Below are 112,428 nucleotides of genomic sequence, written 5' to 3'. Positions count from 1 at the left end.
TGCTCAAGTCGGTGGATAAGTTTGACTTGTCGTATGATGTGAAGTTTTCAACGTATGCGGTCCCGATGATCATCGGGGAAATCCAGCGTTTTCTGCGCGACGACGGAACGCTGAAGGTGAGCCGCTCGCTCAAGGAGCTGGCCAACAAAATCCGCAAGACGAAGGACGAGCTTTCGAAACGGAACGGCCGGCTGCCGACGATCAAGGAAGTGGCGGAGGAGCTTCAAATCACGCCGGAGGAGGTCGTCTTCGCTCAAGAAGCAAACAAGCCTTTGTCCTCGATCCATGAAACCGTTTTTGAAAACGATGGCGACCCGATCACCTTGATGGATCAGATCGCGGACGAGGGCGGAGACAAGTGGTTCGACAAGCTGGCGCTGAACGAAGCGATCGGCACGCTGAATGAACGGGAACGTTTGATCGTATATCTCCGTTATTTCCGGGATCAGACGCAGTCCGAGGTGGCCAGCAGACTTGGTATTTCCCAGGTGCAGGTCTCGCGGCTCGAGAAAAAAATATTACAGTCGATCAAGGATCAAATTGCCCAATAACTACAACGGCCTAAATAAGCTCTCCGAGGTTCCTCTTGCGGGAATCGACGGGGAGCTGTTTTTGTATTGCAGCTTAAAAAGAGAACGAGCGAACGCCCTCGTCCTCTTGGTGCGTCTCAAGGACAGCCTTGCCGTTACCGGGCCCGGGCTCTGTCGTCGTCGCGGAACAACAAGGCGATGCAGTACAGGCCCGCCAAACCGACCAATGTATAAACAATTCGGCTTATGCCCGAAGATACCCGATGAGCGTCGCCTCCGAACAAGGCGGCAACCAAGTCCCATTGAAACAGTCCGACCAACAGCCAGTTTAAAGCCCCGATGATAACGAGCGTTAAAGCCGTTCTTCTCATATGCCGACACCTTCCTCTAACGAAAAGTTTGGGTGACCTTTGTTCTTGCCTTTACTGTTTGTTATGTCGCTTCCCTTTATGCCTCGGCTCCCGGTGAAATTTTTGCCAAAGTCCGGGATGTTTATCGCCATGCGTAATTATTCATACTACCGTTAAATGCATGGTAAGGGAGGATTCGGGGATGAACCGTGGTTCCGCTCCGTCCCTGTACATCCGATTGCGCAAACGGATGCGGGTCAGCCGCGGCGTTCCGATTCGGCTCGGGCACATTGCCGTGTTTCTGACGGAGCCCGAGTATGAAGCGGAGCTGCTTGAGCTGGAATTGTACCGCCCCGAGAAGCATGACGGCAGCTTGCTGCTTATCGATATGATGCTGGTCGTTCGCAAAATCAAAGAGCGGTTTCCGGCCATGACCATCGAGCATTTCGGCGAACCGCATACACTGGTTGAAATTTCGGACAAAACGCGCCCTCCCAGCATATTTCTCATCATTCCGGTGTGGCTGCTGCTTTTTATCGGATCGGGACTGGCCATTATGAATTTTCACGCCGACGTCAGCATGGCCGAAGTCCACCGGAGCCTCTATAAGCTGCTCACCGGCAAACCGACCGAGCGCCCGCTGCTGCTGCAAATTCCATATTCGTTTGGCATCGGCATCGGGATGATCGTCTTTTTCAATCACCTGTTCAAGAAAAAGTTCAACGAGGAGCCGAGCCCGTTGGAGGTGGAAATGTTCATGTATCAGGAAAACGTCAACCAGTATGTCATCGCCGAGGAATACACCAAAATCAATCGCTCCCTGGATCGGGAGCCGCCGTCTTGACCGGACTGTTGAGCGGGTTCCTGGTAGCTTTTGTTGGCTTGGCTGGCGGCCTTGCGGTGGGCAGCGGCATGGTGGCTTTTTTGGTGGTGCTGGACATCATACCGAGGCTGGCGCAAATCAGCAGATCGTACCGGTCGATCCGCTTATACGAAGGTGCAGTCGTGCTCGGTGCGGTTTTTTTTACGGTGACGGATTTCTTTCAATGGAGGTTCCGGCTGTTTCCTTTGTCCGCCTCGGTGCTCGGCCTGTTCGCCGGCTGCTTTGTCGGCATGCTTGCGGCAGCGCTGACTGAGGTCATCAACGTACTGCCGATTTTGGCCAAAAGAATCCGGATGGAAGAATATATGATCTGGCTGTTGATGGCGATGATTTTCGGGAAAGTGCTCGGCTCGTTGATCGATTGGCTCGGGCTGGTGCAGTAGTGCCCGAAGCTGCGCCGCAGCAAAATTCGCTGGGAGGTGAAGGGTGTGAACAAGCAAATCAAACGTGCGAAATTGATAGGAAAGCCAAAAAAGCTTCGCAGCATCAAGCCGCCGGAGGAAGATAAGCTGATCATTGACCGGGAAGGCAACATTATCGGCAGCCTGTCGGCGGACGAACCGGAGGAGCGATCCGTAAAGGACGGAGAGGAACACGATACCGAATCCGGAGATTCCGAATCGGGTATGTCGCGCAAGATGCGTCAGGAGACGCAATTGACGGCGGAAGAGCGGGAGCTTAAGGAGAGCACGGAAATTTCCGAGGATTTCGACCGTCTGAAGCGGCAGTTGGAAGAGCAAGTAGGCTTGAACAAAAGCTTCGACGTCATCTTTCGCGAAATGGTGTTCGGCGGGCAAAAAACAGGGATTTTCTACTATAACGGGTTCATTAAAGATTATGTACTGACCGAAATTCTGGAGCGGCTCTCTTATGCCGATCAGGTGCAGAGAGAAACAGAGCACCGAAAACCGGTGGAGGAGCACCGAAGACCGTACCGGAACTGGAGAACGGACCGCGCGGAAGAGCCGTCAGAGCGTCAGGAGGAGGACGGGCGCCGCAAAATCATCGGCTTGTTCGAAGAGGCGCTGATTCCTCACGTGCAGGTGAAGCGGGCCTGCAAGCTGAAGGAAGCGATCGACAATGTCGCGATGGGCGGCACGGCCTTTTTCTTCGAGGGCGAACGCGAAGCCATTCTGGTTGACGCCAAGAGCTTTCCGGCCCGTACGACCGAAGAGCCTGAGCTCGAACGGGTCGTGCGGGGCTCTCGTGACGGTTTTGTCGAGACGCTGCTTACCAATGTTACGTTGGTGCGTCGCAGAGTACGGGACCCGCGGCTGAAGCTGGAAATTACGCAGGTCGGCAAACGAACGCAGACCGACGTTTGCATAGGCTACATTCAAGATATTTGTGACATGAAGCTGGTGGAATCGATCCGCGATAAAATCAAAGAAGTGAAGGTGGACGGGGTACCGCTTGCCGAGAAACAGCTGGAAGAAGCGGTGGTTGGGAATAGCTGGAACCCGTATCCGTCAGTCCGGTATTCGGAGCGTCCCGATGTGGTGGCGGCTCACCTGCTGGAAGGCCATGTCATCGTGTTTGTCGATACGTCCCCTTCGGTTATGATTTTGCCGACGACGTTTTTCCACCATGTGCAGCATGCGGAAGAATACCGTCAGACGCCGATTGTGGGCACCTATCTCCGATGGGTGCGGTTTATCGGCATCGCCGCGTCGATCTTTCTGCTTCCGCTTTGGCTGCTTATCGTGACTACGCCGGAGCTTAAGCCGGCGGGGCTCGAGTTTCTGGGGCCGCAGAAGCCGGGAAAAATCCCGATCATCGGCCAGTTTCTTATCGCGGAGCTTGGCATCGATTTGATGCGGATGGCAGCCGTGCATACGCCTTCGCCGCTTGCGATCGCCATGGGCTTGGTGGCGGCAATTTTGGTAGGAGAAGTAGCCGTCAAGGCGGGTTTGTTCTCAAATGAGATCATCCTGTACATATCGGTTGCCGCGGTCGGTACGTTTGCTACCCCCAGCTACGAGCTCAGCTTGGCGAACCGTATTTGCCGGCTCGTCCTGCTCGTGATTTCTGCGGTTTTCAAAGTGCCGGGGTTTATCATCGGCTCTACCTTTTTGCTGCTCATGCTGGCGCTGCAGCGCTCGTACAATACCCCGTATTTGTGGCCGTTTATCCCGTTTAATATGAACGCAATGCGGCATATTCTGATAAGAGTGCCGTTTCTGTCCATGAAAACGCGCCTAAGTCTGACAAGGCCGAAAGACAGGACCCGGCAGGCGCAGCGGCCAAAATAGTTTCACTCCTTACGCCCCTTTGAAGCCCGGCTTCGGAGGGGTGTTTTGCATATTGTGTTTTTGCGCTTGTCTGTGGTACTTTAAAAGTAATGTCTTTTCATGGGGAGAAGGAGTCGAACAAGATGTATCTACACGGCACCAGCAAGATTAACGACAGGGGACATCTGGAAATCGGCGGCTGCGACACAGTCGATTTAGCCGAGCGCTACGGAACACCGCTGTATGTCATGGACGAACAATTGATCCGCCAGCGCTGCCGCGAATTTGTGCAAGCATTTCGCGCTACGGGCCTCCGGTTTCAGGTAGCATATGCCAGCAAAGCGTTCTGCGTTATGGCTATGTGCCGTATTGTCGAGGAAGAGGGCATGTCGCTGGACATCGTATCGGACGGCGAATTGTATACCGCACTGGAAGCCGGTTTTCCGGCCGAGCGGATTCATTTTCACGGCAATAACAAAACGCCGCAGGAGCTTGAGATGGCGGTTAACGCCAAGATCGGCTGCTTCGTCGTCGATAACTTTGTCGAGCTGCACATGTTGAACGCGATTGCGGGAGAGAAACGGCAAAAAGTTAATGTTTTGCTGCGCATCACCCCAGGGGTGGATGCTCACACGCATGAATATATATCAACGGGCCAGACCGATTCGAAGTTCGGCTTCGATCTGGCTAACGGCGCGGCCGAGCAGGCGGTCAAGGAAGCGTCGGAGCTGCCGCATATCGAGCTGCTTGGCGTTCATTCGCACATCGGCTCGCAAATTTTCGAGGTCGGCGGCTTCCGGCTTGCGGTCGATAAAGTAGCCGATTTCGCAGTCCATATCCGGGAGCAGCTGGGTCTGACGTTCCCGGTCATCAATCTGGGCGGGGGCTTCGGCATCCGTTATATCGATGGCGATTCGCCGCTGCCTGTCGCCGAGTATGTACATTCGATCGCCGAAGCGATCCAGACGAAATTCGGCCAAAATGGCTATCCGCTGCCTGAGATCTGGACCGAGCCGGGCCGCAGCATCGTCGGAGACGCAGGGACGACACTATACACGATCGGCACGTACAAGGATATTCCCGGCGTGCGCAAATACGTAGCCGTCGACGGCGGGATGACCGACAATCCGCGTCCGGCGCTGTACGAAGCGCAGTATGAGGCCATGCTCGCGAACCGTGCGTCCGAAGCGGACGAAGAGGTCGTATCCATCGCGGGCAAGTGCTGCGAGAGCGGCGACATGCTCATCTGGGACGTCAGCCTGCCGCAGGCGCGCACGGGCGATTTACTCGCTGTAGCCTGCACCGGTGCATACAATTACGCGATGTCGAGCAACTACAACCGGATTCGCCGGCCGGCGGTCGTGTTCGTGAAGGACGGCGAGGCCGATATCGTGGTAAAACGCGAATCGTTCGAGCATTTGCTCGGCAACGATGTCGTCCCTGAGCGGATGCGGCAAGTGACGGCCAAAACGTTATAAGAAAGATGAGAGAGAACGTCCGGTCCCTGGGGCCGGCGTTTTTTTATCCTCGTGCGAGCGATAAGAATGAATGCCAATTTGTGCGGAACCGTTTTTCATAGTAAAATAGGAAGGGTTGTCCGGGGGCATCGCAGAAGGATGCGTCCGGCAGAACAAGCAATTAAAGGAGTGTTCGTCCTATGGCAAAACAGGCGATTATTAAAATGACCGACGGCAACGAAATCGTGCTCGATTTGTTCGAGAAAGATGCGCCGAATACGGTAGCAAACTTCGAAAAGCTTGCAAACGAAGGCTTCTACAACGGAGTCGTGTTTCACCGCGTCATTCCGGGCTTCGTAGCGCAAGGCGGCTGCCCGCACGGGTCAGGCACCGGAGGCCCGGGCTATACGATCAACTGCGAGATCAACCCGAACAAGCATGAACGCGGAACGCTTGCCATGGCGCATGCCGGCCGCAACACCGGAGGCAGCCAATTCTACATCTGCTACCAGCCGCAGCCTCACCTGGACGGTCAGCACACCGTGTTCGGGAAAGTCGTCAAAGGCATGGAGCACGTCGATGCGTTCAAAGGCCGCGACAAAATGGAATCCGTTCAAATCGTGGAAGCTTAAGTGGAAAAACGTCGAATCCCCGGATGAAACAAGGGGTTTCGGCGTTTTTTTAATGCACTAATGTCATTTTTTCTTTTTGCTGTTGTTGTTGGTCACTTTTGTTTTGACGACACCTACGTCGGACGCGTTGATGGCGAAGGCGTTGCCGCCTTGGCCCGTTCTTGCTTTGCTCGATTGCCAGACGTTGACCTTATTGTTTTCGTTGCCTTTTTGGTGATGCCTCCATTGCTTATGCTGCGACATCGAGATCACCTCCTTTCCGGGAGGAGCGGGAAGATTAGGTTTTGCGTCCCTTGACGTTTTTGAAGATCTTCACATTCACCGCGTTGCTGGCAAGCGCATTTCCGTGACCTACCGACGAGACCGCCTTTTGAAATATTTGAATGACGATGTATTGATTTTTGCCTGCCTTGTACTTATAGGTTTTTACAAGCATCCGGTTCATCGCACGGCCCTCCCTTGTGTTTATTTCCTTATTACTGTATGTCCCATCCAATCGTCTAGTCCCGGCGAATGCTATAAAGCGAGCGAAAAACGGGCCTGGTTTCTTAATTCTGCTGAAAGATGTAAGCTCCGTTTGTCGGCCCCTTAGTTCTAATTGCGACTTTTGTAGGAAAACCGCCGCTTAAAGAACCAATTCTAGCAATACCATAAGGCTTTACAGCAATGGTCACCGTATTATTCAATAGCAAAACAAAGGGTTTATTGCTGTTGTTGGAAATCGCCAGAGTCCCATTAATTCCCTTAGGTACAGTAAACAATGTTTTTACGCCTGCGCTCGTAAAATTAAACGATCCGGTATTGGCATATTTAGCCATCCATTTTCACCTCCAACTTTAAGGTATTCAGAATGGCGAAGGATGTATGGGTATTTGGATGGTACACAGGCGAGGATGCAAGGGTAGCAGCAAAAGCAGTTGCTTTTTTCATTTTGTAGTGGTAGTATTTCATTCAAGTTACATGATTTTCTTAGGAGATTTTTCGGTTAACCGCAAAATCGGGACAAGCCTTGTGGATACTGGTATGATCGGTGCTACAAAGAACCTTAGAAATATCATTGGTAACAAACTTAATAATTCGTTTCCTTCGGGGCAGGGTGAAATTCCCTACCGGCGGTGATGTTTCGGCTAGATTGTTATAGGCCGAGCTCAGTCCGTGACCCGTGCAGCCAGCTTCTGGTTGCCGGTGGACTCGGTGTAACTCCGAGACCGACAGTATAGTCTGGATGGGAGAAGGGAAAGCGGGACCGGCGATAGACTGTCTGCGTGCGTATGTGCGTTATTTCACATACTCAACATGCCACAGGTATGTCTGTTTGAGCATGTCTTCTTGCCGTGTGTCATCGGACACAGAGCAAGGTTTATTTAGACATGCATCGACGTGGCTTGAGTAGCATGTATTTGCATTGCATTGCGAACTGTCGCTGCAAGGATTCCGCCTGCGTTTGTTTGTCTAAACGCGCACTTCTCACAAGCCCCTTTTTGCTAAGCAAAAAGAGGGCTTTTTCGCATTTTCCGGCAACATAATCTGGAAAAGGAGGTTGCGTCAATTGACTGTGAGGTTGCTGAACGACGAGTATTACATGAATCTGGCTTTGCAGCTGGCCGCTTCGGCGGCCGGACAGACGGGCATTAATCCGGTCGTCGGCTGCGTCATCGTCAAGGAAGGACGCATTGTCGGCATGGGTGCTCACCTGAAACGGGGCGAAGCGCATGCCGAAATTCATGCGCTGAACATGGCGGGGAGCGAAGCGGCGGGCGCCACCGCCTATGTGACGCTGGAGCCGTGCAGCCACTTCGGCAGGACGCCGCCATGCAGCGACCGACTGATCCGCGAAGGCGTCAAGCGGGTCGTCGTTGCGGCGATCGACCCGAATCCGCTTGTGGCCGGCAGCGGGATCGCCCGGCTTCGGGCGAGCGGCATCGAAGTGACGGAAGGGGTGCTGGAGCGGGAGGCCAACGCATTGAACGAAGCGTTCAATACGTTCATCGCCACCCGGCGGCCGTTCGTCACCGTCAAATCGGCCAGTACGCTGGACGGCAAAATCGCCGCCAGAACGGGCGACAGCAAGTGGATCACAGGCGAGGCCTCGCGCGCCTACGTTCATACGCTGCGGCATCGCCACCAGGCGATTATGGTCGGCATCGGCACCGTGCTGGCCGACGACCCGTCCCTGACGACCCGGCTGCCCGTGCCGGGTCTGCACCCCATCCGCGTCGTCGTCGACTCGACGCTGCGGCTGCCGCACGAGGCGAAGCTCGTGCGGGACGGGGCTGCGCCGACGGTCGTGCTCACGACCGAACAGGCGCCGGCGGCTCGCCGCCGCGAGCTCGAAGCGCGCGGCGTAGAGGTCGTCGACTGCGGGCCGGGCCCCGCTGTCGATTTGGACGCCGCCATGGCGCGGCTCGGCGAGCGCGAGATCGGCTCGCTGCTCGTGGAAGGCGGCGGCAAGCTGAGCGGCGCGCTGCTGGAGCACCGGCTCGCCCACAAGCTCGTGCTCTTCCTCGCGCCGAAGATCATCGGCGGAGGCGCGCTGGCGCCGGCGAACTTCGACTTCGCCGGCTTCGGGCAAATGCGCGAGGCGATTCGGCTGGAACGCATGCAGGTCGAGACATTCGGCGACGATCTATGCTTGATCGGGTACCCGAACTATGCGGAGCCCAGCGAATAGACGGGTTGCTCCTGAATAGACGGAAAAGGAGGGATATTCCATGTTCACCGGAATTATCGAGGAAATCGGCACGTTGCGCCGCATAGCGAAGCAAGGTCAGGCGATGGTACTGACGATCGGGGCGAAGCGTATTCTGGACGATGTGAAGCTTGGCGACAGCATTGCGGTGAATGGCGTCTGCTTGACCGTTATCGCTTATGACGAAGCATCTTTCACTGTCGACGTGATGCCGGAAACGTTCCGGCGGACGAACTTGTCCCGCCTGTCTAGCGCATCTCCGGTCAACCTGGAGCGCGCGATGACGGCAGGCGGCCGGTTCGGTGGTCATATTGTACAGGGACACGTCGATTCGACCGGCGTCATCCGGGGGCGGACTCTGGAAGAAAACGCCGTCGTCTTCCGCGTAGAGCCGCATGACCCGGGCATCTTAAAATATATCATCCCGCATGGCTCGATCACGATTGACGGAATCAGCCTGACGGTCGTCGAGCTGGGAGAAACATCGTTTACCGTATCCATCATCCCGCATACGCTCGCGGAAACGGTGCTGCAGCACAAAAAGCAAGGGGATGAAGTCAATCTTGAAGCCGACGTTCTCGGCAAATACATCGAGCGGCTGCTGACCTTCCGAACCGGAGAAGGGGCTGCCGTAACCCAAAGGACAACCCCCGGCGGTCTAAGCGCCGCATTTTTAACGGAGCACGGGTTCCTGTAATCCGGTTCCAGACTCACATAGACCTAAGGAGGAGAGAGGAATGGACGAACCGATCCGGTTTCATCCGATTGAAGAAGCGATATACGATCTGATGCTGGGCAAAGTCATTATCGTCGTGGACGACGAAGACCGCGAGAACGAAGGCGACTTCATCGCCTTGGCCGAGAAAGCGACGCCGGAGGTCATCAACTTCATGATCAAGGAGGGACGCGGTCTCGTCTGCGCCCCGATTACTGAAGAGCGGGCCCAGGAGCTGGACTTGCCGCAGATGGTATCGCGCAATACGGATTACCACGGCACCGCCTTCACGGTTTCGATCGATCACGTCGAAACGTCGACCGGCATTTCCGCATCGGAGCGTTCACGGACCGTGCAGGCGCTGATCGACCCGCAGACGAAGCCGCAGAGCTTCCGCCGTCCGGGACATATTTTTCCGCTCACAGCCAAGAAAGGCGGCGTCCTGCGCCGCGCCGGACATACGGAAGCGGCAGTCGATCTGGCGCGCATGTGCGGCGCATATCCCGCTGCCGTCATCTGCGAAGTGATCAAGGAAGACGGCGAAATGGCCCGCGTCCCGGATCTGATGGAGATCAGCCGCAAGCATGATCTGAAGATCGTCACGATCCAGGACCTGATCCGCTACCGCAATCAGAAGGAAAAGCTGGTACAGCGCGAGGTCGAGGTGCGGATGCCGACGGACTTCGGCGTTTTTACCGCCATCGCTTACTCGAATGACGTTGACCGCAAGGAGCATGTCGCGCTGGTCAAAGGCAAGATCGACAGCGACCGTCCGACGCTCGTCCGCGTTCACTCCGAATGCTTGACCGGCGACGTTTTCCACTCGCACCGCTGCGATTGCGGACCGCAGCTCGCGGCGGCGCTGAAACAGATCGAAGAGGCGGGCTCCGGTGTGCTGCTATACATGCGGCAGGAGGGACGCGGCATCGGCTTGATCAACAAGCTGAAGGCGTACAAGCTGCAGGAGCAGGGGCTCGATACCGTCGATGCGAACCTGAAGCTGGGCTTCCCCCCAGACCTGCGGGACTATGGGATCGGCGCGCAAATCTTGAAGGACCTCGGCATCGGCCGCATCCGGCTCATGACGAACAATCCGCGCAAAATTCGCGGTCTGGAAGGCTACGGACTGGAAGTGGTCGAGCGCGTGCCGCTGCAAATGGAAGAAAACGAGGACAATACGAACTACCTGCATACGAAGCAGGCGAAGCTGGGGCATCTGCTTGATTTTACCATCTAAAAAAATATTTCATTAAATGAAGGGAAGTTGAAGGGACATGGCGAAAGTATACGAAGGACATCTGGTCTCGCAAGGATTAAAATACGGGATCGTGGTCGGACGGTTCAACGAATTTATTACGAACAAGCTGCTGGGCGGCGCACTGGATGCGCTGAAGCGGCACGGCGTACACGAAGACGAAGTCGAGATTGCCTGGGTTCCGGGCGCTTTCGAAATTCCGTTGATCGCGCAGAAAATGGCCGAGAGCGGCAAGTACGACGCCGTCATCACGCTTGGTGCGGTCATCCGCGGGTCCACTCCGCATTTCGACTACGTTTGCAATGAAACGGCTAAAGGCGTTGCCGCCATTTCGCTCAAGACCGGCATTCCCGTTATTTTCGGCGTGCTGACGACCGACTCGATCGAGCAGGCGGTGGAGCGCGCGGGAACCAAGGCTGGAAACAAAGGCTGGGAAGCGGCTGCGAGCGCCATCGAGATGGCCAATTTGACGAAACAGCTGACAACCTGACGAAAGCTGCTTGAGGATTAAGGGGGAACGAGAGGAAAGTGAAAGTCACAGTAAAGCTGGAAACCTTTGAAGGCCCCCTTGATTTGCTGCTGCACTTGATCGATAAAGCGGAAGTCGATATTTACGACATTCCGATCAAAGAAATTACGGATCAATATATGGAATACTTGGACGCCATGCAGGAACTGGAGCTCGAAGTGACGAGCGAGTTCCTCGTCATGGCCGCGACGCTGCTTTCCATTAAGAGCAAGATGCTTCTGCCGAAGCCGCCTGTCGTGGATTTTGAATTCGACGATTACATGATGGATGAGGAGTACGACCCCCGCGCCGAGCTCGTAGCGAAGCTGATCGAATACCGCAAGTATAAGGCGATTGCGGATCATCTGCGGGACAAAGAGATGGAGCGCAGCCTCATTTATACGAGAGAGCCGGAGGATTTGACCCCCTATGTGCCGGCGGTGCAGGAAAACCCGGTCAAAGGGCTGCATGTGGCCGATCTCGTTAACGCGTTTCGCAAGGCGATGCGGAGGATGCAGAGCCGTCAGGCGATTGCCAAAATCCGTAAGGACGAAATCTCGGTGAAGGATCGCATGTACGAGGTAGTCGATACGCTCGAGAAGTGCGGGGGCAAAGTGATGTTTTCGAAATTGCTGGACGATGACGCGACGAAAGACGCGATTGTCGTTACGTTTTTGGCGCTGCTGGAGCTGATGAAAGTGAAGCGAATCGTCTGCTTTCAGCATAAGCTTTTTGACGATATTGTGATTCAGGCAAGAGAGGAAGGAACGGCAGATGGATTTTGGGCAGATGAAGTCAGTTATTGAAGGCTTGTTGTTTGTGGCGGGAGACGAGGGATTGGACGCCAAACAGCTCGCCGACGTGCTGGAGCTCAGCGTCGAGTTCGTCACCGACCTTGTCCTGGATTTGCAGGAGGACATGAAACGTCAGGGCCGCGGGATTCAAATTGTCGAGCTGGCGGGTACCTATCAGCTTACGACCGTGCCGGAACACGCGCCGTATCTTGAGCGGCTGGCCTATTCTCCCTCGCGGACGTCGCTCTCTCAAGCGGCGTTGGAGACACTCGCAATCGTAGCGTACAAGCAGCCGATTACGCGGGTGGAGATCGAAGAGATTCGCGGGGTGAAGTCGGATCGCGCGCTGCAGACGCTGGTGGCCAAAGATCTGATTCAAGAGGTAGACCGCGCGGACGCGCCGGGAAGGCCGATTCTGTACGGGACGACCAAATCGTTTCTCGATTATTTTGCGCTTAGCACGATTGAAGATCTTCCGGAGACGTCGATGTTTGAAAATGACGATAATTTGGAAGAAGAGGCCAGGCTGCTTTTCGAGAAGCTGGACGGCAAACAAATCACGTTCGAGGACGTGGCGGAGCCGGGCGGCATGTAACGTACGCATGTTTTTCCAATGCTGGGCTATACTAACTCCTGAGGAAACGAAGCGGAAGCTTCCGGCTCAGGAGTTTTTGTGCTGTCCGCAAGCACCCGGGCCGAAGAGGAGGAGCATCGCATGATATGGGCTTGGATCGCCGGAGCGGTCGCGGTCTTGATTTTGGCCGTGGCGCAAAGCAAGATCAAAATTTGCCTGTCTTTCGTACATATGGAACAAAATGACGAAATTCGAATCGATGTCCGCTCCTTATTCGGACTGATCCGATACAGGTACATCGTGCCGATGCTCCGCTTCCATGGATGGCTGGAAGGGTTGGAACTGAAATCGGAGAAAACGAATCCGAACAATGGTGGTTTTCAGGGCGAGTCTAAACGCAAAATCGACTTCGATAAAATTAAAGAGGCGATCGATAACTTTCGTATATTGCTTAACAACTGTTTTAAGTTTAACCAATGGTTTCGCCGGCTGCTCAGCCATTTTCATTGTACCGAGCTGAACTGGAAAACATCGGCCGGCATCGGAGACGCGGCGGAGACGGCTGTTGTCGTAGGCACCCTATGGGGACTCAAAACTTCACTTTTGGGGTATATTTTCCGGACAATTCGGCTCGAGACGAGGCCGGAGCTTCAAGTCATGCCGGTGTTTAATCAGAACGTGTTTATGACCGAAGGCATATGCCGCCTGCATATCCGCTTGTGGCATCTTGTCGTGGCGGGACTTCAACTGCTTTTCCGGATATTAAAAATAAAAGGCGGGCTGCGTGCCTGGAAGAAAGTGCTGCTGCGAACCTGATGAAGCTGTCGTCAACTGCGTTGTGCAGAAGCGGCGGCTTTTCGGCATTTACGGACCGCATCCCGCATACCGTTTTCGGCTTTGGGCAATGCTAAAAACGCAATCGAAAATTGTAGCGTTCAAGCCTTTTCGAAAAGGAGGATCTTCATTCATGTCTGAGCATCCGATTCAAGGACTCATGAAAACGGCCATGGAAAATATCAAAGAAATGGTCGACGTCAATACGATCGTGGGCGATCCGGTAGAGACCCCGGATGGCAGCGTCATTATGCCGATCAGTAAAGTGGGCTTCGGGTTTGCGGCCGGGGGTAGCGAGTTTGTGACCGACGAATCCTCGGCTGCCGGCATCAGCCGTACCGATGCGCATAACGCCAATGTGGCCTTGCCGTTCGGCGGCGGCAGCGGCGGCGGCGTATCCATCACACCGATCGCTTTTCTGGTCGTAGGCAAGCATGGCGTCAAGGTTGTGCCGCTAGATAACCAGACCCACCTGCTGGAGCGCCTGATCGATTCGGCGCCGCATGTTGTCGACCGGATTCAAACGATGATCAAAAACGGGATTAAACCCGGCGCGGGTGCGATGACGGAAGGAACCGGGGCCGGGGCCACTACCGTCACGAACAACATCGAGAATCAGAACTTTATTGTCTGATTTGTCGGTGGTTGGAAAGAGTTGCTTAACCTTCCAGCAACACTTCCTTTTCACCCGACCCTTTTTTGGTCATAATAAACCTGTAGACAAAGACATAATTGATATGAAAAAGGTTAGATCGTATCATTCCGCGAGCTGCTCCCAGGAGCAGCTTTACATATTTTTTACTGTTTTTTGATTAATTAACATGGCACATATTGCTCTTTCCCGGCAGTTGCACTATAGTTATTTTGTAACCGTAGGACCGAAGACATGGGGAAAGAGGTATACGTTCATGCGGCTGTTGCCCACCAGATCGTGCGAACCGGGTATGCGCCTCGGGAAGTGCATTTATAACGAAGAAGGCGTCATTTTACTGAATGAAGGGGTGGAACTGACGGGAGGATTACTCGGGCGTTTGGAGAGGCTCGGCATCGATTATTTATATATCGCCGATAAGGCGACGGAAGACCTTAAGATTGAGGAACCGCTTGCAGATGAAACGAGAATCAGAGCGCTAACCGAAATCCGCACTCATTTCCGCAGCTTCATGGAAAATGAAAGCCGATCCAAATTTTCTAAAAACCACGTACTCGGACGTTCGTTCGGCAATGTCATGAAGATGATTATCGACGACCTGAACGAAAAGCAGGGTACTGCCATTATGCTGCTGAATATGAACGTTTTGAACAACTATTTGTATCAGCACTCTCTGAATGTTTGTATTTATACGACCATGCTCGGCATGGTAAGCGGCTATAACCAGGACGAGCTGATGGCGCTAGGAATGGGCGCGCTGCTGCACGACATCGGCAAGACCAAGATCAATCTGGACATTATTAAGAAACCGGGACCGCTCACGGCGGAGGAATTCGAAGAGGTGAAGAAGCATACGGAGATCGGCTTCCGTCTGCTTAAGGACGAGCCGAATATGCCCCTGCTTTCCGCCCACTGCGCCTTTCAGCATCACGAACGGGAAAATGGCAGCGGATACCCGAGAGGGATTACGGGAAAAGACATTCACGAATATGCCAAGTGGATTGCCGTCGCCGACAGCTACGACGCGATGACGACGCACCGTCCGCATCGGCTCGCGATGCTTCCGCATCAAGCGATGGAAGTGCTGTTTGCGGGCGTCGGAACGCTGTACGATCAGCGCAAAGTAGCGATGTTTCGGGATAACGTCGCCATCTATCCGCTCGGCTTGACCGTCAAGCTAAGCTCGGGGGAGCAGGGAGTTGTCGTCAATATTAACCCTGCGGTGCCGCAGCGTCCCGTCGTGCGGGTGCTGATCGATGCCGATGGCCAAGTGCTGGGGCAGCCATACGAAATCGATTTGGCCGAAAAGCTGACGGTATTTATTAATCATGCGGATAATCTAACTCAAGCCAGCCGCGCTTGAAAGGGGGACGCTCCGGCATGTGCGGACGCTATACCGTTACCGTTAGTTTCGAAGAGCTGGTACTGAATTTTATGCTGGACCGGCGTCCGGCGCCGTATCAGCCGCGCTACAATGCGGCGCCGGGCCAATGGATTCCCGCGATCATAGGGGGGACAGGCGGCGAGGCGAACCGGCTTGGTGAGCTTCGCTGGGGCCTGGTCCCCTCCTGGGCGCAGGATGATAAATCCGGGGCGCGCATGATGAACGCACGGGCCGAAACCGCCGCCGAGAAGCCGGCCTTCCGCAGCCTGCTGAAGCGGAAGCGCTGCCTTATTCCGGCGGACGGCTTTTATGAATGGAAACGGATCGGCTCGCAGAAGCAGCCGGTCCGTTTCGTGCTGGCGGACGGAGGATTGTTCGGCATGGCTGCATTATATGATACATGGCTGGCGGAGGACGGAGCGAAGCTGCACACCTGTACAATCCTTACGACAGCCGCGAACGAATTGGTGGCCGAGGTTCACGAGCGGATGCCTGTCATTTTGCCGCGAGAGCAGGAAAGCTTGTGGCTGAACCGGACTGTGCAGGACGAAAGAGAACTGCTGCCTGTTTTGCAGCCGTATCTTGCCGAGCGGATGAAGTATTACGAGGTCGACCCGAAGGTTGGCCGTGTTTCATATAATGAGCCCGATTGTATCGATCCTTTAGCCTTGTAGTCTGTAGGGGACGCCCGCAGACGCAAGGCTTTTTTTGTTTAATTTTCTTTCCCATACGCTTCCAGAGTGCCGCTTGTCATGGGCCGTTCATAACCTGGAGTGACAAGCATATACTTGTACAAAGACATGGAGCTGTCCGACCGGTAGGAGTCGGCTTTTCCTGTAGGATGGCGCGTGGGAGGATAAAGATGAGAAAAGGATGTTTGCTTTTGCTCGCTTTGCTGCTGGTTTATATGGGCGCGCTTCCGCCGACGGGAGTCAGCGCCGCTCCGGGTGTAAAGACCGGCGCGACGGCTGCGGCGCTGATCGACGTCGCTTCCGGGCGGCTGCTTTACAGCTCCAGGGGGGACACACCGATGCGCATTGCCAGCTTGACCAAAATCATGACGGCGATTGTCGCGATTGAGCATGGGCATTTGACCGATCGGGCGAAAGTGAGCAAGAACGCTTTCGGCAAAGAAGGTTCGTCCATTTACCTGAAGCTGAACGAGGAAATGAATCTCAAGGATTTGCTGTACGGCTTGATGCTCCGTTCCGGAAATGATGCGGCGGTTACGATCGCCGAGCATGTAGGCGGCAGCATGGAAGGCTTCGTCTTCTTGATGAACGAGAAGGCGAAAGTCGTTGGCATGACGAATTCCAGCTTCAAAAATCCTTCCGGCTTGGACGAGCAAGGGCATTATTCGACTGCGAACGATATGGCCAAGCTGACCGCTTATGCGCTCGGAAACCCCGTGTTTCGGGAGATTGTGAAAACGAAAGTGAAGAAGGTGCCGAATCCGAACGAATCCTGGGATTACAGCTGGGTCAATAAAAATAAAATGCTTTCGCTTTACGAAGGGGCGGACGGGGTGAAAACCGGCTATACGAAGCTGGCCAAGCGGTGCCTTGTCTCTTCGGCGACCCGAGGCGGGCAGCAGCTCGCTGTCGTGACCTTGAACGATCCTGACGATTGGATCGATCACTCCCGGCTGCTCGATTTCGGCTTCAAGCATTATCCTCTGCTTTCATTGGCCCAGAAGGGGGAGGCGATTGAGGGGACCGGGCTTGTCGCCGGGGCATCGTTCCAATATCCGGCGGAGCAGGCGGAACGCGGGAGACTGGCGCGTCAGCCGATTTTATATGATGCGGCTTCCGTCGAAAGTCGGCTCGGGGAAGCGGGGCGGCTGCAATTTCTGCTGGACGGTAAGCCGGTCGGCTCGGTTCCGCTGGTTGCCAAGGATAGCCACCGGCTGAAGCAGAAGGAACGATCCGCCTATTCGTTCGCGGAGGCGGAAGAGCTTGGCAGCGGCAATTCGCGCAAATGGCTCTACATCTTGACCGAGCTGACCCGGGTGATGTTTACCGGGCAAGCGGATTAAGCGGAAGGAGCGGCGGGCATGGTCAACTGGATATGGTTGTTTTTCATTGTTGCGGGGTTTGTCGTCGCTGCTTTTCAGGGCAGAATCGAATTGGTCACGGAGGCGGTATTTGACGGCGCCAAGAGCGGAGTGACGGTCTGCTTCGGGCTCATCAGCATTATGGTGTTCTGGCTCGGCATCATGCGGATCGCTGAGGATGCGGGCTTGCTGCAAAAGCTGGCGAAATTGCTTTCGCCGGTCGTACGCGCGCTGTTCCCCAGCGTGCCCAAAAATCATCCGGCGCTCGGGTACATTATGTCGAACATGAGCGCCAACATTCTGGGATTGGGCAACGCCGCCACACCGATGGGTATTAAAGCGATGCAGGAGCTGCAGCTCCTCAACAAGCATAAAGACATCGCGAGCCCCGCCATGTGTACGCTCCTTGCGCTCAATACGGCCAGCATCACGCTGATTCCGACAACACTGATCGCCATACGAATGAATTACAACTCGGCGAATCCGGCGGAAATCGTCGGTACGACGCTGATAGCTACCTTTATCTCGACCTTGGCCGCCATCATGGTTGACCGATGGTATCGAAAGCGATCAACGCCGCCCGGACAGGGGAAAGGATGAACCAGCGTGTATAACCTAGTCAATTGGATATCGGCATGGGCCATCCCTGTCGTAATCGTCTTCATTCCTCTTTATGCGGCTTACCGCAAGGTTCCCGTCTACGAATCGTTTGTGGAAGGGGCTAAAGAAGGCTTCGATACGACGATCCGGATTATTCCGCATTTGGTTGGCATGATGGTGGCGATCAGCGTGTTCCGCGCATCCGGGGCGATGGATCTGATGATCGGCTGGCTGAAGCCGATTTGCGAGCGGCTTGGCATTCCGGGCGATATTATTCCGCTTGCTTTTTTGCGCCCGATTACGGGCGCCGGCTCACTTGCCTTTACGACAGATCTGATCTCCGAGTTCGGTCCCGATTCGATGATCGGCCGGATTGCTTCCACGATCCAGGGAAGCACGGATACGACGCTTTATGTCATTACGGTTTATTTCGGCGCCATCGGCATCCGCAAGGCCGGCTACGCCCTCAAGGTCGGCCTTATTTCCGACGCCGTCGGATTCATCGCTTCGATTGCGATCTGCTCGCTGGTATTTGCCTGAACGCAGCCGGCGAATTGCAGGCCGCATGCGTGCGGACCCGTCTTCCGCCGCTCGGCTTATCGCCGGACCCCGCATCACCCCCTATCCTCTCCGCACATATACTGTGAGCAGTCCAGCCTTAACGAGGTGAACCGCATGCAGTATTACGGCATTGTCATCCACCATTCCGCCTGCTCCTCCATTAACGGAAAAGGGTATGATTATTTCATCGCCAAAAACGGCGACATCATCCCTTCTTCCGAGCAAACCGATCCGCTCTACATCCACCTGTGTCTCGAAGGGGACTTCTCCGGACCGCGCACCGTCCGCACTTCTGCAGAGAAAGAGCAGCTGTTTTTGATGAACAAGCTGATCCTCCGGCTGGCGGAAACGTACGGTTTTCAGCCTGACGACATTTTTCCGCATTCGATTACATGCCCTGGAGGCGATTTTCCGTGGGCGCAACTTGTGATTTCACCCGAGGATAGGTATCATTAGCTTGAGGTGAATCCACAGATGGATAGATTGCAAAAAGTGTTGGCCGAAGCGGGTGTGGCCTCCCGCCGCAAGTGTGAAGAATTGATAACCGCAGGACGTGTGGAAGTCAATGACAAAGTAGTAACAACCCTGGGGGTGAAGGTTGACCCTTCCCAGGATTTTATTAAAGTCGATGGCAAGCCGATCCGACGGCAATCCAAAGTGTATGTGATCTTTAATAAGCCTAAAGGCGTCATCACAAGCGCACAAGATCCCGAAGGACGCAAAACGGTAACGGAGTTTTTCAAAAACATCAAGCAGCGCATTTACCCGATCGGCAGGCTCGATTACGATACGGAAGGCTTGCTGCTGCTCACCAATGACGGCGAATTCGCCCATTTGCTGACGCACCCGAAGCACCACGTGCCGCGCACCTATTTGGCCACGGTCAAAGGTGTGCCTCACGGCAGCTTGCTGGACAAGCTGAAGAACGGGATTGAGCTGGAGGACGGCATGACCGCGCCCGCCGAAGTGGAATACCAGGACGTGCGTCCGGAAAACAACGAAGCCGTCGTGAAAATTACGATTTACGAAGGGCGCAACCGGCAGGTGCGGCGGATGTTCGACGCGATCCATCATCCGGTGATCAAATTGAAACGGATTCAATTCGGGCCGCTTCAGCTATCCGGCATCCCCCGGGGCAAGTTTCGCCACCTGACCCCGCAGGAGGTCAACGAGCTTCGTCAGGAAGCGCTTAAAGCGGGAGAAGGCAAGTCACATAAAATTCAAAAAGGCGAATAATTACAAGGACCATTTTCGATATAATGGAAATGTGATATTTGTCAGTCTGTCAACTCTCGTTTTAAAGGTGTGAGAATATGGGGAAACATAGACGATGGGTCCAAATTTCCATTTTTGCCGTCATTATCGTCATCGGCGCGCTCACGCTCGCGAGCAATCTGTTCGGGAGCGACAAAAAACCGACGCAAGGCTCGGAGGCGCCGGATTTTAAGCTGCTCGGCCTGGACGGCACCACCCGCAAACTATCGGATTACCGCGGCAAAGTCGTCGTCGTCAACTTTTGGGGAACGTTCTGCGAGCCTTGCCGCAACGAAATGCCGGCGCTCGAAAGACAGCGCGCCAAGTGGGCGGATAAAAATGTCGAGATTCTCGGCCTCAATCTGGACGAGCCCAGAGTCGCGGTCGAAAACTTCGTCAACCAATATAACGTTACGTTCCCGATTTTGCTCGACAAGAACGAGGAAACCCGCAAGCGCTACGGCGTTTCCCAATATCCGACCACGTTTTTCGTCGGACCGGAGGGGAAGGTCGATGTCATGCGGATCGGCGAAATGGATGAAGCATACATTGAGAAGACCATCACATCGCTATTACCGCAGAAGCAAGGGTGGAAGTAGGCATGATTCAAAACACGAAATGCGAATGCGGACACCAGAATCATGTCGGCACCCTGCTGTGCGAGTCCTGTGGCAAGCCGCTTTCGGACGAAGGTGGCAGCGAGCCGCTTGAGATGCGGTATGACGGGGTTGCCCGGCGATCCCAGCGCGCCAATCCCGGCGTGCTGGACCGGGTGTGGAATTTTTTCTCGTCCGTCAAAATCGCCGTTTATCTCATCGCAATCACGCTGCTGGGCTCGATTCTGGGAACCGTATACCCGCAGGAAAATACGTTTCTGAACATCGACCCTGCGGTGTATTATAAAGAAACGTACGGAACGATCGGGTACATTTATTATTTGCTGGGGCTTTCGCATACGTTCGAGTCCTGGTGGTTCATTACGCTGCTGTTCATGATCGGCACGTCGCTCGTCGTCTGCAGTCTGGACCGCGTGCTGCCGTTGTACCGGGCGCTTAATAAGCAGCAGATCCGCAAGCATTTAAGCTTCATCACGCGTCAAAAAGTGACCTTTACCGGACCGCTTCCGGCCGCCGACCAAGGCTCGGTACAGACGCCGGAAGCTTGGACGGAACAGGCGGCGGAGGTGCTCCGCAAGCAGCGCTACCGCGTACATACGGACGGCACGGCGCTGCTGGCGGAAAAAAATCGCTTCAGCCGCTGGGGACCTTATATCAATCATATCGGTTTGATTATTTTTCTGGGCGCCGTATTGATGCGCAGCATTCCGGGGTGGCATATGGATCAGCATATCGCTTTTCCGGAAGGCAAGCTTGTCAAAATTCCCGAGACTCCTTATTATTTGAAGAACGAGAAATTTACGTTGGAGTTTTACAAACCGGAAGAGATGTCGGAAAGCTTCCGGTCGAAAGGGCAGGACGTCCCGAAGGTATTCGAAACGAAAGCGGTGCTCTACAAGTGCAAGGCGGACTGCGACGATCCGGCGAAGGAGCCGGTGCTGGAAGAAGTGCACCGCCAGGATATTGTCGTGAACAAGCCACTGGAGTACAATGGACTTCTCGCGTATCAATTCGACTTCAAGCCGTCTCCGACGCTCATATCCGTCAAACCGACGCTTAAAAACAAACAAACCGGCGAGACATACGGAAGCTTCGAGCTGCCGATGAACAAGCCTGCGGAGTCATACAGCGCAGGTCCTTACCAATTGAAGATGAAGGCGTATTTCCCCGAATTCGCTTTGGACGACAAGGGCGTGCCGATGACCAAGTCCAACGAACCGAAAGCACCGGCGTTCGTATTCGCCATTTCGGGACCGGGCTTGAAGGCGGAAGGGGAGCCTTACATGTACTTCCCGCGTCAAGTGGATAAAGTCAATTTCCGTCAAGACGAAATCAACGGAGTGCTTGGCACCAAGCTGGAGTTGTCCGTTGGTTCGATGGCCGACGTAGCCATTTCGGAGTATGTCAGTTACTTGAATATCCGGGTCGACCGGGCAATGCCGTATATTTGGGTCGGCGCAGCCATTTCGATGATCGGCTTGATCATGGGCTTTTATTGGCACCATCGCCGGATCTGGCTGCGCATCGATAACGGGCAGCTTGCGCTCGGCGCTCATACGAACAAGAACTGGTACGGTATCCGGAAGGAAGTGGCCCAGGTTTTGATCAAAACGGGAATCGACATCGATCCGAAGACGCTGGAAAGAAAGGTGATTGAAACGTGAGCAGCACGTTTTTGCTGATTGCTTTTATCGTGTACGCCCTGGCTTTGCTCGGCTTCGTTATAGCCGTTACCGGGAAAAAATCGGTTCAGGAGGCGGACCCCGAAGGGTTCGCCAAGCGGTGGGGCTTCATCGGCTTCATCCTGACCGTGATCGGATTTTTGTGTCACGTGATGTTTTTCTTTACCCGCTGGGCGGAAGGCGGACATATCCCGACGAGCAACATGTACGAATTCATGACGTTCCTCGGGATGATGATCGTGCTCGCGTTTATCGTCGTCTACTTGATTTATCGCACGCCTGCGCTCGGCGTATTCGCGATGCCCGTATCGATTATTATCATTGCGTACGCGTCGGTGTTCCCGCGCGAAGTGCAACCGCTTATTCCGGCGCTGCAGAGCTACTGGCTCAAAATCCACGTGACGACCGCGGCTCTAGGCGAAGCGTTCTTCGCCGTCGGGTTTGCCGCAGGCTTGATGTATTTGCTCCAGAATGTCAACTTCGGTGGAACGTCCAAAGCGGACCGCAGGGAGCAGCGCGGCGTCGAATTTACCATTTTTACCCTGCTCATGATTATCTCGTTCGTCGTTGCCATTTTCGGCTTTAATGCAGCAGGGTATAAAGCGACATTCGTCAGCGACGTCAAGATGACCGATACCAATAATGTCGAGCAAGTCGTGAAGCAAAATGTCGAGTACGTACTGCCGCCGATCGTAAAGCCACATCAGAGCGAGCAGTTGGGAATGAAGCCTTTTCTCGGGATGACCGAGCCGCTCTTCGAAGCTCCGTCCTGGATGGAAGGGGCGAATGCCGGACGGAAGTTCAATACGGTGATCTGGTCGGTCCTTCTGGGCGCCTTGCTGTACGCGCTAATCCGTCTTGTGATCCGCAAGCCGTTGGGCCGGGCGTTTCAACCGGCGATGCGAGGGATTGACTCGGAGGATGTGGATGAGATCGGTTACCGGGCGATTGCTATCGGTTACCCGATCTTCACGCTCGGGGCGCTCATCTTTGCGATGATATGGGCGCATGAAGCGTGGGGACGCTTCTGGGGCTGGGACCCGAAGGAAGTGTGGGCGCTGATTGTCTGGTTGTTTTATGCGGTGTACCTGCATCTTCGTCTTTCCCGCGGCTGGCAGGGCAAAAAATCCGCCTGGCTGTCCGTGATCGGATTTCTTGTCGTCATGTTTACGCTCGTCGGCGTAAATCTGGTGATTGCCGGCTTGCATTCGTACGCCGGCACATAGACCGACATAACGGCAGCATGCCGAGTTTCAAATAACGGTCGTTAATCTCAATTGAAAAGAGGTTCAGCCATGAGCGAGACGAAGTTGAACATATTGGTTGTCGATGATGAGGAACGGATTCGCCGCTTGCTGCGGATGTATTTGGAGAAAGAAAATTACAGCATTGACGAAGCCGAGGACGGCGAATCGGCGTTGCGTAAAGCGCTGGATCAGGATTACGACCTGATTCTGCTCGACGTCATGCTACCGGGTATCGACGGCAACGAGGTATGCGCCCGGTTGCGCCAGGTGAAATCGACGCCGGTCATTATGCTGACGGCCAAAGGTGAAGAAACGAACCGGGTCCAAGGCTTCGAATCGGGAGCGGACGACTATGTGGTGAAGCCGTTCAGTCCCCGCGAGGTGATTTACCGCGTCAAGGCGATTTTGCGGAGGTCTTCGGTTACCGCGTATTTGTCCAAAGAAGTGAATTCGAGCAATAATATCGTATTCCCGAATCTGGTGATCGAGCACGACGCTCACCGCGTCACGGCCGGAGGACATGAAGTGGCATTGACTCCGAAAGAATATGAGCTGCTTCATTATTTGGCGGTGTCGCCGGATAAGGTTTTTTCCCGGGAAGAGCTGCTCAAGGACGTATGGAACTACGAGTTTTTCGGTGATTTGCGGACAGTCGACACCCATGTGAAACGGCTGCGCGAGAAGCTGAATAAAGTGTCGCCGGACGCCGCCTCCATGATTACGACCGTTTGGGGCGTAGGCTACAAGCTCGAGGTCCCGAAATAACGTGTTTATTTTAAAAAGCGTTGTCGGTAAACTATGGATTACGATTATCGGGCTGGTTGTTGTCGTTTTATTGACGCTCAGCCTTTTTTTGTTCCGATATATCGAAACGTCGTTCCCCAAGTCGAAGGATCAGGCGGAAACGCTCACGAGGCTGGCGGTTAAGGTGGCCAATGAAATCTCCTTGCACAAGGAAGAACGGCGGTATTTACAGGTAGTCAACGAACTGCTTAGCGCCCAAGGGGCGAGCATCCTGATGGTAACTGCCAATTTCGAGCAGATTGATCCGCCGTTTGCGCAAACACAGGACAAGACGTTCCGTTATACCGATTTCTTCACGAAAGCGGATTTGCAGAAGGCGTTCGCCGGGCAGTCGGTCGATAACCGCAATACAAGCTCAGGTCCGCGCGCGCCTTTAAGCAATCAATACACGGCCGTAGCCGTGCCTTATATGAACGAAAGCCAGACGCAAACCGCCGGAGCGCTCATCCTGTATCAGCTTACGCAATCAGCGGAGGAGACGCAAGCGTATGTCAAAAAGCTGTTCGTCGTTGTCGGCGTCGCCGGCTTTCTGATGACGACGTTCTTCGCTTTCTTTCTGCTGACCAGAATTACGCAGCCGCTGCTCCAGCTCAAGAAGGCGGCCGATCTGATCTCAAAGGGTGAATATGATACTCGGGTACCGATCACATCTTCCGACGAGCTGGGCGAGCTGGGCAAAACGTTCAACCATATGGGCCAGAAGCTATCGGATACGATCAAGGCGCTAAGTCACGAAAAGGAGCACTTGGCCAGCGTGTTGCGAAGCATGGGGGATGCGGTGATTACGTTTGACGCCGACGGAAAAGTCATTCTGACGAATCCTCCAGGAGACAAGGTCGTGCGAGATTGGAACGAGATTCATTGGACGGACGACTGGTCCGGTCAGGACGAAAGACAACTGCCGCGGAAGCCGGAAACGGTCCCCGAGCCGCTTCAGCCGTTATTCCAAGGGGTCATCTCCGAGGCGAAGGAAATGACGGCGAAGCTGCATGTACAGAGTGAAGTATGGTCCGTCGTGATGGCGCCGTTGTATTCGCACGAAATTGTACGCGGGGTCGTCGCCGTTATGCGGGACGTTACGGAGGAATTCCGGCTCGACAAGCTGCGCAAAGATTTTGTCGCCAACGTATCGCACGAGCTGCGCACGCCGCTGTCGATGCTGCAGGGCTACAGCGAGGCGTTGATCGACGATATCGCAGCCACACCGGAAGAGCGCAAGGATCTGGCGCAGGTCATTCATGACGAATCGCTTCGCATGGGTCGTCTGGTCAAGGATTTGCTTGACCTCGCGAAGATGGAGACGGGCAATATGGAATTGAACTTGCGCGAGCTGGAAGTGAACACGTTCTTAAAGCGGATACATCGTAAATTCGCCGGTTTGTCCAAGGAACACGGCATTACGATGACCTGCATCCTGCCCGAGGAAGAGCTGGTGCTGTTTCAGGCCGACGAAGACCGGGTGGAGCAGGTGCTGACCAATCTGCTGGACAATGCGATCCGGCATACACCGTCGCAATCGCTTATTCAACTGAGCGCGGCACGGACGCGCTACAAAGGGGAAGACGCGGTATTGATCGAGGTGGCGGACCAAGGCTACGGCATTCCGGGAGAAGACCTGCCGTACATCTTCGAGCGTTTCTACAAGGCGGACAAAGCCCGCACGCGAGGAGCTACCGGCGGAACGGGGTTAGGGCTGTCCATCGTAAAAAATATCATAGAAGCCCACGAGGGCACCGTACATGTCAAAAGCCAGCCGGGGCAGGGGACGACATTTTCCATCACGCTTCCCTGCAAAGCGGTGTAAAACCAGACAAAAGCCTCCGATTCGTCATCGGAGGCTTCTTTCTTTTTGTAGAACGAACGTCTTTTTTCTTGTTGTTCGTGAAACAATCGTGAAACGGTTTATATTCGATTACAGCGTCAACTCGCGCGCATTGGTCAATTCCGGAAGCTGGATGAGACGGTCGAGCACTTCCTTCGGCGTTTCTTTATCGGTGGTTAGCACCATGATCGCCGAACCGCCGACCACTTTACGTCCGACCTGCATCGTCGCGATATTAACGCCGTTGTCGCCAAGCAGCGTTCCGACTTTACCGATGATGCCCGGTTTATCGTTATGCGAGATCAGAAGCAGATGGCCGGACGGTGCGATATCGACAGGATATTGGTCGATTTGAACGATCCGCTCGCCGTAGCCGGAAAGCAGGGTGCCGGCAAGCACGCGTTCTTCTTGCTTCGTTTTCAGCGTAACGGAAACGAGGTTCGTAAAGCTTTTCGCTGCGGACGATTTTTGAACGACGACATTAAGCCCGCGCGTTTTGGCCAGATGCATCGCGTTGACGATATTCACGCCTTCCAATTGGTTGGCGAGAATGCCTTTGACGATGTAGCGGGTGAGCGGCGTCGTATCGACGTCGGTCAAATCGCCGGAATAGTTGACCACGATTTCGCTGACCGGTCCGTCGATCGTCTGACCGAGGAAGACGCCGAGCTTCTCGCCGAGATTGAAATAAGGCTGCAGCGCATTGAGCACGTTAGCCGGCACCGGCGGCATGTTGACGGCGTTCTTGAACGGTTGGTCGCGCAGAATGTGAAGCACTTCCTCGGATACGTCGATCGCGACGTTCTCCTGCGCTTCGACTGTCGACGCGCCGAGGTGCGGCGTGACGACAATTTTTGGATGGTTCAGGAACGGGTGATCGGCAGCAGGCGGTTCCTTCTCGAACACGTCGAACGCCGCTCCGGCGACGATACCGGCATCGATCGCTTCGACAAGCGCCATCTCGTCGATAATGCCGCCGCGTGCACAGTTGATGATGCGCGCGCCTTTTTTCATCAGCTCAAATTGCGGCTTGCTGATCATATGGCGGGTTTCGTTGGTCAGTGGTGTATGAACCGTAATGAAGTCCGCTGCGGCACAAATCTCGTTCACGGTGCCGAGCTTCACACCGAGCTTTTCCGCACGCTCTTCGGTCAGGAAAGGGTCATAGCCGAGCACTTCCATACCGAAGGCTTTAGCCCGTTTAGCGACCTCGCTGCCGATACGGCCCATACCGAGCACGCCGAGCACCTTGTTGCGCAGTTCTACACCGACGAACGTTTTGCGGTCCCATTCGCCGCCGACCGTTTTCTTGTACGCTTGCGGAATCATACGGGCGACGGACATCATCATTGCGAATGTCAATTCGCAGGTGGCGATCGTATTGCCGTCGGGTGCATTGATGACGACGATGCCGCGCTTCGTCGCCGCTTCCAGATCAATATTGTCGACGCCTACACCGGCGCGCCCGACAACCTTCAATTTGCTGCCGGCGCCCATAATGCGCTCGGTTACCTTCGTGGCGCTGCGCACCAGTAAAGCGTCATAGTCTGCAATAATCGCTACAAGCTCGTCTTCGGACAATCCGTTCTTTTTTTCCACCTCGACATCCGGTGCGTCATACAACAGTTGAATTCCCATGTCGCTGATTCCATCCATAACTAGCACTTTGTACATTTTCCCAGACCTCCATTGAAGTAAATTACGAAAAAACACAAAAAACTCCCCGCCCCGACACGCCTAGCGTATACAAGGGACGAGGAGCTGATTCTCGTGGTACCACCCTACTTCGCTGTGCGCTCGCGCGCAAACAGCCTCATGAGGTCTGCTATGAACAGACCGGGAAAAATAACGGTTTCCGGCCGGCTGCGCCTACTGTAATGTTCGGCACAACAACTCAGGAGTGCTCCGCATATCGAATTCGTCCGGTTCGCACCAACCACCGGCTCTCTGATCGATTCGGGTTATGCTTGGCTCCGTCAAAGTTTTGTTACAGGTGAAATTTTTCATTAGCGTAACATGACTATTTCGACATTGTCAATAGGCAGGGCATCGATTTGCAAATCCGAAATATTTGTGAAAAATAAATTCCCCGTGCTAAAATAAACGGGGGCAGCCCGCATGAAATTATCGTACATAGAAAGGGGCATTTATCATGTTCGAAAGTATAGAGCCCGAAGCGTTTCGGGCAAAAACGGACAACGGTGAGCTGGGGGATGCGCTGATGCTCGACGTCCGGGAACCGTACGAATGGGAGTATTATCATTGGGAACAAGCGCAGTTGATGCCGATGAACAGCATACCGGGAAGGCTGGCTGAGCTTCCGAAGGACCGGACGATTTATATCGTATGCGCCCACGGCGTGCGAAGCGCCAACGTATGCTATTACTTGAAGCAGAACGGCTTCGACGACGTGATTAATATCGAGGGCGGCATGGCTGCGCTCGCAGCCCTTCGCGGGTACCAATACGATTAATAGCGCACGGCAAAAAGCCACGAGTACGGGAACCGGACATCGTGGCTATCGGAAGTCTGCGTATTAATTGGCAGTGAAAAACGGAAGCTGCGGCAGCGTTTCTTTGCCGTAATATTTGTCTTTGTTATGTATAAAATCGCTTTTGCGAACGGCATCGGTAGCCATCAGCACATCGACGACTTGCCCCACGTCGTTCAAATTCATTTTTTGCGCTTGACCGGATTGGATCATTTCGTCGATCCGGCTGGTCAAATCTTGCGGGGTGAATGGTTTAAACAGCTTATTGCTGAGCATCAGCTGGGCGACATATTCGTTTTTCATATTTAGGCTCTGGCTCTTCCAATCATTTAGGGAAAGCGGCTTGGTCACATCGATAGACTTAAATTGCGGATTGATCGTAACATACCATTTGTCGATCGATTCGTAGTAGCTTTTTTCAGCCTTGAGCGCGAATGTCTTCGCTTCGCCGAGATAAGGGTCCGCTTGAAGCTGTGCGATCAGCTCGGCCGTCGGAATGCCGTTTGCCTTGGCCGAATAGCTTTTCAGGCCCTCGCTGAACAGCTTTAAGCTTTTCATGTAATCCTTATGCGCTTCCTGCAGCAGCGGCGAGGAGTCCGGCATCGATTTCGAACCTAGACTGTCGTAGCTTTCCTGGGCGAGCTTGCTCAAGTCCTTGAGAATCAAGGAAGCGTCGGCCGTACGATTCGCCAGCAGCTCGTCGGTTTTCTCAAACCACTTTTTATGAAATTCCCTGTAAGGCTGATAAATGGTATGATAGAAAGACACCAAGTACTGCTGATGGTAGGCGGTAAAGCTCTTGGCCGCTTCATTTTGCTTGTTGAGCAGATCTTCGTATTTCAGCGAAGAACGGTCCTGTCCCATTTTTAAACCGAAGAAGAAGGCCCCCATAGCCACGACAAGCATGAAAATGAAGGTAACGGCGAATAAGTAGTCCGTTCGGGTAAGCCGTTTTTCCATGATCGAGCACCTCAAATTCTTGTTCTATGCAGATAGTATAGGTGAAATTGTCGAAAAAGGGAATCAGAATGAAAAAATTTGACTTTAAACGGATCAAGCTGCGAAAAATCAATCCGGACGAAATCGACGAGCGCTTTCTGATCGCAAACTTGTATGTGACGCAGCTTCTCGTCTTCCTGGCAGCCGTCGTTCTGATGCTTTTTCAGAAGCCGGACCTGCGGGCGATGTTTTCCCCAGGAACGGGCTATACGATCCTGCTATGGGGAACGGGCTTTGCCGTCGCCGTTCTGCTCGTCGATCTGCTCGTTTCCAGATGGGTGCCTCCCGAAGTGACGGACGACGGGGGCATCAACGAAATGCTGTTCAAAAACAGGCCTCTTTGGCATATTGCACTCATCTCGCTCATTGTAGCATTTTGCGAAGAATTGCTGTTCCGCGGTGCGATCCAAGCCTGGTGGGGACCGTATTGGACCAGCATCCTGTTCGCGGCCATTCATGTCCGCTATTTGCAGCACTGGCTGATGACGGGACTTGTCTTCAGCATCAGCTACGGGCTCGGCTGGATATATATTCAGACCGGGTCGTTGTTAACACCGATTATCGCCCATTTCCTGATTGATTTCGTCATGGGCTGCATTCTTCGTTACAGGAGAGAAGAATCATGAACAACAAGTATCTGCAACCTCCGTACCGACCGAAGGAAGAGGCCGATCTTCAACCCGACCCGGAGAAAGAAGAGGGACCCGACGATCATTATCTGCCTCCCCGCAAAACCGTGCATCCGACAGAGAAAGAAAAATGGCTGCCTTATTTTTATCGGTCGTTGCTATGGATTTTTATACTCCTTGTTGCAGGTCTTTCCGTTTGGGGCTGGAAACTCGTCATGATGTAGTTTCAATTTCTTCCGGATTCACGAATCCGTAGCCTTTTTCCTCGAGTTGTGTCAAAAGTTTGTCCAGCGCCTCCACCGTCCACGGCAGTTCGTGCATTAAAATGTTGCTCCCCGGGTGAAGCTGATCCAGCACGTTGCTGATCACTTGCTCGGGGCTGTTTTTCTTCACCGTCATTTCCCAATCCTTCGATCCGTTGGACCAGGTCATGAACAGCAGCCCTTCTTCCTTGGCCTTGGTCCGAACGTCATCACTGCCGGAGCCGAATGGCGGACGGAAGAAGACCGGCGCTTTGCCCGTCAGCTCTTTGATCGCTTTTTGCACATCTCCGATTTGTTGATTTACCTTTTCTTTGGCTTCCTTTTTCAAATCGATATGATCCCAGGAATGATTGCCGATCGTTTGGCCGCTGGAAGCAAGCAGCTTGACGAGCTCGGGCTTCTGCTTGACCCGGTAGCCGTTCAGGAAAAAGATCGCTTTCGCTTTATGCTTTTGCAGCGTATCGAGCAGCGCTTTGTTCATCTCAAGGTCCTTCGGACCGTCATCGAACGTCAGCAGAACGACTTTTTTGGGCGCCCCGTTCGGATCGATCGGCACGATATCGTAAGTTTTCGGATTCATCGTATAGCGTTTCGCGACTTGCTGCTCTTGTTTTTTGACGCCGTCTGCGGACGCAGGCTGTTGGCCTTCCTTGGCAGAAGCCGGTGCAGGCTGATTCGAAGCGGAGGCGCCGTCCGCGGATTTCGGTTTCTCACCGCCTGAGGCCGGCTGCGAAGCAGGCGGCTCCGTTTTGGCCGCGGCGTCGGGCGAAGCGTCCGGTTTAGAGCCGCAGGAAGTCAGAAGCAGAAGCGCGGCCAGAATAGCAATCCATTGTTGTTTAGACATGTGTAATCCCCTCATTAAGTTTGGTATAAATCTTTTGGCTTTTCCTTATTTTATCACGCATGATTCATAGGATATAGCGAAAAATAGTAACGAATTAGAAAACAATACGGGAGGGATTGGCATGAGATGGGGTGCTTTTCTGCTTGGCGGGCTTGTCGGGGCGACCGCAGCAGTCGTACTCACGGGCAAAAGAAAACCGATGCTGTTCTCCGCAATGACGAATAGCGACGCCATTGGAGGTTTTCTGAACCAGGTCATGGATCGATCTGACAAAAAAGAAAAGGTTCTGACGGATTCGGCCGAGCCGAACGGCGATTACGGTAAAAGTGTCGCCGACGTAGCGACTTCCGCCGCGGGTCTCGGTAAGGTTCAGGCATTGATAAATCAGGATTCGGGGCTTAAGGCAGCGGTGAACGACATTTTGGCCAGCAATGGGGAAAAATCCGAAATTCGGGCGCATTAAGCGTTCGGTTCGCGAGTAAAGACACAACTCCGCCTCTTCAAAAAGGCGGCGTATGTGTCTTTTTGTATGAAAAGGGCATTTTTTCAGGCGATAACCGTTCTTTTCTTCACGGTTTGTGATATAATAGTCATAGCATGGCAAACAAGCTGTACCGTTTCCGAGGGGAAGGGTTAGAGGACGCAAATTCGAACGCGTTTTCGAATCCTTTGTTATGGCGGAACGAACACGGCTCACCTTTGTTTACCAAACTTCATAAGCTGTTTATTATTAGTCGGCAAGGGAGGAATCCAGTATGAAAATGGAGCGTTTAAGTCAAGACAAGATACGGATTTTCCTCACATTCGATGACTTAACGGAGCGCGGGATTCACAAGGATGACATGTGGAGAGAAATCCCCAAGGTTCACGAGCTGTTCAGCGAGATGATGGACCAAGCCTATACCGAGCTTGGCTTCGACGCAACCGGACCGCTTGCCGTGGAAGTCCTCGCCATGCCGGCGCAAGGGATGATGGTGATCGTCACCCGCGGCCGAATGAATTTCAGTCAAGGCGACGATACGCTAGAGGACGAAATGGAAGAAGTGTACGAGCTTGAAGTGACGATGGATGAGACCGATGAAATCATTTACGCTTTCCACGATTTCGAGGACCTGCTCCGGCTCGCCAAAGTCATCAATCCGCTCCTGACGGACGGAGGAACGTTGTATTCCTATAAAAATAAATGGGTCCTGCTACTGGATGCGGTCGAGATGGAAGAAAAGCGGCTTCAATCGGTCGTGGCCGTCTTGTCCGAGTTCGGAGAAGCCACATCCGTCACGCAAGCGGTTCTGGAGGAATACGGCAAAGTCGTGATTGAATCTGATGCCGTGAAGGTGCTTTGTTCCAAATTTTAATGAGGCTTGTTCAGCTTGTTCAGGTTAATGAATCGTAAGCATTCTCAAAAACAGCGTTGTTTTTGCGGAATGCTTTTTTTGCGGGAGGGAAGAACGTCATGAGCGAAGTTCAACACATTGGCGCAGCCAAGACCGCGTTTGATTTGGAGGAGCTTGTCACCCATTACCACAAACAGCTTCGGGAAGAGGCTTATGCATATTTGGAGCGGCGGGGTATCCATCAGGAGACGGCGGAGCATTATCGAATCGGCTTTGAGCCGGGCAAGTTCGGGTTTTATATGAATTCGGACAAGCTGGGTGATTTTTTTGAAAACCGCATTATTATTCCGATTACGAACGCGGATGGGGGCACGGTCGATTTAGTCGGACGATCGGTCGACCAGCGCGAGCCGAAATACAAACTGCTGCTCGGAGAGGGCGATTATTTATTCAACGAGCCGATACTGGAGCAGACGGAGGACGTCATCGTGTGCGGCGGGGTCTTCGATGTGCTCAGCTTGGCTCAGGCGCATCTGCCGGCGGTATGCGTGCCGATCTGGATGTCCTTTAAAGAAATCCATGCGGACAAGCTGCGGGACAAACGAGTGTTCATCTGTCTGGGCAACGATGAAGCGGGGCGTCGCGAAAGCGTCAGAATCCAAGCGCTGCTGCAATCGACGGCCAAGCAAACGTTTATCATGCAGCTGCCCGAGTCGATTCGTGACGTCAACGACTTCTTTGTGAGGGTGCAAAATCCGCTGGATTCGTTCATGGGGCTGTTGAATGAAACGATGGAAGAGACGATGCTGCTGCCGATAGCTTCCGATACGAAAAATATTACCATATATACCGAAGAATTCATGAAGCGGTATCGCGGACAAGCGTCGGGCGTGCCGACCGGTTTCGACGCACTGGACGAAGCGTTGTTCGGCGGGCTTCGGAGCGGGCTGTATTTGCTGGCCGGAGCCGCTTCTTCGGGCAAAACGATGCTGATGAAGCAAATGGCGGACCATATCGCCCTGAACCAGACGCCGGTTGTTTACGTATCCTGGGACATGACGGGATTCGAGCTTTGGGCGCGAAGCATAGCCAGACTTATCGGCACCGAGCCACAAAACGTGCTTAGCGGGAAGATCGAGCCGCGGCAAGTGGCCGAAGCCAATAAACGCTATACGCCCATCAGCAATATGCTTTGGACGATCGAATGCTCGCTCGATTCCACGATCGATCGCGTCATGACCAATATCGAGCGGATTGCTGGGATGTCCGGCAGAACGCCCGTCGTATTCATCGACCATATTAACCGTATCCCGGCGGGGGGCTTGCCCAATCCGCCCCGCTCGTCGGCCGAGCATCAAACGATAATCGCTTATATGCTGAAGCATTGGTCCAAGGAATGGGGAGGCCCGGTTGTTGCGGCCGTTCCTTCGGATATCGGGGAGGAGCGTTTACCGGAAGGGGCGGAAGCGTCAGCCGACGTCATTATGCGGCTGAAACCGGAGCCGGACGGAACGTCCGCTAACGGGATACGCTCGAGCCTGCAGCTTCTGAAACATCGTAACGGGACACTGGCGACCATTCCGCTCCGGTTTTACGACCAGCAGGCGCGTTTTGCGGAAGAATGAAGCGCCTGATGCATGGTGAAAGCGGAAGTGTATGCCAGAATCCAAGAAATGATGGAAAAAGCGATTCAAAATGTCTATAATATTCATAGGATAAAAAATATCGACAAGCGCCTGCCCGTATCACGGTCGGCATCCGCATAGTTGCGGGGGCCGGCCGTTGCTGCGGGCGGGTTTAACCTATTGTGACGGAGGGGAGACACTTTGAGCGTCTTAACTGTCCTGACGGCGGCTATAGCGCCAGGTGTCGCTCTGCTGGCCTATTTTTATTTAAAAGACCGATACGATACGGAACCGATCTCCTTAGTAATCAAACTGTTCTTATTCGGCGTTCTGATCGTATTTCCGATTATGGTGCTGCAGCGGGCTCTGGTGCATGGGCTGGGGGAAGACCCGTTCGTTTTTTCGTTCCTCATCTCTTCGCTGCCGGAGGAATTCTTTAAGTGGTTTCTGGTTTATTTCATTACCTTCAAGCATGCTTCGTTCGACGAACCGTACGACGGCATCGTGTACGCGGTAGCGGTGTCGCTCGGATTCGCCACGCTCGAAAACGTATTTTATGCGTTTTTGAACGGCTCCAGCTTTTCATCGCTTATGATTCGGGCGTTCCTGCCGGTGTCCGGTCACGCCATGTTCGGCGTTATGATGGGCTACCATCTCGGAAAAGCCAAGTTTACGCCGGAGCATACCCGGAAGCATCTGCTTTTGTCGTTGGCGCTGCCGGTATTTTGGCACGGGGTGTTCGACTACACATTGCTCCTAAGCAAAGCGTACTGGGTATGGTTCATGGTGCCGCTCATGTGCTTCTTGTGGCTGCGCAGCCTGCGCAAAGTAAACCGGGCCAATGCCAAATCGCCGCTCAGGGTCGCGACGCGGGAGGATCAGGTTAAAATTTAGCCGGAATGACCATAATGGATATATAAAACCATAGGTCGTACCGGAGGGATATGATGAATGTCGTTAGTCCGCGGGTGAAAGTTGCCATCCGCTGCAAGCATTGCGGAGAGAAATTCATCCTGAAGGGCCGGAAAGAGAAGGAAAAGATCGATACTGGGTTCAAGCAGTGCATATGCAATAATGAAAAAGATTTCGATATCGAAACCGTTGATTTCTAGTCCAGGAAAGAGTCGGCCATGCGCCGGCTTTTTCTTTTTTGAACGGCTGGATTGCGATCTCTGCGTATCGTGAATAATCCGTCTCGCTTCAGGCGAAAACTAAGCCCAAGTTTTGCTGATGAAGGGAGATTTCTCGAACATGTACAAAAGACTGAGCAGTGTCATGTTTCCGATTCTTTTGGTGGCACTCATCGGCACCGGGGTCTGGGGCTACTTGGAGCATCAAGAGAAAAACGCCGTCTTGATCAAGGCGGAGAACCATTATCAACGGGCGTTCCACGATTTGTCGTTTCATGTGGACAAGCTGCATACGGAGCTCGGCAATACGCTCGCGGTGAATTCGACATCCCAGGACGCCTATAAAAAAGGGCTGATCAACGTATGGCGGATCACGAGCGAAGCGCAGAACGAAATCAGTCAATTGCCGCTGACGATGCTTCCTTTCAACAAAACCGATGAGTTTTTGGCAAATATTTCGAATTTTGCTTATCGGGCGGCAGTCCGGGACCTTTCCAAAAATCCGCTGGACGGAAACGAAATGAAGACGCTCAATACACTGTACGAGCGCGCGTCGGAAATTTCCAATGATTTGCGCGGAGTTCAAAGCAAGGTCATCCAGAACAACTTGCGCTGGATGGATGTCGAGCTGGCGCTGGCTACGCAGAAGGAGCCGCATGACAACGTCATCGTCGACGGGTTCGCTACAGTGGATAAAAAGGTGCGCGAATATCCGGAAATCAACTGGAGCCCGGCGGTCATGAGCATGCATCAGAAGCGGGACATGCATATGCTTTCCGGCCCGGAGGTGAATGCTGACGAAATTAAACAAAAGGCCGCTCAGTTTCTTGGTATCCAAGACTCGTCCGGACTCCAGGTCGTAGAAAACGGACCCGGGACCGAATACCAGTCCTTTAGCGTAACGGCTCCCAAACAAGGCACGGCGGACGGCGCTCATATGGACTATTCCAAAAAAGGCGGCCAGCTTCTGTGGTTTGCGGCTTCCCGCAACGTCCCCGAGAAGAAGCTCGACTTGCGGCAGGCGCGCGACATCGGGGCGCAGTTCCTGGATGAGCACGGCTATAAGAACATGACGGCTGTAAGCTACGACGAACATGGTAACATCGCCCATATGACGTATGCGACGCGCACGAACAACGTGATCAATTACATGGAAAAGGTCGCGGTTCAGGTGGCGATGGACAACGGCGAAGTAACGGGACTCGAAGCGACCGACTACGTGTACGGCAAGAAGGACCGCCAGATCAAAGCACCTAAGCTGACGGCAGATGAAGCCCGCAAAGTGCTGAATACCGAATTTAAAACGGACAGCGTTCACCAAGCGCTGATCAAGAACGATATCGACGAAGAGGTGCTCTGCTACCAATACATCGGCCGCGTGAATGGCGGTTTGTACCGAATCTACGTCAATGCCGAGACCGGCGCGGAAGAGAAAATCGACCGTCTGGGCGCTGAAGAAGCCGCCGCCGTCACCCCAACCTGATGTTTCATGTTTTTTTGTCCTCTCCCAAGCCCGATGCGTTCGGGCTTTTTTATGTTGTGGTTTGGTAGTTTGGCACTTGGTGATGAGCCGAAGGCGAAATCGCGATTGGCGGCGAGTTTTTTGGCCTGGTCCCAATTCCATAAAAAATTGTTCCATGGGACCGGGTCAAAACGTGTCTGAGCATTAGCCAATCGCGATTTCGTCGCAGGCCGCGCCACCGTCCCTCTCACCGTCCCGCAACGCCCCAAAGAAGAAACTCCGAACGCTCCGCGCTCACCCCTTCCCATATTCGCTTCACGTGCTATAATAAAGCTTGGACTTATCGAAGTTTACACTCCGGGGAGGTGAGCCGATTGCTGCCGAAAGTAAACCAGACGCTTTTTATCCAAATCAATTCCATCGATGAGGAAGAGGCGAAGCAGGAATATAAATCCAGAATTGCGGACGTCTCGGATGCGTATATCAGCATGGAAGTTCCTATGAACGACAAATCGGGGAAGCTGAAGCGTTTGTATCCGGGCGACGAGCTTTCCGTTTATTTTATAACCGAGGGCGGCGTCAAGAACTACTTCATTTCGTCCGTACTCGGATTTTCCGATGATGTGATCCGGCTTGTCCTGATCAAAAAACCGGATCCCGAATCGATTACGAAGGTGCAGCGCCGTAACTTTTTGCGCGTGCCCGCGATACTCGAAATCGCTGTGAAATTCTCAGAGCAGCTGCATTTCGTATCGCTGACCGACGATGTCGGGGGCGGAGGCATATCGTTTCTATGCGAAGGCTACGTGCCGGTGGAATCCGGTCATACGGTCGAGTGCTGGCTGCTCGTCCCGTTCAAGAACGGCCAGATCGAGCATGTGCCGTTCAAAAGCGAAATTGTGCGCGTCAGAGAGCTGGAGACGGGCAAAAAGCAGGTCATGATGCGTTTTTCGGAGATCACGGACCGAGACCGCCAAAAAATTATCCGGTACTGCTTTGAGCGGCAGCTTGATTTCCGCAAAAGATAATACATAATAGCTTGGCACGACGGGCACACTATTCCCCAACTATTGGATGGGTCGGGGTGGCCGCGGATGAATACAAAGAATCAAAATGAATCGGACGTTAGGTACGAAGAATTATTTTTACAGTTTGCCCATCGGGTGGAACGGTGGATTGCCTGGGCATTGGCAGGGTGCGCCATTGCTTTGATCGCTTCCCAATTGCTGCTCCTTAACCCGCGAATCCGCTATGTCTTAGTTAAGGTAGAGCAGTTGGAGGGACTTCCTTATTCGATGTCCCGGCTTCAGGCCGCGGAAGGAAAATAATGGAGGGTCCGTGAGTTTTGCAATCCACGGTAAAACTATGGTATAATTTTCTTCGTTCGAGGCTTCGGCCTGTTTTTTTTTCAGGCTGCTCGTCCGCTTCATTTTGTAAGGAGGCCGCATCTTGGAAAAGTTTAACATCGCAATCGACGGTCCGGCGGGAGCGGGGAAAAGCACGATCGCTCGTCTGGTCGCCGGTGCGCTCGGCTTCGTTTATGTCGATACGGGAGCCATGTACCGAGCTGTGACTTGGAAGATTTTACAGGAAGGCCTTCAAGCGGAACAGATCTCGGACATGATTGCGCTCACAGGCCGTATGGACATTCGCTTAGTCCCGGGCAGCGATGGCCAAATGGTTTTTGTCGATGGCGAAGACGTGACGGGCATGATTCGCCTGGCGGAGGTGACCGGAAACGTCTCCAGAATCGCTTCCATCGCTGAAATTCGCAGTATCCTTACCGCCAAACAGCAGGAAATGGCCCGAAGCAAAGGAATCGTCATGGACGGCCGGGATATCGGCAGTCATGTGTTGCCGGATGCCGAGGTCAAGGTCTTTTTGACCGCAAGCGTCAGTGTCCGCGCCCAGCGCCGGTTCAAAGAAATTTGCGATTCGCAGCCGGATATCACGCTTGAAAGATTGGAGCATGATATTGCAGAGCGGGACCGGATGGACGAGCAGCGCAAGGCTTCGCCGCTTGTGAAAGCGCCGGATGCCGTACTGCTGGATACGACCGAGATGACGATACCGCAAGTGGTGGATCGCATTTTGGAGCTTTGCAAGCTCCGGGTCGGTGGGGGGCAATAGCATGTTGTACGTCTTTTTTCGAGGGATTTTTCGCGTCTTGTTCCGCTCCGTGTTTTTTTTGCGGGCGGAAGGGCTTGAGAACATTCCCGCCGAAGGCGCCGTCGTTCTGTGCGGCAACCACACCAGCAACTGGGACCCGCCGCTGATGGGCAGCCCGCTGAAGCGAAAGGTGCATTACATGGCCAAGGCCGAGCTGTTCGACGTTCCCGTTTTGGGATATGTTTTGCCGAGAATAGCGGCATTTCCCGTCAAACGCGGTGGTGTCAGCAAAGAGTCGATCCGCTTGTCGTTACAGTTGCTTAAAGACGGCGAGGTTATGGGCATTTTCCCGGAAGGGACGCGAAGCAACGCGGGAGGCATGGGTAAAAAGGGAGCGGCCAGTCTGGCAATGAAGTCCGGGGCTGTAGTCATTCCGGCAGCCATTATCGGCAATTATAAGCCGTTTCGGCAAATGAAGGTCGTGTATGGTCCGCCAGTCGATTTGAGCGAATTTGAGAACAGCGGTTCGGAAGGCTTGGAACAGGCGACCGACAAAATCATGAGTACGATCCGAAGCATGGTCAAGCAGCACGAATCGAAATGATAAATTGTGGCATACTTAAGAAAATGATGAAGTAAATTTTTTATCCAAATACATTACACGTTGTCAGGTTGTTAAGGAGGGTAATTGGACATGTCAGAAGAAACAAAATTCGATCAAGAAGTTCAATCCGCAGAGGTATCTCAGGAAGAGTCCATGGCGAATGTCACCATTATCAAAAAAGGCGACATCGTTACCGGCAAAGTCATCAAAGTGGATGCGGATCAAGCAGTTGTCGACGTAGGCTACAAATACGACGGTATCGTGTCGGTGCGCGAGCTTTCGTCCGTCCAACTGGACAATGCGGAAGAAATCGTACAAGTTGGTCAAGAAATCGAGCTGAAAGTTCTTACCATCGATGACAACAAAGAAAAGCTTGTGCTTTCCAAACGCGCCATCGACAGCGAGAAATCGTGGGAGAAACTTGCAGCCGATATGGAAAACAAAACGATCCTCGAAGCGAAAGTCGCCGAAGTGGTTAAAGGCGGTCTTGTCGTTGATGTAGGTCTGCGCGGATTCGTTCCGGCTTCCATGGTGGAGCGCACGTTCGTTGAAGATTTCAGCGATTACAAAGGCCGCACGCTGCGTCTGCGCGTGAAAGAAATGGACCGCGAGAAAAACAAAGTCATTCTTTCTCAAAAAGACGTGCTGGATGAAGAGTTCGAAGCGAAAAAGCAAGAAACGATTTCCAAACTGTCGGTAGGTCAAGAGCTGACGGGCACGGTTCAACGTTTGACGCAATTCGGTGCATTTGTCGATATCGGTGGCGTGGACGGACTCGTTCATATTTCCGAGATGGCTTGGCATCATGTCGAGCACGCTTCTGAAGTCGTGAAGGAAGGCGACCAAGTCCGCGTTCAAGTTCTGAAATTGGATCCGGCTAACGAGCGCATTTCCTTGAGTATCAAAGCTACACAGCCAGGACCTTGGGAATCCGTTAAGAACAAGATCAATATCGGGGATATCGTCACCGGTACCGTTAAACGGCTCGTGCAATTCGGCGCGTTCATCGAAGTAGCTCCCGGAGTTGAGGGATTGGTTCATATTTCCCAAATCGCACACCGCCACATTGCAACGCCGTTCGAAGTGCTGAAGGAAGGTCAAGAGGTTCAAGTGAAAGTGTTGGACATGAACCCGGGCGAGAAGCGCATTTCGCTCAGCATCAAAGAAACGGAAGAAGCGCCTGCCCGCGAACCGAGACCGGAAAGAGAACGTGCGCCGAAACGGGAATCCGTTTCCCACGAAGAACTCCAAGGCCTGAACCTGACGCTCGGAGAGCGTTTTGGCGACAAGCTGAGCAAATTCAAGTAAACCGCTGTCTATAGACGAAAAGAGGTATCAGGGGTGCGCATACCGCGAAAAATGGAGCATGTTCATCATGCGCTCCAGCTTGGGCAAAGCGGCGAGCAGGGCTTCCGCGACATTAAGCTGGTCCACAATTGTCTCCCCGGTATTTCTTCGGAATCCATAGCATTGCATACCCGAATCGGCGAACTCTTATTGAGCTCGCCGATTCTTATTAATGCCATGACCGGAGGAGCCCGAGAGACCGAAGAAATTAACCGGGAGCTTGCCGTCGCCGCTCGAGAAACGGGGCTCGCTATGGCGGTAGGGTCGCAGATGGCCGCTATCAAAAACCCGGAGACGGCTGCAAGCTACCGTATCGTAAGAAAGATAAACCCGCGCGGCATCGTATTTGGCAATCTTGGCAGCGAAGCGACGCTGGAGCAAGCGCTAAGAGCGGTGGACATGCTGCAAGCCGACGGGCTTCAAATCCACCTGAATGTGATGCAGGAGCTGATCATGCCCGAAGGGGACAGAGATTTCCGGGGAATGGTTGAACGAATCCGGACAATCGTCGAACGGGCGGGCGTTCCCGTTATCGTCAAGGAGGTCGGCTTCGGTATGGTGCGGGAGAGCGCAGAGAAGCTGATCGGCTGCGGGGTTGGATGTATCGATGTCGGCGGATCGGGAGGTACTAATTTCGCCGCTATCGAGAATGCCCGGCGCGATTTGCCGATGGACTGGCTGAACGATTGGGGCTGCAAGACCAGCATCGCGCTGTTGGAAGTACTGGAGGCTAAGCGTCGCCTGAACCGGCCGGACGTGGCGGTCGTGGCGACAGGTGGCATTACAGGCGCGCTTGAGATTTGCAAAGCTTTAACGCTCGGAGCCTCCGCGGTCGGTATGGCCGGAGCCATGCTGCGAGTGCTGCGTACATCGGGGACCGAAGCGTTGATCGGGCAAATTACGTCATGGCATCACGAGCTTCGGCTGCTGATGACGGCGTTGGGTGCATCCCGAATTGAAGCTTTGCACGAGCTTCCAGTCGTCATTACGTCGGAAACGGCAGAGTGGTGCTCGGTTCGGGGAATGGATATCTCCGCCTACGCAAGGCGATCGGGTTACGCTTAAAGATTGAGTAAAACTAAATAAAGAAAGCCATACTACAGGAAAAAGAGGAACAGCTTTTTCTGCGGGTGAGAGCGAATGAATGCGGGTTACGTGTCCTTATTGCTAATCGTCGTTGCGCTAATTTTGTTCGTCAGTGGCTGGAAGAACGTCATATTAAGAGGTATTACTCCTACGAGTCTACTTCTTTTTTTTATGCTTTGGATATTGTTTATGCGGTGGAGCACGGACTGGGGCGGCATTCGGATATACGGTTGCATGTTTTTACTGCTGACGGTTTCGCTCTGGGTCATGGTCCGTACGCCGAGCTTTTTGTATCGGTTCCATTTACTGTCCATCGCCCTGCTGCTTGGGTCGGTTTATTTCTTCCTGAGAGAGACGCTTCATCTGATGCCGGCGGTCATCTGGTTCAGCTCGGAATGGACCGTTGCCGCAAGCGTCGGTTTTTTGGCAGCGGCACTGCTGCGTTGGCCGCCCCTGCAGATCGCAGGGCTGTCGCTCGGACTGCTGATTGGCGACGTTATGTCGGCCTTCGCGCACCGGGAACAAATGGCGATGACGCTCGGGCAAGTGGAATTTCAGGACGAATGGTGGCTGACAGCCTTTGCGGCCCGAGGCTGTTCTCTTTTACTGGAAGGGATGGTCGCGGGGAGCAAGCTGGCATTTATGCGTGTACGGAAAAGGGTTAGGCCGGGCAGAGAGCCGGAGAACGATTGACAGGCCGAAGCTGTTGCCCAAGAAGGAAGGAGACGTGATCGACGTGTGGGCTTGGCTGGTGGAGCAAAAATATACCGTAGGAATCATACTGGGCGTCGTGTTCGGTGTACTGGCCCGGCTGACGATGCTTCGGACCGATTATCGGCAATATCCGACGTATCCTCACGGCAAAATCATTCATCTTTCGCTGGGCGTCATCGCGGCGGGGCTCGGAGCGGTCGCCGTCCCTTCGCTGCTGGATAAGAACTATACGGCCATGACATTTTTGGCTATGGCGGCGCAGCAGTTCCGGGACGTCCGCAATATGGAGCGTCAAACGCTGAGCAAGATCGACAGTCTGGAACTGGTGCCGCGGGGAGCAACCTATATCGAAGGGATTGCGATGGTGTTCGAAGGCCGTAACTATTTAGTCATTTTTACCGCGTTTGCCACGGCGTTCTTCGGTATCGTGTTCCCCTGGTATTGGGGGATTGTGGCAGGGATTGCCGCTATTTTGGTCACCAATCTGTTTAAGACAGGCAAATCCTTGTCGTCGATTGCAAATGTAAACATCGGCCGGGTGCGGCTGGACGGACCCAATCTGTTCGTGGACGACATTTATATCATGAACGTCGGATTAAGCGATACGCAAAACGTCATCTGTAAGAATGCCATCGGCATTGTGCTTGCGCCCAAAAACAAAAATGCAAGGGTTACCTTGGCTAATCCGGGACAGCGGCAGGCGCTTCTGCATGACGTGTCAACGATCATGGGGGTTCATCGCGACCAAGGCGAACCGGCGCTCGTTCCGCTGGCCAAGCTGAATATGGATGACGGGCGGCTGGCGGTGCTGCTGCTTCCGCAGGAGCAAGATCCGGAGAAAGCCCGTCAAGTGGTGATGAACTCGCCGGTGCTGGAAAGCGCAGTGCGGATGCCGAGCGAAGCGCATGTGCAAACCGGCGGAAAAGCGGGAGGATAGCGCTTATGGGACAAATTATGGCGGTGGTGGCTACGGAAGCAAACCGGCAAACGGTGGCCGGCGGAGCTCCCATTTTTATCGCGGACGATGCCGATCATCAGCAGAAAGTAGCCTTTAAGCTGGAAAAAATTTTAGATGCGTCGGCCCACGATTTGGAGAACGGGATCGTTATTTTAGTGAAGCATTAATAGTTGTAAGGCTGTCCGCTAACGTTTCGTTCATTTACTTGTGAATTCGATTTTGATATAATATCAGAGCTTGCAAGCCTTGAAAACAGGCTTGTCTTTGTACATAACGCCCCTCGGCCAAACGGCGGAGGGAGACATGAAGCAACATTGCGGTAGTCGAAGAAGGGAATGAAGTGCATGGCAAGACCAATCGTAGCGATTGTCGGCCGTCCGAACGTGGGCAAATCTACGGTATTTAACCGTATTATCGGCGATAAGCTGGCTATTGTGGAAGATAAACCGGGGGTTACCCGGGACCGGCTGTATGGCAGGGGAGAGTGGCTGGATACCGAGTTCAGCGTGATCGACACCGGCGGGATTGAGATCGAAGGGGAAGATCAGATCATGAAGTCCGTACGCGTGCAAGCGGAGCTTGCCATTGAGGAAGCGGACGTCATCGTGTTTATGGTGGATGCCAAAGCAGGCATTACGCCGGCGGACAGCGAAGTCGCGGAAATGCTGTTCCGGGCGAAAAAGCCGGTCATCATTGCCGTTAACAAAGTGGACAATCTGAAGCGGATGGACGATATTTACGAGTTCTACAGCCTCGGCTTCGGCGACGTCGTCGGCATCTCCGGCTCTCACGGTACGGGAATCGGCGACTTGCTCGACGAGGTGATCAAGCATTTTCCGGACACGAGCGAGGAAGAGTACGGCGAGGATGTGATCAAGGTGGCACTGATCGGCCGGCCGAACGTCGGGAAATCGTCACTCGTCAACGCCATCCTGGGAGAAGAGCGCGTCATCGTCAGCAATGTCGCCGGAACGACGCGCGATGCGATCGATACGCCTTTTGAGAAGGACGGCCAGAAGTACGTCATCATCGATACGGCGGGGATGCGTAAGCGCGGCAAAGTATACGAGTCGACGGAGAAGTACAGCGTCATGCGCGCCATGAAGGCGATCGAGCGGGCGGATGTCGTCCTGGTCGTCATTGACGGCGAGGAAGGCATTATCGAGCAGGATAAGCATGTCGCCGGGTATGCGCACGAGGCGGGCAAAGCGGCGATCTTCGTTGTGAACAAATGGGATATCGTGGAAAAAGACGACAAAACCATGCATCAATTTACGCAAAAAATCCGCGACCATTTTTTGTTTATGACCTATGCTCCTGTCGTGTATTTGTCTGCCAAAACGAAGCAGCGGCTGCATAAGCTGTTCCCGGTAGTGACCAATGTTGCCGAGCAGCATGCGGCGCGTGTGGCGACGCACGTGCTGAACGACGTCGTGTCCGATGCCGTGGCCATCAACCCGCCGCCGACGGACAAAGGGAAGCGATTGCGCATCAATTACGCGACACAGGTGGCGGTCAAGCCTCCAACTATCATTTTCTTCGTCAACGATCCGGAGCTGATGCATTTCTCCTATCAGAGATATTTGGAAAATAAAATTCGCGGCGCGTTCGGTTTTGAGGGAACGCCTCTACGCATGTTCACGCGTCGTAAATCGGACGACGAATAGGAGAGAACCGCGGTGACTAACTTGCTCTCACTTTTGATCGGTTATTTGCTCGGCTCGGTCAGCTTTAGTTATTTGGCAGGCAAACTGCTGAAAGGCATCGATATACGCGAACACGGAAGCGGGAACGCGGGGGCCACGAATACGCTGCGGGTGCTTGGCAAAGGGCCGGGCATCGCAGTGCTTCTCTTGGATATGTTGAAGGGCGTGGCGGCTGTTTGGATCGGCACGTGGCTGAGCGGAAGCGATCCGCTGTTTGAAGTGCTCGCGGGTATCAGCGTTATCGTAGGGCACAATTGGCCTGTGTTTTTCGGGTTTCGGGGAGGCAAGGGCATTGCCACGACGATCGGAGTAATGGCCACGCTTGCCTTTTTGCCTGCGCTTATCGCCGGGATTGTTGCTATTGTTTCTATTGCTATTACGCGTTACGTTTCCTTGGGATCTCTATTGTTTACCGCACTTTTACCGATCTTCATATGGTTTATGGTCGATTCACGGGAAATTTTCGCGCTCAGCCTGCTTCTCTTCGTATTCGCTTGGGTCAAGCACCGGAGCAATATCGTGAAGCTGTTAAAAGGACAAGAGAACAAGCTTGGTGCCAAAAAACAAGTTTGACGAAATCGACGGAGGTGTTCGTTCATGCCGGTTTCCGGTAAAACCGCCGTGCTGGTAGCGGGAAGTTGGGGAACGGCCATTGCCTCGGTGCTGGCGGATAACGGCCGCGACGTGCTGTTGTGGTCGCGCAACCGCGACCAGGTACGGGAGATTAACGAGGAGCACCGCAACAGCCGGTTTTTGCCCGAGGTGTTGTTATCTTCGCGGATTCGGGCGACGGATTCCATGGAAGAAGCCGTTAAAGATGCGGAAGCCGTCGTGGTTGTAGCGCCGTCCTCGGCTATGCGGGATATTGCCGGTCAGCTTAAACCGCATTTGAGCCCGGATTCGCTTCTGATCCATGCGACCAAAGGGTTCGAAGCCGGCAGCCTTAAGCGCATGAGCGAAGTGCTGGCGGAAGAGCTGACGTCGTACGATTCGAACCGGCTGGTCGTGCTGTCCGGGCCAAGCCATGCGGAAGAGGTTATCCGGCAATGCCCGACTACGGTCGTTGTAGCTTCGTTGGACAAAGAAGCCGCCGAACAGGCGCAGGATCTGTTGATCAATTCGTATTTTCGCGTATATACGAACCCCGACGTCATTGGTGTTGAGGTTGGCGGCGCACTCAAAAATATTATCGCGCTCGGAGCAGGTCTCAGCGACGGGTTGGATTTCGGAGATAACGCCAAAGCGGCTCTGCTTACCCGGGGACTGGCCGAAATCGCCAGACTTGGGACGGCGATGGGGGCGAGTCCGTTAACGTTCGCGGGATTGGCTGGAATCGGTGATTTGGTGGTTACGTGCACGAGCAGGCACAGCCGCAACTGGCGGGCCGGCTCGATGCTGGCGCAGGGACATTCGCTGGAAGAAGTGCTCACGCGGATGGGAATGGTCGTAGAAGGCGTTAAAACGACGCAGGCGGCCTATCAGTTGTCCCGCCGCTATGAGATTTCCATGCCGATTACGGAACAGCTGTACCACGTCCTGTTTGACGGGAAAAACCCGAAAACGGCCGTAGAGCATTTGATGGGACGGGGCCCCCGTCACGAAACCGAAGAAATCGCCGACGACACTCAAAACGGTTGGCTTCGTTAAGGCAAGCGCCTATACCGATGGCAACTTTTCCACATATACTACCTCAGGCTTTATTGCATAACCAGTCTGAGGAGGGACAACGATGGCAGATAAAAACATGCCGAAAGACGTGCTCAATGTGGTTAAGAAAAAAACCGGCAAAAGCGTTTCCGAGAAAGATATATATAAGCTTGCGAGCGGGGTAAAGCCGTCCACGCTGCAGAGCGATACGCAGCTTAGGCAGCTGATTAAGCAAGTTGCGGGCCTTGTGAATGTTCCCGTTTCGGATCAAACGACGAACGATCTGATCCAGGCAATCAAAGGCAGCAAAGTGAGCACGGACAATTTGGAACAGCTCATGAAGATGATCATGAAGAAGTAAGGTGACATTTTTAACAGTTTTATGGCATGAGCCGCCGGTCAAGCGCGCTTGTGCTTTTTTTGTGTTATGATGGAGTCAATTACGTTACCAAGCTAGGGGTTGGAAAATTTATTATGTCGCCGTTGGACAAAATGTGGGCATCTTTTATTGCGATCGGTCTCATGGTTCTCGCTTCGCTCCTGATCACGTTTGCGAGAAATAAAACGACGGGCGTTGTCCGGTTTGTGCTGTCGTTGGTCGCGTTCTTGATGTTTATCCCGATCTTTATTTATATGGTTGTATCGCTATTATAAGGAGATTGCTGCCTACATGATTACCTTAAAAGGACGCAGAGTAACGAAATCGGTCGAACCGGTGACCGGGTTCACGATCTTGGATTTGGCGCTGAAGGCGGAAGTGGACTGGGGCTTCTCCTGCATGCGCGGCACCTGCTCCCGCTGCCGCTGTCAAGTAAGCGAGGGGATGGAGCATTTGAATGCTCCGACGGATGAGGAGCTGGATAATTTGGAGCCGGAAGAGCTGGAGCAAGGCTTTCGGTTAGGCTGTCAGGCGAAAGTAAAAAGCGAGGGCGCGATCGCGGTTGCGCATAAGCCATATTTTTGACTATTTTGCTTAGCATAGGATGATAAGATGAATACACAACAACTTGGCATGGTGCCGGAACCGCTCAAGGAGATTTTTTTCGAGCTTGCCATACATACACGGGGTTCTGATTCCATTTGGCTGGTCGGCGGCAGCACCGGACTGCTGCTGCAAGGCGTGCAGCTTGACGCGCTTCCCCGGGACTTGGATTTATATGCCGACCGGCGCGATGTGGAGGATTTGCATAGGGCGCTCCAACGGTACTCGACTGACGAGCAGACGGAGAGCGAAACGCCGATTTACCGGTCGATTCTCAGCCATTATGAGATGAACGGTGTCAAGGTGGAGCTCGTCGGTGCTTTTGAGGTGCGGGCGATGGGCAGCGAATATCGCGTGGAAGCCGAATATTTGGCACGAACGCATGCGCCTGCTGTTCCGTATGGCGAAGGAGAGGTCGTCCAGCTAATGCCGCTGGCCCACGAACTGGTGTTTAACGTGATGAGGGACCGCCCGGACCGTTATGAAGCGATTGCAAGAGTATGCCGAGCCCGGGAGCCGGAGCGTCACAAGCTGGTTCTCGATGATTTGATTGCCCGCAACCGCTTCAGCGGGGAGCTTGCCGACAGGCTGCGTACGCTGCTCGACCCGAAAGCGGACAGTTAACGGAAGGAGAGCACGTATGGCCGCGAAAGTCACTTTTTTACCTGACAACAAAACGATTGAAGCAAGACCGGGCACGACGCTTCTGGACGCGGCACGGCGCGCCCGCGTGCATATCCGTACCCGGTGTGGGGGCAAGGCGGCTTGTCTGATGTGCAAGGTTCGCGTGACGGAAAATGCCGGCACGGGGCTGGCCGAGCCGAACCGCAATGAGGCGCTGAAGCTTGGCGGCTTGCAGCAAGACGGCTACCGTCTTGCCTGTCAGGCGAAAATCACCGGGCCTGTCACGGTGCTCGTGCCGGAGGACCCGCTCAAAAGTGCAATACGCAAGCAGTTGGAGAAGCAGGAGGAGGAATGGTGATGAAGCGTTGGCTGCAGGCGGCGTCTTTGCTGCTGGTCTGCACGCTGCTCGGCGGCTGTATGTATCCGAAAGAGATGCGTAAAGAGAACCAGATCGCAACAGGCGAGTACGTGATCGTCGTTCAGAACGCGATCGATCAATATAAGGCGAAAACCGGCGTGCTGCCGATCAAAAATTTCGAGGCGACCACGCCGCTGTATGAGCAGAATGCAATCGATTTTAAAAAACTGAAGGGGCGTTACATCAGCGAGGTGCCGGCCAATGCGTTCGAGAATGGCGGGACGGCGACCTACGTCCTGGTCGATGCGGAGACGAAGCCGACGGTCAAGATGATGGACCTGCCTTCGTTCCAGCTAACCGTCGAGCTTCAGCAGGAGGTAGATCGTTATAAATCGAAAACGGGCACGCTGCCGGCAGGGGAAGCGGTCGCTCCCGGCTTTGTCGCCATCGATTACGCCAAATTGAACCGGAAGCCGGCGGAGGTGGACAGCATGTATACGCGCTCGGTAAAACTTCCGTTCCTGATGAGCGAATCGGGGCAGGTCGGCATCGATTACGCGCCTGAAATTATGCGGCTTATCGATAAGAAGCAGCTTCAAAGCCGTCTTGATGCAAAGCAGGATTTGCGCGCACTGCTCGTTCAGGAGTCGTATTTTGTCCCTGCGCGTTCGTTTGCTTACTCGTGGAAAGACAATAAGCCGCTTCCCGTCCCGGAATCGTTCTAAACTAGCCTCTATCAACCTTCTATTCAAGGTGATAGAGGTTTTTTTCTTGGCATAGCTAGAATAATCGTAGAATCTCCTACATATATTTGTCAGGTATGAAGTTAAGGACGCAAGCGGCGAACACGGTAAAGCCGGATTTCCGGCGAAAATTATTTCTGCGCCTGTCATCATATTTTGAACCGCCGTACATATATTTGTACTAGTCCAAAGCGTGTACGAGTTTCGTCTTAAACAACCTGTAGGAGGGATTCTCATTGGAAAAAGTGGATATCTTTAAGGACATTGCAGAGCGTACTGGCGGGGATATTTACCTGGGGGTCGTTGGAGCGGTCCGTACGGGAAAATCAACGTTCATCAAGCGCTTTATGGAGTCGATCGTGCTGCCCAACATCCAGAATGAAGCCGACCGGATTCGGGCAACCGACGAATTGCCGCAAAGCGCCGCCGGACGGACGATTATGACGACGGAGCCGAAATTCGTACCGAACAATGCCGTGCAACTGCATGTTGCTGAAGGACTGAATGTCAACGTTCGACTGGTCGACTGCGTCGGGTATGTTGTCGAAGGCGCCAAAGGATATGAGGATGAGAATGGCCCAAGGATGATCAACACGCCGTGGTTCGATGAAGCGATTCCGTTCCAGGAAGCCGCGGAAATCGGCACGCGCAAGGTGATTCAAGAGCATGCGACGCTTGGTGTCGTCATTACGACAGATGGCTCGATCGCCGAAATTCCGCGCACCTCCTACGTCGATGCGGAGGAGCGCATCATTAACGAATTGAAGGAAGTCGGAAAGCCGTTCATCGTCATTGTGAACTCCACCCGCCCGCAGAGCGATGCCGTGATTGAGCTGCGCAACGAGCTGCAGGCGAAGCACGACGTGCCGGTCGTGGCGATGAGTGTTGCCAATATGAGCGAGGACGACATGATGTCCGTGCTTCGCGAAGTGCTGTACGAATTCCCGGTTCACGAGGTCAATGTAAATCTGCCCAGCTGGGTTATGGTGTTGGAGGAGAACCATTGGCTCCGCTCCAGCTTCGAGAACTCTGTCCGCGAGACGGTACAGGACATTCGCAGGCTTCGCGACGTGGATCGGGTCGTCAGTCATTTCGAGGAATACGAATTTATCGATAAAGCGGCGTTGGCCGGAATGAATATGGGGCAAGGGGTCGCGGAAATCGATCTGTATGCGCCCGACGAGCTGTATGACCGCATTCTTATGGAGGTCGTCGGCGTAGAAATCCGCGGCAAGGATCACCTGCTGCAGCTCATGCAGGATTTTACGCATGCTAAGCGGGAGTACGATCACTTCGCCGAAGCGCTCGAAATGGTCAAAACGACAGGCTACGGGATTGCTCCTCCGACTCTTGCGGAGATGGCGCTCGACGAACCGGAGCTCATCCGGCAAGGCTCCCGCTTCGGCGTCCGGCTCAAGGCGACGGCACCGTCAATTCATATGATCCGCGTCGACGTGGAATCGGAATTCTCGCCGATTATCGGGACAGAGAAACAAAGCGAGGAGCTCGTTCGCTACTTGATGCAGGATTTCGAGGACAACCCGCTCAAAATCTGGGAATCGGATATTTTCGGACGGTCGCTGCATTCGATCGTGCGCGAAGGCATTCAAGGCAAGCTGGCCATGATGCCGGACAACGCGCGCTACAAGCTCCAGGAAACGCTTGGACGAATTATAAACGAAGGCTCTGGCGGCCTCATTGCGATCATTTTGTGAGATGTTTCTCATTTTTCGTGAAAAATGCACTCCGAAGGGTGCATTTTTTGTGTTTGCACTTGAAAATGGTTAACGCGTGTATTACTATAATCTTGTTTCTTTCACCTTTGCATCGTTCCGAATGTATATTTTTCGGCGAAACGGTTAACAAAGAAAGTAACAGGACTCGTTTGTTTCGGGGGGAGGTGAATCGCATGAATAAATCCGATTTGATCAATAAGGTAGCGGAATCCACGGAGCTTTCCAAAAAGGACGCAACCAAAGCGGTTGAAGCTGTATTCGAAGCTATTTCCGAGGCGCTTCAAAGCGGAGATAAGGTACAATTGGTCGGATTCGGCAACTTCGAAGTTCGTGAGCGTTCCGCCCGCAAAGGCCGCAACCCGCAAACCGGCGAAGAAATCGAAATTCCTTCCAGCAAAATCCCGGCCTTCAGACCTGGCAAAGCGTTGAGAGACGGAATCCAGTAAGCTCTTGCGGCTTTAGGCTTTCTACATAATGGGGCCGGTTCACCGGCTCGAAAAGCGCTCGAATACGGTTCGGGCGCTTTTTCTTTTCTATGGAAAAAAATCCTTTACAATCGATAGGGCATAAGATATAATACTCTTTGCCGGATTTTTTTGCCGGATCAATTTCGGGGTATGGCGCAGTCTGGTAGCGCGCACCCTTGGGGTGGGTGAGGTCGTGGGTTCGAATCCCGCTACTCCGATAGCATGTTATGACCGAATCGCTTTCTTGACGGATACATCCGCCGAAGGAAGCGGTTTTTATTTTCTCCAGATCTATTCATAGGTCGGAAGCTGAAGAGGGAAATGCTCTCTTATGTAGAATTAGTTAGCAGATTCCGTTTGGCATAGCAGTAGAAGGCGAAGGGGGAAGAACGGATGAAATCTGTAACGGTAGAAGATTTGGTAAAACGATTTTCGTTGGAAGTACTGGCCGGGGCCACGCAGCTCCATCGAACGATTCCTAAGACCAGAGTCCATCGTCCGGGGTTGGAATTCGTCGGGTATTTCGATTTTTTCTCGCAGTCCCACCTGCAGGTGCTCGGCAGTAAAGAAATCACTTATTTACATACGCTCACGGAAGAGGAACGCAATGAGCGGATCGGAAACATCGTGAAGTATCATCCGCCGTGCTTTGTCGTAACCCGCAATCAGGAAGGGCTTAAATATTTGATGAAATATTGCGAGGAAGAGGGCATTCCCTTACTGCGGACTCCGCAGGCGACGAACAAATTCATCGAGCTGGTGGACGCTTTCTTGACGAAATCGATGGCGCCGGAGATTGCCGTGCATGGGGTATGCGTCAACGTATCCGGGATCGGCATTCTGCTCCGGGGCAAATCCGGCGTAGGCAAAAGCGAGACGGCGCATACGCTCATTCGGCGGGGACACCGGCTGGTGGCGGATGATATTGTGGTGCTTAAGAAGATCAGCCCGGAGACGCTTCTCGGCACGCATAACGGAAAGACAAAAGAGTTTCTCGCCCTCCGCAGCATCGGACTCATCAATGTTTCCCGGCTGTACGGCCGCAAAGCGTTTCAGGACGAGACGCGGATCGTTCTCGACATCGAATTAACAAAGTGGCAGGACAATGCACTCAATAACGAATTGGAGCTGGTCCCGAAGTTTTCGGAGTATATGGACATCAAGATTCCGCATATCGAAATCCAGCTTCAGCCCGGACGGGATGTGGCCGGCTTGGTCGAAGCGGCGGCCAACAACTGGTATCTCCGGCAGCAGGGCTACAGCGCGGCAGAGGACTTTATGAAGCGTCTGCAAGAGGAATGAAAGCGTCCGGCAATTCTTTGCGAAGCACAAGCGACACGGGACATTTGCCCGTGTTTTTTAATTCTGAAGCTTTTCTTAAATGTAAAAAAATTATGAAGCAAAACCATTGTTTTTTTGTTATACTTAGTTGACCTTATTTCACGAAATGAGAATGCGATAAGCGGTTTAGGTACAGTATTTAGGGGGAGTTACCGAAAATGTCAGAGAAACTTAGACGATGGTCGAACGCAAACGATTGGACGATGTACGGCATACTGGCATCGATCTTTTTGGTATGGCGTATCGGCGTGGTCGGGAATTGGAGCTTGGAATGCTGGGTCTTGCTTTTAATATGTCTGATGGGCGTCCGAAAAGATCAGATTGACGTCGATTGGAAACGTTTTTTTGTGGTAGGTATCCCACTTCTTGGCGTATTTTATTACTTCTATGGCTCCGGCAGCGGAGTATGGTGGAAAATCGCCAATTGGATGTTCGAAAACAATCGTCATGTATGGCAATGGGATGACATGATGAGAAGCATCCCCCTCAACGATGCCGCATGGGCCCGGGCGATCAATCACCCGGTGGCCGACCAGATCATGGCTTGGATCTACAACTACGGCTTCGTGCTCTCGCTCTGGATTTGCATTGTCCGAAGCTACTGGACCAAGAGCGTAAAAAAGATGATGTCCTACGCCTTATCCGGACATTTGATGCAGTTTCCGCTGATCCTGCCGTTTTACAACCTGATTTTGCTTCGCGAGGTATGGTGGGTAAAAGGGCAGCCTGATTTGCTCGCTCGCAAATTTGCCACGGAAAACGATATGCTGGTCAATGTCATGAACTGCTTTCCGAGCATGCATACGTCGATTTCGTTCGCCATGCTGCTGCTGGCGCTCCGAGAGAAAGACCGCATCTTCAAATACATGATGGTTACGTATTGCTCCGCGATTATTTTCTCGACGATGTATTTGCAGATTCACTGGGTGCTCGACGTCATTGCGGGCATGCTGTTTGCTTACGGTGTCGTTAAGCTTTCCGATTTGATCGTCTATTTGGCTTCCAAGCTCGTACCGAGCCGCTTCAAAGGGTTCTACAATAAAAAAGATCAAGCTTACGCACCAGAGAAAACGGTAGCCGCCTAAGAGGGCGGCTTTTCTATTGAGTTGACAGCACGAGTATTTTTCTGCATGATAAAGGTAATTGGACAGATTAGCCCAGGGGGAATAAGAATGGAAACGAATCAGAGTGAATACTTTGTGGTAAAAGCCAAGGAAAATGGAGTACAGGTCATCGGATTGACAAGAGGGCAGGATACCCGGTTTCACCACACGGAAAAGTTGGATAAAGGCGAGATTATGATCGCTCAATTTACTGAACATACATCAGCTATCAAAATCCGTGGGAAAGCGGTTGTAGCCACGAAATTCGGCCTAATCGATACGGAGGAATAATTTTTCGGGTAACGGCAGGCATAGCCTGCTTTTTTTCGTTGTACAATGTAACAGACAGGGCATCAGCCAAGCATTCGGACCCCGTCAAAAGGAGGAAGCGGTTCGGGATGAAATGGGCTCCCCGTTTGTTGATCATTACAGCCTTATCGATAGCGGTAGCGTCGGCTTTGTCTTATTTGTCACAGCTGGATGAGAGCCTTAGCGTGTTTCGAAGCGTTAAAGCGCATCCCGTGTCCGAGAACAATATTGTCGACGTTGTATCGAGGATGCAGCTTCATTTAAGAATTCGCCGGGTGGAGGTAAATCATGCCATTGTGTCGATCGATTTGCTGGCCGTAAAAACGAGCGACAAATCCGACATGCTCAGCGATATGTACGAAGTGCCTACGGTGATGTTCGCTTCGTCTACGAATATCAATCAGGTATTGGTCCGCGTGCTGGATGCCTCCGGGGACCGGGAGGGGAATCCCCAGCCCTTGGCAGCGGTAGACGCAAGGCGGGATAAATGGCTTCCGAACGAACCGGGACTACGCTCCAAAAACGCGGAAGAGCTGCAGCAGTATTTGGATACCCGCTTTCGGATGACGTATACCTCGAAATGGCAGGAGCGTTTTACTCCGAAAAGCTGATCCGGGTACATGCGAAAATAATTCGATTATGCTATAATAGTTTAGATTGCGAGTGAAGAGATTTTTCTTATCGGTTCGGAGGCTTACATATGAACACTTATCGGATTCCGGAGATGGCCAAGAAATACACAGAGCATGACATGATTCAAAAGCATACGGATCTGCCGCTCTTTCCCGAATTCCGCACCCGGCTTCTGTATGCTTTTTTAAATAAGCACAGCACATTGGCCGGCTACAGCGAGCTTTACACGCTTGTGACGTCCCTCGTACAGCTTGGTTTGGATACGCATGATATGGTCAGCATAACCAACGATGCCAAGGAGCAGAAATCCGCCCGCTCCCGGCAGCTCAAGGTGCTTGCGGGAGACTACTTCAGCAGCCGCTTTTACTACCTGCTGTCTCATTCCGGACATATTGATTTGATCGGAATACTGTCCGCAGCGATATGCGAAGCCAACCGCCTCAAAATGAACCTGTACCTCAAGATGAAGCAGTTGAAGCTTACGGCGGATGAATACATTGGGCAGTCGGTCGAGGTGAAGACGCAATTGTTTCTTTCCTTCGCCAATCTGCTCGAGGAGCGTTTTTACGTCGTGTGGCCCGAGGTACTTCGCCTGTTTACCCGCTGCGAGGTGCTGCTTCAGGAAATCGACCGGTCCGAGTCGTCTCAGCCGCATCGGGATAGCTGGGGCTTTTGGCATGTTCTGCAGCAAGCCACACGGGAAGAAAAGAAGCTGCTGCAAAGCGAAGAGCCGGACCCGGCAAAATGGCGCCCGTTATGGCTGAAGTACAAGGTAACGCCGCAGCTGCACCAAATGCTCGATACCTGCATGAAGGAGCTTCAAGACAAGCTGCAGTCGTTCGAGCCGGAGAAATTAGGCAAAGAACTGCTGTCAATCGGCGAACCGTTCCGCCGGTATTTATCGGCCCCGCGGGCGACTCAAGAAGTTTGAGGTGACACTTATGGAAATGAAATCGACCAAGGAACAGTTCGTTCACTCCGTCTTCGAAAGCATCGCGCCGAAGTACGACTTGATGAACGACATTTTGAGTTTCCGCCGGCATAAAGCCTGGAGAAACTTTACGATGAAGAAAATGGATGTGAAGCCGGGAGCAACGGCGATCGACCTGTGCTGCGGCACCGGTGATTGGACGATCAGTCTCGCTAAAGCGAGCGGCGCCGGTAAGATCGTAGGCCTTGACTTCAGCCAAAACATGCTGGATGTAGGCGAGGAAAAAGTCAAGCGGCTCGGAATGGACGAGCAGATCAAGCTTGTGCAAGGCAACGCCATGGCGCTGCCGTTCGAGGATAATTCGTTCGATTACGCGACGATCGGCTTTGCGCTTCGCAATGTGCCTGATCTGGTCAAAGTCATCGAAGAAATGCAGCGGGTGGTGAAGCCCGGGGGAATGGTCGTTTCGTTGGAGCTGTCCAAACCGACCTGGAAGCCGTTTAAGGCGATTTACTTTTTTTATTTTCAAAAGGTTCTGCCGCTGCTTGGCAAACTGATCGTCAAACGGTATGAACAGTACAAATGGCTGCCGGAATCGCTTAAGAACTTCCCGGATCATAAGGAGCTCGCCGACATTTTCCGAAAGACCGGTTTGACCCGCGTCGAGGCTTACCCACTAACCGGCGGGATCGCGGCGCTTCACATCGGCATTAAGCCGCAAGCGGCAAATGGATCTAAGGGAGATGTCTGACAACATGGCATGGAGAAAGACCAAAATCTTTTTAGAAATGATCAAAATCGAGCATACGCTCTTCGCGCTTCCATTTGCTTTCATGGGAGCGCTCCTCGGTTCGGTGGTAAGCTTTAACCATCTTCCGTCATGGGGGCAGATCGGCTGGATTCTGCTGGCAATGATCGGGGCGCGGAGCGCAGCCATGGGGCTGAATCGGGTCATCGACAAAGTGTTCGATGCCAAAAATCCGCGGACGGCGATGCGGGCGATACCGGCCGGCTTGATCTCTTCGAAAGAAGCCATCATCTTTATTATTATTTCGTTCGTATGCTTATTCTGGGCAGCCTATCATTTAAGCCCGCTCGCGATGAAGCTGCTGCCGGTTGCCGTATTTTTTCTGGTGTTCTATTCTTACACGAAACGCTTCACTTGGACATGCCACTTGATTCTGGGAATGACGGTCGCGCTCGCGCCGCTGGGTGGCTGGATCGCCGTGACGGGAGAATTTTCGCTGGCGGCGCTCGTGTTTTACGTAGCCATCGTTTTTTGGCTGGCCGGCTTCGATACCATCTATGCGACGCAGGACGTTGAATTTGACAGGGAAGAAGGGCTGCATTCGATACCGGCCCGGTTCGGCATTCCTAAGGCGCTGCTCATCGCTCGCTGGTTTCATATCGTCACTGCGGCAGGTTTGATCAGCCTGTTTTTTTTAACGGATTTGAGCTGGGTCTACTTGGCCGGGGTGCTTGTCTCCTACGCTCTGCTGATGTATGAGCATCTGATTGTAAAGCCGACGGACCTTACCAAATTGAACACGGCCTTCTTTACGATGAACAGTACGCTTAGCATCTCGCTGTTCGTGTTCACCTTGATCGACTTGGTGGTGTTTAGCGGGTGAAAAGACCGTGGGTAATCGGCATTACCGGGGCGAGCGGCGCAGCTTACGGCGTGCGGCTTTGCCGCTTTTTGCTGTCGGCAGGGGAAGACGTTCATCTGATCGTAACAGATGCAGGCTGGCGCGTGCTGAAGGAAGAGCTCGGCTGGGACGCCTCGAAGCGGCAGGAAAGCGTTCGTCAGCACTTCGAATCCGACAACTGGCCAGGAAAGCTCGAATACGTGCCTGTGCAGGACATCGGAGCGAAGACGGCCAGCGGCTCGTTCCGGACGCAGGGGATGGTGGTCGTGCCGTGCTCGATGGGCACCCTGTCCGGCATCGCGAACGGCGCATCGGACAACCTGCTTGAGCGAACCGCGGACGTGATGCTGAAGGAAGGGCGCAAGCTGATTGTTGTGCCGCGGGAAACGCCGCTGCATGCGATTCATCTCGAAAACATGCTGAAGCTGGCAAGGCTTGGTGTACGTATCCTGCCGGCGATGCCGGCGTTTTATCAAGGTCCGCAGACATTAGACGATATGATCGATTTTATAGTTGGGAAAATATTGGACTGCATGGAGATCGAACATCAATTGTATAAAAGATGGGGTATGCCAAATGACTAACAACCAGGCGTCCGTACGCATCGGCCGTATCGACTTCACCAATGTGTGGCCGCTCTTCTATTACTTTCCTTTCTCTTCCTTCGGCAGCGATCTGGAGGTAACTCAACAGGTTCCGTCGGGGTTGAACCGCGCCATGGCCGAAGGACGAATCGATATCGGAGCCATTTCGTCATTTGCGTATGGAGAAAATTTCGACGAGTATTTAGTTTTTCCTGACATGTCGGTCAGCGCTTTCGGACAGGTCAATTCCATTCTTCTGTTTCACAGAAAACCATTGGAGGAACTAGGAGACGCCAAGATTGCGCTGCCGACGACTTCCGCCACCTCGATCAATTTGCTAAAAATTATTTTAACCAAGTTTTACGGGCTTCACCCCGAGTACGAGTACGCGGCTCCGGAGCTTGAACCGATGATGAAGAACGCAGATGCCGCGCTGTTGATTGGCGATCATGCGATTCGGGCAAGCTGGGAAAAGAACGGATATCTCGTTACCGATCTCGCTACGGAATGGACCCGCTTAACCGGACAGTGGATGACGTTTGCTGTCTGCACGATCCGGAAGCAAACCGTGGAGCAGTACCCGGCGCTTGTCAGCCGTATCTATGAGGCCTTTCTCGAGAGCAAGAGCAAGTCGCTTGCCGATCCGGCAGCATTGGTTCGTGACGCGCAAAAGCTGATTGGCGGGACGGAGGCCTATTGGCAGCGTTATTTCTCCGAATTGTGCTACGAATTCGGTCCGAAGCAATGGGAAGGGCTCTCGTTATATTATCAGTATGCCGCAGAGCTCGGTTTTCTGAAGCGGAACGTTCCTCTGCAAATATGGAAAGATAATTCTGTAGTACGGGTGACGGAATGAAACTGTTGGATTTATATGCTAAATTAAAAAAAGATATCAATTTGATTGAAAAGGAGCTGGAGCGAAGCATCGATGTTGATCATCCGGTGCTTCGCGAAGCTTCCCTGCACTTGCTGAAAGCAGGCGGTAAGCGGATTCGTCCGGTATTTGTGCTGCTTGGCGCCAAGTTCGGTCAGTATGATCTGGGGCGGGTAAAGTTCGTAGCCGTGCCTTTGGAGCTGATTCACATGGCCTCGCTTGTGCACGACGACGTCATCGACGATGCGAACACGCGGCGCGGTCAATTGACGGTCCGCTCCAAATGGGATAACCGGGTTGCCATGTACGCCGGGGATTATATTTTCGCCAAAGCGCTCAGCATTGTCACCCAATTGCCGGACCCATCCATCCATCGGATCATGTCCAATGCGTTGGTCGAGATGTCGATCGGAGAAATGGAACAAATCCGCTTCTTTTTCCATACGGGGCAGACCGTCCGCGACTATATGCTGCGGATTAAGCGCAAGACGGCGCTGCTGCTTGCAATCAGCTGCCAATTGGGAGCGATTGCGGCTGGTGCTCCCGAACAGACGGCCAAGCGGCTGTACGATTTCGGGTATTATACCGGGATGGCGTTCCAAATCCGCGACGATCTTCTTGACTTATGCGGAACGGAGAAAGAGATCGGCAAGCCGCCGGGCAGCGACATCAAGCAGGGAAATATTACGATTCCCGTCATCTTTGCGCTTCAGAATCCGCAGCTTCGTCCGGCTCTGCTGGAGGAAATCTCGCGTATCGAGGCCTGTGACGGGCAAACCGACATCAGCGCGTTTTTGAATATGATCCGGCGCAGCGAGGGAATCTCCCGCGCCGAAGCGATGGCGTCGACATACATAGATAAAGCGATTCGTTCCCTGGAGGGCTTGCCCAATATCCAGGCGAAAAAAGATTTGGTCAGTATTGCTCATTTTGTGGGGAACCGTTCTTATTAGGAGCTTGGTTTGACACCGTGAAGAACTGCATTCATCTGTAAGCTGATCGGGTAAACATTGTCACTCCACCGCTCTTGAAATTCAAGTTATCATCAATTTGCCTTGCGGTAACAACTTGATTTCAAAGGCGGCCGTAAACTTTCCGTGACAATCTTTACCCTATGCGGATGATGAATGCCTAAAACTAACTCCAAAACCAATCTCCTAATAAACTTTATTATAGTGGTAGGAGGAGAAACACATGGAAAAAACGTTTTTGATGGTTAAGCCTGACGGAGTGCAGAGAGGGCTCATTGGGGAGATCGTGCGCCGCTTTGAGCAAAAAGGGCTGCAATTGGTTGCGGCCAAGCTGGTGCAGGTCAGCCGCGAGCAAGCGGAAAGGCATTATGCAGAGCATGTGGGCAAGCCGTTTTTCGATAACTTGATCAAATTTATTACTTCTGGGCCCGTATTTGCAATGGTTTGGCAGGGGGATCAAGTGATTGCGCTATCCCGGACGATGATCGGCAAGACGAATTCTTTGGAAGCGCTGCCCGGTACGATCCGCGGCGACTTTGCGGTTCATACGAATTTGAACTTGATTCACGGGTCGGATTCTCCGGAAAGCGCCCAGCGGGAAATTGCAAACTTTTTCGGTCCTGAAGAAGTGCTCGATTACAGCAAAGCGATACAAACTTGGATCTGATAAGGCGGGGATGGCGGCATGGAGGATAAAGATTTCCTGTTATTCATCAAGAAAGTCAAGGACTACACGTCCATCGACTTGTCCCAGTATAAGGAAGCGCAGATGAAACGCCGTCTGACTACGCTGCGGATGAAAAAGGGGTATACGACGTTCGCTTCGTTTTTCGAGGCGATGACGAAGGACAAAGAGCTGTTTTACGAGTTTTTGGATCGGATGACGATCAACGTCTCCGAGTTTTGGCGCAATCCGAATCGTTGGGAAGTGCTGGAACAGAAGTTTTTGCCGGACATGCTCCGCAAATCGCGCAAGGTCAAGTGCTGGAGCGCCGCATGTTCCACGGGGGAAGAGCCTTATACGCTGGCGATGATTTTGGCGGAATTGAACGCCCAGGACAGCGTGGTGCTCGCGACCGATATCGATGATGGCGCTTTGGAAAAAGCGAAGAAGGCGATTTATTCGGACCGTTCGGTGCGGGATGTACCGGCCAAATATTTGCAAAAATATTACCGTCAGGAAAATTTGACTTATCATATTGCGGATTCGCTTAAAAAATCGATCCGCTTTCAAAAGCAAAACCTGCTGGTCGATACGTTTGATACCGGATTCGATTTAATCGTGTGCCGCAATGTTATGATCTATTTTACAGAAGAAGCCAAGCACTTATTGTATCATAAATTTGCCAATGCGTTGAAGCCGGGCGGCATCTTGTTCGTCGGCAGCACCGAGCAGATTTTCAGCCCGGCCCAGTACGGATTGGAATCTGCCGAAACGTTTTTTTACCGTAAAACGGAAGTGTAATGAATAAACGTTTCCATACGATCCCATACTATGAATAAAATGTAGACTGATTCTTTATGCCCGAAAGGCAGCAGGAGGAATCGCATGGACAAACGTAAAGTCATCAACGCTTACTGTCGGGGCTTCATCTCGGTACAAGAATGCGCCCAAATTCTCGGGATCGATTCGCTGCAAATTATGGGACTGGTTCATGATCCGCAGACTCCGGAACGCCCGCAAGTATTCAAAAAACAACCGGCCGGAGGCTGACATACCTTCGTCCGACACGGAAAGAAGCGCAGTCATCGGCTACATGCCTTTGGCCGCGCTTCTTTTTGTTCTTGCATATTCTTGTCAAAGCCGCAGGCCTATACTATAATTAGCACATGACTCAGCACATAAAAGCGCTAAAGCGTTTTGAAAGAAAGAAAGCTTACGCTTTTCATGGGATAGGATGAAAGGAGACAAATCAGGTGAGATACTTAACCGCAGGGGAAACGCACGGACCACAATTGACAGCTATTATTGAGGGATTTCCAAGCAATGTAACGATCGATTTCGAAGCGGTGAACGAACAGCTCGCTAGACGGCAGAAAGGCTACGGGCGGGGACGCCGCATGCAGATTGAGAAGGATACCGTGAACATAGCCGGCGGCGTGCGCCACGGCAAAACGACCGGCGCCCCGATCGCGCTTGTGGTGGAAAACAACGATTGGAAGCACTGGACTTCCATCATGAACATCGAGCCGATCGAAGGCAACGACGAGTCGAAGCGCCGGGTGAACCGCCCGCGTCCGGGTCATGCCGATTTGAACGGCGGTTTGAAATACAATCAGCGCGATTTGCGCAACATTCTCGAGCGCTCCAGCGCGCGGGAAACGACGATGCGCGTAGCTGTCGGCGGCATGGCTCGCGAGCTGCTGAAGGAATTCGGCATCAAAGTCGCCGGTCAGGTCATTCGCATCGGAGAAGTGGAAGTACAGCGGCAGGAGCTGCCGATCGACGAGCTGATCCGCATCACGGAGGAATCGCCGGTACGGGTGACGGATAAAGACGCGGAAGCGAAAATGATTGCGGCCATCGATGCGGCCAAAGGCGACGGCGATACGCTTGGCGGTATCGTCGAGTGCATCATCGAAGGCGTGCCTACGGGTCTCGGCAGCCATGTGCAATGGGACCGCAAACTGGACGGACGAATTGCACAGGCAGTGCTGTCGATTCAAGCATTCAAGGGCGTGGAATTCGGGATTGGATTCGAGGTGGCCAAGCGCAGAGGCTCGTCCGTTCACGACGAAATCATGCATGACGAGGAGCGCGGTTTTTATCGTGCGACTAACCGCGCAGGCGGATTTGAGGGCGGAATGACGACCGGTGAGCCGATCGTCGTACGCGGCGTCATGAAGCCGATCGCGACCCTCTATAAAGCGCTGCAAAGCGTAGATATCGATACGAAGGAAGCGTTCACCGCGCAGGTGGAGCGCTCCGATACGTGCGCGGTACCGGCGGCCGGCGTCATTATGGAGAACGTCATCGCTTGGGAAGTCGCGAGAGCGTTTATGGAAAAATTCGGCGGCGACTCGTTGGAGGAAATCCGCAGAAATTACGAGAGCTACTTAGAGCAAATCAAATCTTACTAAGCGGGAGAGCCGGATTTATGGTCAGAGAGCTAACGGTAGACCTTGGTACGAGGTCCTACCCGATTTATATCGGGGAGGGCCTGCTCGCGAATATCGCCGCGTACTTTGAGAAGCACGGGATTAGTAAAGCGTCACCGCTGCTTGTTGTAACCGACGATCATGTGGCGAAGCATCATCTGAAGCCGGTCCTGGACCGATTAGCGGAGGGCGGCTATACCGCGGTGTCCTACACCGTTGCGGCAGGCGAGAAGTCCAAGTCGCTCGCGGTGCTGGAAGACGTCGTCGGCGCCTGCTTGCAGGCGGGGTTGGACCGCAAATCGACGGTCGTGGCGCTTGGCGGCGGCGTTGTCGGCGATTTGGCCGGATTTGTGGCGGCCAGTTATATGCGCGGCATCCGGTTTGTGCAGATTCCGACGACGATTCTGGCTCACGACAGCAGCGTGGGCGGCAAGGTTGCCGTCAACCACCCGCTGGCGAAAAACATTATCGGCGCGTTCCATCAGCCGGAGATGGTATTGTATGACACGTCTACGCTGCTGACTTTGCCGGATCGGGACGTGCGCGCGGGCTTGTCGGAAATGATCAAGCATGGGCTGATCTGGGATGCCGAATTTACCGCGTGGTGCGAAGCGAATGCGGAGAAGCTCATCGGGCTGAACCCGGAAGCGCTCCAGTACGGTCTGTACAAAGGCTGCGCCGTCAAAGCGGCGGTCGTGTCGAAGGACGAGCGGGAGAACGATCTTCGCGCCATCCTGAACCTTGGGCATACGATCGGTCACGCGCTGGAAGCGGTGGCCGGTTACAATGAGCTGCAGCATGGCGAAGCGATCTCCATCGGCATGGTCGGCGCGGCGATGCTGTCGGTGCGTATGGGCAACCCGGAAGAGATTTTTACGGTAACCGAACGCATTTTCAAAAAGTTCGGCCTTCCTACGCGCATTCCGGCGCACTTCGATACCGAGGCGATCATGCGTGCGATGATGCACGACAAAAAATTCAGCGAAGGCCGCATGGTTTATATCATTCCGACGGCCATCGGCAAGGTCGAAATTAACAAAAACGTATCCGCGGAATGGGTCAGAGAGATCGTGGATCGGTTAAAACGGGAGGACTGACGGATGTTCGTAAGAGGAATCCGCGGAGCAACGACTGTGGAGCGCAACGAAGAGAATGACATTTTAACGGCAACAACAGAATTGCTCGATCAAATTATCGCGGAAAACGGCATCATTCCGGAGGAAATTGCCAGCGTATTCGTTACGGTGACGCCGGATTTGACAGCGACGTTCCCGGCACGGGCAATCCGCCAGATGCAGGGCTGGGACCTGGTCCCGCTGATGTGCTCGCTCGAAATCCCGGTAGAGGGCGGATTGCCCCGCTGTATTCGTTTAATGGTGATGGTCAATACGGACAAACAGCAAAAAGAAATCATCCATGTTTATCAAAGAGAAGCGATGCGGCTTCGTCCCGATTTGTCCAAATTGACAAAAGCATAATTGAGGTAGTATAGTTGATTACAACGAGTTAAGCAGATAAGAGTGAGTAAGCAGTAATTAGAGCAGAGTAGAGAGTTAGCCTAGTTCAGTTTGAGATGAGAAGAGAGAAGATTACTCGTTCGTGGAAAGAACCGTCAGGATGCGTTCGGCGCACTATCGGCAGGTTTATTTTAACCTACCCTAGGGTGTTAGACGTACTTTGCGTACACTTTCCGTTTGGACGAATCCTTCATCCGCTGAATACCGCCTCTACGATGCGTAGAGGCTTTTTTACGTTTGCAGAGCCTAGTTATTTTTGAGTTGAGAAGAGGAGAGATGACGATGCACACACCGGATGTAAAGGAAGTCGTTCGGCTTGCCAGCCAGTATAACCTGATCCCCGTCGTCCGCCATTTGATGGCCGATACGGAGACGCCGATCCGCGTATTTCAACATTTTTACGAAGAGAAGCGTGCCTTCTTACTAGAAAGTGTGGAAGGCGGGATCAAATGGGCGCGATATTCTTTTATCGGCACCGACCCGTTTATGTTTATTCAGGCCAAAAATGGTGTGACTCGCATCGAAGGTCCGGAAGGGACGACGACCTCGAAGGAAAAGCCGGTGGATGTGCTCAAAGCGCATTTAAGCGCGTATACGAGCCCTTCGCTGCCGGATTTGCCCCGCTTTACGGGCGGAGCCGTCGGATTTTTCGGTTATGATCTGCTGCAGTATTACGAGAAGCTGCCCGCGCATCGGCAGGACGATCTGCAGATGAACGATTTGGACTTTATGTTTTGCGATCAAGTGATCGTGTTCGACCATTTTAAGCAGCAGCTGAAAGTGATCGCCAACGTGCATGTGCCTCCCCAAGCAACGGAAGCGGACATCGTCGCCGCCTACGAAAAAACATGTGCCAAAATCGATGCGACCATCGAACGCCTGAAACGTCCGCTGCCTGCGCTCAAGATGAATCACCAGTCCATCCCCGATGACGTTGACTTGGGGGAAATCCGCTCGAACGTGACGAAGGAGCAGTTTCTGGCGAACGTCGATCAAGCGAAGGAATATATCCGGGCAGGCGATATTTTTCAAGTGGTTCTGTCCCAACGCTTTGAGATCAAAACGGACATTTCGCCACTGCATGTGTACCGCATCCTAAGAACGATGAATCCGTCGCCGTACATGTACTGCCTCAAAATGGATGAGGAAGTCATCGTCGGGACATCTCCTGAGCTGCTCGTCCGCGTCGAAGACGAGAAGGTGGAGACCCGGCCGATTGCCGGTACCCGACCCCGCGGGCGGACGACCGAGGAAGACCTGGCGCTCGAACAGGAGCTGCTGGCCGACGAGAAAGAGCGCGCCGAGCATTTGATGCTCGTCGATCTCGGCCGCAACGACCTCGGGCGCGTCTCCGAATTCGGTACCGTCCAATGCGATACGTTCATGCAAATCGAGCGGTACTCTCATGTCATGCATATCGTGTCCAACGTTTCCGGCAAGCTGGCGAAAGACAAAGATTTCTTCGACGCTTTCATTTCGTGCCTGCCCGCCGGCACCGTCTCGGGCGCTCCGAAGCTCAGGGCGATGGAAATCATCGCCGAGCTGGAGAACGAAGCGCGCGGTCCTTACGCCGGAGCCATCGGTTACTTCGGCTTCTCGGGCAACCTCGATACGTGCATTACGATCCGCACCATCGTATTCAAGAATGGCAAAGCTTATGTCCAAGCAGGCGCCGGGATCGTCTGGGATTCCGTTCCGGAGAACGAGTACCAAGAGACGATCAACAAAGCCAAGGGCATGCTGAAATCGATCCGCATGGCGGAAGCCGTTTTTGCATCGAAAACACCGGATTATGCATTGATCAATCACGATTATTATCAGTAATGATATCGGGATAAAAGGGGAGGCACGGACAATGGAGCAAACGACGTTGACGGTTCAACAGGCGATTGGGAAAATTATCGGGCTGCAGCATTTGACGCGGTCCGAGGCGCGCGATGTGATGTCCGACATCATGGAAGGCGGGGCGACGCCTTCGCAGATCGGAGCTTTGCTTACGGGACTTCGCATAAAAGGGGAAACGATCGAGGAAATCGCCGGCTTTGCCGAGACGATGCGGATGAAAGCAAGCCGGGTCCGCACCAGACAGACAAATCTGCTTGATACGTGCGGCACCGGAGGCGATGGCGCAGACACGTTCAACATTTCGACGACGGCGGCCATCGTAGCGGCAGCGGGCGGTATCCGCGTGGCGAAGCATGGAAACCGGGCCATGTCCAGTAAAAGCGGCAGCGCCGACGTGCTCGAAGCGCTTGGCGTCAATATTCAATTGAATCAGCAGCAGGCGGCGCGCTGCCTGGAGCAGGTCGGAATTTGCTTCATGTTTGCGCAGCTGTATCATCAGTCGATGCGGCATGTTGCCGCCCCGCGCAGGGAGCTCGGCGTCCGCACCGTGTTTAACCTGCTGGGACCGCTCACGAACCCGGCCGGAGCCGATCGCCAGGTGCTCGGCATCTTCGACCGCGGCAAAACGGAAACGATCGCCCATGTCATGCAGGCGCTCGGCGTAAAGCGTGCACTCGTTGTCGCCAGCCTCGATGGGCTGGACGAAATCAGCATCTCTGCCGGCACACAGGTGACGGAGCTGAAGGACGGGACCATTCGTACTTTTGAAATCACACCGGATGAGTTGGGGCTGCGCACTTATAGCATCAAGGATGTCATCGGAGGAGACGCCCATGTGAACGCGGGCATTATTCGCCGCATCTTCGCCGGTGAGACCGGCGCTTGCCGCGACATCGTGCTGGCCAACGCCGGAGCGTGCTTCTACGTTACCGGAATGGCCGGAACGCTGCAGGAAGGCGTGAAGCTTGCCGCATCGGTTATCGATTCGGGCCGGGCCCAAGCGAAACTGGAGCAATTAGTCCAATGTACGGGAGAAGAGAGCTATGTTTCTTGATCGCATTGTTGTCACCAAACGGCAGGAAGTGGCTTCGATTAAAGAGCGGATTACCATCGCCGAAATGGAAAAAACGATCGCCGGACTGGCGCCGTGTCTCGGGTTCGAGCGTGCGCTCAGCGCAGGACGGAAGCGTCCGATGGGACTGATCGCGGAGGTGAAGAAGGCTTCGCCTTCCAAGGGCTTGATCAGGGAAGATTTTGAGCCTGTCCGGTTGGCGAAAGCTTACGAGGAGGCTGGGGCGGATTGCTTGTCGGTGCTGACCGACGCTCCGTATTTTCAAGGCTCCAACGATTATTTGAGCCGGGTGAGGCAGGCTGTCGGCGTGCCGCTTCTGCGCAAAGATTTTACGATCGATCCGCATCAAATCTATGAGGCGCGCTGCATTGGAGCCGACGCGATTCTGCTGATTGCCGCCATCCTGACGACCGAGCAGATGCGGCAATTCCAATCGATCGCCCGAAGTATCGGTCTCGATGTGCTGATTGAAGTGCACGATCAGGAGGAGCTGGCCCGCGTGCTGGAGCTTAACCCGACGATGATCGGCATCAACAACCGCAATCTCCAAACGTTCGTGACCGATCTTCGCACGACGGAACAGCTTATGGACTCCATCCCTAAAGGGACGACCGTCGTGAGTGAAAGCGGCATCTCAAAGCCGGAAGAGATCGAATGGCTCCGTTCGGTCGGAGCTCATGCCGTGCTTGTCGGAGAGCATTTCATGCGCCAGCCGGACGTTTCCGAAGCCGTGCATGACTTGATGGGTTCTTACTCCGAAGCGGGCGCCGGTAAGGAGTGAGCAGTAGATGACAGCGCGGGTGAGCGTAAAAATATGCGGTCTGCGGACGGTTGAAATGGCAGAGCAAGTTGCCGGGCTTTCGGTGGATTACGTCGGCTTCGTCTTTGCGCCGAGCAAGCGGCAGGTGACGCCGCAGCAGGCAGGCGAGATGATCCGCAGCATGAAGTCGGCCGCCGGAGCGAAGGCGCCCGCAGCCGTCGGCGTCTTCGTTAATCCGACGATGGAAGAGCTCGAGGCGGTAATGCGGGAGGCGGCGCTGGACGTCGTGCAGCTTCACGGGGAAGAGAGCGCCGAGTTTTGTCGTGCTGTGAAGCAGGCTTTTCCGGAGACGCGCGTATTTAAGGTGTTTACCGTCAAAGCCGGTGACACAAAGGCTGGAAATAAGTCCCAAGGCATAAGCAAGCTGGAGCCGTACCGCCATGCCGTAGACGGCATGCTGCTGGATACGCACGATCCGGTGTACGGCGGGGGCTCGGGCAAAACGTTTGCTTGGGATACGATTCCGCCTTACCTCACTTGGTGCCGGGAAGCCGGCATTCCACTGCTCGTGGCCGGAGGGCTGCAGCCGGATAATGTGCGGGACCTGATCGATGCGTATACGCCCGATGGCGTAGATGTGTCCAGCGGCGTTGAAACGGAAGGCGTCAAAGATATCGTGAAAATTAAAAAATTCGTCGAGAGGGTGCAGACCATTGTATAACGGACCGGATATTCACGGCCGATTCGGCAAGTTCGGCGGGCGCTACGTGCCGGAAACGCTGATGAACGCTTTGATCGAGCTGGAAGAATCGTTTAAAAAATACGCCAAGGACGCTCGTTTTCAGGAGGAGCTGAACTATTGGCTGCACCGTTATTCGGGTCGTCCGACTTCCTTGTATTACGCAGGAAGACTGACCGAGCATTTGGGCGGCGCCAAAATCTACTTGAAACGCGAGGATTTAAACCATACGGGCGCCCACAAAATCAACAACGCGCTCGGCCAAGGGCTGCTCGCGAAGTGGATGGGCAAAACGAAAATTATCGCCGAAACCGGCGCCGGCCAGCATGGGGTCGCAACGGCGACGGTTGCCGCGCTGCTCGGCTTTGAGTGCAAAGTGTTCATGGGTGAAGAAGATATGAAGCGTCAGCAGCTCAACGTGTTCCGGATGAACCTGCTCGGCACGGAAGTGGTTCCGGTGCTTTCCGGCACCCGGACACTGAAGGACGCTTGCAACGAGACGCTGCGGTATTGGGTGAGCCACGTGGACGATACGTTCTATATCCTCGGTTCGGCTACAGGACCGCATCCGTACCCGATGATGGTGCGGGATTTCCAACGCATTATCGGAGACGAATCCCGCAAGCAAATTCTCGAGCTGGAAGGGCGGCTGCCAGATTCGGTTATTGCGGCCGTAGGCGGGGGTAGCAATGCGATCGGGATGTTCTACCCATTCGTGCAGGACGAGAACGTGCGTTTGATCGGCGTAGAGGCTGCCGGACGAGGCGTCGATACGGATAAGCATGCTGCGACGATGACGAAAGGCAGCCAAGGGGTGTTCCAAGGCTCGTACAGCTATTTGCTGCAGGACGAATTCGGCCAAGTGCAGGAAGCACACTCGATATCCGCAGGTCTTGACTATCCGGGCGTTGGACCGGAGCATGCTCATTTGAAAGATACCGGCCGGGCGGAATACGTTCCGATTACGGATAAAGAAGCGCTGGACGCGCTGCAGCTTCTGAGCCGCAAGGAAGGGATCATCCCGGCGCTCGAAAGCGCGCACGCTATCGCCGAGACGATCAAGCGGGCGCCTGCGATGAGCAAAGACGAAATCATTGTTGTCAGTCTCTCCGGACGCGGCGACAAGGACGTGGAAGCGATCATGAATTATTTGGGAGGAACTGCCGATGAATCGCATTGACCGGAAATTTGCCGAGCTGCGTGAGCAAAAACAGCCGGCTTTCATCCCGTTTTTGACGATCGGAGACCCGGACGTGCGGACCTCGGTCGATATCATAAAAGAGCTTGAGAAAGCCGGAGCGGCGATGATCGAGCTGGGCGTTCCGTATTCGGACCCGCTGGCGGATGGCCCGGTCATTCAACGTTCGTCCATGCGCGCGCTCAAAGCGAACCGCATCTCGATTCTCGATTGCATCGGAGCGGCCCGCGAGGCGCGCAGCGAAGGCTGCGAAATTCCGTTTATTTTATTTACTTATTATAATCCTGTACTGCAAACGGGACTTGACCGAATTTTTAAGCTTCTGCAAGAAAATGGAATTGATGGACTCATTATTCCCGATCTGCCGATGGAGGAAGACGAAGAGGTACGGGCGCTGGCGCAGCAGCACGGCCTTCATCTCATCCCGCTTGTCGCGCCGACATCCAAAGAACGCGTGCAGCGAATCGCTTCGCGCGCCAGCGGCTTCGTTTACTGTGTATCGTCACTCGGCGTTACGGGAACGCGGACTGAGTTCCACAGCGGCATCGACGAATTTTTGACCACCGTTAAATCGTCGACCGATCTGCCGATCGCCATCGGCTTCGGCATCTCTACGCCGGAGCAATTTGCACGATTCGCCGGGACGTGCGACGGAATCGTTGTGGGCAGCGCGTTGGTGCGTACGGTGGAAGAAACGCTGCCGCTCCTCACGAATGAGTCGACAAAATCGCAAGGGCTCTCGAAAATTCATGAATTTGTTCGACAACTGATTGGATAAGGGGAACAGCCTCGCTAAATTGACGAATTTAGTGAGGCTGTTTAGAATTTTTCGTTGTTCGTTCACGAGCTGAGGCCGTGGTGGGGCGTCTACCCTAGTTTTTGGGAACTTCCCTTCCGGCAATGGCATCCAGTTTTCCGGAAACACTGCCGGAACCCGTATACATCACATCAACATCGTAAGTGGCAGGTTTCAAATAGGTGAAGCTTACAAGATATGAACCTTCGAAATCTCCCACCGTTTTGTAGTTCGTACAGCTTCCGGTTGAACGGCTGCACAATCGAACCTTTAACGTTGATGCTTTGACATTTGGTTTCAGATCATACAGTACTACTTCAGCCATATTGTAAGTGGAAGTGGTTTTAATGTTTCCGTCCCATTTTCCATCTCCTGTTTTGAACACATGACCATATCCTGCTTCCGCTTGTGGGATCAAGGCCAAACCGAACAATACCGCAGCGACAACAACGGCAATTCCAAAGCGTTTAAACAAATAAATCACTCCTTAGAGCAAACGATGAGTTTACAGCTAGATTATAAGTTGAATTGCAAGACACAGCAAGAAATTCCGGCCTGTTTTGTAAATAAATGGGTGACCGATAGCGATAAATATAAGGCTTAACATTTTCTTAGACTTGTGCGAAAATTAATGGGGAAATGATTCCGGTATTGGAGCTACTAATTCATGTGACGAGGTGACCTTTGTCGTGCAGCCTAAACAAAATATCGTACATCTCCCGGTCTACCAGCCGGGAAAACCGATCGACGAAGTCAAGCGCGAGCTTGGTCTGACGGAAGTGATCAAGCTTGCTTCCAATGAAAATCCTTTCGGATGCTCGCCCAAAGCGAAAGAAGCAATTGCCGCAATGCTCGACCAAGTCAGCATCTATCCCGACGGCGGCGCCGTTGAGCTGACGAATGCCGTTGCCGGCAAGTTGGGGGTACAGCCGAATCAAATTATTTTCGGACTCGGGTCGGACGAAGTGATATTAATGATCGCCCGCGCCTTCTTGACCCCGGAAGACGAGACGATAACCGCTTATCCGACGTTTCCGCAGTACAAGCATAACGCCGAGGTCGAAGGGGCCAAGGTGATCGAGGTGCCCGTGGATGCGAACGGAAAGCACGATTTGCAAGCAATGCTGGGCAAAGTAAATTCCCGGACGAAGATTGTTTGGATCTGCAACCCGAACAATCCGACGGGTACGATGCTAAACGAAGCGGAAATTACGGCGTTCCTGGAGGCCGTGCCGAAGAACGTTATGGTCGTGCTGGACGAAGCTTACGCAGAATACAACGTGAGCGGGCAATATCCGGACAGCGTCAAGCTGCTGGAGAAGCACAATAATGTCGTCGTGCTGCGCACGTTTTCCAAAATCTACGGCTTGGCGTCTTTACGGATCGGTTACGGCGTAGGCCATCCCGATGTCGTTCGCTCGATCAATCAGGTGCGCGAGCCGTTCAATACGACGAGCTTTGCCCAAAAAGCGGCGCTGGCGGCGGTAAACGACGATGCGTTTATACAGTCTTGCCGCGAGGCGAACGCCCAAGGAATCCGCAAGCTGACAGCGAAATTCGTCGAGTTGGGACTGCCGTACTTCGATGCGCACGGCAACTTCATTATGGTGGACGTGAAGCGGGACGGAGGAGCGGTGTTCCAAGGCCTGCTGCGCAAAGGAATTATCGTCCGCCACGATCCAAGCTGGGGCTACCCGACCATGATCCGGGTAACGGTAGGCAGCGAAGAGCAGAACAACAAATTCCTTGGGGCGCTGGAGCAAGTTTTGAGCGAAGTGGCCGTCTCATGACAAAGATTTCCATATTCGGCGTCGGATTGATCGGCGGCTCGTTGGCCTTGTGCTTCAAGGGGAAGCCGGGGTTGACGGTCGTCGGCCATTCCAATAACCCGAAGTCCGTAGAGAAATATTTGAAGCGCGAAGTCGTAGATCATGCGACGACTTCGATTGAGGAAGCAGCGGCGGAGGCGGATTTTATTTTTTTGTGCGTTCCGGTTGGCAATCTTGAGGAGTACTTGCACAAATTATCCGCGCTCCCGCTGAAACCGGGCTGCATCATCACCGATGTGGGCAGCACGAAAGCTAGCGTAACTGCCTGCGCATCGCGCCTTCAGCTGCCTGGTGTTCATTTTATCGGGGGCCATCCGATGGCGGGCAAGGAAAAGTCGGGCGTGGAGGCGGCGAGCTCCAGATTGTTCGAGAACGCCTTTTACGTGCTGACACCGGATGCTGGAACGCAGAAGGACGCCTATGACCGGCTTGCGGAGCTGCTTCAGCATACCCGGGCGCATCTGGTGAAGGTAGACCCGGTGCTCCATGACGAGATCGTGGGCGCAATCAGTCACCTTCCGCATATTATTGCCGTGGCGCTCGTGAACCAAATCGCTCGTTATAACGAATCGAACGAGCTGTATCAGAATTTGGCGGCGGGCGGCTTCCGCGACATTACGCGCATTGCTTCCAGCGATCCGGTTATCTGGCGGGACATTCTGATCAACAACCGGGAAGTAGTCCTGAAGCTGCTTCGGGACTGGAACGACGAAATTGCCGGGTTTATCGGTCGTCTGGAGGCGGAAGACGGCCCTGGTATCGAACGCGAGTTTCAGAAAGCCAACCAGTTCCGCAGCGGGTTGCCGGAGCGGCGGAAGGGCGTCATTCATTCGTTCTATGATATATATGTGGACGTGCCCGACCATCCGGGGATCATCGCGCAGATTACGACGCTGCTCGGCAGCCACCGGATCAACCTCAGCAACATTCAGATCATCGAAAGCCGGGAAGATGTCCCCGGGGTTTTACGCTTGTCGTTCCGGGAGGAAGGACAAATGGATAAAGCGCTGGAATTGCTCAAAAAAGACTACGCGGTTCACGTGTAGTCTTTTTTTTCTAAAAAAACCGAAACCGTTTTCAAAAAAACCATTGACATTTTGTAAACGTATACATATAATAAAAGTACAGTATGGTTTCTCTCCACTCCTATCCGAATAATGGCACACTGTGCAACCGCCTGAATTTCAGGCGGTCTTTTTTTTGCCGATGTGCATATACAGAAAATGGGTTCATAAAGAAGTAAAAGTGCACACCTGTTTTTGGAAAAAGTTATGAATCTTGTCGGAAAAGCAGGAATTTTGGCTAGTTATCTCGAATCTTATATGATCGTCCCCAATTCTAAAAAAAATTTTAAAATCGACCGCAACTTTTTTACTCCCCCAACAGTACAACAAAGTAGCATCGCTGGGAGTAAGCAGGAATCACAAGGAGGGTCGCACTCGCATGACCGATTCCCAGTTGATCAGAGAAATCAAGGACGGCAACGTCCAACTATACGATGAATTAATGCGCCGCTACGAACGTAAAATATTGGCATTCATCTTTCATATGCTGAAAAGCGCACAAATGGAATCGCTGGCGGAGGACTTGTGCAACGAGACCTTTTACAAGGCTTACCGCAGCCTGCATTCGTTCCGAGAGGTAGAGGCGACGTTCTCCACTTGGCTCTACACCATTGCGCGCAATACGGTTCTTAGCGAGCTGCGTAAACATAAGAATACCCAGGTTTCGTTGGAGCAGAGCGGATACACGCCTCAAACCGCAGTGGAAACATTGCCGGAACAAACGGCGCTTCGCAACGAGAAGGTGACTATGGTTCGCGATGCGATCAATAATTTGCCGGAGAAGCAGCGTTCCGCGCTTATATTGCGAGAGTATGACCAGCTTGACTATCAAGAGATAGCGAATATCCTCGGACAAACGGTGAGTTCGGTCAAGTCCTTGTTATTCAGAGCAAGGGCCAGTGTAAAGCTTCAACTGGAGCCATACTTTCTTGAACCGATCTTTGAGGAGTATGAGGAGATGAATCGACGATGAAATGCGATGACGTTTATGATTTTTTCGGCGTATATTGGGACCTGCCGGAAGATGATCCGAACCGGCTGGCGGTGGATGAGCATATCAAAAATTGCCCGGCATGCGCTGAAGAATTTCAAATATGGCAGGAGAGTACGGAATTAATCCGCACGGCAGGGGTGGAAACGACGCTCGACGGCGGCGAGGTTTCCGTATCTTCCAGCGTCATGAAGCGAATCTATGAGGACGAGTCATGGCGTGTTCCCGTCGGCGACCGTCTGTATCAGTTCTCTTATAAGCTGCGGCGGAACCTGACTGCGGTGATCGCTTGCTTTATCGCTTTGTTTATGGTCACCTTTTACTTTTCGTTTATGAACGACGGCCGGTACGAAGCCGGTTCTCCACACGAATCCGCGGTTTTCGGTCGGATGAACGATCCCGTCGTTGCCGTTGCCGGGCAAACGGATTCGATGAACGTGCATGCGATGCCTACGGCTGTAGCAAGCCTGCGCGGGTTCAGCGATCCGTTCATGTATCAGGTCGGACCGATTCGTACGATCAACGATTATATGCTTTTCGTTTCGTTATTCGGATTGACCGGCACGCTGCTGATCATGAACTGGTTTTCGCGCACGCGCCAGTAACGAGAAGGCCCCGTTTCCGGGGCTTTTGTCTTTTGCATCAGACGGAAAAGGAGAGTCGGCGAACGAATGTTAACGCTTGGGTTTATACGTCACGGGACAACGGAATGGAATTTGGCGGGACGCATGCAGGGGCAGATGGACACGCCCTTGGCCGAAGTTGGCCGGGTACAGGCCGAATTGCTGGCAAAGCGGCTTGCGGGAGAGGCATGGGACGGCATCATCGCCAGCGACCTGCTTCGGGCTAAAGAAACGGCTCTTACGATATCTCGCCTTACCGGAGCTCCGCTTCTTGGATTGGATGCCAGGTTGAGGGAACGTGCGTTCGGCGAGTTGGAAGGAACTACGCTGCAGGATCGTATCGACCGCTGGGGCGAGGGATGGAGAGAGTTGGATCTGGGCGTAGAAAGCGATGAGAAGCTGCTGACGCGCTGGGCGTCCTTTCTCGTCGATGTGGACCGCGAGCATCAGGGCAAGCGGATCTTGCTCGTCAGCCATGGCGGATACATCGCACCGGTGCTGGCACAGTTCATCGGAAAAAAGATTGAAGAGCATCTGAGCAATACGTCGCTCACGATCATGGAGCGGACGCCGGACGGCTGGCACTGCCGTCTGCTGAACTGTACCGTCCATCTTGCGGAGCTTGGGCAAGGGGCTTGACTCCGTATCATACTTAGCCGAAATGAAGCGGCTTTGCACGCATTTCTATTTTTTAGAAGCGCGTGCAAAGCCGCTTTTTTATTTGGGGCGAAAATAAACTTTTAAACGACCGCGTTTAAATCTAGAACATTTTCCCATACTGGGTACTAAGAAAGCTTTGGAGGGAAGTTCTGGAGGGACGAACGGATGAATTTAGCCGACATGTTAAGCTATGCCGACATTCACCAGTTGAGCCGCATCGCAGGCACGTACAACTGCGAGTGCAACGGGCATTCGAAGAACGAGCTGATTCAATCGATTTTGTCAACCGTAGGACGAAGGGACATTTTCGATCGTCAGATCGGAGCGTTGTCCACCCAGGATATCCGGTTTCTTAATTCGCTGTTGTTCGACCAGCGGGGATCGTTCAGTCTGGAGGAGCTGGTCGCCCGGGTGCAGCAAAGCCGGTTCGAGAAAGAAGAAACGGATGCGGCTTGGAATCCGCGCGATACGATTACCCGCTTCAAACAGCTAGGCTGGCTGTTTAACGGCCATTCGCAGCAGACGAAATATTTGTTTCAAGTGCCTGCGGATCTGAAGCGCCGGTTTGTTACCGCCCTGACGAAGCGATTCGAGCAGCAGCTGGATGCTGCCGAAGAGCCTCCGGTCTACCGGGACGAGCAAAAGCTGATCCTGGACGATATCGCGAACTTTTTGCTCTTTCTCCGAGATCAGGAAGTCATGCTCACGAGCGATAACGCGATGTACAAAAGGAGTCTTCAGCAGGTGCTGGAACGGCTGGCCGTACGGGAGGAGCCGGTAGGGAAGACGGCCTGGCGTTTCGGCTACGGACGGATGTTCCGCGAATATCCGAACCGCTTCTCCTTCATCTACGACTATTGCTACTATAACGATCTCGTTACCGAGCATCATCAGGTGCTTGCGCTGACGGAGCAAGGGCTGGCCCGGGTTAACGAGGGAGGGAAGGAAGACCCGGTTCAGGTGTACCGTTTCTGGTTAAGGCTTTATAAAGGCCCCGTGCCTCACCTACAATCGATCGCTCAATGGTTGAACCGTCTGTGCCAAGGCTGGGTGACGTTCGATTCCGTGAAGCGAGCGCTCGTACCGCTGATCCGGCCCTTTTATTACGATACGTCCGATTCCATCCTGGAGCAGCGTATCGTCCAAATGATGATGCATCTGGGGCTGCTGCGGATCGGAGAAGAGGAACGGTGCGGCCGAGTCATTCAGGTGACGAAGCTCGGCAGCAGTATTATCGAGGGCACCTATGTGCCGGATGAAGAGAAGATTGTGCTGCCATTTGACAACCGGTAATCCCCTTGCTACAATCACTCCATTTAATCCGCCTGATCCGCCCCTTCAAGAGCGGATGCTCAGGCCACAAAGGAGTGGCGATAATTATGCTTCACAGCTATAACGGCATTACCCCTACGGTTCATCCTACCGCTTTTCTCGCACCAGGCGTGCAGATCATTGGCGACGTGGAAATCGGCGAGGGCGCAACGATCTGGTACAATACGGTGCTGCGCGGCGACTTGGCCCCGATCCGAATCGGAAAAAGGAGCAACATTCAAGACGGATGCATCGGTCACGTCAATACGGATCAGCCGCTCATCATCGAAGATGAGGTTTCCGTCGGGCATGGTGCGATTATTCACGGGTGTCGGGTAGGCAAAGGCACATTAATCGGCATGGGGGCGATTGTACTTAACGGCGCCGTGATCGGTGAATATGCTTTAATAGGAGCGGGTTCACTCGTGACCGAAAATAAAACGATCCCCCCGTTAACCCTGTCGCTCGGATCCCCGGCTAAAGTGGTGCGCGAGCTGAAGGAGTCGGACCTTGCACGAATGAAACGGACAATGGAAAGCTACTGCTTAAAGGGCGAGGAATATCGGAAGGAACGGACGTAAGGGAATGCTGGAATGAATCGAAATAATCATGACCCGGTTTGGAGGTAGGTTCTCATGGGCAAAATGAATGTGACGAACGAAATGATGCTGAGTTTGTTTGCTGAAATGTTGCTTGATGAAGCACTGCGTAACTACAAAGAGCAGGTTCTATATAAAGAGATCGATCAAGCTCTGGCCAAGGGAGACGAACAATCCTTCATTGCCCTAACGACCGAACTCAATACGCTGCGCTCTCTGGGGAAATGACGATTTCAAGGCAGTCCGGAACACAAACGTGTCATTTTTGCGAAAAGACATATGAAGCCCGTTCATATGTCTTTTTTCTATGTTAAAGTAAAGATTAGGAAAGAAGGTGAACTATATGAAATTCAGCGAAATTCCAGAGACGCAGTGGGAGGAGCTTCGTCCTTACTTGGATACGTGCCTGCTGCCGGTAACCGGACTCCGGGGAACGGAAGCGCCGTGGCAGGCGGCAAGCGAGCTCGAGCGGCTGCGCGACGCACTCGATTTATTGGAGATCCCGTTTAAAGGCCGGACCGTTACGTACCCGGCCATTCATTTCGTTCCGCCGGGCTCGGCAGAGACGTTCCTTGGAGAAACCTGTATCAGACTTAAGGAAGCCGGTTTCAGGTATGTGCTGATCGTGACGGCCAAATCGGAGGAAGAGCTTGTTTTAAACCCGGAAGAGCTGGAAGGAAAAGCGGATCTTTTGCTTCGATTTACACCGGACGAGCTGCGCCGATCCGCCTCGGACGCGAAGAGACGGGCTAACGAAGAGGTAATGGCTTTATGGAACGGAAGGTAAACGTTGTGAAGCATGTATGATCTGTGGCAACTATGCAAATTCTATGCATGAGCCCTCGTTTTCAGGGTGTTCCGGCAGTTGTGACAATTTCGTTAACACTGTTATCGGCGGCCAGAATTACACGCCGGAATGGCCTGTCTGCATTCTTGACGCACCCAGAGACGTAAGCTATTATTAGTTATGTCCTAGTATCTGGTGTAAAGTTATGTCGAACGACTGATATATGTTGCAAAAGGGGGTAGAACGAAAATGAACGAACACTCGAATCAAGAGTCGCAGCATCACGGTGAGAAGCCGGTGGCGCGTCGTGAAATGTCCAGACGCCAGTTTCTTAACTACACCCTTGGCGGAGCTGGAGCTTTCATGGGTGCCGGGATGCTGGTTCCGATGATTCGGTTTGCGGTGGATCCGGTTCTTCAGCCTAAAGCTCAGGCTCAATGGGTTAAGGTTGTAGAAGAATCGAAGGTATCGAACGAGCCGAAATCCTTTAAATTTAAAGTACATCAAGTAGACGGCTGGTACGAAAGCGAACCGGAGCTTGAGGCGTGGATTTCCAAAGGGAAGGACGGCAAAGTCTTCGCGCTCAATCCGACGTGTAAGCACCTTGGCTGTACGGTCAACTGGAACGGAAGCCCGGAATATAAGGATCAATATTACTGTCCTTGCCACGGCGCCCACTATACCGCGGACGGCAAAAACTTGGCCGTCGCACCGCTACCGCTCGACGAATACGAAGTGAAGATCGAACAGGGCTTTGTGTACCTGGGTCAGCTCGGTCCGAACAAACGGGTGTAATAAGGAGGCGTAACATCAGATGTTTAAAAGTGTCTATAACTGGATTGATGAACGTCTGGATATCACGCCGATGTGGAGGGACGTAGCGGACCATGAGGTACCGGAGCACGTAAACCCGGCGCACCACTTCTCCGCATTCGTCTATTGCTTTGGCGGGTTGACATTCTTTATCACAGTTATACAAATCTTGTCCGGGATGTTCCTTACCATGTATTACGTGCCGGATATTATCAATGCCTATGCGAGCGTCGATTACTTGCAGCATAAAGTGGCTTTCGGCGTTATTGTCCGCGGCATGCACCACTGGGGAGCCAGCTTAGTTATCGTGATGATGTTCTTACATACGCTCCGCGTTTTCTTTACGGGTTCTTACAAGGCGCCCCGGGAGATGAACTGGGTAGTTGGGATGCTCATCTTCTTCGTCATGTTGGGACTCGGTTTGACGGGTTACCTGTTGCCTTGGGATAACAAAGCTTATTTTGCAACAAGCGTTACGCTGAAGATCGTCGAATCGGCGCCGCTTATCGGCCCGTATGCCAAGACGTTTCTGCAGGGCGGTCAAATCGTAGGCGCACAGACGCTGACCAGATTCTTTGCTCTGCACGTGTTCTTCCTGCCGGGAGCTTTGCTTGCCCTGCTCGCCGGACACTTCTTCATGATCCGCAAGCAAGGAATTTCCGGTCCGCTGTAAGAACCGGTGAGGCCTGCTAAGCCGGTATTCATGAGAAAATGAGAAGGAGGGCGAATCGTGGCTCACGGTCATAAAACTGATGAAAAAATCGTTTACGTCGGGGATTCGCGCGTACGTGCCAAGTCGTCACGGATGATTCCCCAAGATTTTTCCGCTTATCCCGGAAAATCGGAAGTATTTATTCCGAACTTTCTATTAAAAGAATGGATGGTTGGCGTTGTCGTTCTGGTCGGGATTCTGACTTTGGTTATGTCCGAAGCGGCTCCGCTCGGTTATCCGGCTGATCCGACGAACACGCAATTCATCCCGATGCCGGACTGGTATTTCTTGTTTATGTACCAGCTGCTGAAATATCCGTACACTTCGAACCAATTTGTGGTGCTCGGTACGGTCGGCGTTCCGGGTATCCTCTTCGGCGGACTATTGCTGGCGCCGTTCCTGGATACGGGAAAAGAAAGACGTTTTTATAAACGTCCAATTGCTTCCGCTCTGATGTTCTTGAGCTTGACGGCGGTTACATATCTGACATATACGTCCTGGCATCACTATCAGCTGGAGCTGAAAGAGAAAAACGTCATTCCCGAGCATATCAAGCGGGAAGAGGAAATGCATGCCAACAAGGGGAAAGCTGGCGGAGAAGGCGGCGGCGGAGCCAAGAAACCGGCTGCGCAAGCTGCGGCAATCGTCGCTCCGGACGACCCGGCGGCAGCGATTTACCAAAAATCCACTTGTCTTTCTTGCCATGGCGGCGAATTGAAAGGAATGCCTTCCGCCAAAATTCCGGCACTTCGCGGAGTCGGCGACAAGCATTCGAAGGATGAGATTCTCGGCATCATCAAGAAAGGCCAAGGCAGCATGCCGGCCCAATATGATGCGAACATCTCAAAAGGTTTGACGGAAGCTGATATCGACAAACTGGCCGATTGGCTCTCCAAGCAAAAAGCAAGCAAATAAACCAACCGAACCTGACCGTTAAGCGCGGTCAGGTTTTTTTAAGATTATAGAAACTAAGGTTCGGCGGGGTTAAACACATAAGGAGCTGGAGGGAACCGTTTTGTTGGGAAGGAGCTTGTCGTACTGGTTTTCGCGCGAATTTTTGAGCAGCCGGTTCATGCTGTGGAGCTTGTTCTGGATTAATCTGCTTGGGACGATATACGGCTATATATGGTACGGCGATCAATTGGTCTATACGGCTGTTGAAATGTCACCGCTTTATTTGCCATTTGTACCGGATAGCCCTACCGCTAGCTTGTTTTTTACTTGGGCGGTAGCCTATTGGCTGCTTGACCATTATCGATCGACGGCCGGCACTTTGAAAACACCAAAGAAAAGCAACTGGAGAAGCTTTGTTGAAGCGTTCGCTGTCGTGACGTCGTTTAAATATGGGATTTGGGCCGTTACAATCATTTTTGCGGGGGCTTATAAGGGAGATATTCTTGTGTGGCAGGATTGGATGCTGGTGTTCTCCCATCTGGGCATGGCAGCCGAAGCGCTTTTGTATTTTCGCTTGTACCGATACCGTTGGCTATCCGTCATTCTTGTCGCATGCTGGGTATTGTTAAATGATACGATGGATTACGGGCAAGGGGTTTATCCTTGGCTGCCGAAAGTGCTGGAGGACAACTTATCTGAAATTGCTACGTTTACTTTGGCTTTGAGTATCTTTAGCGTTGCGGTAGCTCTCGCGTTGTGGCTCGTAAGAGAGCTTCGACCGGCAAGAACCTCGTCCAAATAGTCGGTCTAATCGGCACTTTCTCTCCATAGGATGTACTTAGGAGGGGATGTCCCAATGGCCGGAAAGGTTCGAAGATGGCATAGGTTCGGAGTTTGGCTGGCCCTGTCCGTCAGTTTAATGCTGGTTGCAACAGGGTGCGGAGAGGGGGAAGGCGCAAACGAAATGTCGGCGGCCAAGCCCTCGGCGGAGCAGGTGCAGAAGACGGAACTGCTGGGCCGAACGGCGGAGGAGCTGTACCAAAAAGCAAAGCAAGGACACGTTTCGGGAAGTCTGATGGCGCTTCAGCAGCTAAGCGATCAAATACCGAAGATACGCTTTGAAGGCCTCACGTCAATTGAAGGAATGAACGCGCTCACGAGGGCGGTTACGGATGCGAAGCGGGTGTTCAACGCGGCAAGCTTCAAGCCGGAGGAAGGAATGGTCGCAGCCGCAAAAATTCGTCTCGCGGCGGATGCGCTGTCGCACCCTCATACTCCATTGTGGCTGCAGTATGACAAGCTGCTTTCCGATGACGTGGACCTGCTTGAAAAGGCCGCTACCGATAAAAATAGAGCTGAGGTTCGAAAAGGGGCGGCATTGCTGGAGCAGCATATCGGCATCATCCGTCCGAGCTTGCTGATCAGCCGCAATCCTGCCGACGTCGAGAAGCTCGATTCGCTTGCAACTTTCATTAAGCTTCAAGCTCAAGGAGAAGGCGAGCTGTACCGCAACGTGCTCAATGCGGTTCCTCCGCTTCGCGGCCTGTTAGATAAGCTGTTTTTGAAACGTGAGACGACCGCATATCTCCCTTACCCCGAACAGCAGAATCCGATACTATGGATTGTGACGCTTGGTTCCGTCATCTTGGCATCGCTCGGCTTTGCCGCTTGGCGGTTATCCAAGAAAAACGGCGGCCTTGTTCCGGTCCGCCGTCCTGACCAAGAAAGCCGGGAAGCTGAATAAGGTTTAATTTGGCTTAAAGCCTTCACCGACAACGTCGTGAACCTCCGTAATAATGAGAAATGCGAGGGGATCGATGGAGCGGACAAGGTCTTTAAGCCTTTTCATTTCGCTCCGGGCTACGACGCAGTAGACGACGTTTTTGGGCTGCTTGGAATAGGCTCCGATCGCAGGGAACAAGGTCGCGCCCCGGTCCAATTCCTTCGCAATGGCCGCGGAGACCGCATCCGCGTGATCGGTGATGATCATGAACGATTTGGCGGCGTACGCCCCTTCGATAAGAATGTCAATCATCTTCGAAGCGATGAACACAGCGACAAAGGTATATAAGATTTTTTCCTTCGGGAGAAAGAAGAGCGAGGCGCCGATGACGACGACGTCCATGATTAAGATCACTTGCCCGATACTCCAGCCCTTCAGTTTGTGCGCGACTCTTGCCAGAATGTCCGAACCGCCGGTCGTTCCACCGTACCGAAAAACGATACCGAGACCGAGACCGAGCGTAAATCCGGCATACGCTGTTGCCAGAAAGAAATCGTGCTCCGTCCGGAACGGAACCAGCCATCCCGCCTGAATGAGCCGCTCCATTACCCATAGAAAGAACGATACGGATAAAGTGCCCAGCACCGTATATCCCATCGACGCTTTGCCCAAAATGCGCCATCCCAAATAAAAAAGCGGGATATTCAGAACTAAAGTCGTCAAAGACGGCGGCAGCCCGAAAATATAAGAGAGCAGCAGGGCGACCCCGGTCACTCCGCCTTCCATCAATTCGTTTGAGATCACAAAATAATGAAGTCCGAACGCGTAAATCGCCGTTCCGAGTATGATGGGAACGATGTTTTTCAGATGTGCTTTTAGGGATTCCGGCATAAATCCACCTCGATTCGAAAAGATGTTTATAGTAACATTCTCTTAGGTTATCGCGTTGCCCTTTTTTTCATGATAAAGTAAATGAAAAAGTTTTAAGAAGCAAAAAAAATTTGTCATTCCCCCTCACTTTGCGTTAACATGGTACTGATACGGTTGTTTTGTATAACCGTCAATCATCTAAATATAAGGTGGGTGAACATCTCCCGGTATGTCCGAGAAAACGTTAAAGGACCTCCAAGGCGAGGTGCACGAATACATATCGCAGTTTAAAGAGGGGTATTTTAAGCCGTTGACGATGCTTGCCCGGATATCGGAAGAGGTAGGGGAACTGGCGCGGGAAGTCAATCATCGTTACGGAGAGAAGCCGAAGAAGGCTACCGAGGAGGAAAACTCCATCGAGCTTGAGCTTGGCGACATTTTGTTTATTACCATCTGCTTTGCGAATTCGCTAGGCATCGATTTGACGGAAGCGCATGATAAGGTCATGCACAAATTTCGGACGCGGGACGCGGACCGTTGGACGAAAATAAACACGGACGCTTGATCCTTTTCATATACTGTATCATCACCTTGTACTTCTCATGTCGGCTTGGAAGGCTGCTTCCGGCTTGGGTGAGGAAGGAGATGATATAATTGAAAGGCGAAGAAGCAATCAAGAAGGCGTACGAATCGATTCTTAATCATGATTTCGAACAGGCCATCGTCTGGTTTGAACGTGCGATTGCGACGAATCCCGAATGCGCGGCGTACCATTATAAGCTGTCCATTACGTATGCCCGCAGCGGTAAGCTGGATAAAGCGGCGGCACATGCAAGCCAAGCGGTACGGCTTGATCCGGAGGATGAGCATTATACGTTCCATCTGCAGCACCTACAGGCGCGTCAAATGACGCTGCAAGCAGAGAAGCTGTTCGAGGAGTCGGACGAACGGTTGTGGCTGGCGGTGTCGCTGTTGCAGCAAGCGGTAAAGCTCGATCCGCTTTCGCAGGAAGCTTTTTTACTATTGGGTGTCGCTTATTCCCGGCTTCGGGAGTTCGCTCCGGCCGTGCAGGCCATTCAGGAATTGCTCAAGCTGGATCCGCAGCATTCCATCGGCTTGCGGCTGCTTGCGGACTACCGGCAAAAATGGAAGGAATATATGAGCGTTACCCTATAAATGCCAATCATCGACACCTAAGCGGAAAGGACAATGAATTCATATGAAACCAATCATCAAAGTAGCGGTTGCCGGAGCGGGAGGCCGTATGGGGCGCGAGGTCGTCAAGCTGGTTTTGGGCGACCCGGAGCTGGAGCTGGCCGCTGCGGTTAACCGTTCCGCTGAAGGAACGGATGCAGGCAAACTGGTCGGCCTGGAAGCTTGCGGAATTGCGGTAACGAATGATTTGGAGCTTGCTCTCGCGGAAACGAAACCCGACGTGCTGGTTGATTTTACGGCTCCGCATTCGGCGGTATTGCATACCCGGCTGGCTATAAAGCATAAGGTTCGCCCCGTTATGGGGACGACCGGCTTTACGCCGGAAGATATTGCCGAACTGGACAAGCAGTGCAAGGAAGCGGGGATTGGGGGATTGATTGCTCCGAACTTTTCGATCGGCGCCATTCTGATGATGAAATTCGCTGCCCAAGCTGCCAAATATTTTCCTCATCTGGAAATTATCGAGTACCATGGCGACCAGAAGCTGGACGCGCCTTCGGGTACTTCCGTGAAAACGGCGGAGCTGATCTCGGAAGCGCGTCAGGAGCTGCGCCAAGGCAATCCGAACGAAGAGGAGACGATCGAAGGCTCGCGCGGAGGGTACTATAACGGTTTCCGGATTCATAGCGTTCGGCTGCCGGGCATCTTCGCCCAGCAGGAGGTCATATTCGGTGCTTTCGGACAAACCTTGAAAATCCGTCACGACTCATATGACCGGGCCGGTTACATGCCTGGCGTTAAGGTAGCCGTTCAGAAAGTCATGGAATATACCGGTATGGTTTACGGCTTCGAACATTTTATCGATTAAAAACGAAAGAGGACATGGGGTGGGACCGAAAAGGACCGCTCGAGTGTCCTCGTTTTATAGGAGTTTAGAGAGGAGCTGCCATCCTATGGCATTGAAAATCGCACTTATCGCGCACGACCGCAAGAAGGAAGAAATGGTGAATTTCGTTACAGCCTACGAGAATGTGTTTCAAGATCATACGCTGTATGCGACCGGAACGACAGGCACGCGCATTATGGAAAATACGAACCTGCAGGTGAACCGCTTTATGTCCGGTCCGCTCGGAGGGGACCAGCAGATCGGAGCATTGGTGGCGACCAATGAAATCGATTTGATTATCTTTTTGCGCGACCCGCTAATGGCGCAGCCGCACGAGCCCGATATTATCGCTTTGCTTCGTTTATGCGACGTTCAAGGGATTCCTTGTGCCACCAATATCGCGACCGCGGAAATTTTGGTCAAAGCGCTTGACCGAGGGGACTTCGCATGGCGGGAGCTGGTACATAAATACAAGCCGGGGATCGACCAATGAACGAGTCGCTTGATCTGCTCATTTTCGGAGCTCATCCGGACGATGCGGAAATCGGTATGGGCGGCACGATTGCGAAGCATACGGCAGCCGGGCTTAAGGTCGGCATTTGCGATTTGACTTTGGCGGAAATGTCCTCCAACGGTACCATCGAAACACGTCAACAAGAAGCCAAGGCAGCATCGGAGGCGCTTGGTCTGGCGGTTCGCACCAATCTGCAGCTGCCGGACCGCGGGCTTTATATGCTGCCTGAGTACGTGGAGCGCATTGCTCTGGAAATCCGCACATGGAAGCCTCGCATCGTATTCGCTCCGTATTGGGAGGATCGGCATCCGGATCATATCGCCTGCAGCAAGCTGGTGCAGGAAGCGCTGTTCAATGCCAAACTGAGACGGTACTTGCCCGATCATCCGGCGCATACGGTAGAAGAAAGCTACTTTTATTTCATTAATGATGTGATGGAGCCGGACGTGATGGTTGACGTGACCGCCCATTATGAGAGCAAGCGCTCTTCGCTGCTTGCGTATCGGAGCCAATTCGAAACTTCGGGCTCGGGTGCCGGGAACGACGTCGTACGTACCCCGTTGAACCAAGGCTATCTGGAACGGGTGGAGGCCCGGGACTCTCTGCTGGGGCAAAAAAGGGCGGTCCGTTATGCGGAAGGCTTTATCAGCAAGCTGCCATACTTGACAGAACTGTTCTAAAAGCGTGACCAAATTCAGGAGCAAAAGGAGGCGGCTCGAAATATGAACCGGTTAAAAATCGGAATTACATGCTATCCCACGCTAGGGGGTTCGGGCGTCGTCGCCACCGAGCTCGGCAAGCTGCTCGCGGAAAAAGGGCACGAGGTTCATTTTATTACGCACAGCATGCCTTTTCGACTTGGAAAGTTCGACCGCAACATCTTCTATCACGAAGTCGAAGTTAACGACTACTACGTGTTTAAATATCCTCCATACGATTTGTCTCTCGCCAGCAAGCTTGCACAGGTGGTGAAGCTGGAAGAGCTGGATTTGCTGCATGTCCATTACGCCATTCCGCACGCCGTCTGCGCCCTGCTTGCCAAGCAGATGGTCGGGCCGGAGCTGAAAGTGGTAACGACTTTGCATGGCACCGATATTACGGTTCTGGCGCAGGACGAATCGTTAAGCGACTTGATCCGGTATGCGATCAACGAAAGCGATGCGGTGACCGCCGTATCCCAGGATTTAATCCAGGAGACGCGGCAGCTGCTTGGCATCGAGAAGCCGATCGATTTGGCTTACAATTTCGTGGACAAACGGGTATATTATCCGCGTGAAGTCGCATCGCTCCGTAAGGAGTTTGCGCATCCCGACGAGAAGATTTTGATTCACATTTCCAACTTCCGTCCAGTCAAGCGGGTAACGGATGTTGTGGATATCTTCGACCGCGTCCGTAAAGAAGTGCCTTCCCGTCTGCTGTTCGTAGGCGAAGGCCCGGAGCTGTCCAAGGTGCTCTGCAAGGTAAAGGAGCTCGGGCTGTTGGATCGGGTGACCTTCTGCGGCAAGCAGGACGACGTCGCCCAGCTGTTGTCGTTAGCCGACCTGATGCTGCTTCCGTCCGAGAAGGAAAGCTTCGGCTTGGTTGCACTGGAAGCGATGGCCTGCGGCGTACCGACAATCGCATCGAATGCCGGTGGCATTCCCGAATTGATTACCCATGGCGAGACCGGGTATTTGGCGGATATCGGCGATGTGGAGCAAATGGCGGCGTATGCGATCGCACTGTTGAAGGACGAAAGCTTGTACAAAAAGACGGTGGACGCTTGTTTGTACCGTGCGCGTTATACGTTCTGCAACGATTTGATTACGCGGCAGTATGAAGAGTTGTATTACCGGGTGCTTGGGCGGCCGATCCCGGAATCGATTCGGGAAAATCCGCTTAATTGCTGACAAAAGGAAGCGGGATTACATACATGAGCGATGCTTTAAAGCAGGGGGCCATGCAGATTGTCCGGCGCTTGTGCGAGGCGGGCTTTGAGGCTTATTTGGTCGGCGGATGCGTTCGGGACGAACAGCTTGGACGCCCCGTAAAGGATTACGATATCGCCACTTCCGCTCATCCCGATCAGGTGCAGCGTCTCTTCGAGCGCACAGTGCCCACCGGATTGCAGCATGGGACGGTCACGGTCGTTATCGGCAAGAAGCCCTACGAAGTGACTACGTTTCGGCGGGAAGGCGGATACGAAGCGTTCCGCCGCCCGACCGAGGTGGAGTATATCGACAGCTTGACCGAGGATTTGCAGCGGCGCGATTTCACGATGAATGCGATGGCTATCGATCAGAACGGCCATCTGATCGATCCGTTCGATGGCCTGAAGGATTTGGAACGCGGCGTACTTCGCTGCGTCGGTCAAGCGGAAGAGCGGTTCGGGGAAGATGCGCTGCGAATGATGAGGTGCCTCCGTTTTGCGTCGGCATACGGCCTGATGGTCGAACAGGCGACCTGGGACGCTCTGAACTCCGGCATTTCGCTGCTGCGGCATATCGCCATGGAACGTATCCGGGCAGAGCTGGAGCGTATGCTTGGGGGCAGCGACCCGAACCGGGCCCTGGAGTTGCTCGCGGATAGCCGGGCACTGCGTCACGTGAAGCAGGAGCTGCTGCTGTCCAAGCTGGACAAGGAAACGGAGTGGCCTCCCCTCTCGCGCTTAACGGAAATGGAGCATCGGCTGGCTTTTATCTACATTCGACTGGGAGCCGATCCCGCGGGTGTTGAAGAGGATATGATCAAGCTAACCTTCTCCAGACAGCAGATGGAGACCGTCAAACGAATCGTTGCCGCGCACACCGTTCTTGTATCTGGATTGGATGAATCGCCGGAACTGAACGGAGAACCATACTTAAGACGAATATGGATCGCTGCCGCGCTCAACTATGGCGTCTCTGCGCTTCGTACATTAAGAGAGATTTACCTGTTGGAGGACGCCCCGATTTGGACTGACAACGTCAAGGTTAGCAGGGCCGTGGATGTATGGAGAAAACTGGGCTACGTATGGCTGGAGCAGATGCCCGTTTCTGCTCTTGCAGAGCTCGCTGTCGGAGGGAAGGAGCTTATGGGCCATCTTGGAGTCAAGGGCGGTCCGTGGACCGGCAGGCTGTTGCACCGTTTGCTTGAAAGCGCTGCGCTCGGCGAACTCCGCAACGACAAAGAAACGCTGCTTGCGGCAGCCCAGGAGCATTACGATAAAATGCAGGAGAACGATGAATGATGACGGATCGACTGATCGGACTATTCGAGCAATCGGACGGCAAATTTTTGTCTGGTGAACAGCTGAGCGAGGAGCTTGGCGTGAGCCGGACGGCCGTTTGGAAGCAGATCGAGCGTTTGCGGCAGCAGGGATACCGTTTCGAAGCGGTATCGCGCAAAGGCTACCGGCTGTTGTCCAAGCCGGACAGGCTGGATATGAGCCGCCTGCAATTGAAGCTTGAGACGGAACGGTTCGGCCGGTATGTGAAATATTACGACCAAGTGGAGTCGACGCAAATCGTCGCAGCACGGTGTGTGGCGGATGGTGCGGAGGAAGGCACGCTTATTCTGACGGAAGAGCAAACTGCCGGGAAAGGCCGGATGGGACGTAAGTGGCATTCTCCGGTCGGCAAAGGCATCTGGATGAGCCTGGTGTTGAAGCCGGTTTGGATTCCTTTGTTATTCACCCCTCAATTGACTTTGCTCGTTGCCGTCGCTTTGTGCCGGGCCATCCGCGGCGCAACGGGGGTGGAGGCGGGGATCAAATGGCCTAACGATCTGCTTGTCGGCGGCAAGAAGGTCGCCGGTATTCTGCTTGAGTCAAGCGCCGAGGATGAGCGGCTGCAGCATGTTATCGCCGGAGTTGGCATCAGCGTGAATCTGCAATCGGACGATTTTCCTCCGGAGCTGTGGGATACAGCCACTTCGCTTGCCATCGAAGCAGGTCGTCAGGTGGACCGAATCGAGGTGCTCAGCCGGTTTTTGCTGGAGTGGGAGCAGTTGTACGGGCTATATCGGCGGGAGGGCTTTGCTCCCATCAAGTTGTTGTGGGAAGCGTTGACCGTGTCGCTGCACCGAAATATCCGCTGCCGGACGCCCCAAGGAGAGTTCGAAGGATTTGCCGAGGGGATCGATGAGCATGGCGCTCTACAACTTCGCCTAGCGGACGGAACGGTAAAAAAGTTGTATTCCGCCGATATCAGTTTTGGATGACACAAGTTGAAAACTTTGGTATAATGTACGGTACGAAGACGGTATCCGCAAGGAGCTGTACTTCAACCGTATGTTTTTTGCTTGAACAACCGAATAGCTTTACCCAAGCAATATGTCGGATTCTGCTCTGAGCCTAACCGGACCGAGACAGAAGGATCATATGAGAAGGACATGTGAACCTTTTAGCCTCCGTATGGGCTGAAAGGTTTTTTTGCTCTTTGCAACAATCCGGCCGATTATCGTAATACTATCAGGAGGAAGGACGGCAGAGGGGATACTCCCCAAGCGTACGGAACCCTGAACCAATCCAACCCGGAAGGCAAGGTGTTAATCATGGACATGCGTAAACCGATAACGACGGCCAAACTGAGAAAGATGAAAGAAGACAGGATTCCGATCAGTGTAATGACGGCATACGACTACCCGACGGCCATGCTGGCGGAAGAAGCCGGCATCGACGTCATTCTTGTAGGGGATTCGCTGGGCAATGTCGTGCTCGGCTACGATTCGACGGTCCCCGTCACGCTGGACGATATGGTCTACCACTCGCGTGCGGTGACGCGTGCGGTCCGGACTAGCTTTGTGGTGACGGATCTTCCGTTCAATACGTATCACGGCAGCATCGATGCGTCGCTGCGGAATGCGGGACGGATTATGCAGGAAGGGCTGGCCAAAGCGGTGAAGATGGAGGGCGGAGCGGAAATTGCGCCGACAGTCGAAGCGCTCGTGCAAGCAGGCATTCCTGTGATGGCCCATCTCGGCCTGACCCCTCAGTCGATTCATCAGATCGGCGGTTACAAAATTCAGGGCAAAACGGCCGCTCAAGCGCAAAAATTGCTTGACGATGCCAAGGCCTTGGAGCAAGCCGGAGCTTTCTCCATCGTGCTGGAGCTGGTAACCGACCAAGTGGCCGCACATGTGACGAGCAAGCTGTCTATTCCAACCATCGGCATTGGCGCCGGCAAAGATTGCGACGGGCAGGTGCTCGTATTTCACGATGCCCTCGGCTACGGATCAGACATTCATCCGAAGCGTTTTGTGAAGTCCTATGGGAATGTCGGCGAGATGATCCGCAGCGGGCTTCGCCAGTATGTGGATGACGTGAAGCAGCGCAGCTTCCCTGGGCCGGAGCAATCGTTCCGTATGGACGAGGAAGTGGCGGAGTCCTTGTACGGCGGTGGGATTCCGGTAGCAGCACATAGAGAATAAGAAACGGAGCTTCGATTACCGATGCAGATTGTTCATCAGATTGAATCATTACGACAGTTGATTAAAGCAAACCGGGCTGCCAATCCGGCCGTACGCATCGGCTTCGTGCCGACGATGGGTTTCCTGCACCGAGGCCATGCCTCGCTGCTCGAAGCCGCGCGCAAAGAGTGCGACGTAGTTATCCTGAGCATTTTCGTCAATCCGCTGCAATTCGGGCCGAACGAAGATTTGGAACGATATCCGCGGGACGAGGAACGGGATATGGCCATCGCGCGTGAAACCGGGACGGACATCGTATTTTTCCCACAGGTGAGCGAGATGTACCCGAAGCCGACCCGAACGATGGTTTCTGTTTCCGGAGTCACCGAGCGTCTGTGCGGAGCTTCCCGGCCAGGGCATTTTGACGGCGTCGCCACGGTCGTTACCAAGCTGCTGAATATCGTTCAGCCTGACAAAGCTTATTTCGGGATGAAGGACGCCCAGCAGGTAGCGGTCATCGAGCAGATGGTGCACGATTTGAACATCCCTGTCACCATCGTCCCATGTCCGATCGTCCGGGAAGAAGACGGACTTGCGATGAGCTCCCGCAACGTGTATTTGAGCGAGGAAGAGAGAAGGCAGGCGCTTGTCCTGTCCGCAGCTCTGGAAGAGGCAGAATCGCTGCTCGAAGCCCGTAAAGAAACGATCTCTCCGGAAGAGCTGCGGCAGACGGTTGTTAGGCATATTCAGTCCGCACCTTTGGCCGATATCGATTATGTGGAGCTGCTGTCTTATCCGGATCTGGCTCCAGTGGATTTCTGGGGCAGTGACGAGAGAATTATTATTGCCGTGGCCGTCCGTTTCGGGGCAACGCGCTTGATTGATAATCGGATACTTCATGCTCCCGTTGCTTCATTGAGCCATTCGTAACCGAAAGCTGAAGGGACAGGTCCCGAGAGCGCAAAAACGTAGGAGGCGTCAGCCATGTTTCGTACCATGTTAAAATCGAAAATTCACCGTGCGACCGTAACGGAAGCCAATTTAAACTATGTCGGGAGCATTACAATCGATCAGGATTTGCTGGATCTGGTCGACATGCTGCCTAACGAAAAAGTCCAAATTGTCAATAATAACAACGGTGCCAGATTCGAGACCTATATTATTCCCGGACCGCGTGGCTCGGGTGTCGTCTGCTTGAACGGCGCTGCGGCCAGAATGGTCCACCCCGGAGATATTGTCATTATTTTATCGTATGTCATGTTATCGGACGAAGAAGCCCGCAAGCATACCCCGAGCATTGCCATTATGGGCGAGAACAATCAAGTCGTCGGCGTGCTGAAGGAAGAAATTCATTCCACGGTCCTTTAAACGAGAATGAAACGGGACGGGTAGACGCACAATGTAGATACGATCACAGCTGGCGCCACAGCCGCGGCGAAGACGTTTAAAGCTGCTGTGGGAAAAGAAGCAAAGGTGGGATACGGCCGATGTTTAAACATCTTTTTGCTTCCATGAACGAAATGCTGGATGAAGTCATCTCGCAATACCCGTCCTCCCAAGGTACCGAACGCAGGGAGCTGCAGGAAAAGCTGCGGGCTCTAAAGGCGATGAGCGACTCCTGCATTGAAGAATGGCTGCTGTTCGAAGAGAAATGGAGCAAGCTGTTAAGCATTGCCGGCATTTCATTGAACGGTGCGGGAGCCGATCCGCTCGATCCCGAATTTTCAGGCAAACGAACCGATTTGTTTATCCGGGGACAAGGGTATTACAAGCTCCATATGTTCGACCGGGCGATTGCCGAATTCGACGAGCTGATCCGGCTCCAGCCCGATTTCAGTCTGGCACGGATATATTTGGCCATGTCTTACTTGCGCAAAGGCGAAGCCGGAGAAAGCTACTTGCATTTTCAATTTTTATCCCGGCTGACTGAAAATATGCAGCTCAAAGCGATTTCCTTTAATGCCATGGGATGCATCCAGGCGCAGCTGCACAATATGGACAAGGCGTGCGAATTGTTCAACATGGCTTACCGGACCGATCCTTCCAGCGTACAACCTTTGCTCGATTTGGGCGTTTGCTGCGAGAAAAAGGGTGGGCTTCAGTTTGTGTTCAACATGTCGCGGCCTGCGGATTAACCGAATGTTCGTTCCTGTTTTTTTGTAAAAAGGGTAAGTTTGCTATTCCCTTTTTCCCTCAGTATTGGTATGCTTATGAGAAGAGTGGGAATGAAGGGATTGACACGACTCCGATGAAATTTGCAGTATTAGACTTTGAAACGACGGGGAGCACGGCGACGGATCGCATTATCCAAGTCGGGCTCTTTCTTATAAACGACCATGAAATGACCGACAGGTATACTTCTCTCGTCAATCCGGGCATAAGTATACCTTCTTCAATTACAACGCTTACCGGAATCGACGACGAGATGGTAAAGGATGCTCCTCCGATGGAAGAGGTTATTGCCGAGATGGTTCCTCTCCTCCAAGACGCAGTACTGGTGGGTCATAATATTGCTTTTGATCTTGCTTTTCTACAGCGGGCGCTGGACGATAACGGTTACTTCCCGTTCGATGGACGTGTATTGGACACGATGGACGCGCTGCGCGTTTTGTTTCCCGGCTTGTCGAGCCTGCAGCTTTCGATGGTATGCCACGCCTTCGGTATCGAGCACGAACGGCCGCATCAGGCAGATAGCGATGCCGAGGTCACTGCGCGGATCTGGCTCCGTTGCATGGAACGGTTTCAATCGCTTCCGCTGCTTACGCTGCAAAGGCTGGAGCTGATATTTGCCGATTCGGCTGGAGATTTCGGTTGGTTTGTGAGTGAAATGCGGCAATTTAAAGAGCTGCATCAACCGCTTGACCCGGATCTGGATCGGTATTTCCGCCAATTTGCGTTGAACGTAGGAGAATGGGGAGAAGAAGAGCCGGTGCGGGAGGAGGAAGATGTCCTGAAGCTGCCGGACGATTTTCCTTCATTTTACGATCAGCTTAAGAAAGTGCTTCAGCAGCGGTTTGCCGCTTACGAAGACAGGGAGTCCCAGGTACAAATGCTCAGCGAGGTAGAGACCGCATTCGAAGACGGCAAGCACCTGATGATCGAAGCCGGTACAGGCACCGGGAAATCGCTCGGTTACCTGATTCCTTCGCTGTATTACGGGCTCAAGCAGGATAAGAAAGTGCTGGTCAGCACGCATACGATCAATCTGCAAGAGCAGCTCAGAGAACGGGATGTGCCGCTGCTGCACGAGCTGTTCCCGATTGGCTTCCGGGCAGCCGTCCTGAAGGGGCGGAGCCACTACTTGTGCCTGCGCAAGTTCGAGCACAAAATGAATATACTGGACTTCGAGCACGGCAAGGAAGACCGGATTACGGCCGGGCAAATGCTTGTCTGGCTGGGAGAAACGAAGCATGGGGATGAAGAGGAGCTTCATTTCGCCAATAAAGGAAAACAATTTTGGCAATCGGTGGAAAGCGATACGGATTCTTGCTTGAATCGCGCCTGCCCGTGGTTTAAAAAATGCTTCTATCACCGCGCCCGTCACGAGGCGAACACCGCAGATGTCATCATTACCAACCACTCGCTGTTGTTCACCGATATGAAAGCGGAAAACCGGCTGCTGCCGGGATACAAGCATTTGGTTATCGACGAAGCCCATCACTTCGAAGAAGTAGCCGGCAAGCATCTTGGGATCGAGCTGCACTATCACGGTTTGTCCAACACGCTCCTCTGGCTTTATAAAGATGCGCGTTCAGGACAATTATCCAATCTGCGTATTCGGCTGCAGCGGTTCGAGGACGAGCGTGCTCAAGGCTGGTGCATATCGATTGACCGGGTTGTCGAGAAGCTTCTGCAGTTGAAGGAAGAATGGGATCAGCTGACGGAGCTGCTGTACCAGCTTCTGGCTTCGCGAAGCGACCCGTCCCAATCGGAAGGGAACGGCCTTGTCTATCGGGTTAAAAAAGACTCGCTGCCTACAGGTTGGGATAAGCTTGAAGTGATCGAAGAGAATATGCAGCTTAACTTCGGGGAAGCTCTTAAGCCGCTCGACAAGCTGATCTCGGAGATCAAAGAGGTGCAGGACGAGTACGATGTCCAAAGCTTAATAACGGACCTTAGCGGGACCGTCAAGGAGTTGTACCGGCACAGGGATTCGCTTCATTTCTTTATGACGATGCCAGATGCGAACTACGTCTATTGGCTTGAAGCCGGGACCTATAGCAGAAACCGGTCGCTCCAACTGTTCTGCGTGCCGATTGACGTCAGCGAGATGCTGAAGCAGCATTTCTTCGGTCCGAAGGATAGTGTCGTCCTGACCTCGGCGACGTTATCCGTCGGTAAATCGTTCGATTATACGTGCGATCAGTTAGGCTTGCGAGAAAACGGGGCGGACGGCAAGCTGAAAACCGTTCAGCTCCCTTCGCCGTTTAATTACCGCGATCAGGCGCTCGTAGCCATCCCCAGGGATTTCCCTACGCTGCGCGGAGCCAGCGGTGAGAAGGAGTTCGTCGACCGGCTCGTGCCGTCGCTGGCCGAGGTGGCGCTGGAAACGCGGGGGCGGATGCTGGTATTGTTTACGTCCAATCGGATGCTCAAGCTGGTTCATGGCGCGTTGAAGGAGATGTTGAGCCCGTTCGGTATCGGCGTGCTGGGCCAGGGTGTGGACAGCAGCAACCGGAGCAAGCTGACAAGACTGTTTCAGAACAGTCCGAACTGCGTTCTGCTGGGTACAAGCAGTTTCTGGGAAGGCGTCGATATTCCTGGAAATGCGCTTACCTGTCTGGCGATCGTCAGGCTGCCGTTTCAACCGCCGAACCATCCGTTGATCGAAGCAAAGACGGAGATGATCAAGCAGCGAAATCAGAATCCGTTTATGAAGCTGTCGGTACCGCAGGCGGTTATCCGGTTCAAGCAAGGCTTCGGCAGGCTGGTGCGCACGGCTACGGATAAAGGCATCGTCATCATATACGATACCCGGGTGATCGACACGAATTACGGCAAATATTTCTTGTATTCGCTGCCGGGCCCCAAAATCGAGCATATGAATTCAAATCAGCTCGTACCAAGAATAAAGCAGTGGATGGGTGAGAACCAAGCATGAAGACGATGAAAATTTCCGAGGCCGTCGTGCGCCGGCTTCCGGTGTACCTCCGGTTTTTGAATGAACTCAGCAAAAAGAACGTACAGACGGTATCCTCTCAGGATCTGGGGCAAAAGCTGGACTTGAATCCGGCGCAAATCCGCAAAGATCTGGCCTATTTCGGGGAATTCGGCAAGAAGGGGATCGGCTACGATGTCGACTATTTGATCGAAAAAATCCGTCAAATATTAAAGCTCGATAAAATCATCCCCGTAGCGCTGGTAGGCGCGGGAAATCTGGGCCGCGCCTTATGCAATTACAATGCTTATCTGAAGGATAATATGAAAATCGTAGCCGTCTTCGATTCACACGAATCGAAGATCGGGGATACGATCAACAATTTGAAGGTCAAGTCGACGAACGAAATGAAGGCAACCATCCAAGAGCTAAAGGTACGCATCGGGATTATTACCGTCCCGGCAGCAGAGGCGCAGCAGGTGGCGAATCAGTTTGTGGAGGCCGGTGTCGAGGCAATTCTGAACTTTGCACCGATGATTATTAAAGTGCCGAGTGAAATGCGGGTGCATCATGCCGATTTTACGACGGAACTGCAAAGCCTGGCTTATTATCTGGATTAACCGGAATTTTTAAAAATCGGCTTATGCTGAACATGAGAAAAGGATAGAGCCTGACCAGAACGTTGTTCTGAAGCTCTATCCTTTTTATATTCGCCGGTTTGCCCAGGCTTGTCCATTGTTACGCGACAAGCGCGAACAAAATTTTATAAATGATAAAAGCAAGAACTATACTGATCGGAATGGTAATCACCCACGTCAGGACCATGCGGGTGACCGTCCCCCATTTCACATCGTGAAACCGCATCACGGAACCCGTTCCGATAATGGAAGACGAGATGACATGTGTCGTCGAGAGCGGCATGCCAAGATGCGTAGATATCTGAATAACGATAGATGAGTTCAAGTCGGAGGCGAAGCCGTTAATCGGTTCGATTTTCAGCAGCTTTTTGCTCATCGTCTTGATAATTCTCCAGCCGCCGATCGAGGTTCCCAGCCCCATGGCCGTCGCGGCCGCTACTTTAACCCACATTGGCACATCCAAATTATCTTGATACCCTAATGCAACGAGACCGAAGACGATAATCCCCATCGCTTTTTGCGCGTCGTTACCTCCGTGGGAGAAAGATAGCAAGCCGGCCGAAAGCACTTGGAAGCTTTTGAAGGTACGATTCATCTTCGAACGGGATTGGTTGCCACTCGCCAAGATAAGTTTGCGGATGATCCACATGACGACGAAGCCCGTTGCGAAAGCGATAATCGGCGAAAGGACAAGAATCAGCACGATTTCTTTAAATCCGGACCAATTGAGCGCCCCGACTCCCGCTCCCGCGATGACCGCTCCGGCGAGAGAACCGATCAGCGTATGGGAGGAAGACGAAGGAATGCCGTAGTACCAAGTCAGCAAGTTCCAGATAATGGCGGACAACAGCGCGGCAATAACGATATATACGCCATTGTCGATCGTAGCGGGATTGGCGACCTTACCTCCAACTGTTTTGGCGACCTCTGAGGAAAAGACCGCACCGATGAAGTTCAGGATCGCGGCAAAAAATACGGCAAAACGGGGCGATAACGCCCGGGTTGAAATTGATGTAGCGATGGCGTTGGCCGTATCGTGGAAACCGTTAATAAAATCGAAGAGGAGCGCCAGAGCTACGATGATAATGATAGTGGTTAACATAGTTTCCTCCTAGGCAGGCTGAGTCGTACCCATGTTCCGAATTGCAAAACGGTCCTGTTAAGAATACCGCAGGACTACGCTATCCAAAATGTTGGCTACGTCTTCGCATGCGTCGGTCGTTTGCTCCAGTCGCTCGTAAAGTTCTTTTAATTTAAAATCGTGATAAGGATCTTTAGGGTGGGTGAAAATCTCGCGAATGCCTTCTCGCATGAGGCGGTCGGCTTCATTTTCCAAGCTGTTGATCTGTACGGTATGCTCGGTAATTTGCATATACTTTTTCTTGGACAGCAGCTTGAAAGAGTCCAGAATATGCTGACAGCTTGCAACGAGCACGGCGGAAAATTCTTTCATATATTTATCCGATGCGGTTATGTTCAAGTAATCGAAACGGGCGATCGTAGCTTCGATCCCGTCGAGCACGTCATCCACTTTGGAAGCCAGCTCCATAATATCTTCGCGGTCCAGCGGCGTGATGAACACTTTGTTCAATCCTTTGAAAATTTGGTGTGTGATTTGGTCCCCTTTGTTTTCGAGTTCTTTCAGCTGCGGGTAAAACGTAGCCGGCGGCTCACTACCCATGACGGCGTTCCGAAACATCTGCGCGGCGTCAAGCGTATTTTCCGACGCTTTAATGAGCAGCAGCAGAAAATCGGTGTCATTCTTTTTTGTAAACAACATACAGTTTTGGCCTCCCAGGTAATTGAAGATTTACAAGAAATTAAAATAAAAAGAAAGGAATATGTAGAAAAAACGCGCCAATTCACACAAAATTAAAAATAACATAATCAAACAACGGAATGCAATTCTTAGTTTATCCATTTTACCATATGTTCATAAATCTTTAGCTATGTAAGCGCATTACCCCCGGAGGGTATAGTTAGCTTGATTTTTGTCCTCCGCAGGGTGTACATTGAAAACGAGATTGTATTTGTATTTGGGAGGGGATTGTGTCCGGTGAAGAAAACAATTATTGAAAACGGAACGTTTCTAACGATGAATGAAGAGGCGCCTATGATTCAGGGGTGCATGGTCATTGAAGGAAACCGCATTACATATATCGGAGAAGAGGCGCCGCTTCCTGCGGGTTCGTACGACGAGCGTATCGACGGCTCGGGCAAGCTGTTCATGCCGGGGCTCGTCAATACGCACGGGCATGCCGCGATGTCGCTGCTTCGCGGTTACGGCGACGATATGGCTCTTCAAGTGTGGCTTCAGGAGAAAATGTGGCCGATGGAAGGCAAGTTCACGGCGCAGGATGTGCGTGCAGGCACCCGTTTGTCCGTGTTGGAAATGCTGAAAGGCGGAACAACGACCTTCGTCGATATGTACGATCATATGAATGAAGTCGCGAATGCGGCGGTCGAGAGCGGTATTCGCGCCTGCCTTACGCGTGGCGTGATCGGGCTGTGCTCGCGGGAGGTACAGGACGCGAAGCTGGCTGAGGCGATTGCTTTTGCAAAAAATTGGCACGGTCAAGCGGATGGCCGCATCACAACCATGATGTCGCCGCATTCTCCGTATACCTGCCCTCCGGATTATATTGAACGTATTGTGCAGGCGGCGCACGACTTGAATTTGCCGATCCACACCCATATGTCGGAGACGGCCAGAGAAGTGCAGGAAAACGTCGATCAATATGGGTTACGTCCGGTAGCGCATTTGGAGAAGCTCGGCGTATTTTCCCGTCCGACGCTCGTAGCTCATGGCGTACACTTGACAGACGAAGAGATCGAAGTGCTGAAGCGGTACGACGTGCGTATTTCGCACAACCCCGGCAGCAACCTGAAGCTGGCTAGCGGCGTAGCCCGCGTGCCGGAGCTGCTCAAAGCGGGCGTACTCGTGTCCTTGGGAACGGACGGAGCCGCCAGCAATAACAATCTGGACATGCTCGAAGAGGTGCGGCTGGCTGCCTTGATTCATAAAGGCGTATCCGGCGATCCGGTTGCGGTATCCGCTTCGGAGGCTTTGAAGCTTGGCACGCTCGACGGTGCCCGTTCGATCTGGCTAGACGACGTTGGAGCGCTTCAGCAAGGAATGAAGGCTGACTTTGTTGCGCTTGACATCGATCAGCCGCATTTTTACCCGCGGACGAATTTCATCTCGCACGTCGTTTATTCCGCCGTATCCAAGGATGTAACGGACGTCTGCATCGACGGACGCTGGGTCGTACGAAAAGGCGAATGCCTGACCATGGACGAAGAGAAGGTCAAATTCGAGGCGCAGCAAAGCTTCGAGCGTCTGACGGCACTTTAATCGTCTCAGAACGATCAGGTAGAAAGGGGGCCTCCGGTGCGCAAAGCATGGAAGATCACGATCATTGCCGGGGCCGCGGCAGTTGTGATTGTGACCGGGTTGAGCATGGCTTTTAACTTTATTATGGATAAGGAATGGACGGAGCAGCGCGCTGCCGTCCTTACCGCTTACGAGAAGACGATATTGACCAAAGCCGTTAAGGTCGAACGGTTCGTTGCGGAGAAGCCTTATACGGTCATCACAGGGGAAGATAAAATCGGCCAGCCGGTGTATGTATGGGTAGGCCAGGACGAGATCCATACGGAAATGGGTAGTGCTGGAATCGATGCGGCGCAAGCCGAAGCGAAAGTGAAAGCGGCGCATCCGGAAGCGAAGGTGCTCCGGACGACTCCGGGTATCCGCAGCGGCCAGCTGGTCTGGGAGGTATTCTATAAGCTGCAGCCGGAGGGCAAGATGGAACAGCATTTTTATGATTATTACGCTTTTAAGGACGGTCAACCGATCGATACGCTGCGTTTGACCATTCAGTAGCACGATCCGGCGATTAAACGCTGAAACCCGCCGCGGGAAACGCCGAACAAAGCGGCATTTTCCGCGGTTATTGTTTATCGTTAGCTTACAGGTACACACCGCCATTCATTCAATTGCCACACATTGCATCAACATTCGTATATACGATGTGATATACTTACGGTATGGCTAAAACGTATAGATGGAAAACTTCGTCGGAAGCTTTTTCACATGAATTTTATAGAAAGGGGGACGTATAACTGATGAATATGAAGTTACGTCTCTTGCCTGTCGTATTGAGTGTTCTTGTGTCGGCAACGCTGCTGTTCGGCGGTTATTTTGCTTACCGGACATTTGCGATGGAAAGTCCGCTGCAGAAAGTTGTATCCGGCATTTCCGGAGTTGAGTTGGTTTCTATGGATTTAAGCGGGCAGGATGCCCGGATGGAATTGAAACTCGCACCGGGTACGAACCTGCGTGAAGTATATAGCAAGATCCAAACCGAAGGCCGTTCGACGCTGGGCACCAAGGATTTGAAGCTCAAAGTTGTGAACGATCCGTCACCGAAGCTGGAGCAATGGTGGTCTTCCGCTTTGTTCGAGGTGGCTCAGGCCATGGAAACGAAGCAGTATGCGCAAATCCCGAAAACACTGCAGGCTCAAGGCGGTGACGGGATTAAAGCGTCCACCGAGATGGACGATAAGTATGTGTACGTCACGCTATCGGATGGTACGGCAAGCAAATATGTCATGCTGCCGAGAACGCCTGCCAAACTGGGGGTGTGGCCGAATGAGTAAGTACGGTAAAGAGATTTTGTTAGGCTTTATACCGGTACTGGTTATTTTCCTGCTTTATATCGGAGTGAATTTATTTCCGATCGTATTTATGGCCGCGATCTTGGGTACCTTTTTGTATATGGCCCGCGCTCGCGGGGGGCTGAACGTAGGCTCGGAGCGCAAATCGCGCGGCAAAACGCCGGGGTTCCTGACGTTCGACGATATCGGCGGACAGGATCGGGCAAAGGGCGAGCTGAAAGAGGCGCTTGATTTTTTGATCCGCTACGACGATATTAAAAAGCTCGGCATACGTCCGTTAAAGGGCATTCTGCTGACGGGTCCTCCGGGAACCGGGAAAACGTTGATGGCGAAGGCTGCCGCGCATTACACGAACTCCGTGTTTTTGGCCGCTTCCGGCAGTGAGTTCGTCGAAATGTATGTCGGCGTGGGGGCAAGCCGCATCCGTGACTTGTTCAAGGAAGCCCGCTCGCGCGCTGTGAAGGAAAACAAGGAGAGCGCTATTGTCTTTATTGACGAGATCGACGTGATCGGCGGCAAACGGGACGGCGGTCAGCATCGGGAGTATGACCAGACGCTAAACCAGCTGCTTACCGAGATGGACGGGATTCATACGAGCGATACGCCCCGCGTATTGATCGTTGCCGCCACGAACCGCAAGGAAATGCTGGACGGCGCGCTGCTGCGTCCTGGACGGTTCGACCGTCATATCGAAGTCGATTTGCCGGACAAGAAGGGCCGGTTGCATATCTTGAACATCCATGCCAAAAACAAGCCGTTGGCCGAAGGGGTCGACCTGGATGCCATCGCGCGGGAAACGTTCCATTTCTCCGGCGCACAGCTGGAAAGCGTCATGAACGAAGCGGCGATATATGCGATGCGGGACGAGTTGGATGCGATCGGACAGCAGCACTTGTCGCTGGCCGTCGATAAGGTCATGCTCGGCGAAAAGACGGACCGCGAATCGAATAAGGAAGAGCGGGAACGCGTCGCGCTTCATGAGCTTGGACATGCTATTGCCGCCGAGCTGGTGCGTCCGGGCTCCGTCTCTCAGGTGTCGCTCAGCCCTCGCGGGAAAGCGCTCGGTTTTGTGCGCCATAATCCGCAGCAGGATCAGTATTTGTACACGAAAACGGAGATCGAACAGCAGATTATGGTTGCGCTTGGCGGCGCCGTAGCGGAGGAAATGTTCTACGGCGGACGGAGCACCGGCTCCCGCAACGATTTCGAGCAGGCGTTGAATATGGTGCGCACCATGATGGATTCAGGGCTTACAAGGCTCGGCATCATTGACCGTGAGATGGTTACAAAGCAGGAGCTTATGAAGGAAAATGCCGCGATTTTGGAAGAACTGACGGAGGCGACCCGGCACATGCTGGAAAGCCACAGAACCGTATTCGAACAATCGCTTGACATTTTGATTGCCGAAGAAGTGCTTTCCGGAGACCAGTTCCGTGAGCTTCTTAAGCAATCGTCACAAGTTCAAATTGCCTGAAAATAGTTGAGAACCGAAGCCGAAGGCGACAAGCCTTCGGTTTTTTCGTATTTTCTCGCGAATTCTACGAAATTTGCCGAACGTGCAACTTTTTTGATAGAATTTAGTCTAATATATTGGTAGTTTTCGCCACGGTATTCTTTTTGTTTGCTGGAAATTGCAATCACTTCCAGCTTTCTACATAAAGCAAAAAAATTACAAGATTTTGAGGTGCAAAATGAAATTTTTAACGGCTTGGTTCACCCTGTCGATCGCGTCGCTCCTGTTGCTGCCGGCCGTAGGCTCGGCTGCCGCTCCGTCCAAGTCACCTACGCCGAAGTCGTCTAAGCCGCCCGCGCCGCCAATTCAATTGGTTTTAAATGGAAAAAAACTCGCGCCGGAAGTTGCTCCGCGCAACGTGGACGGGAATGTCATCGTGCCCGTTCGTATCATTGCGGAAGAGCTCGGCTCCAAGGTTACATGGGACGAGAAACAGCGAAAGGTTACGGTAGTTAAAGACGAAACCAATATACAGCTGTTTATTGACAAAAAGAATGCAACGGCAGGGGGGAAATCGTTTCAGCTTGAGGCGGCGCCCACAATTATCGAGGGCAACACGATGCTGCCCGTACGATTCGTAAGCGAGCAGTTAGGGGTAAAAGTATCATGGGAGGAACCCACCCAGTCGGTTATTCTGGCAACGCCGGAAAAGAGTAAAGACGATAAGGCTCCTTCAAAAACGGACAAGCCGGGCGTAAAAGAGCCAAGCGTACCGGCCGACGGCAAGCCCGCTTCCTCGTTCGAGCCGGACAATACGGTAAAAGCAGGGGATAAGCCTAACAGCGGAAAGAACGATGGCAAGGACAATGGCACTTCGCCGGGGAAAGACAGTTCCGGGCAACTGCTAGCCTGCGTCCCTGTGGCTGGGGGCATGCAGTCGGCTAGCGGCGGCGCAACAACTGCTGCAGGAAGCCAGCAGACAGTAACCGGCGGCACACAAACGGCTGCTGGAGGTAACCAGCCGGGGAATGTCGGCACGCAATCGGCGGCCGGCGGCGCTCAAGCCTCGAACGGAGCTGTGCAAGGAGCGGCAAACGATGCGAATCAGCCGGGAAGCGGGGTCCAGCAGACAACGAACGGGACGCAGCCGCCGGTCGCGGGCAAGCCGGAGACGGCTGGCGAGAAGAAAGCGACGAACGGCGTGGTTACCGTACAGTCGATTTCGCTGCAAGGCGACACGCTGACCATCAAAACGTCGGATTGCGCCAGAAAGCCGAATATATTTCGTTTGGCCAATCCGGACAGGATCGTCCTTGACCTGCCTAACGCGCAGCTTGACCCGGCGCTCATGGCCAAGCTCAATCCGCAAGGCGAAGGAACTTTGCCGGATAAGAGCGAATTTGTCACACAAATTCGTTATTCGCTATTTTCAAAAGAAGCATCTATCGTTAGAATGGTATTAGATTTGCCGCAGAAGGGGGAGCTTCGCTTAGCCTCCGTGCAGCAGAACGGGGAAATTACCGGAAAAATATCTTTCGGTAAAACCCGCTACCGGGTCTACATCGATCCCGGACATGGCGGCAAGGATAACGGCGCCAGCTCGCTGAATAAGCGACATGAGAAAGATTTCGTTCTGTCGCTAGGTCAGAAGGTGGCGGCACTGCTGGAGAAAGAACCGAAGATCGAAGTGACGATGACCCGCTCGAACGACACGTTCATCGAACTGGACGAACGCCCGAACATGGCAAACAATGCCGATGCCGATTTGTTCGTCTCGATTCATGCCAATTCCGCGGGGAGTGAAACCGTTGGCGGGACAGAAACGTATTATTGGACGGAGCAAAGTCTCGATTTTGCCAAGCTGATGCATAAGTATCTTGTTGAGGCTACCGGTTTTCCGGATCGCAAAGTGAAGCAGGAGCGTTTTGTCGTTATCAAAAAATCTTCCATGCCGGCCGTGCTGCTGGAAGTCGGCTTTTTGACGAATCGAGCGGAAGAGGAACAGATGTATCAGGATGCATTTCAAAACAAGGTCGCCGCATCCATCGTGGCTGCCATCAAGAAGCAGTTGAATCTTGAGTAAGGAGTGGGTGATGATGCACAAGACATGGCAAAAAGGAATGGCTGCTGCGGCAATCGCGGCTCTGCTGCTGGCAGGCTGCGGAACAAGCAAAGCGCCGTTACAAGGCACCGCAGAAACACCATCCTCCAAGAGCGGACAAGCTGCGCAGCCAGGGACGGGGGAAGATAAGACGACAACTCCGACGACTCCGACGGAGACGTCCACCCCGAAGCCGGACCCGGAAAAGAAAGAGCTGAAGATCAAAGCGTATTACAGCGATGCTCAGCTTGAGAAACTGGTTCAAAAAGATGTGACGATCAATTTTAAACAAGATCAGGACAAATATTTGGCCGCGCTCAACCAGTTGAAGAAAAGCCCTGACGACAAAACGATTCCGTTATTTAAAGGGTTTACGTACAAAAGCGTCGCGTTGAAGGACGGCCAGTTGAACCTTGACGTATCCATTGCGGATGACGGAAGGCTGGGCTCCGGCGGGGAAGAAATGCTGCTGGATGCACTGCAAAAGACGATGTTCCAGTTTTCCGAAGTCAAATCCATTGAATTGCTGGTTGACGGTAAGCAGGTCGAAAGCCTGATGGGACATATGGATCTGCCGCACCCGATCAAACGCAGCCAAAGTTAACGTACATCATGAACTAACATAAGTCGATCGAGAGGAGCTATTTCATGAAAAGCATCAATTCCAGACAAGCACGCAGACTGGCGGCAGCCGTTTTGGCGCTGTCGCTCGCGTTCGGAAGCCCGGCCTTTGCCGCCGCGGCTGAAACCAAAAGCAACATTTCGACGGGAAGCTCCGTAAACTCGCAGCGCTTTACCGACGTTGGGGACCAGCACTGGGCAATCAAGCATGTCACCAAGCTGGCTTCTCTCGGGGTAATCGAAGGATATGAAAAAGGGGAATATCGTCCGGAACACTCCGTATCCCAGCAAGAAGTCATCGTTATGGCACTGCGGTTCATGGGCCTTGAATCGGAGGTAGCGAAAAGCAAGGCGGGAACGGCGCTGCCTTTCACTGTGGACAATTTCTTCAAGCCGTATGTCGCCTATGCAATCGATCGCGGCTTAATTAATATTCAAGAGGAAACGGCAGACGGCACAAACGCCAAAACGGCTTGGGGATCTAAGGAAGCATCCCGCGAATGGGTAGCCAAGCTGGTCATCCGTGCCATCGGCAAGCAGGAGCTGGCCAATCAACAGGCGCAATCCTCTTCGTCATTTGCGGACAGCAAGGATTTCTCGTCGTGGGCGTCCGGTTATATCAACGCGGCGGTATCGCTCAAGATCGTACAAGGCTTTGAGGATAACAGCTTCAAGCCGAAGGATAAAGTTACTCGCGCCCAAATGGCGACGTTCCTAAGCCGCGCAGATAAAGAAGCGACCTCCCGCTCCTCCCGGGTTGTTACGGGATATGTGATGGAACTGACCGACCGCAAAATTAGCGTACTGAATGCCAAAGGGGAAACGATGGAATACACGCTGTCTTCCGATACGGCCCTCTATAGCGGCAAAGACGACAGCCGGATTTCGCTGTCCAACATTAAGCTCACAAACGAAGTGTACCTTGTGCAAAATCAAGGCGCGGCGCTGTACATAGAACTCACCAACGATCAGCAGAAGATGGAAACCTACGAAGGAACGCTGGCAGAAATATTTACCGACCGGATGATGGCCTCGATTCAGCGGAACGGAAAGAATGAGCTGTACGATTTGTTCCCGACCGTCACGGTGACGGATAAAGACGGCCGCGGCTTAAGCTTGAGCTCTTTGACACCGGGAAGCGTCGTCGAATTGAAGCGGAATACGCTGCTCAAAGAATCGAAAATCTCGCAAATCGTACTTAAGCAGACGCCGGTCAGCAAGACGTCCGAAGGTACGGTGCTCAGTCTGAACAAAGATTCAAACCAAGTGACATTCTTGGAGCAGGGGACCGGGCAGAACGAATCGTTTACGCTCACTACGCGTACGGTCGTGAAGCTGCAGGACGGCACGACGGCCGACCTCTCGAAGCTGCGCGTCGGCGACGCGGTAAACTATGAGGTGAAAGCGAACGAGCTTCAAGTCGTTTCCGTGAAGAAACCGGCTGATTTTAGCCAATCCGTCGAAGGCACGATGGCAAGCTTAAGCAGCGACAAGCGGATCTTGACGATTAATAAAGCAGGCGGCTCGCTCGGAGCTTACCATATCGCTGACAATGCGATTATAACGATTGACGGGTTAACGAATCCAAGCTTGTTCGATATCGAATCTGGCGATCAGCTGAAGATGGATCTGGTAAACGATAAAATCGTCAAAATTTCGGTTACCAGCCGTTCGGTCAAGCAATTCGTATATGCGACGATCCTTAGTTATGACGCCAATTCCAAAGTGGTGACGATCAGCACGGAGAGCGACGGAGTAGGGGCTTACCGGCTGACGGATAATACGATCATCCGCTTTATGGGCGGTCCGATACAGCAATCCAATTTCCAGAGCACGTTTATAGGCAACGGCAACGACAAGAAAAGAGTGGACCTGAAAGTGTCCAAAGATAAAATCGTGCAGATCGAATCGACAATGAATGTGGAAGGCACGATCGCTCAAATCAATACGAGCAATATTACAAACGACTTGACTATTCGCACCGCCGGAGGGCAGAACTTAACGTTCAAGGTCAATTATGGCGCGCCGGTGGAAATGTTTAACAAAACGAACGGCACCATTACGGACCTGAAAGTCGGCGATGCGATCCGTTTGACGCTCACAGGGAATCAGGATTTCGTAACAAACCTGATGGCCAAGAAAACGGGCGTATATAAAGTACTGGTTACCAACTCCAGCACGAACCAAGTTACGGCGAAGGACGAGACAGGCTCTCAGTTAACATTTAAAGTGGAAAACAACGATCAAATCATTAACCCGGGCAAGCAATCCCATGCCTTCTCGGATATTTTGATCGATGAGTATGTCAAAGCCAGCTTTAGCGGTACCAAGCTCGACAATCTGCAATTGCTCAATTCGGTACGCGGCAAAGTAACGAATGTGGACGTAGGGGCAGGCACGTTGACCGTTCAGGATTTCCAAGGCAACATTCAGGTGATCACAGTCGGCCAGCAGTTCACAATTAGACAGAACGCCAATACGTCCGCCGCGTTGAACACGATCAAGCAAAATGACCGGGTGGAGATTATCCGGGACGCGAACGACAAGGCGATCATTCAAGTGGCGACCGCGACGAAGCGGACGGTATCTTCTTACGATACGGTGCTGAATCAATTGCTTCTGAAGCCGACGGCGAATAACGATAAGACATCGTACAATTTATTCGCGAAAGCGTACTTGCACAAAGGGACGCAAACGGTGGCTCCAAGCACGTTTATGGAGAACGAAGAAGTCATGGTTTACGTGATCGACGATAAAATTTTCGAAATTGAAAAGCCCTGATCCGTTTATTTGAAACTTTTATCCGGTTTAAGCCGTCTGTGTAGTGAGAACTTCTCGCTGCATAGGCGGTTTTTTCGTAAAAAGTTCGCATTTTGTCGGCATTAGTCATTGATTCGAATGCTGTGTTTCGGTAAACTGTAAGAAACAGGCGAAAGAAAGGACAGGGAGCATGAATCAGTCGCAAGCGAGAACCATACTGAATACGATTGCCGAAATGTTCCCGGATGCCCATTGCGAGCTAAACCACTCGAATGCGTTCGAGCTGACGATCGCCGTTCTGTTGTCGGCCCAATGTACGGACGAGACGGTCAACAAAGTAACCGCCACGTTGTTTCAGAAGTACAAGAGGCCGGAAGACTATTTGGCCGTACCGCTCGAAGAGCTGGAGCAGGATATTCGGCGGATCGGTTTGTTCCGGAACAAAGCCAAAAATATTCAGGCTTTGTGCGCAATGCTTTTGGACAAGTATAACGGGGAAGTACCCCGTGAACACGAGAAGCTGGTGGAATTGCCTGGCGTCGGACGAAAAACGGCGAACGTCGTCGTTTCCAATGCTTTCGATGTGCCTGCAATAGCCGTCGATACGCATGTGGAACGGGTATCCAAACGGCTCGGGCTTGCCGGGGTTAACGATTCGGTGCTCGAAGTGGAAAAAAAGCTGATGAAACGGGTGCCGCGCGAAGAATGGACGCAGACGCATCACCGGCTTATTTTTTTCGGACGCTATCACTGTAAAGCGCAAAACCCGAAATGTGAGGTTTGCCCGCTGGTCGATCTTTGCCGAGAAGGTAAAAAACGAATGAAATCGAACTCGAATAGGAAGCCTATACCAAAAGCGAAAGCAGCTATCAAGGCTGCAAAAACTAAAGAGGCGTAATACGAAAGGATAGGATTAGAGATGAAATGCATATCGGTTTACACCAGCGATTTTGAACTGTTTTCGGATATTTACGAGAAAGTGCTTGAGACTCCTTTGCAAGAAAATGAAGAAAAGCAGGTTGAAGGCGTCGTCGTAACGGAGTCGGGCAGCGTACCGGAAAATTATTTGAACCGCATGAAGCAGCGCCCTGAAGTTGTCGTGATGAAAGTGAAGGATAAAGACATTACGATTTTGCAGCATCGCGATGTTTTCGAAATATTTATCCCGGAGACGGAAAATATGGTACACTAAAAACCGAAGCGATTCGGTTTTTTCTTTTTGTTCGGAAAACAAAAGGTTAGATGACAAGCGCTTCGTTTTAGACAGAAGGATGAACAGGGGCAGGAGAAACGATGAAAAGCGAATTGACTATAGCAGAAGCAATGTCTGTAGAAACAGGGAATGAAGAGGGGCTGCAAGGCGGGGCTCCGCACGATGAAATGCTTGCCGCCGTTCAAGGGCTGCTAGCGCAGGTAGAGCAAACGGGGGACGGAGAGCATGGAAAGAAGCTGCGGCAGCTGTTGGCGAAAGCGCAGAGCGAGCGGCTTTATTTGGCGTTTTGCGGGCACTTCTCGGCCGGGAAGTCGAGTCTGATCAACCGGCTGTGCGGTCATATGCTGTTGCCGTCGAGTCCGATTCCGACGAGCGCGAACATTGTGAGTATCGTGAACGGGGAAGCCGGGGCGCGGGTCATTTACCGCGACGATGAGGCCAGCAATCAGGCTCAAGGGATGGGCGAACCGCGGTCCGAAACAGTGCCGTTGGACGAGTTGGCGGAGCATTGCCGTAACGGTGAAGCGATTGAAACGGTGGAAATCCGTTACCCGATCCCGTTCCTGGGAGAGCATGCGGCGCTGCTGGATACGCCGGGTATCGATTCGACGGACGATGCGCATCACCTGGCGACGGAATCGGCGCTGCATTTGGCTGACGTTGTGTTTTATGTGATGGATTATAACCATGTGCAGTCGGAAATCAATTTGGCGTTCGCGAAAAAAATGACGGAGTGGGGCAAGCCGCTCTATTTGATCGTGAACATGATCGATAAGCATCGGGAGCAGGAGCTGTCGTTCGCCACATATCAGGATGGCGTGCGAGAGGCGTTCGCGAGCTGGGGCGTGCGGCCGGACGGAATCGTTTATACGTCGGTCAAAGTGCCGAATCATCCGTCCAGCGAGTGGGGCAAGCTGGAGTCGCTGCTCGGGCAACTGATCGAGCTGCGGCAGCCGCTCGTGCGGCTTAGCCTCGAGAAGTCGGCGCGGGCGCTCGCTGCGGCGCACGCCGAAAAGATGGCCGAGCGCAATGAGCCGGCGAAGGAAGCGATACGCGAGCAGCTCGCTGCCTCCGGCGAAGACCTGGACGCCGTCCAGGCGGAGTATGCGGGGGCAAGCGACGAGCTGGCGCGGCTGGAGTCGCTGCCTGCGGAGCTACAGGCAGCCGTGCGCAAAGACGTGGCGGCGGTGTTGGACAACGCCAACGTCATTCCGGCCGTGACGCGGGACCTCGCGCACGCATATTTGGAAAGCCGCCGACCCGGCTTCAAGGTAGGCTGGTTCGGCGCCGCCGCGAAGACGGCGGCGGAACGGGAGCAGCGGCTTGCTGCGCTGCATAAGGATTTCGCGTCGCAAGTGGAGACGCAGGTGGCCAGACACGTGCAGCAGACGGTCAAAGCGAAGCTGGAAGGCCACGGCCTGCCGGCCGGAGCCATTACGGAGGCGGCCGACCGGATCAACGTGGAGCTTACGCCGCAATGGCTGGCCGGTCAAGTAAACGAGGCCGCGGTATTCGGAAACGAGTATACGTTGACCTACTCGAAGCAGATTGCCGCGGAAGCGAAAAGCTTGTACCGCAAGGAGGCGTACGCCGTCAGCGACGAAGTGATCGCAGCGCTGGCGGCCGCCGTGCAGCCGCGCCTCGCGGCGCTGCGCGCGC

General features: G+C 53.2%; 126 protein-coding genes, 1 tRNA gene, 1 riboswitch and 1 other annotated feature (1 of these 129 only partly in view). Of the genes, 116 read left to right on the top strand and 11 right to left on the bottom strand.

The genetic code is table 11. From position 1 onward, the window contains the following. Positions 1-551 carry the 3' portion of an RNA polymerase sporulation sigma factor SigF gene (gene sigF / locus PEL01S_RS09370; RefSeq protein WP_063185864.1) on the top strand. 205 nt of this gene lie to the left of the window's left edge, so 551 of the gene's 756 nt are visible here — the last part of the coding sequence; its start codon lies off the left edge, out of view; the stop codon is at positions 549-551. Positions 552-685: 134 nt separating this feature from the next. Here sigF and PEL01S_RS09365 read toward each other — a convergent pair whose 3' ends face one another. After that, on the bottom strand, positions 686-901 hold the full coding sequence (locus PEL01S_RS09365) for a DUF378 domain-containing protein (RefSeq protein WP_063185862.1): 216 nt from the start codon (positions 899-901) through the stop codon (positions 686-688). A gap of 181 nt (positions 902-1,082) precedes the next feature. Between PEL01S_RS09365 and PEL01S_RS09360 the strand changes: the two genes are divergently transcribed. From PEL01S_RS09360 to PEL01S_RS09340, 5 genes are all read left to right on the top strand, one after another. Next, positions 1,083-1,724, top strand: coding sequence for a stage V sporulation protein AA (locus PEL01S_RS09360; protein WP_108531789.1), 642 nt, complete (start codon positions 1,083-1,085; stop codon positions 1,722-1,724). Next, a complete protein-coding gene (locus tag PEL01S_RS09355) occupies positions 1,721-2,146 on the top strand; it encodes a stage V sporulation protein AB (RefSeq protein ID WP_108531788.1) in 426 nt (141 codons plus the stop codon). Before PEL01S_RS09360 ends, PEL01S_RS09355 begins: the two co-directional genes overlap by 4 nt. A 45-nt stretch (positions 2,147-2,191) precedes the next feature. Beyond that, positions 2,192-4,015: a spore germination protein gene (locus PEL01S_RS09350; RefSeq protein WP_127460109.1), complete on the top strand. Its 1,824-nt coding sequence runs from the start codon at positions 2,192-2,194 to the stop codon at positions 4,013-4,015. A 122-nt stretch (positions 4,016-4,137) separates the two neighbouring features. Further along, complete coding sequence (lysA, locus tag PEL01S_RS09345) at positions 4,138-5,472, top strand: diaminopimelate decarboxylase (protein WP_127460108.1); 1,335 nt, start codon at positions 4,138-4,140, stop codon at positions 5,470-5,472. A gap of 179 nt (positions 5,473-5,651) precedes the next feature. Beyond that, positions 5,652-6,083, top strand: a complete 432-nt coding sequence (locus tag PEL01S_RS09340) for a peptidylprolyl isomerase (protein WP_127460107.1) — start codon at positions 5,652-5,654, stop codon at positions 6,081-6,083. A 63-nt stretch (positions 6,084-6,146) separates the two neighbouring features. Here PEL01S_RS09340 and PEL01S_RS09335 read toward each other — a convergent pair whose 3' ends face one another. The 3 genes from PEL01S_RS09335 to PEL01S_RS09330 all read right to left on the bottom strand — a co-directional run bounded on the left by PEL01S_RS09335 (position 6,147) and on the right by PEL01S_RS09330 (position 6,901). Then, complete coding sequence (locus PEL01S_RS09335) at positions 6,147-6,326, bottom strand: hypothetical protein (protein WP_127460106.1); 180 nt, start codon at positions 6,324-6,326, stop codon at positions 6,147-6,149. A gap of 34 nt (positions 6,327-6,360) precedes the next feature. Then, entirely contained in the window at positions 6,361-6,528 is a 168-nt protein-coding gene (locus PEL01S_RS34430; RefSeq protein ID WP_164824266.1) for a hypothetical protein, read from the bottom strand. Between the two features lie 103 nt (positions 6,529-6,631). Continuing rightward, positions 6,632-6,901, bottom strand: a complete 270-nt coding sequence (locus PEL01S_RS09330) for a hypothetical protein (RefSeq protein WP_127460105.1) — start codon at positions 6,899-6,901, stop codon at positions 6,632-6,634. Between the two features lie 260 nt (positions 6,902-7,161). Beyond that, a riboswitch (FMN riboswitch) is annotated at positions 7,162-7,324 on the top strand. 314 nt (positions 7,325-7,638) lie between these two features. Here PEL01S_RS09330 and ribD point away from each other — a divergent pair. From ribD to PEL01S_RS09230, 20 genes are all read left to right on the top strand, one after another. After that, positions 7,639-8,754: a bifunctional diaminohydroxyphosphoribosylaminopyrimidine deaminase/5-amino-6-(5-phosphoribosylamino)uracil reductase RibD gene (gene ribD / locus PEL01S_RS09325; RefSeq protein ID WP_255320094.1), complete on the top strand. Its 1,116-nt coding sequence runs from the start codon at positions 7,639-7,641 to the stop codon at positions 8,752-8,754. Between the two features lie 40 nt (positions 8,755-8,794). Next, complete coding sequence (gene ribE / locus PEL01S_RS09320; protein ID WP_127460104.1) at positions 8,795-9,469, top strand: riboflavin synthase; 675 nt, start codon at positions 8,795-8,797, stop codon at positions 9,467-9,469. A gap of 40 nt (positions 9,470-9,509) precedes the next feature. Then, the gene (locus tag PEL01S_RS09315) at positions 9,510-10,724 is read left to right on the top strand and encodes a bifunctional 3,4-dihydroxy-2-butanone-4-phosphate synthase/GTP cyclohydrolase II (RefSeq protein ID WP_127460103.1); all 1,215 of its coding nucleotides are present in this window, start codon (positions 9,510-9,512) and stop codon (positions 10,722-10,724) included. Between the two features lie 37 nt (positions 10,725-10,761). Then, positions 10,762-11,232, top strand: a complete 471-nt coding sequence (ribH, locus tag PEL01S_RS09310) for a 6,7-dimethyl-8-ribityllumazine synthase (RefSeq protein ID WP_036680785.1) — start codon at positions 10,762-10,764, stop codon at positions 11,230-11,232. A 38-nt stretch (positions 11,233-11,270) separates the two neighbouring features. Continuing rightward, positions 11,271-12,056, top strand: a complete 786-nt coding sequence (locus tag PEL01S_RS09305) for a segregation and condensation protein A (RefSeq protein WP_127460102.1) — start codon at positions 11,271-11,273, stop codon at positions 12,054-12,056. Continuing rightward, positions 12,025-12,639: an SMC-Scp complex subunit ScpB gene (gene scpB / locus PEL01S_RS09300; protein ID WP_010498961.1), complete on the top strand. Its 615-nt coding sequence runs from the start codon at positions 12,025-12,027 to the stop codon at positions 12,637-12,639. The genes PEL01S_RS09305 and scpB overlap by 32 nt, the downstream gene beginning before the upstream one ends. Before the next feature lie 120 nt (positions 12,640-12,759). Then, positions 12,760-13,434: a DUF2953 domain-containing protein gene (locus PEL01S_RS09295; protein WP_127460101.1), complete on the top strand. Its 675-nt coding sequence runs from the start codon at positions 12,760-12,762 to the stop codon at positions 13,432-13,434. Positions 13,435-13,585: 151 nt separating this feature from the next. Further along, entirely contained in the window at positions 13,586-14,086 is a 501-nt protein-coding gene (gene ytfJ / locus PEL01S_RS09290; protein WP_010498959.1) for a GerW family sporulation protein, read from the top strand. Between the two features lie 274 nt (positions 14,087-14,360). Then, positions 14,361-15,467, top strand: coding sequence for an HD-GYP domain-containing protein (locus tag PEL01S_RS09285; RefSeq protein WP_127460100.1), 1,107 nt, complete (start codon positions 14,361-14,363; stop codon positions 15,465-15,467). A gap of 17 nt (positions 15,468-15,484) precedes the next feature. Then, the gene (locus tag PEL01S_RS09280) at positions 15,485-16,162 is read left to right on the top strand and encodes an SOS response-associated peptidase (protein ID WP_127460099.1); all 678 of its coding nucleotides are present in this window, start codon (positions 15,485-15,487) and stop codon (positions 16,160-16,162) included. Between the two features lie 188 nt (positions 16,163-16,350). Next, positions 16,351-17,523 carry a D-alanyl-D-alanine carboxypeptidase family protein gene (locus PEL01S_RS09275; RefSeq protein ID WP_127460098.1) on the top strand — a complete coding sequence of 391 codons (1,173 nt, stop codon included), beginning with the start codon at positions 16,351-16,353 and terminating at the stop codon, positions 17,521-17,523. Between the two features lie 18 nt (positions 17,524-17,541). Next, positions 17,542-18,141 carry a nucleoside recognition domain-containing protein gene (locus PEL01S_RS09270; protein WP_036680771.1) on the top strand — a complete coding sequence of 200 codons (600 nt, stop codon included), beginning with the start codon at positions 17,542-17,544 and terminating at the stop codon, positions 18,139-18,141. 6 nt (positions 18,142-18,147) lie between these two features. Next, entirely contained in the window at positions 18,148-18,681 is a 534-nt protein-coding gene (locus tag PEL01S_RS09265; protein ID WP_054977572.1) for a spore maturation protein, read from the top strand. A gap of 135 nt (positions 18,682-18,816) precedes the next feature. Next, a complete protein-coding gene (locus PEL01S_RS09260) occupies positions 18,817-19,158 on the top strand; it encodes a peptidoglycan recognition protein family protein (RefSeq protein WP_127460097.1) in 342 nt (113 codons plus the stop codon). An 18-nt stretch (positions 19,159-19,176) separates the two neighbouring features. Continuing rightward, a complete protein-coding gene (locus PEL01S_RS09255; RefSeq protein WP_010498947.1) occupies positions 19,177-19,938 on the top strand; it encodes a pseudouridine synthase in 762 nt (253 codons plus the stop codon). Positions 19,939-20,015: 77 nt separating this feature from the next. Beyond that, positions 20,016-20,555 carry a thiol-disulfide oxidoreductase ResA gene (resA, locus tag PEL01S_RS09250; protein WP_063185829.1) on the top strand — a complete coding sequence of 180 codons (540 nt, stop codon included), beginning with the start codon at positions 20,016-20,018 and terminating at the stop codon, positions 20,553-20,555. A 2-nt stretch (positions 20,556-20,557) separates the two neighbouring features. Then, positions 20,558-22,237 (top strand): cytochrome c biogenesis protein ResB, encoded by a 1,680-nt coding sequence (gene resB / locus PEL01S_RS09245; protein ID WP_127460096.1) that lies wholly within the window; start codon positions 20,558-20,560, stop codon positions 22,235-22,237. Further along, a complete protein-coding gene (gene ccsB, locus PEL01S_RS09240) occupies positions 22,234-23,481 on the top strand; it encodes a c-type cytochrome biogenesis protein CcsB (protein ID WP_127460095.1) in 1,248 nt (415 codons plus the stop codon). Before resB ends, ccsB begins: the two co-directional genes overlap by 4 nt. A gap of 69 nt (positions 23,482-23,550) precedes the next feature. Further along, the gene (locus tag PEL01S_RS09235) at positions 23,551-24,267 is read left to right on the top strand and encodes a response regulator transcription factor (protein WP_010498943.1); all 717 of its coding nucleotides are present in this window, start codon (positions 23,551-23,553) and stop codon (positions 24,265-24,267) included. A 1-nt stretch (position 24,268) separates the two neighbouring features. Further along, positions 24,269-26,110 (top strand): ATP-binding protein, encoded by a 1,842-nt coding sequence (locus PEL01S_RS09230; RefSeq protein ID WP_127460094.1) that lies wholly within the window; start codon positions 24,269-24,271, stop codon positions 26,108-26,110. A gap of 108 nt (positions 26,111-26,218) precedes the next feature. On the opposite strand, the gene serA is transcribed toward PEL01S_RS09230, so the two are convergent. Continuing rightward, complete coding sequence (gene serA, locus PEL01S_RS09225; RefSeq protein WP_063185822.1) at positions 26,219-27,802, bottom strand: phosphoglycerate dehydrogenase; 1,584 nt, start codon at positions 27,800-27,802, stop codon at positions 26,219-26,221. Positions 27,803-27,874: 72 nt separating this feature from the next. After that, positions 27,875-28,117: a binding site (T-box leader), on the bottom strand. A gap of 163 nt (positions 28,118-28,280) precedes the next feature. Between serA and PEL01S_RS09220 the strand changes: the two genes are divergently transcribed. Next, positions 28,281-28,601: a rhodanese-like domain-containing protein gene (locus PEL01S_RS09220; RefSeq protein ID WP_127460093.1), complete on the top strand. Its 321-nt coding sequence runs from the start codon at positions 28,281-28,283 to the stop codon at positions 28,599-28,601. A gap of 63 nt (positions 28,602-28,664) precedes the next feature. On the opposite strand, the gene PEL01S_RS09215 is transcribed toward PEL01S_RS09220, so the two are convergent. Beyond that, positions 28,665-29,579, bottom strand: coding sequence for a hypothetical protein (locus PEL01S_RS09215; protein ID WP_127460092.1), 915 nt, complete (start codon positions 29,577-29,579; stop codon positions 28,665-28,667). A gap of 68 nt (positions 29,580-29,647) precedes the next feature. Between PEL01S_RS09215 and PEL01S_RS09210 the strand changes: the two genes are divergently transcribed. Then, positions 29,648-30,244: a CPBP family intramembrane glutamic endopeptidase gene (locus PEL01S_RS09210; RefSeq protein WP_063185817.1), complete on the top strand. Its 597-nt coding sequence runs from the start codon at positions 29,648-29,650 to the stop codon at positions 30,242-30,244. Continuing rightward, entirely contained in the window at positions 30,241-30,471 is a 231-nt protein-coding gene (locus PEL01S_RS09205) for a hypothetical protein (RefSeq protein WP_127460091.1), read from the top strand. The genes PEL01S_RS09210 and PEL01S_RS09205 overlap by 4 nt, the downstream gene beginning before the upstream one ends. Here the strand turns inward: PEL01S_RS09205 and PEL01S_RS09200 are convergent. Then, positions 30,461-31,354 (bottom strand): polysaccharide deacetylase family protein, encoded by an 894-nt coding sequence (locus tag PEL01S_RS09200; RefSeq protein WP_127460090.1) that lies wholly within the window; start codon positions 31,352-31,354, stop codon positions 30,461-30,463. The genes PEL01S_RS09205 and PEL01S_RS09200 overlap by 11 nt on opposite strands. 121 nt (positions 31,355-31,475) lie before the next feature. On the opposite strand from PEL01S_RS09200, the gene PEL01S_RS09195 reads away from it, so the two are divergent. The 49 genes from PEL01S_RS09195 (at position 31,476) to trpA (ending at position 71,389) form a co-directional block, all read left to right on the top strand. Continuing rightward, on the top strand, positions 31,476-31,817 hold the full coding sequence (locus PEL01S_RS09195) for a hypothetical protein (protein ID WP_063185814.1): 342 nt from the start codon (positions 31,476-31,478) through the stop codon (positions 31,815-31,817). A 292-nt stretch (positions 31,818-32,109) separates the two neighbouring features. After that, complete coding sequence (locus tag PEL01S_RS09190) at positions 32,110-32,709, top strand: genetic competence negative regulator (RefSeq protein WP_127460089.1); 600 nt, start codon at positions 32,110-32,112, stop codon at positions 32,707-32,709. Between the two features lie 98 nt (positions 32,710-32,807). Then, positions 32,808-34,313 carry a DnaB-like helicase C-terminal domain-containing protein gene (locus PEL01S_RS09185; RefSeq protein ID WP_127460088.1) on the top strand — a complete coding sequence of 502 codons (1,506 nt, stop codon included), beginning with the start codon at positions 32,808-32,810 and terminating at the stop codon, positions 34,311-34,313. A gap of 201 nt (positions 34,314-34,514) precedes the next feature. Then, a complete protein-coding gene (gene prsW / locus PEL01S_RS09180) occupies positions 34,515-35,207 on the top strand; it encodes a glutamic-type intramembrane protease PrsW (protein ID WP_127460087.1) in 693 nt (230 codons plus the stop codon). Between the two features lie 53 nt (positions 35,208-35,260). Then, the gene (locus tag PEL01S_RS34425) at positions 35,261-35,425 is read left to right on the top strand and encodes a hypothetical protein (protein ID WP_164824265.1); all 165 of its coding nucleotides are present in this window, start codon (positions 35,261-35,263) and stop codon (positions 35,423-35,425) included. 139 nt (positions 35,426-35,564) lie between these two features. Next, positions 35,565-36,926 carry a germination protein YpeB gene (gene ypeB, locus PEL01S_RS09175; protein WP_127460086.1) on the top strand — a complete coding sequence of 454 codons (1,362 nt, stop codon included), beginning with the start codon at positions 35,565-35,567 and terminating at the stop codon, positions 36,924-36,926. A 353-nt stretch (positions 36,927-37,279) separates the two neighbouring features. Then, positions 37,280-37,933 (top strand): flagellar brake protein, encoded by a 654-nt coding sequence (locus tag PEL01S_RS09170; protein ID WP_127460085.1) that lies wholly within the window; start codon positions 37,280-37,282, stop codon positions 37,931-37,933. Positions 37,934-37,999: 66 nt separating this feature from the next. Continuing rightward, positions 38,000-38,233 (top strand): hypothetical protein, encoded by a 234-nt coding sequence (locus PEL01S_RS09165; protein ID WP_127460084.1) that lies wholly within the window; start codon positions 38,000-38,002, stop codon positions 38,231-38,233. A gap of 121 nt (positions 38,234-38,354) precedes the next feature. Further along, the gene (cmk, locus tag PEL01S_RS09160) at positions 38,355-39,035 is read left to right on the top strand and encodes a (d)CMP kinase (RefSeq protein WP_127460083.1); all 681 of its coding nucleotides are present in this window, start codon (positions 38,355-38,357) and stop codon (positions 39,033-39,035) included. A 1-nt stretch (position 39,036) separates the two neighbouring features. Then, positions 39,037-39,618 carry a lysophospholipid acyltransferase family protein gene (locus PEL01S_RS09155; protein WP_063183838.1) on the top strand — a complete coding sequence of 194 codons (582 nt, stop codon included), beginning with the start codon at positions 39,037-39,039 and terminating at the stop codon, positions 39,616-39,618. Positions 39,619-39,708: 90 nt separating this feature from the next. Next, on the top strand, positions 39,709-40,926 hold the full coding sequence (gene rpsA / locus PEL01S_RS09150) for a 30S ribosomal protein S1 (protein ID WP_063183840.1): 1,218 nt from the start codon (positions 39,709-39,711) through the stop codon (positions 40,924-40,926). Between the two features lie 51 nt (positions 40,927-40,977). Beyond that, the gene (gene fni, locus PEL01S_RS09145) at positions 40,978-42,030 is read left to right on the top strand and encodes a type 2 isopentenyl-diphosphate Delta-isomerase (protein WP_174806924.1); all 1,053 of its coding nucleotides are present in this window, start codon (positions 40,978-40,980) and stop codon (positions 42,028-42,030) included. Between the two features lie 75 nt (positions 42,031-42,105). After that, positions 42,106-42,744, top strand: a complete 639-nt coding sequence (locus PEL01S_RS09140) for a YphA family membrane protein (RefSeq protein ID WP_420874098.1) — start codon at positions 42,106-42,108, stop codon at positions 42,742-42,744. A gap of 43 nt (positions 42,745-42,787) precedes the next feature. Then, positions 42,788-43,702, top strand: coding sequence for a YIEGIA family protein (locus PEL01S_RS09135; RefSeq protein ID WP_063184007.1), 915 nt, complete (start codon positions 42,788-42,790; stop codon positions 43,700-43,702). Positions 43,703-43,707: 5 nt separating this feature from the next. Beyond that, the gene (locus PEL01S_RS09130) at positions 43,708-43,890 is read left to right on the top strand and encodes a capping complex subunit for YIEGIA (RefSeq protein WP_063183845.1); all 183 of its coding nucleotides are present in this window, start codon (positions 43,708-43,710) and stop codon (positions 43,888-43,890) included. Between the two features lie 177 nt (positions 43,891-44,067). Continuing rightward, a complete protein-coding gene (gene der / locus PEL01S_RS09125) occupies positions 44,068-45,390 on the top strand; it encodes a ribosome biogenesis GTPase Der (protein ID WP_127460080.1) in 1,323 nt (440 codons plus the stop codon). Between the two features lie 12 nt (positions 45,391-45,402). After that, positions 45,403-46,002 carry a glycerol-3-phosphate 1-O-acyltransferase PlsY gene (gene plsY, locus PEL01S_RS09120; RefSeq protein ID WP_063183848.1) on the top strand — a complete coding sequence of 200 codons (600 nt, stop codon included), beginning with the start codon at positions 45,403-45,405 and terminating at the stop codon, positions 46,000-46,002. A 24-nt stretch (positions 46,003-46,026) separates the two neighbouring features. After that, positions 46,027-47,076, top strand: coding sequence for an NAD(P)H-dependent glycerol-3-phosphate dehydrogenase (locus tag PEL01S_RS09115; RefSeq protein WP_108531758.1), 1,050 nt, complete (start codon positions 46,027-46,029; stop codon positions 47,074-47,076). A gap of 82 nt (positions 47,077-47,158) precedes the next feature. Then, positions 47,159-47,437, top strand: a complete 279-nt coding sequence (locus PEL01S_RS09110; RefSeq protein ID WP_063183852.1) for a stage VI sporulation protein F — start codon at positions 47,159-47,161, stop codon at positions 47,435-47,437. Between the two features lie 113 nt (positions 47,438-47,550). Continuing rightward, on the top strand, positions 47,551-47,730 hold the full coding sequence (locus PEL01S_RS09105; RefSeq protein WP_010494964.1) for a DUF2768 family protein: 180 nt from the start codon (positions 47,551-47,553) through the stop codon (positions 47,728-47,730). A gap of 16 nt (positions 47,731-47,746) precedes the next feature. Next, positions 47,747-48,040 (top strand): 2Fe-2S iron-sulfur cluster-binding protein, encoded by a 294-nt coding sequence (locus PEL01S_RS09100; protein WP_063183854.1) that lies wholly within the window; start codon positions 47,747-47,749, stop codon positions 48,038-48,040. A 27-nt stretch (positions 48,041-48,067) separates the two neighbouring features. Then, on the top strand, positions 48,068-48,682 hold the full coding sequence (locus tag PEL01S_RS09095) for a nucleotidyltransferase family protein (protein WP_127460079.1): 615 nt from the start codon (positions 48,068-48,070) through the stop codon (positions 48,680-48,682). A gap of 16 nt (positions 48,683-48,698) precedes the next feature. Further along, on the top strand, positions 48,699-49,040 hold the full coding sequence (locus PEL01S_RS09090; RefSeq protein ID WP_063183857.1) for a 2Fe-2S iron-sulfur cluster-binding protein: 342 nt from the start codon (positions 48,699-48,701) through the stop codon (positions 49,038-49,040). Then, positions 49,040-49,765: a YphF family lipoprotein gene (locus tag PEL01S_RS09085; RefSeq protein WP_063183859.1), complete on the top strand. Its 726-nt coding sequence runs from the start codon at positions 49,040-49,042 to the stop codon at positions 49,763-49,765. Before PEL01S_RS09090 ends, PEL01S_RS09085 begins: the two co-directional genes overlap by 1 nt. A 254-nt stretch (positions 49,766-50,019) precedes the next feature. Beyond that, positions 50,020-51,498: a stage IV sporulation protein A gene (spoIVA, locus tag PEL01S_RS09080; RefSeq protein ID WP_063183861.1), complete on the top strand. Its 1,479-nt coding sequence runs from the start codon at positions 50,020-50,022 to the stop codon at positions 51,496-51,498. Between the two features lie 194 nt (positions 51,499-51,692). Next, positions 51,693-51,965 carry a non-specific DNA-binding protein Hbs gene (gene hbs, locus PEL01S_RS09075; RefSeq protein ID WP_010494971.1) on the top strand — a complete coding sequence of 91 codons (273 nt, stop codon included), beginning with the start codon at positions 51,693-51,695 and terminating at the stop codon, positions 51,963-51,965. Positions 51,966-52,130: 165 nt separating this feature from the next. Next, a tRNA-Pro gene (locus PEL01S_RS09070) sits at positions 52,131-52,204 on the top strand. A 175-nt stretch (positions 52,205-52,379) separates the two neighbouring features. Continuing rightward, entirely contained in the window at positions 52,380-53,288 is a 909-nt protein-coding gene (hprK, locus tag PEL01S_RS09065) for an HPr(Ser) kinase/phosphatase (protein WP_010495109.1), read from the top strand. A 197-nt stretch (positions 53,289-53,485) separates the two neighbouring features. Next, positions 53,486-54,412 (top strand): phosphatase PAP2 family protein, encoded by a 927-nt coding sequence (locus PEL01S_RS09060; RefSeq protein WP_127460078.1) that lies wholly within the window; start codon positions 53,486-53,488, stop codon positions 54,410-54,412. Between the two features lie 87 nt (positions 54,413-54,499). Beyond that, positions 54,500-54,721 carry a trp RNA-binding attenuation protein MtrB gene (mtrB, locus tag PEL01S_RS09055; RefSeq protein ID WP_010495112.1) on the top strand — a complete coding sequence of 74 codons (222 nt, stop codon included), beginning with the start codon at positions 54,500-54,502 and terminating at the stop codon, positions 54,719-54,721. 107 nt (positions 54,722-54,828) lie between these two features. Continuing rightward, the gene (locus PEL01S_RS09050; protein ID WP_127460077.1) at positions 54,829-55,350 is read left to right on the top strand and encodes a hypothetical protein; all 522 of its coding nucleotides are present in this window, start codon (positions 54,829-54,831) and stop codon (positions 55,348-55,350) included. Between the two features lie 89 nt (positions 55,351-55,439). Further along, positions 55,440-56,303, top strand: coding sequence for a heptaprenyl diphosphate synthase component 1 (locus PEL01S_RS09045; RefSeq protein ID WP_108531750.1), 864 nt, complete (start codon positions 55,440-55,442; stop codon positions 56,301-56,303). Positions 56,304-56,313: 10 nt separating this feature from the next. Further along, positions 56,314-57,054: a demethylmenaquinone methyltransferase gene (locus tag PEL01S_RS09040; RefSeq protein WP_063183868.1), complete on the top strand. Its 741-nt coding sequence runs from the start codon at positions 56,314-56,316 to the stop codon at positions 57,052-57,054. A 4-nt stretch (positions 57,055-57,058) separates the two neighbouring features. Next, positions 57,059-57,934: a UbiA-like polyprenyltransferase gene (locus PEL01S_RS09035; protein ID WP_010495116.1), complete on the top strand. Its 876-nt coding sequence runs from the start codon at positions 57,059-57,061 to the stop codon at positions 57,932-57,934. Further along, entirely contained in the window at positions 57,931-58,536 is a 606-nt protein-coding gene (locus PEL01S_RS09030) for a UbiX family flavin prenyltransferase (protein WP_063183870.1), read from the top strand. Before PEL01S_RS09035 ends, PEL01S_RS09030 begins: the two co-directional genes overlap by 4 nt. Further along, complete coding sequence (locus PEL01S_RS09025) at positions 58,529-59,392, top strand: menaquinone biosynthetic enzyme MqnA/MqnD family protein (protein ID WP_063183872.1); 864 nt, start codon at positions 58,529-58,531, stop codon at positions 59,390-59,392. Before PEL01S_RS09030 ends, PEL01S_RS09025 begins: the two co-directional genes overlap by 8 nt. Then, complete coding sequence (locus PEL01S_RS09020) at positions 59,389-60,363, top strand: polyprenyl synthetase family protein (RefSeq protein WP_108531746.1); 975 nt, start codon at positions 59,389-59,391, stop codon at positions 60,361-60,363. Before PEL01S_RS09025 ends, PEL01S_RS09020 begins: the two co-directional genes overlap by 4 nt. A 241-nt stretch (positions 60,364-60,604) precedes the next feature. Next, complete coding sequence (ndk, locus tag PEL01S_RS09015; RefSeq protein WP_127460076.1) at positions 60,605-61,048, top strand: nucleoside-diphosphate kinase; 444 nt, start codon at positions 60,605-60,607, stop codon at positions 61,046-61,048. Positions 61,049-61,066: 18 nt separating this feature from the next. Continuing rightward, positions 61,067-61,846, top strand: coding sequence for a CheR family methyltransferase (locus PEL01S_RS09010; RefSeq protein WP_063183877.1), 780 nt, complete (start codon positions 61,067-61,069; stop codon positions 61,844-61,846). 84 nt (positions 61,847-61,930) lie between these two features. Beyond that, positions 61,931-62,095: a hypothetical protein gene (locus PEL01S_RS34420; RefSeq protein WP_164824264.1), complete on the top strand. Its 165-nt coding sequence runs from the start codon at positions 61,931-61,933 to the stop codon at positions 62,093-62,095. Between the two features lie 203 nt (positions 62,096-62,298). Continuing rightward, complete coding sequence (gene aroC, locus PEL01S_RS09005) at positions 62,299-63,462, top strand: chorismate synthase (protein WP_127460075.1); 1,164 nt, start codon at positions 62,299-62,301, stop codon at positions 63,460-63,462. Between the two features lie 17 nt (positions 63,463-63,479). Next, positions 63,480-64,577 (top strand): 3-dehydroquinate synthase, encoded by a 1,098-nt coding sequence (gene aroB / locus PEL01S_RS09000; RefSeq protein WP_127460074.1) that lies wholly within the window; start codon positions 63,480-63,482, stop codon positions 64,575-64,577. A 3-nt stretch (positions 64,578-64,580) separates the two neighbouring features. Then, complete coding sequence (gene aroH / locus PEL01S_RS08995) at positions 64,581-64,958, top strand: chorismate mutase (RefSeq protein ID WP_063183883.1); 378 nt, start codon at positions 64,581-64,583, stop codon at positions 64,956-64,958. A gap of 321 nt (positions 64,959-65,279) precedes the next feature. Beyond that, entirely contained in the window at positions 65,280-66,821 is a 1,542-nt protein-coding gene (gene trpE, locus PEL01S_RS08990) for an anthranilate synthase component I (RefSeq protein WP_127460073.1), read from the top strand. A gap of 31 nt (positions 66,822-66,852) precedes the next feature. Continuing rightward, the gene (trpD, locus tag PEL01S_RS08985; RefSeq protein WP_108531742.1) at positions 66,853-67,896 is read left to right on the top strand and encodes an anthranilate phosphoribosyltransferase; all 1,044 of its coding nucleotides are present in this window, start codon (positions 66,853-66,855) and stop codon (positions 67,894-67,896) included. Next, on the top strand, positions 67,886-68,695 hold the full coding sequence (gene trpC / locus PEL01S_RS08980) for an indole-3-glycerol phosphate synthase TrpC (RefSeq protein WP_127460072.1): 810 nt from the start codon (positions 67,886-67,888) through the stop codon (positions 68,693-68,695). Before trpD ends, trpC begins: the two co-directional genes overlap by 11 nt. Before the next feature lie 7 nt (positions 68,696-68,702). Continuing rightward, positions 68,703-69,395 (top strand): phosphoribosylanthranilate isomerase, encoded by a 693-nt coding sequence (locus tag PEL01S_RS08975; RefSeq protein ID WP_127460071.1) that lies wholly within the window; start codon positions 68,703-68,705, stop codon positions 69,393-69,395. Further along, positions 69,388-70,593 carry a tryptophan synthase subunit beta gene (gene trpB, locus PEL01S_RS08970; protein WP_127460070.1) on the top strand — a complete coding sequence of 402 codons (1,206 nt, stop codon included), beginning with the start codon at positions 69,388-69,390 and terminating at the stop codon, positions 70,591-70,593. The genes PEL01S_RS08975 and trpB overlap by 8 nt, the downstream gene beginning before the upstream one ends. After that, positions 70,580-71,389 (top strand): tryptophan synthase subunit alpha, encoded by an 810-nt coding sequence (gene trpA, locus PEL01S_RS08965; RefSeq protein WP_010495136.1) that lies wholly within the window; start codon positions 70,580-70,582, stop codon positions 71,387-71,389. Before trpB ends, trpA begins: the two co-directional genes overlap by 14 nt. A gap of 94 nt (positions 71,390-71,483) precedes the next feature. Here the strand turns inward: trpA and PEL01S_RS08960 are convergent, their stop codons facing one another. After that, positions 71,484-71,882: a hypothetical protein gene (locus PEL01S_RS08960; RefSeq protein WP_063183891.1), complete on the bottom strand. Its 399-nt coding sequence runs from the start codon at positions 71,880-71,882 to the stop codon at positions 71,484-71,486. A gap of 214 nt (positions 71,883-72,096) precedes the next feature. Between PEL01S_RS08960 and hisC the strand changes: the two genes are divergently transcribed. The 14 genes from hisC to PEL01S_RS08890 all read left to right on the top strand — a co-directional run bounded on the left by hisC (position 72,097) and on the right by PEL01S_RS08890 (position 83,434). After that, entirely contained in the window at positions 72,097-73,197 is a 1,101-nt protein-coding gene (hisC, locus tag PEL01S_RS08955; RefSeq protein WP_127460069.1) for a histidinol-phosphate transaminase, read from the top strand. Further along, the gene (locus PEL01S_RS08950; protein ID WP_127460068.1) at positions 73,194-74,282 is read left to right on the top strand and encodes a prephenate dehydrogenase; all 1,089 of its coding nucleotides are present in this window, start codon (positions 73,194-73,196) and stop codon (positions 74,280-74,282) included. Before hisC ends, PEL01S_RS08950 begins: the two co-directional genes overlap by 4 nt. 397 nt (positions 74,283-74,679) lie before the next feature. After that, the gene (locus tag PEL01S_RS08945; RefSeq protein ID WP_010495143.1) at positions 74,680-75,273 is read left to right on the top strand and encodes an RNA polymerase sigma factor; all 594 of its coding nucleotides are present in this window, start codon (positions 74,680-74,682) and stop codon (positions 75,271-75,273) included. Beyond that, positions 75,270-75,896 carry a hypothetical protein gene (locus tag PEL01S_RS08940; protein ID WP_063183898.1) on the top strand — a complete coding sequence of 209 codons (627 nt, stop codon included), beginning with the start codon at positions 75,270-75,272 and terminating at the stop codon, positions 75,894-75,896. The genes PEL01S_RS08945 and PEL01S_RS08940 overlap by 4 nt, the downstream gene beginning before the upstream one ends. Before the next feature lie 66 nt (positions 75,897-75,962). Beyond that, on the top strand, positions 75,963-76,553 hold the full coding sequence (locus PEL01S_RS08935) for a histidine phosphatase family protein (RefSeq protein ID WP_063183900.1): 591 nt from the start codon (positions 75,963-75,965) through the stop codon (positions 76,551-76,553). A gap of 186 nt (positions 76,554-76,739) precedes the next feature. Then, positions 76,740-77,867, top strand: a complete 1,128-nt coding sequence (locus tag PEL01S_RS08930) for a hypothetical protein (protein WP_063183901.1) — start codon at positions 76,740-76,742, stop codon at positions 77,865-77,867. Between the two features lie 86 nt (positions 77,868-77,953). Beyond that, positions 77,954-78,466: a gamma carbonic anhydrase family protein gene (locus PEL01S_RS08925; RefSeq protein WP_010501004.1), complete on the top strand. Its 513-nt coding sequence runs from the start codon at positions 77,954-77,956 to the stop codon at positions 78,464-78,466. Positions 78,467-78,520: 54 nt separating this feature from the next. Next, complete coding sequence (locus tag PEL01S_RS08920) at positions 78,521-78,712, top strand: IDEAL domain-containing protein (protein WP_010501006.1); 192 nt, start codon at positions 78,521-78,523, stop codon at positions 78,710-78,712. Between the two features lie 115 nt (positions 78,713-78,827). Further along, positions 78,828-79,271: a DUF2487 family protein gene (locus PEL01S_RS08915; RefSeq protein WP_063183905.1), complete on the top strand. Its 444-nt coding sequence runs from the start codon at positions 78,828-78,830 to the stop codon at positions 79,269-79,271. A gap of 249 nt (positions 79,272-79,520) precedes the next feature. Further along, complete coding sequence (locus tag PEL01S_RS08910; RefSeq protein ID WP_063183907.1) at positions 79,521-80,066, top strand: Rieske (2Fe-2S) protein; 546 nt, start codon at positions 79,521-79,523, stop codon at positions 80,064-80,066. A gap of 19 nt (positions 80,067-80,085) precedes the next feature. After that, positions 80,086-80,757 (top strand): menaquinol-cytochrome c reductase cytochrome b subunit, encoded by a 672-nt coding sequence (qcrB, locus tag PEL01S_RS08905; RefSeq protein WP_010501012.1) that lies wholly within the window; start codon positions 80,086-80,088, stop codon positions 80,755-80,757. A gap of 57 nt (positions 80,758-80,814) precedes the next feature. Further along, a complete protein-coding gene (locus PEL01S_RS08900; protein ID WP_063183909.1) occupies positions 80,815-81,711 on the top strand; it encodes a menaquinol-cytochrome c reductase cytochrome b/c subunit in 897 nt (298 codons plus the stop codon). Positions 81,712-81,868: 157 nt separating this feature from the next. Continuing rightward, a complete protein-coding gene (locus tag PEL01S_RS08895) occupies positions 81,869-82,492 on the top strand; it encodes a DUF1405 domain-containing protein (RefSeq protein ID WP_127460158.1) in 624 nt (207 codons plus the stop codon). 54 nt (positions 82,493-82,546) lie between these two features. After that, positions 82,547-83,434 carry a sporulation protein YpjB gene (locus tag PEL01S_RS08890; protein ID WP_127460067.1) on the top strand — a complete coding sequence of 296 codons (888 nt, stop codon included), beginning with the start codon at positions 82,547-82,549 and terminating at the stop codon, positions 83,432-83,434. A 3-nt stretch (positions 83,435-83,437) separates the two neighbouring features. Here the strand turns inward: PEL01S_RS08890 and PEL01S_RS08885 are convergent, their stop codons facing one another. Continuing rightward, positions 83,438-84,304 (bottom strand): YitT family protein, encoded by an 867-nt coding sequence (locus PEL01S_RS08885; RefSeq protein ID WP_108531733.1) that lies wholly within the window; start codon positions 84,302-84,304, stop codon positions 83,438-83,440. A gap of 208 nt (positions 84,305-84,512) precedes the next feature. Between PEL01S_RS08885 and PEL01S_RS08880 the strand changes: the two genes are divergently transcribed. From PEL01S_RS08880 to PEL01S_RS08815, 14 genes are all read left to right on the top strand, one after another. Further along, the gene (locus tag PEL01S_RS08880) at positions 84,513-84,848 is read left to right on the top strand and encodes a nucleotide pyrophosphohydrolase (RefSeq protein ID WP_127460066.1); all 336 of its coding nucleotides are present in this window, start codon (positions 84,513-84,515) and stop codon (positions 84,846-84,848) included. 89 nt (positions 84,849-84,937) lie between these two features. Beyond that, the gene (locus PEL01S_RS08875; RefSeq protein ID WP_063183914.1) at positions 84,938-85,459 is read left to right on the top strand and encodes a tetratricopeptide repeat protein; all 522 of its coding nucleotides are present in this window, start codon (positions 84,938-84,940) and stop codon (positions 85,457-85,459) included. A 43-nt stretch (positions 85,460-85,502) separates the two neighbouring features. Next, the gene (gene dapB / locus PEL01S_RS08870) at positions 85,503-86,306 is read left to right on the top strand and encodes a 4-hydroxy-tetrahydrodipicolinate reductase (RefSeq protein WP_127460065.1); all 804 of its coding nucleotides are present in this window, start codon (positions 85,503-85,505) and stop codon (positions 86,304-86,306) included. 85 nt (positions 86,307-86,391) lie between these two features. Continuing rightward, a complete protein-coding gene (gene mgsA / locus PEL01S_RS08865; RefSeq protein ID WP_029191964.1) occupies positions 86,392-86,817 on the top strand; it encodes a methylglyoxal synthase in 426 nt (141 codons plus the stop codon). Then, positions 86,814-87,518, top strand: a complete 705-nt coding sequence (gene bshB1 / locus PEL01S_RS08860) for a bacillithiol biosynthesis deacetylase BshB1 (RefSeq protein WP_127460064.1) — start codon at positions 86,814-86,816, stop codon at positions 87,516-87,518. The genes mgsA and bshB1 overlap by 4 nt, the downstream gene beginning before the upstream one ends. Before the next feature lie 42 nt (positions 87,519-87,560). Then, complete coding sequence (gene bshA / locus PEL01S_RS08855) at positions 87,561-88,727, top strand: N-acetyl-alpha-D-glucosaminyl L-malate synthase BshA (protein WP_127460063.1); 1,167 nt, start codon at positions 87,561-87,563, stop codon at positions 88,725-88,727. A gap of 23 nt (positions 88,728-88,750) precedes the next feature. Continuing rightward, the gene (locus tag PEL01S_RS08850; RefSeq protein WP_127460062.1) at positions 88,751-90,046 is read left to right on the top strand and encodes a CCA tRNA nucleotidyltransferase; all 1,296 of its coding nucleotides are present in this window, start codon (positions 88,751-88,753) and stop codon (positions 90,044-90,046) included. After that, positions 90,046-91,017, top strand: coding sequence for a biotin--[acetyl-CoA-carboxylase] ligase (locus PEL01S_RS08845; protein ID WP_063184009.1), 972 nt, complete (start codon positions 90,046-90,048; stop codon positions 91,015-91,017). Before PEL01S_RS08850 ends, PEL01S_RS08845 begins: the two co-directional genes overlap by 1 nt. A gap of 333 nt (positions 91,018-91,350) precedes the next feature. Continuing rightward, positions 91,351-92,226: a 3-methyl-2-oxobutanoate hydroxymethyltransferase gene (gene panB, locus PEL01S_RS08840; RefSeq protein WP_127460061.1), complete on the top strand. Its 876-nt coding sequence runs from the start codon at positions 91,351-91,353 to the stop codon at positions 92,224-92,226. Between the two features lie 21 nt (positions 92,227-92,247). Beyond that, positions 92,248-93,135 (top strand): pantoate--beta-alanine ligase, encoded by an 888-nt coding sequence (gene panC, locus PEL01S_RS08835; protein WP_127460060.1) that lies wholly within the window; start codon positions 92,248-92,250, stop codon positions 93,133-93,135. A 54-nt stretch (positions 93,136-93,189) separates the two neighbouring features. Beyond that, positions 93,190-93,573 carry an aspartate 1-decarboxylase gene (gene panD, locus PEL01S_RS08830; protein ID WP_010501035.1) on the top strand — a complete coding sequence of 128 codons (384 nt, stop codon included), beginning with the start codon at positions 93,190-93,192 and terminating at the stop codon, positions 93,571-93,573. A 119-nt stretch (positions 93,574-93,692) separates the two neighbouring features. Continuing rightward, positions 93,693-94,340, top strand: a complete 648-nt coding sequence (locus PEL01S_RS08825) for a tetratricopeptide repeat protein (RefSeq protein ID WP_127460059.1) — start codon at positions 93,693-93,695, stop codon at positions 94,338-94,340. Between the two features lie 113 nt (positions 94,341-94,453). Next, entirely contained in the window at positions 94,454-97,306 is a 2,853-nt protein-coding gene (gene dinG, locus PEL01S_RS08820; RefSeq protein WP_127460058.1) for an ATP-dependent DNA helicase DinG, read from the top strand. Then, a complete protein-coding gene (locus tag PEL01S_RS08815) occupies positions 97,303-97,923 on the top strand; it encodes a redox-sensing transcriptional repressor Rex (RefSeq protein ID WP_063183930.1) in 621 nt (206 codons plus the stop codon). The genes dinG and PEL01S_RS08815 overlap by 4 nt, the downstream gene beginning before the upstream one ends. A 118-nt stretch (positions 97,924-98,041) precedes the next feature. On the opposite strand, the gene PEL01S_RS08810 is transcribed toward PEL01S_RS08815, so the two are convergent. Then, on the bottom strand, positions 98,042-99,043 hold the full coding sequence (locus PEL01S_RS08810) for an inorganic phosphate transporter (protein ID WP_063183932.1): 1,002 nt from the start codon (positions 99,041-99,043) through the stop codon (positions 98,042-98,044). A gap of 57 nt (positions 99,044-99,100) precedes the next feature. Beyond that, complete coding sequence (locus tag PEL01S_RS08805; protein WP_063183934.1) at positions 99,101-99,721, bottom strand: DUF47 domain-containing protein; 621 nt, start codon at positions 99,719-99,721, stop codon at positions 99,101-99,103. Between the two features lie 276 nt (positions 99,722-99,997). On the opposite strand from PEL01S_RS08805, the gene PEL01S_RS08800 reads away from it, so the two are divergent. The 10 genes from PEL01S_RS08800 to PEL01S_RS08755 all read left to right on the top strand — a co-directional run. Next, positions 99,998-101,296: an amidohydrolase gene (locus tag PEL01S_RS08800; RefSeq protein ID WP_127460057.1), complete on the top strand. Its 1,299-nt coding sequence runs from the start codon at positions 99,998-100,000 to the stop codon at positions 101,294-101,296. Positions 101,297-101,332: 36 nt separating this feature from the next. Then, a complete protein-coding gene (locus PEL01S_RS08795; protein WP_127460056.1) occupies positions 101,333-101,827 on the top strand; it encodes a cell wall elongation regulator TseB-like domain-containing protein in 495 nt (164 codons plus the stop codon). Between the two features lie 242 nt (positions 101,828-102,069). Continuing rightward, the gene (locus PEL01S_RS08790; protein ID WP_010501051.1) at positions 102,070-102,603 is read left to right on the top strand and encodes a hypothetical protein; all 534 of its coding nucleotides are present in this window, start codon (positions 102,070-102,072) and stop codon (positions 102,601-102,603) included. Then, positions 102,596-104,095: an AAA family ATPase gene (locus PEL01S_RS08785; protein ID WP_127460055.1), complete on the top strand. Its 1,500-nt coding sequence runs from the start codon at positions 102,596-102,598 to the stop codon at positions 104,093-104,095. Before PEL01S_RS08790 ends, PEL01S_RS08785 begins: the two co-directional genes overlap by 8 nt. A 217-nt stretch (positions 104,096-104,312) precedes the next feature. Further along, positions 104,313-106,157, top strand: coding sequence for an N-acetylmuramoyl-L-alanine amidase family protein (locus PEL01S_RS08780; RefSeq protein WP_127460054.1), 1,845 nt, complete (start codon positions 104,313-104,315; stop codon positions 106,155-106,157). 13 nt (positions 106,158-106,170) lie between these two features. Continuing rightward, complete coding sequence (locus PEL01S_RS08775; protein WP_063183945.1) at positions 106,171-106,779, top strand: GerMN domain-containing protein; 609 nt, start codon at positions 106,171-106,173, stop codon at positions 106,777-106,779. Between the two features lie 44 nt (positions 106,780-106,823). Beyond that, positions 106,824-109,577 carry an S-layer homology domain-containing protein gene (locus tag PEL01S_RS08770; protein WP_127460053.1) on the top strand — a complete coding sequence of 918 codons (2,754 nt, stop codon included), beginning with the start codon at positions 106,824-106,826 and terminating at the stop codon, positions 109,575-109,577. 169 nt (positions 109,578-109,746) lie between these two features. After that, positions 109,747-110,454 (top strand): endonuclease III, encoded by a 708-nt coding sequence (gene nth, locus PEL01S_RS08765; protein ID WP_127460052.1) that lies wholly within the window; start codon positions 109,747-109,749, stop codon positions 110,452-110,454. Positions 110,455-110,475: 21 nt separating this feature from the next. Continuing rightward, positions 110,476-110,748, top strand: a complete 273-nt coding sequence (locus PEL01S_RS08760) for a hypothetical protein (protein WP_010501064.1) — start codon at positions 110,476-110,478, stop codon at positions 110,746-110,748. A gap of 101 nt (positions 110,749-110,849) precedes the next feature. Then, positions 110,850-112,428 (top strand): dynamin family protein (locus PEL01S_RS08755; protein WP_174806920.1); only part of this gene is annotated, 1,579 nt, incomplete at its 3' end.

Source organism: Paenibacillus elgii NBRC 100335, from assembly GCF_004000865.1.
In the GTDB taxonomy this organism is placed as follows: domain Bacteria; phylum Bacillota; class Bacilli; order Paenibacillales; family NBRC-103111; genus Paenibacillus_G; species Paenibacillus_G elgii.
Note: the sequence above shows the minus strand (reverse complement) of the source record. Positions and strands in the feature narration are given on the sequence as shown.

Excerpts from the sequence above, each read along its gene's own strand:
- PEL01S_RS09140 (WP_420874098.1), top strand. The coding sequence starts at position 42,106 with ATGAATGCGGGTTACGTGTCCTTATTGCTAATCGTCGTTGCGCTAATT.
- PEL01S_RS09275 (WP_127460098.1), top strand. The coding sequence starts at position 16,351 with ATGAGAAAAGGATGTTTGCTTTTGCTCGCTTTGCTGCTGGTTTATATG.
- resA (WP_063185829.1), top strand. The coding sequence starts at position 20,016 with ATGGGGAAACATAGACGATGGGTCCAAATTTCCATTTTTGCCGTCATT.
- mgsA (WP_029191964.1), top strand. The coding sequence starts at position 86,392 with ATGGCATTGAAAATCGCACTTATCGCGCACGACCGCAAGAAGGAAGAA.
- panC (WP_127460060.1), top strand. The coding sequence starts at position 92,248 with ATGCAGATTGTTCATCAGATTGAATCATTACGACAGTTGATTAAAGCA.
- PEL01S_RS34420 (WP_164824264.1), top strand. The coding sequence starts at position 61,931 with ATGGACAAACGTAAAGTCATCAACGCTTACTGTCGGGGCTTCATCTCG.
- PEL01S_RS09280 (WP_127460099.1), top strand. The coding sequence starts at position 15,485 with ATGTGCGGACGCTATACCGTTACCGTTAGTTTCGAAGAGCTGGTACTG.
- PEL01S_RS09220 (WP_127460093.1), top strand. The coding sequence starts at position 28,281 with ATGTTCGAAAGTATAGAGCCCGAAGCGTTTCGGGCAAAAACGGACAAC.
- PEL01S_RS08770 (WP_127460053.1), top strand. The coding sequence starts at position 106,824 with ATGAAAAGCATCAATTCCAGACAAGCACGCAGACTGGCGGCAGCCGTT.
- scpB (WP_010498961.1), top strand. The coding sequence starts at position 12,025 with ATGGATTTTGGGCAGATGAAGTCAGTTATTGAAGGCTTGTTGTTTGTG.
- PEL01S_RS09025 (WP_063183872.1), top strand. The coding sequence starts at position 58,529 with ATGACTAACAACCAGGCGTCCGTACGCATCGGCCGTATCGACTTCACC.
- ndk (WP_127460076.1), top strand. The coding sequence starts at position 60,605 with ATGGAAAAAACGTTTTTGATGGTTAAGCCTGACGGAGTGCAGAGAGGG.
- PEL01S_RS08910 (WP_063183907.1), top strand. The coding sequence starts at position 79,521 with ATGAACGAACACTCGAATCAAGAGTCGCAGCATCACGGTGAGAAGCCG.
- PEL01S_RS09095 (WP_127460079.1), top strand. The coding sequence starts at position 48,068 with ATGAATACACAACAACTTGGCATGGTGCCGGAACCGCTCAAGGAGATT.
- PEL01S_RS08815 (WP_063183930.1), top strand. The coding sequence starts at position 97,303 with ATGAAGACGATGAAAATTTCCGAGGCCGTCGTGCGCCGGCTTCCGGTG.
- trpC (WP_127460072.1), top strand. The coding sequence starts at position 67,886 with ATGTTTCTTGATCGCATTGTTGTCACCAAACGGCAGGAAGTGGCTTCG.
- nth (WP_127460052.1), top strand. The coding sequence starts at position 109,747 with ATGAATCAGTCGCAAGCGAGAACCATACTGAATACGATTGCCGAAATG.
- PEL01S_RS09195 (WP_063185814.1), top strand. The coding sequence starts at position 31,476 with ATGAGATGGGGTGCTTTTCTGCTTGGCGGGCTTGTCGGGGCGACCGCA.
- PEL01S_RS08975 (WP_127460071.1), top strand. The coding sequence starts at position 68,703 with ATGACAGCGCGGGTGAGCGTAAAAATATGCGGTCTGCGGACGGTTGAA.
- rpsA (WP_063183840.1), top strand. The coding sequence starts at position 39,709 with ATGTCAGAAGAAACAAAATTCGATCAAGAAGTTCAATCCGCAGAGGTA.
- PEL01S_RS09315 (WP_127460103.1), top strand. The coding sequence starts at position 9,510 with ATGGACGAACCGATCCGGTTTCATCCGATTGAAGAAGCGATATACGAT.
- PEL01S_RS08790 (WP_010501051.1), top strand. The coding sequence starts at position 102,070 with ATGAATATGAAGTTACGTCTCTTGCCTGTCGTATTGAGTGTTCTTGTG.
- PEL01S_RS09050 (WP_127460077.1), top strand. The coding sequence starts at position 54,829 with ATGAAATGGGCTCCCCGTTTGTTGATCATTACAGCCTTATCGATAGCG.
- PEL01S_RS08780 (WP_127460054.1), top strand. The coding sequence starts at position 104,313 with ATGAAATTTTTAACGGCTTGGTTCACCCTGTCGATCGCGTCGCTCCTG.
- PEL01S_RS09330 (WP_127460105.1), bottom strand. The coding sequence starts at position 6,901 with ATGGCTAAATATGCCAATACCGGATCGTTTAATTTTACGAGCGCAGGC.
- PEL01S_RS09335 (WP_127460106.1), bottom strand. The coding sequence starts at position 6,326 with ATGTCGCAGCATAAGCAATGGAGGCATCACCAAAAAGGCAACGAAAAC.
- aroH (WP_063183883.1), top strand. The coding sequence starts at position 64,581 with ATGTTCGTAAGAGGAATCCGCGGAGCAACGACTGTGGAGCGCAACGAA.
- aroB (WP_127460074.1), top strand. The coding sequence starts at position 63,480 with ATGGTCAGAGAGCTAACGGTAGACCTTGGTACGAGGTCCTACCCGATT.
- PEL01S_RS08930 (WP_063183901.1), top strand. The coding sequence starts at position 76,740 with ATGAATTTAGCCGACATGTTAAGCTATGCCGACATTCACCAGTTGAGC.
- panB (WP_127460061.1), top strand. The coding sequence starts at position 91,351 with ATGGACATGCGTAAACCGATAACGACGGCCAAACTGAGAAAGATGAAA.
- PEL01S_RS08890 (WP_127460067.1), top strand. The coding sequence starts at position 82,547 with ATGGCCGGAAAGGTTCGAAGATGGCATAGGTTCGGAGTTTGGCTGGCC.
- PEL01S_RS09100 (WP_063183854.1), top strand. The coding sequence starts at position 47,747 with ATGATTACCTTAAAAGGACGCAGAGTAACGAAATCGGTCGAACCGGTG.
- PEL01S_RS08915 (WP_063183905.1), top strand. The coding sequence starts at position 78,828 with ATGAAATTCAGCGAAATTCCAGAGACGCAGTGGGAGGAGCTTCGTCCT.
- PEL01S_RS09155 (WP_063183838.1), top strand. The coding sequence starts at position 39,037 with ATGTTGTACGTCTTTTTTCGAGGGATTTTTCGCGTCTTGTTCCGCTCC.
- PEL01S_RS08895 (WP_127460158.1), top strand. The coding sequence starts at position 81,869 with ATGCTGTGGAGCTTGTTCTGGATTAATCTGCTTGGGACGATATACGGC.
- PEL01S_RS09035 (WP_010495116.1), top strand. The coding sequence starts at position 57,059 with ATGGCATGGAGAAAGACCAAAATCTTTTTAGAAATGATCAAAATCGAG.
- der (WP_127460080.1), top strand. The coding sequence starts at position 44,068 with ATGGCAAGACCAATCGTAGCGATTGTCGGCCGTCCGAACGTGGGCAAA.
- PEL01S_RS09340 (WP_127460107.1), top strand. The coding sequence starts at position 5,652 with ATGGCAAAACAGGCGATTATTAAAATGACCGACGGCAACGAAATCGTG.
- PEL01S_RS09010 (WP_063183877.1), top strand. The coding sequence starts at position 61,067 with ATGGAGGATAAAGATTTCCTGTTATTCATCAAGAAAGTCAAGGACTAC.
- PEL01S_RS08920 (WP_010501006.1), top strand. The coding sequence starts at position 78,521 with ATGGGCAAAATGAATGTGACGAACGAAATGATGCTGAGTTTGTTTGCT.
- PEL01S_RS09105 (WP_010494964.1), top strand. The coding sequence starts at position 47,551 with ATGTCGCCGTTGGACAAAATGTGGGCATCTTTTATTGCGATCGGTCTC.
- PEL01S_RS09060 (WP_127460078.1), top strand. The coding sequence starts at position 53,486 with ATGTCAGAGAAACTTAGACGATGGTCGAACGCAAACGATTGGACGATG.
- panD (WP_010501035.1), top strand. The coding sequence starts at position 93,190 with ATGTTTCGTACCATGTTAAAATCGAAAATTCACCGTGCGACCGTAACG.
- fni (WP_174806924.1), top strand. The coding sequence starts at position 40,978 with ATGGAGCATGTTCATCATGCGCTCCAGCTTGGGCAAAGCGGCGAGCAG.
- PEL01S_RS09045 (WP_108531750.1), top strand. The coding sequence starts at position 55,440 with ATGAACACTTATCGGATTCCGGAGATGGCCAAGAAATACACAGAGCAT.
- ypeB (WP_127460086.1), top strand. The coding sequence starts at position 35,565 with ATGTACAAAAGACTGAGCAGTGTCATGTTTCCGATTCTTTTGGTGGCA.
- trpA (WP_010495136.1), top strand. The coding sequence starts at position 70,580 with ATGAATCGCATTGACCGGAAATTTGCCGAGCTGCGTGAGCAAAAACAG.
- PEL01S_RS09215 (WP_127460092.1), bottom strand. The coding sequence starts at position 29,579 with ATGGAAAAACGGCTTACCCGAACGGACTACTTATTCGCCGTTACCTTC.
- ribE (WP_127460104.1), top strand. The coding sequence starts at position 8,795 with ATGTTCACCGGAATTATCGAGGAAATCGGCACGTTGCGCCGCATAGCG.
- trpE (WP_127460073.1), top strand. The coding sequence starts at position 65,280 with ATGCACACACCGGATGTAAAGGAAGTCGTTCGGCTTGCCAGCCAGTAT.
- PEL01S_RS08935 (WP_063183900.1), top strand. The coding sequence starts at position 75,963 with ATGTTAACGCTTGGGTTTATACGTCACGGGACAACGGAATGGAATTTG.
- PEL01S_RS08785 (WP_127460055.1), top strand. The coding sequence starts at position 102,596 with ATGAGTAAGTACGGTAAAGAGATTTTGTTAGGCTTTATACCGGTACTG.
- PEL01S_RS08925 (WP_010501004.1), top strand. The coding sequence starts at position 77,954 with ATGCTTCACAGCTATAACGGCATTACCCCTACGGTTCATCCTACCGCT.
- PEL01S_RS34425 (WP_164824265.1), top strand. The coding sequence starts at position 35,261 with ATGAATGTCGTTAGTCCGCGGGTGAAAGTTGCCATCCGCTGCAAGCAT.
- trpD (WP_108531742.1), top strand. The coding sequence starts at position 66,853 with ATGGAGCAAACGACGTTGACGGTTCAACAGGCGATTGGGAAAATTATC.
- PEL01S_RS09165 (WP_127460084.1), top strand. The coding sequence starts at position 38,000 with ATGAATACAAAGAATCAAAATGAATCGGACGTTAGGTACGAAGAATTA.
- mtrB (WP_010495112.1), top strand. The coding sequence starts at position 54,500 with ATGGAAACGAATCAGAGTGAATACTTTGTGGTAAAAGCCAAGGAAAAT.
- PEL01S_RS09200 (WP_127460090.1), bottom strand. The coding sequence starts at position 31,354 with ATGTCTAAACAACAATGGATTGCTATTCTGGCCGCGCTTCTGCTTCTG.
- PEL01S_RS34430 (WP_164824266.1), bottom strand. The coding sequence starts at position 6,528 with ATGAACCGGATGCTTGTAAAAACCTATAAGTACAAGGCAGGCAAAAAT.
- dinG (WP_127460058.1), top strand. The coding sequence starts at position 94,454 with ATGAAATTTGCAGTATTAGACTTTGAAACGACGGGGAGCACGGCGACG.
- PEL01S_RS09365 (WP_063185862.1), bottom strand. The coding sequence starts at position 901 with ATGAGAAGAACGGCTTTAACGCTCGTTATCATCGGGGCTTTAAACTGG.
- PEL01S_RS08880 (WP_127460066.1), top strand. The coding sequence starts at position 84,513 with ATGTCCGAGAAAACGTTAAAGGACCTCCAAGGCGAGGTGCACGAATAC.
- PEL01S_RS08950 (WP_127460068.1), top strand. The coding sequence starts at position 73,194 with ATGACAAAGATTTCCATATTCGGCGTCGGATTGATCGGCGGCTCGTTG.
- PEL01S_RS09205 (WP_127460091.1), top strand. The coding sequence starts at position 30,241 with ATGAACAACAAGTATCTGCAACCTCCGTACCGACCGAAGGAAGAGGCC.
- PEL01S_RS08945 (WP_010495143.1), top strand. The coding sequence starts at position 74,680 with ATGACCGATTCCCAGTTGATCAGAGAAATCAAGGACGGCAACGTCCAA.
- PEL01S_RS08810 (WP_063183932.1), bottom strand. The coding sequence starts at position 99,043 with ATGTTAACCACTATCATTATCATCGTAGCTCTGGCGCTCCTCTTCGAT.
- PEL01S_RS08845 (WP_063184009.1), top strand. The coding sequence starts at position 90,046 with ATGACGGATCGACTGATCGGACTATTCGAGCAATCGGACGGCAAATTT.
- ribH (WP_036680785.1), top strand. The coding sequence starts at position 10,762 with ATGGCGAAAGTATACGAAGGACATCTGGTCTCGCAAGGATTAAAATAC.
- serA (WP_063185822.1), bottom strand. The coding sequence starts at position 27,802 with ATGTACAAAGTGCTAGTTATGGATGGAATCAGCGACATGGGAATTCAA.
- PEL01S_RS09085 (WP_063183859.1), top strand. The coding sequence starts at position 49,040 with ATGAAGCGTTGGCTGCAGGCGGCGTCTTTGCTGCTGGTCTGCACGCTG.
- bshA (WP_127460063.1), top strand. The coding sequence starts at position 87,561 with ATGAACCGGTTAAAAATCGGAATTACATGCTATCCCACGCTAGGGGGT.
- PEL01S_RS09110 (WP_063183852.1), top strand. The coding sequence starts at position 47,159 with ATGGCAGATAAAAACATGCCGAAAGACGTGCTCAATGTGGTTAAGAAA.
- lysA (WP_127460108.1), top strand. The coding sequence starts at position 4,138 with ATGTATCTACACGGCACCAGCAAGATTAACGACAGGGGACATCTGGAA.
- PEL01S_RS09235 (WP_010498943.1), top strand. The coding sequence starts at position 23,551 with ATGAGCGAGACGAAGTTGAACATATTGGTTGTCGATGATGAGGAACGG.
- PEL01S_RS09210 (WP_063185817.1), top strand. The coding sequence starts at position 29,648 with ATGAAAAAATTTGACTTTAAACGGATCAAGCTGCGAAAAATCAATCCG.
- PEL01S_RS08940 (WP_063183898.1), top strand. The coding sequence starts at position 75,270 with ATGAAATGCGATGACGTTTATGATTTTTTCGGCGTATATTGGGACCTG.
- bshB1 (WP_127460064.1), top strand. The coding sequence starts at position 86,814 with ATGAACGAGTCGCTTGATCTGCTCATTTTCGGAGCTCATCCGGACGAT.
- PEL01S_RS09255 (WP_010498947.1), top strand. The coding sequence starts at position 19,177 with ATGGATAGATTGCAAAAAGTGTTGGCCGAAGCGGGTGTGGCCTCCCGC.
- PEL01S_RS08885 (WP_108531733.1), bottom strand. The coding sequence starts at position 84,304 with ATGCCGGAATCCCTAAAAGCACATCTGAAAAACATCGTTCCCATCATA.
- PEL01S_RS09090 (WP_063183857.1), top strand. The coding sequence starts at position 48,699 with ATGGCCGCGAAAGTCACTTTTTTACCTGACAACAAAACGATTGAAGCA.
- PEL01S_RS09190 (WP_127460089.1), top strand. The coding sequence starts at position 32,110 with ATGAAAATGGAGCGTTTAAGTCAAGACAAGATACGGATTTTCCTCACA.
- PEL01S_RS09270 (WP_036680771.1), top strand. The coding sequence starts at position 17,542 with ATGGTCAACTGGATATGGTTGTTTTTCATTGTTGCGGGGTTTGTCGTC.
- hbs (WP_010494971.1), top strand. The coding sequence starts at position 51,693 with ATGAATAAATCCGATTTGATCAATAAGGTAGCGGAATCCACGGAGCTT.
- PEL01S_RS09285 (WP_127460100.1), top strand. The coding sequence starts at position 14,361 with ATGCGGCTGTTGCCCACCAGATCGTGCGAACCGGGTATGCGCCTCGGG.
- PEL01S_RS08850 (WP_127460062.1), top strand. The coding sequence starts at position 88,751 with ATGAGCGATGCTTTAAAGCAGGGGGCCATGCAGATTGTCCGGCGCTTG.
- PEL01S_RS08775 (WP_063183945.1), top strand. The coding sequence starts at position 106,171 with ATGCACAAGACATGGCAAAAAGGAATGGCTGCTGCGGCAATCGCGGCT.
- PEL01S_RS09360 (WP_108531789.1), top strand. The coding sequence starts at position 1,083 with ATGAACCGTGGTTCCGCTCCGTCCCTGTACATCCGATTGCGCAAACGG.
- hprK (WP_010495109.1), top strand. The coding sequence starts at position 52,380 with ATGAAATCTGTAACGGTAGAAGATTTGGTAAAACGATTTTCGTTGGAA.
- ytfJ (WP_010498959.1), top strand. The coding sequence starts at position 13,586 with ATGTCTGAGCATCCGATTCAAGGACTCATGAAAACGGCCATGGAAAAT.
- resB (WP_127460096.1), top strand. The coding sequence starts at position 20,558 with ATGATTCAAAACACGAAATGCGAATGCGGACACCAGAATCATGTCGGC.
- PEL01S_RS08760 (WP_010501064.1), top strand. The coding sequence starts at position 110,476 with ATGAAATGCATATCGGTTTACACCAGCGATTTTGAACTGTTTTCGGAT.
- PEL01S_RS09040 (WP_063183868.1), top strand. The coding sequence starts at position 56,314 with ATGGAAATGAAATCGACCAAGGAACAGTTCGTTCACTCCGTCTTCGAA.
- dapB (WP_127460065.1), top strand. The coding sequence starts at position 85,503 with ATGAAACCAATCATCAAAGTAGCGGTTGCCGGAGCGGGAGGCCGTATG.
- PEL01S_RS09260 (WP_127460097.1), top strand. The coding sequence starts at position 18,817 with ATGCAGTATTACGGCATTGTCATCCACCATTCCGCCTGCTCCTCCATT.
- PEL01S_RS08805 (WP_063183934.1), bottom strand. The coding sequence starts at position 99,721 with ATGTTGTTTACAAAAAAGAATGACACCGATTTTCTGCTGCTGCTCATT.
- qcrB (WP_010501012.1), top strand. The coding sequence starts at position 80,086 with ATGTTTAAAAGTGTCTATAACTGGATTGATGAACGTCTGGATATCACG.
- PEL01S_RS09020 (WP_108531746.1), top strand. The coding sequence starts at position 59,389 with ATGAAACTGTTGGATTTATATGCTAAATTAAAAAAAGATATCAATTTG.
- PEL01S_RS08825 (WP_127460059.1), top strand. The coding sequence starts at position 93,693 with ATGTTTAAACATCTTTTTGCTTCCATGAACGAAATGCTGGATGAAGTC.
- PEL01S_RS09185 (WP_127460088.1), top strand. The coding sequence starts at position 32,808 with ATGAGCGAAGTTCAACACATTGGCGCAGCCAAGACCGCGTTTGATTTG.
- PEL01S_RS09115 (WP_108531758.1), top strand. The coding sequence starts at position 46,027 with ATGCCGGTTTCCGGTAAAACCGCCGTGCTGGTAGCGGGAAGTTGGGGA.
- PEL01S_RS09295 (WP_127460101.1), top strand. The coding sequence starts at position 12,760 with ATGATATGGGCTTGGATCGCCGGAGCGGTCGCGGTCTTGATTTTGGCC.
- PEL01S_RS09130 (WP_063183845.1), top strand. The coding sequence starts at position 43,708 with ATGGGACAAATTATGGCGGTGGTGGCTACGGAAGCAAACCGGCAAACG.